Below are 115,343 nucleotides of genomic sequence, written 5' to 3'. Positions count from 1 at the left end.
AAGCCAAGAGTTGAAAATGTATTTTCCATAGTAATACTCCTAATGTCATTAATTTTACTAAATCTTATTATACACATAATAGCGAGGATGTACTAGAAAAAACAAGGTCTACTCAAAAACTCTTTGAAGCAAAGTTAAGTAAATCTGTACTTTTTCTTTATTTAAAGAAAAGTAAATTTTAGTTTGCTCTTTCTCAAACGTAAGAAGATTTAGATTAAGGAGAGTAGATACATGATGAGAAATAGTTGCGTTGCTAATTTGAAGCTTTTCGGCTAACTGGCTGGCATAGAGTTTTTCATATTTTAGAAGTTTTAAAATTTCAAGTTTACTAGGATCCGATATGGCTTTTAAAAAAGGCGCTAGATTCTTCTCATCCATAAAGATATCATTTCTAAGACGTATTATTTCAAATAAATAAATACCTAGAAACATATGGTCATATGAACCTGTACCAAGGAAATTTTCTAGAGTAAGATTATTAAAACCATTAAAAGTAGGATAAATTTTAAGTTTATCCGATTTAAGCGTTATACCAAACTCTTTTTCAAAGAAATAAAGACCATCCTCAGTTAAATTTCTTTTAAAATCTTCTACAAAATCTGTAACAGTTACCTGCATTTCTCTAAAGAAAGGTTCCATAATGGATAGTGTATCAAGAAGGATGGTATGTAATTCTTGAAGTAAATCCTCAAAATGATAATAAAGTAGAAGTAAATGATATTTATGTTCATAAGAAAGATCTTTGACTTTTTCAATACAGTTAAAAAGATCTTTTTCAGTTTTAACCATGTCATATTCGGGGTTATTCTTATCAATAATATTTTCATCTAGCCCAACACTTAACACACAGCCTTTTAAAAACTCAAAACGTTCTTCAGAAGAAAAAGTTTTAAAGTTTGCAAGTTGGTCATTAAAAGAAGTATCTAAGGTAGAGGCAAAAAGTAGAGAAGCCAGAGAAGTATGAGGGTCTTCCCACGTTTTAAAAAAGAAGTTTAAGCGATCTAAGTTTGAGCTTATGTGTTCTTTTACAGAATTATAAACTTTAATAGGGGTATCAAGTTTCATGGCAACTTGCGTTGCTGCTGGAGTAGGGCATTTAAGTAAATTTTCTTGTTGGTCTTTAGGGTTATTGTCATTGATAATATTGCCTAAAAGAAGAAAAGCTTCTAGTAAAGGCGTGGTATTTTCAGTAAGGATGTAATTCAATTAAGTCACCTCTTATAGTTTTTTTAATGTTTGGTTAAAGCACATTACAATTAAGAGTATCATACCACTGATACCTGTTAAGAGGAAGATTTGGCTTATATTTAAAAACTTTGCTAGAAGAGCGAAGAAGAAAGAGGCAATAGGCGTAGCAAGCATAACCATACTATTAAATAAACCACCTATACGAGCTAGATAATTTTCTTCTACGTGTTCCATGAAAGATACATTAGCTGCAATATTAAGAAGAGCAAGTGAACAGCCACTAAGGAAGAATGTTAAGAAGAGCATAATCCAGATGACAGTAGGTATAAAATGAGGTCCATTTAAAGATAGAGCTACAAGAAGAACCATAAGGACTCCCCAAGAGTCCAGAAAAAGCTTGTAGCGGGGAATATGTTTACTCATTTTAGGATAAAGATAAGAAGTTAGTGCCATACCTAAGGAAAAGGCAATGCTAGAAACAGAAAGTGCAATGGCTGCAAGCCCTAAAATATCATTAATATAGACAGCTTGGAAAGAACCTATAGGAAATACAATCACATTCATTAAGCTTCCTAATAGGCAGATGACTAAAACAAGTTTATGACTTTTGAAATAATGAAGGCCTTCTTTGAGATCTATCACATAGTTTTTGAAACTCAGTTCCATTTTTTCAGATGAGGTTGATTGCTTAAGGTTAAGAAAACTTAGGATGATACCGGAAATGATAAAGGTAGTAGCATCAATCATAATAGCACCACCAGTACCCATGAGGCCTATAATAAATCCAGCAGCAGCCATACCTATAATTTGAGCGATTTGGGAAATAGATTGATTAAGAGAGGTTGCAAGAGTATATTTTTCTTTAGAAATAATTTTAGGGTAGACTGCCATACCAGCAGGCATTCTGAAAGCTTCAAGTGTAGAATTAAGGAATGTAAAAATGAGAAGAATCCAAGCTGTAAGATCACCCGTTATAAGGAAGAGTGCTGTTAAAAAGACAATAAGACCACGTCCAAGATCAGTCAGGACCATAAGTTTTTTCTGGTTGATACGTTCAACCAAAGCACCGACTAAAGGTTGAAAGAGAATAGTTGGGATAGCATTTACGCCCATAATGATAGCGAGCCAAGAAGCAGAATTTGTAATTTCATACGCCATCCAGCTATAAGCAATAGCATCGATAGAATCACCTAGTCTGCTAATGGTATTAGCAACAAAGAGTTTCCAATATTCTTTTTCTGTTTTTAGATCTTTGTAAGAACTATAGATATTCATATAAATCCTACTTTAGATAGTCATCTAAAATATAATAAAATAATAATCTGAATTTATATGAAAGTCAAATATAAATTTAAATCATTATATAAAAATATTTAAGTAAGAAAATTAAAATACGTGATAGAAGATATGTATTAATCTTTGTGAGTTTAAGAATTTAGCCAAAAATATGTAGATTATGTAGGGGATTATGTATAATAGTGTATGTATATATCTAAAATAGGGGGATATAAGGGTGGCGACACAGATGCAAAAGATAGAAAAGCACTTTTCTGAATTTCTATCAAGTAAACACAAAAGTAAGATGATAACCATTAAATCAGATAAGGTTAGGTGGGTACTTGAATATGAATATGATTTTGTAGATGAATGGGAAACGACGGGGTGGATTTTATATAAACCTTTCTTTAGAAATTCATCTAGATTGTACATGTTTAAGGGAAAACCCTATGAGCCAACGTCTTTCAAGAGAATAAGATGGTTTCAGTGGATGAAACGCTTTCAGTATTGGATGATTGAGAGAGAAAATCAGCCAGATTGGGCTATGCGAAATAAGGTGGAGTGGCATATAGCTATGGGATGGATTAAGATTGCTATTATAGTAGCATTTATTAGTATACTTGTATTAATGCCAGCACTTATTGCTAAACTTACAGATAAGGAAGTGTCCCAAACAGAATCTGCTCAGATAACACAGGAAATAGAAGAAGAACAAGAAAAAGCTACTCAAGAATGAGTAGCTTTTTGTCTAAGGTGACGATAAGATTTCTGGAAAAGATATCGAGTGTATAAGAGTGTAATCATTTCACTGAAAAATACAGTTAACCAAATACCTGCATCACCAAGGAATTGAGGTAGAATCAGAATACCAATAAAGATTAAGATAATACCACGTAGGAGAGAAATAAGTGCTGAAGTTTTGGCATCCTCTAAGGCAGTAAAGTAAGCAGAACCTAAAATGTTAATACCATTAACAAGGAAAGCTAAAGAGTAAAGTTTAGTGGCCCATACAGTCATTTCAATAAGTTCCGGGTCTCCTGGAGCAAAGAGTAGAATAAGAGGTTTACCAAAGATAAACATACCTAGTGTGCAGATAATCCCTAGTGTAGCCATAACTTTAAGGGCTAGATTGTTAAGGGAAATGACACGTTCTTTGTGACCTGCACCATAATTATAGCCTGTAATAGGAGCAATGCCTGTTGCGACACCTAATAGAACAGCAATGATGAGCGAAGTCACATAACTAATAATGGAAAAGGCAGATACGCCTTTTTCACCAATACGCATAAGGAGAACAATATTGAAGATATAAGTTGAAAAAGCTACAGCAACTTCTGTTAAAGCTTCAGATGAACCGTTATAGAAGAAACGGACTATTTTTCTAAAATCTAATTTACAAGTTGTAAAGTGAAGCGTACTTTTGCGTGGCAAATAGGCAACAAAACCTACAATAAAGGCAATCATAAAGGCAAGTCCAGAAGCTAGTGCCGCTCCAAATACGCCCATGCCCCATACCACAACAAGTAGATAGTCAAAAATAATATTAAGCACTGAGCCAATGACCGTACATACCATAGAATAGGTTGGTTTACCCATACTACGGATACCGCCTGATAAGAGACCACTTCCGGTAAATACAGGTGTAAAAATACAAAGTACAGCTAAGTAACGTTTAACCATTGGCATAAGCTCTAGTGTAGCACCTAATGCCTTGCAGATAGGTTCTATAAAAACCAGTGTAAGAATACACACTGTAGTAGATAAAATCATTAAAGTATAGAAAGCTAAGCTAAACGTTTGACGTGCCTTAGCTATATTACCTTGTCCTAATTCAATAGCGACGATTGTATTAGCACCTGAAGAAACCATAATGCTAACAGCCATAGCAATACTGAAAAATGGCATGGCAATATTGATGGCAGCAAGGCCATTAGCACCGACAACTTGCCCTACAAAAATACCATCAATAACAATATAAATAGAGAAGAAAAGCATCCCTATAATGCTTGGAATAGAATATTTAATGAAAAGCTTGCCCAGTTTTTCTTGGCCAAGCTCTAATGTATGATCCATATTTTATACCCCCTTTAAGTTCAAGTAATAGTTAGATCATTATCGAGCATAAACTTTGGAGTAACTCTAAGGTTAATAGCATTTAATCCCTTAGAGCTTTTAAGGGAATAAAAAGTTCATAATAATCACAAGGTGTACTTTCTTGATGGTCGAAAGCAAGGTAATGGGTAAGGATAGTATGCATACAAAGTGTAGAGTTAAAAGAATGATAGCGTTGAAGTTTATCCAAGTCGAGTATATCACGTAGTGTGTATAAATCAAAGTAGGACTGATTAAAGAATGTATCTTGACTGAGGCGAAAATCATTTTTTATATTTCTAAACGGCATACAAAGCTTATACCAATAGGACAAGAAAAGTATGTACTTATCTTAATTAAGATAGCATGACTCTCTAGCATTATTCAAGGAGTATGATATAATGACCATGTTAAATAAGCATTGCATCTTAATAAAAGAGCGATAGCAGGAGGAATAAGATGAAAAAGTCGAAAAATACAAAATTTATAACATTAATGGGAGTACTATTGGCTATAGAAATTATAATGGCATTTACTCCTCTGGGATTTGTGCCTTTAGGATTTACTAAGGCAACAACCATACATATTCCGGTTGTTATAGGCGCAATTTTCTTAGGACCTTTAGCAGGGGCTATATTAGGAGGGGCATTTGGAATATTATCGATTATTATTAATACGGTAAGTCCAGCGCTTACATCTTTTGTATTTTCACCTTTTATTACAATAGGAGGTGCACAAGGTAATATATGGAGTTTAGTAATTGCACTTGTACCACGTATGTTGATAGGAATTGTAGCTTATTACAGCTATAAGTGGGTTAGTAAGATAGATAAAACAAAAGTTATTGCTTATGCTACAGCGGGTGTTGTAGGATCTCTTACAAATACTGTGTTAGTCATGAGTGGTATTTATATATTTTTTGGGCAGCAATATGCTGCAGCTAAAGAAGTTACTTTTGAAGCCCTGTTTGGAGTAATTATGGGGATTATAGGCGTTAATGGCATACCAGAAGCAATTGTAGCAGCAATTATAGTCACTCTAGTTTGTAAAGTACTAAAGAGTGTCTTTAAAGAAAAATTATACTAAAGAGAGGGAGACATATGAAAAAACATGTTTTGATAGGTGTGACAGGTGGTATAGCTGTCTATAAACTACTAGATGTAGCAAGCAAATTGAGAAAGTTAGGGTATGAGATTAATACAATTATGACAGAAAATGCATGTGAATTTGTAAAGCCCCTTTCATTTGAGACTATTACAAATAACTATGTTGTAACAGATACTTTTGCAAGACCGCATAAGTGGGAAGTAGAACATATAGCTTTGGCAAAAAAGACTGATTTGATGCTTATTGCCCCAGCAACTGCTAATGTAATTGGAAAAATAGCAAATGGCATAGCTGATGACATGCTTACAACTACTGTTATGGCAGTAAAAGGACCTGTTGTGATTGCACCGGCTATGAATACAGCTATGTATGAAAATCCAATTGTGCAGGAAAATATAGCGTACTTAAAATCTAAAGGGTATTTGTTTATAGAGCCTGATTCTGGATGGCTTGCTTGTGGTGATATAGGAAGTGGTAAACTACCTACTCCTGATACAATTGTATCTTATGTAACAAAAGAGCTTGAAGGAGAAAGAGATCTTGAAGGAAAGCATCTTCTATTAACTGCAGGACCTACAATTGAAGCTATAGATCCTATGCGTTATATTACGAATTATTCTTCAGGGAAAATGGGGTATGCAATTGCTACTGAGGCAGTCAAAAGGGGTGCAGAGGTTATTCTTGTTTCTGGTCCTACCCAGTTAGAGTGTCCAAGAGGGGTAAAGCGTATCGATGTTAAAAGTGCAAGAGATATGTATAAGGCGGTAGATGAGCATTTTGAATGGGCGGATGCAGTTATTAAAACTGCGGCTGTGGCAGACTATAGACCTGAGAATGAGAGTGCCCATAAAATTAAGAAGAATGGTAAAGAATTAGTTTTAAATTTAGTGCCTAACCCAGATATTTTAAAAAGTTTAGGCGAGAAGAAGAAGCATCAAGTATTAGTAGGTTTTGCAGCAGAGACGGAGCATGTGGTGGAATATGCTAAAAATAAAATACAAAACAAAAACCTAGATTTTATAGTAGCTAATAACATTGCTCAATCTGGAGCAGGTTTTAAAGGTGATACAAATATTGCTACAATTATTAAATCTAATGGAGAAATAATAGAATATCCACAGATGACGAAAAATGAGTTAGGGGATATTATACTTGACCAAGTTAAGACTTATTTAAGTGAGGTAGAATAATGTTATTGACAATAGATATAGGTAATACAAATGTTGTGATGGGTGTAATGAAAGATATGGAGTTAGTAGTCAGTTTTAGAATGACAACACAAATCCCGCGAACATCAGATGAATATGGTATTACCATGGTAGAAATGTTAAGAAATAAGGGGATTAATGTTAAGGATATAAAAGATGTAATTATTTCTTCTGTAGTGCCTAATATTATGCACTCCATTACAAATAGTATAAAAAAATATTTAAATAAGAAGCCCTTTATAGTAGGACCTGGGATTAAGACAGGCTTATCAGTAAGAACAGATAATCCTAAATTAGTAGGTGCAGACCGTATTGTAAATTGTGTAGCTGCCTATGAGTTACATGGAGGACCTTGTATGACGATTGATTTTGGTACATCTACAACTTATGATATTGTCAATGAAAAAGGTGAGTTTATTGGTGGTTTAATTACACCAGGAATTAGAATTAGCGCAGATGCGATGTGGCAAAGAGCTGCTCAATTACCACATATGGAGATTAAGAGACCCAAAAGTATATTAGATTGCAAGAATACAATTTCGAGTATGCAAGCAGGGCTTGTATATGGATATATTGGACAAGTTGAGTATATTGTAAATAAAGTAAAAGAAGAGATGAATGCTCCTCATATGAAAATTATTGCAACAGGGGGATTAGCTAAAATTATTCAAGATGGGACACAGGTCATTGATGAATATGATGGTTTACTCACACTAAAAGGTTTAGTCCTTATTTATGAAAAAAATAAAGCCTTAGGCTAAAGATAGCGTATGATCTATATAAAGTATAAAGATTTATAGTAGTTGGTCAATAAGAAGCACCTTGCAAAACTTAAATAAGTTTTGCAAGGTGCTTTGTTTTGTTTAAAAAGTAAAGCTACTAAGTGGTGTTTTAATAAAAGTGATAATTATTATTAAAAAACATATTGACACTGATTATCATTTACATGTATACTCTGTAAGTGAAAAGAATTATCATTAAAATTAATCAACATACATATATGGAGAGAGCAGATGAAACGACTATTACTTATTATACTTATGATTATCTTATCTGTTATGTCCCTCTTTATTGGGGCTAAGGAGATAACAGTAATGGATATACTTTCAGGCAATGAAGCTGCAATAGAACTTTTCATGATTAGTCGTATGCCACGTCTTATCAGCTTACTGATGGCGGGGATAGGGATGAGTATTAGCGGACTTATTATGCAGCAGCTTAGCCGTAATAAATTCGTATCCCCAACGACAGGTGCCACAATAGATGCTGCACAGCTTGGTGTTGTAATTGGGATGGTTTTATTCCCAGGAGCAAGTATTATGCTTAAAACAAGTGTTGCCTTTATCTTTGCACTAGCAGGAACTATGGCCTTTATGATGGTTATCCGAAAAATTACCTTCAAGAACGTTGTATTTGTACCACTTGTAGGGATTATGTTTGGAAATATTATAGGTTCTATTACAACTTTTATCGCTTATAAGTATGACATTATGCAAAATGTAAGTGCTTGGATGCAAGGGGATTTTTCTATGATTTTAAAAGGAAATTATGAAATGCTTTATCTTTGTATTCCTCTTGTAGTGATTGCATTTATTTATGCAAATCATTTTAACATTGCAGGGATGGGTGAGGATTTTGCGACAAACCTCGGTATCAATTACAATCGTATCCTTTATATGGGTCTAGCAGTTGTAGCACTAGTTACTGTAAGTGTGGTTATTACAGTTGGAAGTATTCCATTTATTGGGCTGATTGTACCGAATATCGTTTCCCTTTATAAAGGTGATCGTATTAAAGGAACACTTATTGATACAGCACTTATTGGGTCTGTATTCCTTCTAGCATGTGATATATTTGGACGTATTGTCATCTTCCCTTATGAGATTTCAATTGGTCTTACTGTAGGTGTAGTAGGAAGTATCATCTTTTTATATCTCATTTTAAGGAGGGAAAAACATGCAAAATAAACGCCGTCTGGCCTTACTTACAGCCTTACTTGCAGTAGGAATAATTTTATTCTTATTTGTAGGGGTAGAGTGGAGTTATATAGATTATGCTATGGGAAACCGTATCCCTAAGATTTTTGCAATGCTCCTTACAGCTTTTTGCATAGGAAGTTCATCTGTTATTTTTCAAACCATTACAAATAACCACATATTAACACCAAGTGTGTTAGGATTAGATTCTTTATATGTTTTAGTTCAGACGTTTATTGTGTTTGTACTAGGAAGTACTAGCCCACTGATTACTAACCAGAATTATAACTTTATCATTGCGCTTGGTATTATGGTTGTGTGTTCAGTAGCGCTTTATAAGGTGCTCTTTGAAAGGGGAAAAGGGGATATTGTTTTCCTACTTCTTGTAGGGATGATTTTTGGAACATTATTCTCAAGCTTATCATCCTTTATGCAAAGGGTTATTGATCCAAATGAATTTTTAGCACTGCAAAATAACTTATTTGCAAGTTTCAATAATATTAATACGAGTATTTTAATTTTAGCAGTTATCCTTATCTTACTTATTATACCTTTTGTATGGGATGAGCTTACTGTACTCGATGTTATTGCACTTGGTCGTGACCATGCTATTAACTTAGGTGTAGATTATGATAGGGTCGTGAAAAAGCTTATTATTGTTGTAACCATTCTTGTATCTATTTCAACAGCATTAGTTGGACCAATCACATTCTTAGGTTTATTAGTTGTAAACTTATCACGACAAATTTTAAAAACGTACAAACATACGTATTTAATTTCAGCAGCTATTTTACTAGGCGGACTGACTTTAATATACGGACAGCTTATTGTAGAACAAGTACTTAACTTTAGTACAACGCTTAGTGTAGTTGTAAACCTTATTGGTGGCGTTTACTTTATTTACTTGCTCTTAAAGGAGAGTAGACAATAATGAAGATTACAAATCTATTTAAGAAATATGGAAATAAAAATGTTGTAGAAGACGTATCTTTAGAAATTCCAAAAGGAAAAGTAACTTCTTTTATAGGGCCTAATGGAGCAGGTAAAAGTACAGTACTTGGTATGATTACAAGATTGGTCCAAAGAGACTCTGGTGAAGTTACACTAGAAGGTAAGAAATTAGAAGAGTGGAAAAGTAATGAGCTAGCAAAGAAGCTTGCTATCTTAAAGCAGTCTAACCATATGTCACTTAAGCTTACAATTAAAGAGCTTGTAGGATTTGGTCGTTTTCCACATTCACAAGGCCGTTTAACACCAGAAGATGAAAAGCATATCCAGGAAGCTATTGATTATATGGAGCTTACAGATATGCAAGATAAATACTTAGATGAGCTAAGTGGTGGTCAAAGACAACGTGCGTACATAGCCATGGTTATTGCTCAAGATACAGAATATGTACTTCTTGATGAGCCACTTAATAATCTAGATATGCATCACTCTGTGAAGATGATGCAGGTTATCCGTAAGCTCTCAGAAGAGCTTGGCAAAACAGTTATTATTGTTATGCATGATATTAACTTTGCTTCTTGCTACTCAGATCATATTATTGCTTTTAAAAATGGTAAGGTAGCTAAAGCAGGACCAACAAAGGAAATTATTAAAAAAGAAGTCTTAGAAGAAATTTATGAAATGCCATTTTGCATTCATCGCTTAAATAACCAAAATATTTGTGTATATTACTAAAAGAAAATTAAAATACAAAGTAAAGGGAGAGAAAATCATGAATAAAAAAGTAGGTATGATTATTGGCGCAATCATTCTTGTACTGATTGCAGGTGTATTTATCTTTAAAGGTATGTCAAAACCAGAAGCTACAGAAGAAGTAGTAGAAAATGAAACAATGACTGTAACACACACACTTGGTGAAACAGTTGTACCGAAAAATCCATCTAAAGTAGTTGTATTTGAACTTGGTGTATTAGATGCTATGCAAGAATTAGGTTTAGCTGATAGAGTTGTAGCAGCTCCAAAATCAAGTTTAACAGGTTATCTTGAAACACTAGATCGTGATGATTTAGTAGATGTAGGTTCAGTAAAAGAACCAGACTTCGAAAAAATCTATGGTACTAAGCCAGACCTTATCATCATTGGCGGAAGACAAGCAGATATGTATGATAAATTTACAGAAATCGCTCCAACTATTTCAATGGCAATTGACAACAATGACTATACAGCATCATTTAAATCAAATATGGCTCTTCTTGGAGAAATGTTTGGTGTAGAAGAACAAGTAAATACTCAGGTAGCGGAAATTGAAAAAGAAATACAAGCTATTAAAGAAAAAGTGGAAGCAGAAGGCTATAATGCTTTAATTACACTTATTAATGATGGTTCAGTAAGTGCTTATGGTAATAACTCACGTTTCTCATTTATCAATGACTTAGGTTTCACAAATATTGATGAAACATTAGAAGAAACAACACATGGTCAAAGTGTATCATTTGAATACATTGTAGAGAAAAATCCACAGTTCATATTCGTTTTAGATAGAGGCTCTATGATGGGAGATGCAGTACCAGCAAAAGAAATTTTAGAAAACGAGTTAGTTAAAACAACAGATGCATACAAAAATGGTAACATTGTATACCTTAGCCAACAGCCATGGTACTTATCAGGTGGCGGTTTAACAGCAACACGTATAATGATGGAAGATATCGCAAACGCTATTAAGTAAATATAATTTAAACGATCATGTTAAGATTGTGTAATTACAAATTTATGGTATAATAAACCGTAGACAAGCACAAAATACCTTTTGAAGGGGAGTAGCTACACAATTTGTGATAATTAATCGTCATGACGGTGCTAGGGGCACTCGGTTAATTAACAAGATTTATCTTGATGCAAGACCTTCAGAATAATAAGGGGGAATATTAGAATCCCCCTTTTATTCTGAAGGTTTTTTATGTGCTATTGACTTCAAAAAATAAAGGGAGGAAATGAATATGGATTATATTTTGTTATTAATTGGTTTTGTCTTACTTATTAAAGGTGCCGACTTCTTTGTAGATGGCGCATCATCCATTGCTAAGGCACTTAAAGTACCAGCACTTATCATTGGTCTGACAATTGTTGCATTTGGCACAAGTGCACCAGAGCTTGCTGTAAGTGTAAGTTCTGCTATGAAAGGACAAAATGGTATTGCTGTAGGAAATGTAGTAGGTTCAAATATCTTCAACTTACTTATGGTAGTCGGTTCCGCTGCTATAATTTATCCCTTAGCTGTTAAAAAGTCTGTACTTGTTAAAGAATTTCCATTTACACTGTTATCAGGTGTAGCACTCTTTATTATGGTTCAAGACATAGCCCTTGATAGTGGGAATGTTAATATGTTATCTCGTATAGATGGGATTATGCTTTTATTATTCTTCGGCATTTTTATGTACTACTTAATTGAAGTAGCATTAAAAGCTAGAGCTAATGGTGAGGAAGAAGAAATAGAAGGTATGCCACTTGGTAAGAGTATTTTATTTGCAATAGGTGGTATCGTTGGTATTGTAATTGGTGGAGATATGGTAGTAAATAGTGCTTCAAGCATTGCACGTGCATGGGGGATGAGTGAAACACTTGTTGGTCTTACAATTATTGCCATTGGTACATCACTTCCAGAACTTGTAACTTCTATTGTGGCTGCTAGAAAAGGTGAAAGTGATATTGCATTAGGTAATGTTATTGGTTCATGTATTTTTAATGTATTTCTTATCCTAGGAGTATCTTCAGTAATTAATCCAATTGAGATGGCAGGTCCAATTTTTACGGATATTCTAATTATGATTATTGTAACTATCGCTACTTACTTCTTTGCAATTAATAAAAAGATTACCCGTGTTGAAGGTGGTCTTCTTGTAGGAAGTTATGTTATTTATATGGCTTATATTATAATGAGATAGTAGATTAGGTAAATTAAAAAGTCCTACAGTTTTGATACTAAGACTGTAGGACTTTTATTCATACTAGAATATGAATTATAATAAAAATAAAAAATAGATTTGAGGAAGATAATATGGCAAATTTACAGAAAATAAGAGATGGCAAACGTACTTATGCCATAACACCACATATTCCAGGAGGTTTTATTACACCTGATCAGTTAATTAGAATAGGTGAAGTCACTAAAAAATATAAAGGTGTACTAAAACTTACATCAGGACAGCGCATCCTAATTACGAATTTACAAGCAGAAGATATACCGTATATATGGGAAGAACTTGGAATGGAGCCTGCTGTACGAGAGCAGAATTCTATTAAAAATGTAGAAATGTGTCCAGCGGCTTTTTGTAAGCGCTCAAAAGTTAATTCAATAAGCATTGGAATGAAGCTTTCTAGAAAATACCAGTGGGAAGAGATGCCTTGCAGGACTAAGATTGGGGTAGCAGGATGCCTAAATGCATGTGGGAGTGTCTATAGTAAAGATATTGGGGTTATAGGAGATAAGGAAGGCTATAAGATTATAGCAGGGGGATCAGCAGGATATCATCCTAGAATGGCAGATACTTTAGTTACAGGTCTTACTGAAAAAGAAGCCTTAGAGTATGTTGATAAATTAATAAAAGTATATAAAGAAAAAGCAGATCCAGGAGAGAAATTAGGTTTCTTTATTGACCGCATAGGACTAGGTCATTTTATTAGACTTATTCAAGAAGTTTAATTATCTTCAAATAAATAAAAACAAATAAATGAACATAGGAAAGAATTACTATTAAGTATGGTTTGATATGGAATAATGTATTATTATGGAAGGATAGAAGGGAGGGAAAATATATATTTTTGTTTTGCTATGCTATGTATTTTAAGCACTTTTATTCTTTCGAAAAAATGGATAAAGTATCGTAGAGTTTTTCTTTTTACCAATACTGCAATAGTTATTATCTATATTATGTGGCGTTTTACAGTTATTCCTACAAGTTCTTTGACATCGTTTGGGGCAGGTATTATATTGATGGTAGCTGAACTATTAGGATTAACTCAATTTCTTATTTTTCAATATTTGTTTTCAAGGACCTATAGGCTTCCTAAAAAAACGTTAGATGGATTTAATAGAAATCAAATTCCTAGTGTAGATGTACTTATTTGTACTTATAATGAACCTATTAAACTTGTAGAGAAGACTATTGTAGCAAGTTTAAATATGCATTATCCAGAGCATAAGATGAAAATCTATGTGTGTGATGATGGAAAAAGAAAAGAGTTACAGACGTTGTGCCAGACTTATGGAGTAGGGTACATAACAAGGATAGGAAATGAAGGTGCAAAGGCTGGTAACATTAATAATGCTCTAAAGTATATAGGTGGAGACTTATTCGCTGTTTTAGATGCCGATATGCTGCCAACAGAAAAATTTCTAGAAAAGACGGTAGGCTACTTTATAGAGGAAGAAGTTGCCTTTGTTCAGACACCGCAGGTCTACTATAACCAGGATATGTATCAGTATAACTTAAAAAAAGATATACCTAATGAGCAGGACTTTTTCATGCGAGATGTACAAGAGGCTAGGGCAGCTATTAATGCAGTATTACATGTAGGTACCAATGCTGTTTTTAGAAGGAGTTGTGTTGATGGAATTGGAGGATACCCAACTTGCTCTATTACAGAGGATATGGCTGTAGGTATGCTTTTGCAATCCAAAGGTTATCAAAGTGTATTTATTAACGAGGTACTCGTACTTGGGTTAAGCGTAACAACTTATTCCGATCTAGTTATGCAGAGGGATAGATGGTGTAGAGGTAACTTACAAGTTATAAAACACTTCAATCCTATTTTTACAAAAGGTTTAACTTGGCCACAGCGTATTGCTTATATAGACGGTGTATTGTACTGGGGTTCGAGCATTCAGAAAATGATTTATATCTTAGCACCTATTATGTATTTAATCACTCATACTCTTATTATTGAAAGTTCGACACAGGAAATATTAGGTTATTTTATTCCATTTCTAATTGGACAATGGCTTATTTTCAAGACACTATCACCGCATACAAGAAGTTTACAATGGTCGCATTTCTATGAAGTAGCTATGGCACCACATATAAGTTTTTCAGTGATAAGAGAGCTGTTTGCTCTAAATACTAAATTTAATGTAACACCTAAGGATGTTGTAAATGAAAAAGCCTATTTTCAATTTAAAACAAGTCTACCACATATTATTATTACCATCTTAACATTAGTAGGTTGGGGACTTGGTACATATGCTGTATTGCAAGGGAAGATAGCATTTGGAGCTTATAGCATTAATGTTATTTGGAGTATGTATAATTTGATAGGAGCAGTTGTAAGTATTTATGTAGCTTATCAAAAACCTATTTATCGAAGTGTAGAACGCATTAAGATAAAAGAAGATTTGGTGATAGAACTCAGAAACGGAAAGTACACTTATAGAGGCTATTTAAAGGATTTATCGGAGAGAGGGATAGGCATACAATGTCCCTTAGCTCATAGAATGAAATTGGGAAAAGAGATGCATATTAAGCTAATAGATGAAGGAAGAAAAGTCATCTTAAAAGGTAAAGTAGTTAGAATACAACAAGATCAGGTTGGGCTACAGTTTGAAGATTTAAAACCTGATCAGATGCAAGCTATTATAAAAATCTATTTACGCAATATAGGTGCCTATTATGAGATTAATAAAGCTCCTATTTATTTAGAAGAATATAGAAGAGTACAAGAATATCAATATTTAAGCCCCTAGGTCATAAAGGTGAAGTAAATCAGTATTTATATAAGAAGTGAAACCCACAGAAGAATGCATTGTTATAAAGTGTCCTTTTGTGGGTTTATTATTTTATTTAGTTAAATTCATTACTATGTAAAGTTTTCTATTGAGGTTTAGAATCAGCTGCTATAGAACTCGCTTCAGAACTCTGCGGTTGTGGACCACGAAGAATAACTGCGCGTTGAGGTTTATAGGTACTCGTATTAATTTTTTCTTTCTTAATAAGTTCACCATTTTTATAGTAAAGTTTGTAAAGTACTATTTTGTGTCCTTCTTTAGCATGAGATTTGATGATTTCTTTGCCCGGTGGCAAAGTAGGATCATCTTTATAGAGTGGCTCTGGTGCTTCTAATGTCTCGACAAGTTCTGATTCAAATTGAGCTGTATAATCCGGCTTAAAGTCTTTGTGACCATACAGGTTAACGAAGACTTTATTATCTTCAATATAGCTTTCTACATAGAGAGGATAACCAGAGTTGTTAATAAATTGGAAATCCACACTATTTGTAGCATAGGTTGCATCTCGGCCTAGTGGTGTATAGGATACTGGTAGAGAATGATTGCGGCGCATGTATATATCTAGATCTGTCATGATGACTGCATTATAAAGGGTTGAAGATACTTGGCAGATCCCCCCACCAATGCCATCTACAAATTCACCACCTGTAATAACTTTGGCATTTTTATAGCCTGCATCAATAGTAATAGGTTCTAATTGCTTAGAAAACATAAACTTTTCCCCTGGCTGGAGGGTTGTATTAATCTTCTGGGCTGCAAGTGTAATATTCGTATTGCGATCAGGACTATCTGCTGTAAAGGTCGTGTAGAAACTAGCAAGAGGTGTTTTATAATCTTGGAGAATATCTGAAGTATATTCTGGTTCTAATGTAATAAGTGGAAGGTATATGGTGCCTTCTTCACTTTGTGCTATTAGTTCTTGAATTTGAGTCACTGCAAAGTCAAGATCGGCTTTATAGCCCGGTACTTCAGGGGTAATCTCAAAGCTTCTTGGGTGTTTCTTAATCTCCGCATTAACTGGAGCTTTGTAGAAGGGCTCAAGATAAGATTCTACGCGTTCTTGTAAATTGGAAGAGTCTAGATTTGGAGCAAGTGTAAAATGGAGCGGTTCAACCGATGGATTCTTAAGTGATTTATAGCGCTCAAAAAGGTTACCTTCGTGTCCAATTTGTATAGCCTCAGATAAAATTTTATCTAGGTTATAGGTTACACCTAATTCTTTGTATGTAATATCTACTGTAGAAGTGGTATTTTCAGTAGTAAGTGTAATAGTTTTGCTATCAAGCGTGGATATAAGGTTTTGGCTCAGATATTTGCTAGCTTCTTCTGGGGTCATGCCACCTATGTCAAAATGATTAACCCATATATTATGAGCTAGCACAGTATCGTATGCTTTTACTTGATTGTATACGCTCATGATATAGATAATAGGGATAAGTAATAAAATAGGGATAATGAATTTATATTTTCGGTGTTTATTTTTCGTCATATCAATCTCCTTTGCTGTTTACATAATTATAAACAGAGATGTAAGGGAGTGTCAAAGATGAAATTTATAATATAAGGATTTAAAGGAAAATATAGATTTTATTAATGACAAGTAAATTTGTCATTGACAAGTAAAGTTGTCATGAATTATACTTGGGATATGACAACTTTACTTGTCAAACAGGAGGTGAGTTAGATGCCACTTTATAATCATGTGAAACAGGCAAGAGAAGAACTGGCTATAAGTCAGACAGAATTAGGTAAGAGATGTGGTGTTTCAAGGCAGACTATCAGTAGCATTGAACGTGGAGATTATCATCCTTCTATTGTATTAGTCATTAAGCTTGCTCAGATATTTAATAAATCAATAGAAGAATTATTTTGGTTAGAGGAGGACGGAAATGAAAAGTTATAACTGGAAAAAAGGTATTTCAATTTTTATCATTTGTGGTTTTATAGGAGCGATAGTAGGGAGTTTAATCAGTAGAATGGAATCAGCTGATAACTTACATAATATTGTAAATGTGTTAGAAGCTTTAGCGCCTAGCTTATTTATAGTTGCACTTATTACAGGGATTGCAGGTATAGGAGGATATTTTTACTTTAGCATGCAGCTTAAAAAAGATGGATACTGTGAGGAAGAAGGCTCATTTTATGAAAAATATGAAAAAGTAATGGGTATAACCTTAATGTGTTGCACTCTATGTGCGGTGATCAACTTTACAGCATTAGGTGTCAATTTATTTGAACTTACAATACCTGCTTCAATGCTTTTTATGCTTAACGTATGTATAGCTTTTTTAGGAGAGGTTGGACATATCTCTTTGGTTAAGAAGGTAAGACCAGAACTAAATGCAGATCCTTTAGATCCGAAATTCCATGAGCATTACTTTGACAGGTTAGATGAATGTGAAAAGTATAAAACAGGAAAAGCAAGCTTTAATACACTTTCAGCTATGATACCGCTGTATGTATTCCTATTTATCGCTTGTTATCTATTAAGTAGAGTATTTGAAATTAGTCCTGCTATTTATTTGCCAATTGGAATTATTTGGGGAGCACAGACGATTTTAATGACTTATCATGCAAATAAAAAACCTAGAGCGTAAAGGGCTAGGTCTTTGTGTACTTTAGAATATAAATCGAATAAAAGCATATATGTCTCTATAAGACTCATTATGTTATAATAAAAAAGTAATAGAAGAAAGAGGGCATGATTAAAGTGTCTGCAAAATAGGAGAAATTAGAATATGAATCAATTAACAATACAAAAAATAACTAAAGAAGCCTTTGAAACGCAATATCAACTAAATGGGCAAAGCTATGCATTAACAGAATTAGGTAAAGTAATGGAGTTAGCTAAAGAAGATACAGTTTGTATGCTTGTTGAAGATAGACTCTATATAAATCCAGTACAATTAAGTCTTAAAGGCGCTATAACAGATGAGGAAGCTCTTGCAAAAGTAGAGGCCTTAAATGAGACTTTTAGGGATGCTATTATCCATTTGAGAGAGTTTCTTTATAGTGGTAATAGAAGTGCAGAGGCAGAACAGAAAAAGAGAGAAATTCAAGGTATTATGAATAGTTGTATCAGTGAAGCAAAAGTGCTTTTAAATCAGTGTCAGATTACAGATAGAAATAAACTAAAAAAAATGAGCAAGAAGTACTTTATGGCGGAGTTCTTAAATAGTTTATTTGAAAATGAAGTTTATAATGTTGAAATTGAAATAGACTGCGGTCTATAGAAAAAAGTCTTACAAAAACGAGATTTAAAATGCTTCCTGCTCAGTAGGTAGGGGCATTTTAGTTTCTTGGGGTTGTAAGGCTTTTTGGTATAAGTGTGATAAAATTATATTAAGTTATATAAATATAGGAAGGTAGATATTTAAGATGAAAGAGAATAAATATGATGATATAAACTTTTTTAATGCGTATAAGCAGATGGCACGTTCAGTGAAAGGTTTAGAAGGTGCTGGTGAATGGCATGAGCTAAAAAAGATGTTTCCAGATTTTAGAGGTAAGCATGTTTTAGACCTAGGTTGTGGGTTTGGGTGGCATTGTAGATATGCACAAGAGCACGGAGCTGAATCTGTTATAGGGATAGACTTGTCAGAAAACATGCTAAATCAAGCAAAGGCTATGACAAAGTCAACAATCATTCAATATATTAAGCAGCCTATTGAAGAGATAGATTATGCTGAGAAGACGTTTGATGTGGTTATAAGCTCTTTAGCATTTCATTATATCGAGACTTTTAGTAAGGTATGTGAGAAAGTCAATAAGTGCTTGAGGGAAGGGGGAGAGTTTATCTTCTCAGTAGAACATCCAGTATTTACTGCTAATGGTCCACAAGATTGGACTTATGATGAGGAAGGAAATCGTATGCACTGGCCCGTAGACCATTATTTTTATGAGGGAGCCCGTAAGGCACAGTTTTTAGGAGCAGAAATGGTCAAGTATCATAGAACAGTAACAACTTATATTAATGACCTAATAGGAGCAGGTTTTGAAATTATGAAGGTAGTAGAGCCGCAGCCTGAACCATCTTTACTCAAAGATAATAAAGAAATGCAAGATGAATTAAGACGTCCTATGATGCTGATTATCCATGCTAAAAAGAAATAAATGTTTACATATAAGAGAGTGGGGGAAGAAGGCCTTTATATAGGAAATTTTAACTCAAATTGCAGTGGTGAAATCAGCGCTTAATAATGTGGGAAGCTTATTTTACAAGAGCATATTCATCATTGCGTAATGGATGCAGTAGAAAATAATGATATGAAGGTGATTAAGGCTATCCATAAATTTATAAAATAATAAAGTATAAAAGGAATAGCCTAGAGTATGCAGACTCATACTACAATTTACAGGAGTAATAGAAGTAAAAATTAAGAAAGGAGAAAACCTATGACTAATCGTATTCTCTACACTATTGGCTATGCACATCACACACAGGAAAGTTTCCTGGAACTTTTACTGAAATATAATATTAACTGCGTAGTCGATGTAAGGACCATGGCCTATTCAGGTTTTCATCCTCAATTTAATAAGGAAATTTTGCAGCTATACTTAAAACAAAGAGGCATAGCTTATATTCATATGTATCAGTCTTTTGGGATTATAAAAGATCAAATAGAACTTAATACAAAGGAAGGCTACTTAGATTTTACTAAACTGGCTAAGACAGAGGCTTTTTTAGAGGGTATTAAGCGAATAGAAAATGGACTAGAAAAAGGGTATACCATTGCTTTTATGTGCGCAGAAAAGGACCCAACAGATTGTCATAGAAGTACACTTGTAGCAAGAAAATTTGCTGAAATGGGTTATGAAGTACGCCATATTTTGCATGATGGGACGCTAGAAACCCATGCTCATATGGAGCAGCGTATGAAAGAAGAATTTTGTGAGCCAGTTGACCAGATAGACTTATTTGGTCCTATTAAGACAGAAGCAGAAAAATTAGAAGAAGCTTATGCAAGGTGTAGTAAAGAAGTTTTCATTGTTAATGCCAAACGTGTATTAAAGGATGATTATGATTTTCCTAAACCTAATCCAAACGGATAGGTTTACAAATATAATAAAAGCCGGTCTAAACTTATCAGCTGCTTAAAATATGAATAAGGATTAGATTGGCTTTTATTTTTACACTCTTTAAAATTTGTTCATAGTTTTACTATAGAATACTCAGTTATTACATGGTAGTATATATTCATATATCTACAGAATATTAAAAAACTGAGGGTAAAATTAGAGTTCAAAATTAAGGAGTGGATAGATATGAGTTTTTTTAGTAGACTTGGTAACATTATTAGTGGTAAAGCCAATAAAGCTTTAGATAAAATAGAAGATCCTATTGAACAAATTGACTTAGCCATTAGAAAACGTGAAGAGGCAATCAATAAAGCAAAACTTGAAAGTGCATCTTTCATTGGTTCAATTTCTCAAAAGAAAACTGAAGTAAGGACAATTCAAGAAAAAATTAAACAATATGAAGAAGGTATCCGCAAGGCACTTGCGGCAGGAGATGAAGAAAAAGCTACAACTTTCTTATTAAAGAAAAAAGAATTTGATCAAGAAGTAGCAAGTTTAGAGACAACTATTAAAACTTTACAGACAACAGCAGATAAAGTAAAGACTAATGTAGCAGCACTTGAAAAAGAAGTTAAAGAACTTAAGACTAAGAAATCAGAGTTATCTGCCAGATACGCTACAGCTAAGGCACAAAGTAAAGTGAATGAAATTTTAACTGAAGTGAACAAAGAAAGTCACATTTCTTTATCGGATATTGAGCAAAAAGTAATGGAAGCTGAAAGCTATGCTCAAGGTCTGGAAGAATTTAAACGCCCTGATGTAGATGCAGAACTAAGTGAATACTTATCAGATAATAAAGATGCCTCTATTCAAGACGAACTTAATAAATATAGATAACCTAATTAAAGGGGATTTAGCAGATGAATAAAATTAAAGATTTTACAGATGCTGAGCGTGCGGCATATAGTCAGGTATATATTGATTTAATTATGAATATAGAAGAGATAGAAAATTTTTTATCACAAGAGGAAGTAGACAAACGTTTTTTTAAGCGAAAAGTTCATCTTATTAAAGACTACCTTGAGAAGTTAGATGAAGCAGACCGTCTAGCAGATGGTAAGGGACCTTTAGACTTCTTAAAAAGTGATGAGCAGTATAAAAAGGATGCTTTAAAGTTTAAGTCTGGTATTATAGATGATTTAAATAAGCTTAAACTTTGTCATACTTGTAAATGTGGGTCTTGTGTGAATGAATGTAAATTCAAATCTTGTCATTATTGTAGTTACAACTCAAAAGTAGTAGGTTGTGATAAAGAGCGCTACTATGTAACAACTGGAATGGCACCTATTACACTTTACTCAAATGATGAACACAGAGATGTCCATTTTGAAGTAGTAGGATTATTAACAGATGACTTTTCTAATAAGCACTACATTTATTTAGTAGAACGAAATAATAAGGAAAATCAACATATTCTAGAATATTGTAAATACACAAATGGGTCAGTAGACTATTTATCCATTGATGAAGAGTTGTTAGATAAAGTTTATGATATTTTTGTAGGATTTGATTGCTATGAATAAAAAAAGGATATTTTTAAAAAGATTTCTTTGGGTTTTTATAAGCTGTATTATTATTAACGTAGGGCTGGGTCAAGTGTATACGGTCCAAGCAAAACCGAAATCCGGTTCTACTAGATCATCTAGAAGCAAGTCATCTTCTACAAGATCTTCAACAACTAAACGTAGTTCAAATAAAGTAAGCTCAGGTTCTTTTTCAACGAAGTCCTCATCTAAGTCAAGTACTGCGCCAAAATCTAGCACGATAAAAGATAGTGGGGTTGTTTCTAATAAGAATTCAAACAAGGTAAACTCAGGATCTTTTAGTAGTAAAACAGAAAGTACTGAGTCAAAATCTTCAAATTCAAATAAGGTGAACTCAGGATCTTTTAGTACTTCTAAACCGCAGGATAACACATACACACAATCAGGGAATACGTATAGACCTAACCCATTCTTTACAGGGGGATTCTTTAATAGTTGGTATTATGGAATGCCTGCTATAAGACATGGTTCACCAGCTATACTTATTACATTTATTATCATTATTGCAATCTTCATAGCCTATTGGTGGTGGAGAAGACATTTATAAAGTAACCAAAGCCAACCTAAAATGATACCTTCCATTAAGGATGGGAATAGTTTTAGGTTGGCTTTTTAATTATGCTTCAAATAGCCAATTTAGATCAAAAGAAGTAAAGACAATACAATTATTAGGTTGTGGCTCATAGAGGATGCCAATATGACCATTTTCTAGAACAGCTAGGCTAGAGTAGCCAAAGAATCTTTCATACCCTTTAACATTTTCATAAGGGTTAGGAGAGAAGTTAAGAGAGCGTTCTCTAATCCAGTGTATAGTGCCATCTTCTTGTACTTCTCCTAAGGAGATTACACCATTCGTTCTAGAGGCATCAAGAGGGGCATTACCTGTTGGATGGGAGGAAAGTACATATTGTTTCCCTTGTTGCATTTGCTCCGGATAAGGGAAGGTATCTACTGGATAAGTAATGACTGACTTTTGGCAGCGAACAGAGATAAGGTCTGTGGTTTGTTGCTCACTCCAAGTTTCTCCGCCATCATGACTAACAGAAATAGGTGTTTTACCTTTTGTATACTGTCTACCAAATGAAATAATGTCTCCATTTAAGAGTTCAATGAGTTGGCATTCATCAATATTATTCATATATCTGTTGCCGTTGGTATCCGCTCTATGCCAAGTATAGCCGTTATCATCACTATAAATGGCTGTAGCTTTATCTAGTGCATAAACAGGCATAATGATTCTGCCATTTCTAGTTGGATTAGATTGATGCTTAAGAGTAAGGCCAGTACCAGGGCCTGTACCTAAAAAGGCACCATCAGAATCGACTTTAACTTGTGGGGTAATATCATAAGGTTGTGACCAGGTAGCACCTAAATCAGCACTACGGGTTACCCAAAGGTAAGAGGTTACAGCGGCTCTAAGTGGAGCTGGGTCTGTTTCATAAGTCTCATAAAGAGAATCAGGCACAGTGATATGACGTTTTTGAACAAAAACAGGATGTTCTGGGTCAAAATGAGGTTTATGGTAGTTTAAATAAATATTGCCTACATAAATATCATGAGGAGTTGTAGGATCTGAAGAAGGGTCTAGTGGAACTAACGGTGGACATTTATGGATATAGTCACCTTCTCCTACTGCATAGTACATATCTCCCATAGTGATATAGCGATGGTCAGCATGATGATGCTGAGGTATGTAGTAACGAGTTTTCTGGTTTTTTGCATCATAAATCCATCCATCCTCACGAATGGTATAGGCATCGCCAAAAGATTCTATAGACTCATCTGTTACTTTAGAGTCTCCAGAATAAAGTACTTGATAGTAAGTGCCATCAATTAACTTATAGCCTGTGCCTTCCTCTAAATAAGAGGATGCATGTAACCCTTTGCATTCTGGCCACATATCAACAAGCATAACAAGCTCTCCATTTTTAGCCTGCGTGGTAACAGCATCGATATAAAAAGCAGAATGCCAGTCATGAAATTCTTGGGGAGCATGATGGGCAGGTAAAGACAAAATGGTTTGTACAGGACTTGTCCAAGTTTTACCGTTATCAAAGCTACGTCTTAGGCCAATATCTACTTTCCCCCAGTCAGCGCTATCATTACCAATATCAGCAATAGCAAGAAGCGTATGAGGTGTAGATTCATCATGAGAATGAGCCATAAGAAGAGAAGGAATACGACATCCTTGTAGATTTCCCATATGCTCAGGATTTCCAGCAAGGTCTGGTGAGTGAAGTTTGTTTGGATTGGTGCTTACAAAAATATTTGTTGTCATGAAAAACTCCTTTTATTATATATAAAATAAAGAAATATAAATTAAATTATAATATAAAATAGACAAATTTTCTTGATAAATTTTTGATAATTACCTTTTAAAATCTTTTTAGATTAAAAAGAAAAGAGGTAAGCATGAATGAATGCAAATGTATTAAAACTTATTGGGATTATAGGGATGGTATTAGACCATATAGGCTGGGTACTATTTCCGGATATAGCACTTTTTCATTTTATAGGACGTATTACATTTCCTATCTTTTGTTACTTTATAACAGAGGGGTTTCTTAAAACGCATAGTAGACGTAACTATTTGCTTCGTTTATTAGGTATTGCACTTATTTCACAAATACCATTTGTAATGACATTTAGGTTAGCCTTTGGTGAAGGTTTTAGTGGGCTCAATACTCTATTTAATCTGGTTATAGGGCTTGTAACCATTTGGCTTTATGATAAGGCTCACTTCAAAGGAAAATGTATAATTGTAATATTGGGAGCACTTTGCGGTGTACTTTTTATGACAGATGGAGATATTTATGGTGTACTTATGATATTCTTCTTCTATAAATATCACAATGAATTTAAGAAGATGGCTATAAGTGTGAGTATACTTACTGTCATTTATCATTCTATGTATCAGATTTATGCTATTGTAGGAACATGGGCTATGGGTATTATGACAGCAAGTGAAATTATAGAAGTTATTACAGGACCAAACTATTATGGACCTATCCTATTTGATTTTGCTCAGAATATGTGTAGCTTACTAGCCCTTATTCTTATAAGATTTTATAATGGAGAGAAAGGAAAGAACTTAAAAATTTTATTCTATGCTTTTTATCCACTTCATTTGATTATCATTTATATCATTAAAGTAGGATTGATGTAGAAGATAAAGGAGGCTCTTATGTATAACATTTTAGTAGTAGATGATGAAAAAGAAATAACGGATATGCTGAAAGACTATTTAGAAGGACAGAGCTATTTAGTTTATACAGCCCATCACGCTACAGAAGCTATTGAGAAACTGAATGTGCATCTAGACCTTATTTTACTAGATGTGATGATGCCTGATGTAAGTGGCTATGAGTTATGTCTGCAAATACGGGATAAAGTGCAGTGTCCAATTCTTTTTCTAACTGCTAAAGTAGGCCAGGAAGATATTATAAGAGGGCTAGAGTTAGGTGGAGATGACTACCTAATTAAACCCTTTAGATTGAAAGAATTAAAGGCACGAATAGATTCCCATTTAAGAAGAGAAGAAAGGCGTACAGACAGCAAAAAGAGTATACTTTATCATAAAAGCTGTATGATTGATTTGAAGAGTGAATCTGTAAGTATAAAGGGGCAGGATATTCATGTTACAAAGAAGGAATTTGAACTTATAAGCTTTTTGGCTATGAATAAGGGGCAGACTTTTTCTAAAGAGCAGATGTATGAACGGCTATGGGGATATGACGTAGAAGGGGGGAGTCGTACCATTACAGAGCATATTAAAAATATAAGGAAGAAGATGCAAGAAGCGGGAGAGACTGAAGAGTACATTAAGACAGTATGGGGGATAGGATACAGATGGGAATAAAGGCAAGGTTTATTACTTATCTTTTTAAAGTGCTACTGTGGACAGGTGTAGCTTGTGGGTTAAGCCTTTTGGGTATGTTCAGCTTGATTAATATGGGACTTATAAGAGGTGCCGATTATTATGACAAACAGATTCCGCTTATTAGAAATGCTATATTAGAGTATAAGGGAGAAATACTGAATGTGGGATTTGAACAAGAGATGAAGAATGCTGTAGAAGGAGATGCTCTAGCATATGAGGTAAGGGATGAACAGGGAGAGCGTATTTATGCCCATGATTTATACAGACAACTTCCTATTATGGAGTGGGATACTAAGCGGCTACTAAGTGAGCAAAAACAGGTAATAGGTATACTAAGGCCTAAGGTAATAAGATATTTTCCAATTGTAGAAGCAGGAAGGCTAAAAGGAAGTATGGTAGTCGCCTATACCATGTCTAATAGTGCAGAGGGCAAGGCTCTTAACTGGATTGCTCAAAATATGAATCTTATTTTAGTCGTTGCCCCTTTTGTGTACTTAGTATTTTTTACCCTTATCTATGCTTCTAAGTTCTTACGGACCATTGAGGGGCCCTTACAGGAACTTAGTAAAGGCATTAAAGCAATAGAAGAACATAACCTAGATGTTAGCTTAAATTCAGACAGTAATGATGAACTAGGTGAGTTAACACGTAGTTTTGAAACTATGCGTTTAGCGCTTAAAGAAGCTTTAGAAGTGAGCTGGAAGCAAGAAGAAGAACGTAAAAATCTAATCAGTTCCCTCTCACATGATTTGAGAACCCCTGTTACCATTATAAAAGGTTATACAGAAATGCTTATGGATACAGTTCAAGATGAAATTGTTATTAAGAAGATAGAGGCTATAGATCATAATATAGATCGGCTCATGAAGTTAGTAGAAGATATTCATGAAATTAATCATTTACATCAATTAGAGTATAAGATGAGACCTGAAGTAATAGATTTCCAAGAAGAGCTGAGTAAGATGGTAAAAGATTATAAACTCTTATTAGGAGAAAAGAAATTAGATTTAGAGTGGAATCTTAAACTTAATAAAGTAAGTTATACATTAGACAGACATGCTTTTAGAGAAATGATGGATAACCTTATAAGTAATAGCATAAGGTTTACACCCGTAGGAGGAAGTATAAGTACTGCTATAGTAGAGGGAGATAAGGGAGTAGACGTTATAGTAGAAGACAGTGGATGTGGCTTTACTGAGGAAACATTATTACATGGACTAAGTTTATTCTATCAAGAAGATACATCGCGAAATAATAAGGAGCATGCTGGTATAGGATTATATGCAGTACAAATGATTGCTAAAAAAATGGGCGCGGAAGTAAAGCTTTATAATACAGCTTATGGTGGTGCAGGTGTAAAAATTACGAACTTGCAGATTAAATAAAGGTATAGATTAAAAATATAAGTCAACTTTTATAAAAATAAAAGTTGACTTATATTTTTTTGTATGGTAACTTATTTTTAAATAAGGAGGTAGAAAATTATGATAAATACAAAATCAATGAGTCGGACAAGGACTATTACATTATGTGGATTATTTGCAGCATTAACAGCCATAGGAGCATTTATTAAAATTCCATTACCACCACCACTTGTACCTTTTACTTTACAATTTTTATTTTGTGCATTAGCAGGTGTATTATTAGGTTCCAAAGTGGGGGCACTTTCACAGCTTATTTATGTACTTGTAGGACTAGTAGGTATACCTGTTTTCACAGAAGGAGGTGGTTTACATTATGTTGTTAAGCCAACCTTTGGTTATTTAATAGGTTTTGTCCTAGGTGCTTATGTCATTGGACTTTGCGTAGAGAAGTTTAAAGAGATTAATTTTAAAAATTTATTTATAGCATCTCTTATAGGGCTCATAGTGGTTTATGTATTAGGTGTTGTTTATATGTATATCATCTATAATTTCTACATAGGTAATGAAATGGGTGTATGGGTAGCTGTATGGGGTGGTGCTATTTCTTGTGCACCAGGCGATATTTTAATATGTATCATCACGGCCATAATGGGGGTTAAGATGATTCCTGCCCTTAGAAGAAATAGATTGACAGCATAAGGAGAGGAGAAAATGGAGTGGATAAAAAATCTTTATAAACAAGTATTAGAAGGCTACAGTATCAGTAAGGAAGAAGCTTATAAGCTTATGGATTATGATGTAGAAGTGCTAAGAAATTATGCAAAGTCTATTAGAGAGCAATTATGCGGAAATACATTTGACTTATGTTCTATTATCAACGGTAAAAGTGGTGCTTGTTCGGAAAATTGTAAGTACTGCGCTCAGTCAGCGCACTACAATACACAGGTAGAAACATATCCTTTATTAGATGGGGAAATCTTTGTAAAAGATGCCAAGTTACATGAAGCAGAAGGTGTACTACGTTACTCTATTGTAACTTCAGGTAAAAGGCTTTCTAAAAAGGAAGTAGAGGATGTGGCCAAAATCTATAAAAGAATGAGTGAAGAAGGCGAGATTAAGCTATGTGCTTCACATGGTCTTTTAGATGAAGAGGATTTTACTAAGCTTAAAGAGGCTGGTGTAGTTAGGTATCATAATAATCTAGAAACGTCCAGAAATTATTTTGCTTCAATTTGTACCACACATACCTATGAGGATAAGATCAAAACCATTAAGGCGGCTCAAAAAGTAGGATTAGAAGTATGTAGTGGTGGATTATTTGGGCTTGGAGAAACAATGGAAGATCGTATTGACATGGCTTTTGAGTTAAGAGAGATGGGGGTAACCTCTATACCAGTTAATGTACTCGTACCTATCCCAGGAACGCCTATGGAGAAGGTGGTGCCTATTACAGAGGAGGAAGTACTAAAAAGTATCGCTATTTATAGATTTATCCACCCAACAGCTTTTATTAGGCTTGCTGGAGGGAGAATGTACCTGACAGATAATGGCCGCCTGGCTTTTGAAGGTGGAGCTAATGCGACAATTACTGGAAACCTACTTACAACATGTGGTAACACTATACAAGATGACCTTAAGATGCTTAAAACATTAGGATTCGAGGTGAGACTTAGTGAGTAAAAGTATTTTTATCACAGGAACAGATACAGATGTAGGCAAAACTTTTGTTACAGCGCACCTGATTAAGGCATTAAGGGATAAAGGCATTCAGGCAGGTTATTATAAAGCTGCACTAAGTGGTGCTTATTATGAAGAAGGTAAGCTGATTCCTGGAGATGCTAAGTATGTTATGGATATAGCTGATTTCAAGGAAGATTATGATAAATGTGTGTCTTATACTTTTGAAACAGCAGTATCACCTCATTTAGCTGCTCAAATAGAGGGAATAGAAGTTAATTTGGATAAAATTAAAGTAGATTATAAAGCACTTTTAAATAAGTATGAATATCTTTTTGTAGAAGGAAGTGGTGGTATTATTTGTCCTATACAAGCTACAGAAAAAGCGTTCATTTTATTAGAAGATATTATAAAAAGGCTTGATTTAGATATACTTGTTGTAGCGAGGGCAGGACTTGGTACCATTAATCATACGGTGCTTACTGTGAAGTACATACAAAGCCAAGGTTTAGCAGTAAAAGGCATTATCTTAAATGGATATGAAGAAGGTAATACACTTCATGAAGATAATAAAAGAATGATTGAAGCACTTACTGGGGTAGAAGTTATTGCAGTGATTCCAAGTGCTACAGAAGAAAATGTAGGTATTAATTTAGATGCAGAAAAACTAATGAGCCTTTGCAAATAGGAGGGGGTTAAATGGATTATGTACAAAAGGATTTAGATTATATATGGCACCCTTGTTCACAAATGAAAGACTATGAAACTTTTAGTCCTATTGTCATTGAGAAAGGGGAAGGTCTCGCTCTTTATGATGTAGATGGAAAGAAATATTTAGATGCAGTAAGTTCTTGGTGGTGTAACCTGTTTGGGCACTCTAATCCAAGGATTAATGAGGCCCTTATTCAGCAGGTACAGAACTTAGAACATGTTATTTTTGCCAACTTTTCACATAAGCCAGTGATTGAATTATGTCATAGATTACATACGTACTTACCAGAAGGGTTAGATAAATTTTTCTTTACAGATAATGGGTCGGCAGCGGTAGAAGCAGCGCTTAAGATGAGCTTCCATTATCATGCTCAGATAGGTGATAGTCAGAGAAAGAAGTTTATGGCTCTAACAGATGCGTATCATGGAGAGACAATAGGCGCCTTATCTGTAGGGGACTTAGACCTTTATACAGAAGTCTATAAACCGCTTATGATTGATGTAATAAGAGTACAGGGACCAGATTGTTATAGATGTCCTTATAGACTAGATAGAGCAAGTTGCCAGGGTGAGTGTTTTGAAAAGGTGGAAGAAAGCTTAGCTCAAATAGGTGAAGAAGTAGCAGCTTTTATTGTAGAGCCTTTAGTACAAGCAGCAGCGGGTATGAAAATTTACCCACCAATTTATCTTAAGAAGTTAAGACAGGCATGTGACAAGTATGGCATTCATCTTATAGCAGATGAAATTGCTGTAGGCTTTGGGCGTACAGGCAAGATGTTTGCTTGTGAGCATGCTGGAATTTCACCGGATATGATTTGTCTTTCTAAAGGGCTTACAGGTGGTTATATGCCAATGGCTATAGTTGTAACAACGAATAAAATCTATGAAGCTTTCTATGCAGATTATAAGGAAGGCAAAGCTTTTATGCATAGCCATACCTATAGTGGTAATCCACTTGGCGCAAGTTGTGCGTTAGCTGTACTTGATATTTTTGAGAAGGAGAATATTTTAGAGGAATTACCAGAACGTAATGTCATATTTAATAAGAAAGTTAAAGCTACTTTTCAAGATTATCCATACGTAGGAGAGATTAGACAGATTGGATTTATTAATGCTGTAGAATTAGTAGAAGATAAGGCCACTAAAAAGAGCTTTGATAGTAGTTTAAGGGTAGGTTATGAAATTTATAAAATAGCTGTTTCGAAAGGTTTAATTTTAAGACCACTTGGTAATGTACTTTATTTCAATCCACCACTTACTCTAACAGAAAGCGAAATGGATGCAATGCTTGCTATTGCAAAAGAAAGTGTAGAGGACTATTTTAATAGATAAAAAGGTGACTATTACTTAGGAAATAGTCACCTTTTTATCTATTAATTAATAATATCTACAAGATCCTTATCTTGTTTAGCATACTCTCTAAAACCTGCATAAAGGGTGATAGAGTGGTCTAAATCTTTTTTGCTGGCTTCTTTATAGCCAAGAAGTGCATAGAAACAAGCTCTATTATAGTAAAGGAAGCCCTCCTCGTTATAGCGAATACCTTCTGTAAGGATATCTAGTCCTTGTTTAAGATCACCGTGCTCTTTGTGGAGAACAGCTAAGTTAAGGTAGGCATAGGGATAGTAGGGATCTTCATTGATAGACTTTGCGTAGTAAGCCATAGATTCCTTGAAGCGTTTAAGCTTACTCAAAATAACAGCCATGTTAAATAAGCCAACAGCATTTGTACTCTCTAGAGCTAATGCTTTTTTAAACATTTGATAGGCAAAGTCTATAAGGCCCTCATTTTCATAGATAGACCCTAGATTAGTAAGGGCCCAGAAGTCATCAGGAACCATCTCCAGGAGCGCTTTATAATAGTAAATAGCCTTTTGTGTATCACCAATAGTATCATAAGCATTGGCTAGGAAGAAATAAGCTCTGTCATACATAGGGTCTACTTCAATGGCTTGCTCATAATAATAAATAGCTTGTTCATAATCTTTTTGGTCATCATATAGAGAAGCTATGCCATAGTAAGCCATAGATTCATCTGGATCTTCCTGAATAATTTCTTTATAAATACTCATAGCTTTATCATTATCCTTAAGAGCCTGGTAAGTAAGAGCAATATTAAGAAGTGTATACGTATCCTGGTCTTGTTCGTAGCCTTTTAAAAAGTAGTTAAGGGCTTTTAAATATTTACCATCTTCATAGGCGTCTTCGCCTAGTTGTATCATATCCATAGTTTATCCTCTAGTGATTTTATAAAATTTCATTTCTTATTATATCATACAAGACAAGGCCAAAAAACTGCCTTATATAAATTGAAGTGGAATTTGAAGAAGAGACATTAGGTATAGAAGACGCATAAAATAATATTTGTCTTTAGTATTTAAACTTAAAAAAGGAATGTGTAATAAACTCTAAAAATAAAGTGATTTTTTATATATAAATATTTAATTTATGATATAATAACTAAAAAATATGGGAGGTCACTTATGAGTTTAGAATGGAGTTTAAAAGAATTGTATGATTCCTTTGAAGGGGAAAACTTTCAAGAGGATTTAAAGAAATTAGATGTACAATTGCAGAAAATGATTGAATGGGCAGAGCAGGCTCTAGATAATCATGAAGATGAAAAAGAGAAATTAGAAAAGATTATTGAAGAGCAATTAAAGCTTTTTGCTATTAGAGAAAAGTTAGGTGCTTTTTGCCATCTTGTTTCAGCTACAGATTCAAAAAATAAATTAGCACTTAAATATAGTGATATTTTAAGAACAAAGATGAATACTTTGGCTGAAACCATAACCAAAACAAGTAAGTGGATAAGTAGTATTGAAAATCTGCAAGAGCTTATAGAGAGTTCACCACTTTTAAAAGAACATGAATTCTATTTAAATGAAATTGTAGAAGATAATGCACATATGTTGGATGAAAGAGAAGAATCTATTATTGCACGTATGAAAAACACAGGTTCATCTGCATGGGCTAATTATAAAAATTTACTTGTATCTATGCATAAGGTAGAAATAGAAGATAAAGGGGAGATAAAAGAATATCCTCTTACTGTGGTCCTCAATATGGCTTATGATACGGATAAGGAAGTAAGAGAAAAGGCTTATCATGCAGAAATTGCTTCCTATAAAAAAATAGAAGAAGGGGTAGCGGCTGCTCTAAATGGTATAAAAGGAGAAGCGCTTACTCTAAGTGAGTTAAGGGGTTACAGTTCACCACTTGAAATGACCCTTCAAAATTCACGTATGGACAGGGAAACTTTAGATGCTATGTTAGCAGCGATGAAGGAGTCTATGCCAAAATTCAGAAGTTATTTAAGAAGAAAAGCAGAACTTTTAGGTTATAAGAATGGATTACCATTTTATGAACTGTATGCACCTGTTTCTAGTGCAGATATGACTTATAGCTATGAACAAGGACAAGCCTTTGTAGAAGAAAACTTTAGAAGCTTTAGTGAGCATTTAGGAAACTTTGCAAGAAAGGCCTTTGATCATAACTGGATTGATGTGATGCCTAAAGAAGGTAAAAGAAGTGGAGCATTCTGCTCAAGTATCCGTACACTCAAAGAGTCAAGAATCCTTCTTAACTATGGAGATAGCTTCAGTGATGTAATCACCATGGCTCATGAGCTTGGACATGGCTTCCATAGCGAATGCCTTAAAAATGAATCCGCTCATAATACACACTATCCAATGCCACTTGCAGAGACTGCTTCAACATTTTGTGAGACCATTGTTAAAAAAGCTGCTATTAAACAAGCTGATAAGCAGATGGCATTCGCTATTTTGGAAACAGAAATTTCTGATGCCACACAAGTTATTGTAGATATTTATTCTAGATATTTATTTGAAACAACAGTTTTTAATCATAGAGAAGAAAGTCCTCTTACAGTAGAAGAAATTAAAGAGGCTATGTTAGATGCACAAAAAGAGGCCTATGGTGATGGTTTAGATCCAAACTTCTTACATCCTTATATGTGGACATGGAAACCACATTATTATTATGCAGATGTACATTTCTACAACTTCCCATATGCTTTTGGGTTACTCTTTGCTAAAGGATTGTATGCGCAGTATTTAGAGCGTCCGGATACTTTCCCAAGTGAGTATGAAAAACTGCTAAGTCTTACTGGTAAAATGAAAATTAAAGATCTTACAAGTGCTGCAAATATTGATGTTCATGATATTAACTTCTGGAGAGCATCTCTTAAAACAATCGAAGAAGATATTGAAGAGTTTATTAAATTAAGCTATGAAATATAAGTTTTAAGGAATATGAGAAAACACCTAGACCTAAAAAGGATTAGGTGTTTTTTATTTTAAATATTAGCAGAATCTTAACACCTATTTTCTATAAAATATGATATGATTTTATAAAATTAAAAAAGAAAGGATGACATGAGTGGAATCATCGTCGGGGAATATATTATTCCAATTAGCTTTAATACTTTTATTAACAGGAGTGAATGCCTTTTTTGCTTCAGCAGAAATGGCTATCGTATCAGTAAATAAGAATAAGATCAAAAGACTAAGTGAGGAAGGGAATGCTAAGGCCAAATTACTTGAAAAATTAATAGAGGAACCGAGTAATTTCTTATCTACTATACAAATAGGTATAACACTAGCGGGCTTTTTCTCGAGTGCATCAGCAGCTACAGGATTATCGAGCTATCTTTCTAAATTTATGGAGGCTGTACATATACCTTATTCCAGTGAACTTTCTATGATAGGTGTGACTCTAATGCTCTCCTATTTTACCTTAGTATTTGGAGAACTGGTACCTAAAAGGATTGCTTTAAAGAAAGCAGAAACAATTGCACTATTTTCTGTTAGCGCTATTTATAGTATTTCTATAGTGGCTAGGCCTTTTATTAAAATCTTATCTTTATCAACAAGTCTTATTTTGAAATTAACAGGTAATACAACTGAAGATATAGAAGAAAAGGTATCAGAAGAAGAATTAAGAGCTTTAATTTACCAGTCAAAAAAAGATGGGTGCATTGAAGCTGAAGAGCAGCAAATGTTAGAGGGTGTATTTGAATTTAATGATAGAATGGCAAAAGAGATTATGACCCATAGGAAAGATACCTTTGTTATCAATATAGAAGAACCTATAGAAGAAATTCTGGATAAGGTTATAAAGCTTCACTATTCTAGAATACCTGTCTATAGAGAAGATATAGACCATATAGTTGGTGTGCTTTATGTAAAAGATTTAATAGCAGAAGCGAGAAAAGTAGGTTTTGAAAATATTACATTAGAAAAGATTCTTCATACACCTTATTTTGTTCCTGAGACTAAAAAGATTAATGCACTATTTAAAAGTTTTAAGGAGAAAAAGAAGCATATAGCTATTTTGATTAATGAGTATGGTGGATTTGCAGGCATAGTAACCATGGAAGATTTAATTGAAGAAATTATGGGTGAAATTCATGATGAATATGATGAGGAAGAAGAAGGAATAAAAAAAATAGGGAAGAATACCTTTTTAGTAAAAGGGTCTGAAGCTATCTATCATATTAATCATAGCTTAGGTATTCAATTGCCTAACGGAGATTATGATACATTAAATGGTTATTTAGCTCAGCAGATAGGTGACATACCAGAAGAAAATGTAGATATTGAAATGGATCATATACACTTTAAAATTATAAAGATGAAAAGTAATCGAATAGAACAGGTTCAAATACAATTTATGGATAGTCTATAACTTCTAGTAATTATCTAAAAAAGAATTAAATATTTTGTAAAGTTAATGAGTCATATTGACATGAAAACTAGTTATGTTATACTGAGTTTAGTAAAAATTAGTAAATATATACAAAGGTAAAGGACGGTTAATATGACTAAAATTTATGAAATTTTCCCAGTACCTCAGCAGCTTACTAATCTAGGGGGAGAAGTAAAACTTACAACAGAGATCAATGTAGTTATACCAAAAGATTTAAAAGATGCTACATGGAATAAACTTCAAGAAGTATTAGAAGAAAAAGGTTTAGCTTATAGCGTTTCAGGTGAACTTGTAGAGGGAAAAACAAATTTATACTTAGCCTATACAGAATCTGTAAATGAAGCGGATATAAGTAAAATTACAAGTAAAGAATTACATAAGTTTACTAAATTTGAAGGATATGAACTTGTAATAGATGGAGAAGATGTAGCACAAGTTGCTATCGTTGGATGTGATGCAGAAGGACTTCATTACGGTGTAGTAACTTTACATCAAATTCTTACCCAAGTACAGGGTATGAATGTTAAAAAATGTATGATACAAGACTATCCAAACATTTTATATCGTGGGTTCATTGAAGGATTCTATGGTTTCCCTTGGACACATGAAGATCGTATGGACCTTATGGCATTTGGCGGAGAGTATAAAATGAATACTTATATCTACGCTCCAAAAGATGACCCATATCATAGAAAACACTGGAGAGATTTATATCCAGAAGCAGAGGCTAAGCAAATCGCTGAACTTGCAGCAACAGGCCATAAACATAACTTAAGCTTTATGTGGACCATTCATCCAGGGGATACAATTGATCTTAAATCTGAAGAAGATTTAAATTCAGCACTTGCTAAATTTGAACAACTTTATGGTTTAGGAGTACGTCAATTTGGTATCCTCTTTGATGATATTGGTGGTATTCCAAATGGAAAAGACCAAGCAGATTTTATTAATAGCATTGATGATCGTTTTATTAAGGCTAAAGGGGATATTAGACCACTTATTACTGTAGGAACAAGATACTGTGAAGCATGGGGTCCATCTATGATTGATTATTTCAAACCATTTGTAGAAACATTACATAATGATGTAGAGATCATGTGGACAGGTGCGGCAACAATGTCAAATATCTCAAGAGAACAATGTGACTCCCCAAAACGTACAATTGAGTCAGATAAAAACTTATCTATTTGGTGGAACTACCCAGTAAATGATTACTGTGATGCTAAAATGTTAATGGGTAAAATTGAAAACTTAAGCTCAGATATTGATAATGTAAATGGGTTCTTCTCAAACCCTATGAATCAAGCACAAGCTTCTAAACAAGCACTTTTCTGTATTGCAGACCATAACTGGAATACACAAGCATTTGACCCTACTGCAAGCTTTAAAGCATCTTTTAGAGCACTTGCACCGGAAAAAGTTGCACATGCTTTAGAAATTTTTGCATCTAACAGTTGTTATCTTTTAGATGATGGAGGGGTAAGTGGTGACTTCCTGTTTGATGAATCATGGTACTTAAAAGAAGATGTTAAAGCACTTCAAGAAGGTGTAGCAAATGGAACAGATGTAACGGAATATGCCCAAAGACTTCTTGCGAACTTTAAAGAAATGGAAATATGTGCAGACGTTATTATGTCTGAATGTGAAAATAAACGTTTAGTAGAAGAGCTTACACCATTCGTAGCAGCATTTAAGCTTGCAGCTCAGGCAGGACAAAATGCTATTCATGCTGTAGAAGCGTATAGAGTAAAAGATGCACTTAAAGTAGAACTTTACAATGAAGCAGCATTAAGTGATCTTCATGCAATGGATGACTGCAAAGTACTTCGCTTTAAAGATGGCAGAGAACAATACTTCGTTGTAGATGTAGCAACACATGTTATTAAACCGTTTGTAAGAGAGATAATTGGAACAGTCGCTGTAGCAGTGGGTATTGAAAATGCACCGCTTACATTACATTATGATAAAAAGAACATCGCTTTAAGTTCACTTGGTGTAACTGTGACAAGTACAGGAGATGCAAGTGAGTATGAAGCATGTGAGAATGTTATTACAGGCCAAATCGCTGGTCGTAAATGGTGCTCTAGAGATTACCACCCATACATTACATTAGACTTACAAGAAGTTAAGAATATTAAACAATATCGTGTTGTTAACTGTGGGCATCATGAGGCAAAAGAAACACAAGTGTGGAATACTCGTGAGTTCCAAATCTTAACAAGTATTGATGGCGAGAACTTCAAAGTAGTAGATGAAGTAGTAGATAATGCAGCAAATGAAGTAACACATATGCTCTTTGATGCAACAGATGCAAGATATGTACGATTACAAATTATTGAACCAGCTCAAACAAGTATAAATGGCAATGGGCATACACGTATTTATGCATTTGAACTCTTTGATGAGGCTTATCCAGATCAATCTAGAAAAGTATTACCTTCAGAAATTGAGTTTTCAGCAGAGGGGCGTGTTGTGATTCATAATGTGAAAAAAGGCGATGTTATCGCGATTTATAATACATTAGAAGATAAAGAAGCTATCATGGTTTCTAAAGAAGTTGTAGAAGGTGAAGACCAAGTAATCTTTACAGGCCTTAATATAGAAGGAGATAGAGTGTTTGTAGAAAGAACTTCTAGAAATTATCTCCCAAGTGTTAGAACTTCAAAAGGATTAAGATAAATAGGAGCGAAATGTCTTGTAATAGACCATTATAAATGGTTTTTACAAGACATTTTTTCTAAGTTGTCTATCAAATAAAGATTCATTAAAGTAAAAGGTAAGAAAGAGTTTTAAAGATTATACAAACTATACCTTATACGATATTTTTATTAACTTAAAAATGGTACATATAGTGTAAAAATCATATCAGAAGATATGATTTTTATAAAAGAAAGACATTATAAAATTTTACTAAATGATAAAGTTGGTATAGTACTTAATGAGCTTTTAGAAGGTAGTAATGAATGAAGCGCATAGAGATACATACAGATTAGGTTGTAAGGAGATTAGGATGTATATTGAAAAAATTAAAGAGAGTAAGGTAAAGAAACAAATCTCAAGAGAGATATTAGAGGGTTTACCAGCTTGGTTTGGAATTCCTGAATCCACAGAGGAATATGTTGAAGAGAGTAGCAACATGCCTTTTTGGGCAGTGCTAGAAGAAGAAAAGACTATAGGATTTATAGCTATTAAACAGCATAGTGAAGATGCAGCGGAAGTGTATGTCATGGGGGTCAAGGAAGAATATCATAGTAAAGGTATAGGCAAAATGCTAATGGGAGAATGCTTTAAGTTCTGCTTAGATAAGGGAATAACATTTTTACAGGTGAAAACATTAGACGAAAGCCATCCAGATAGACATTATGCAAAAACAAGAGCTTTTTATAAAAAGATGGGCTTTAAAAAACTGGAGGTACTGAGCGCTCTATGGGGAGAAGCTAATCCTTGCTTAGTCATGATAAGGTATATAGATTCAAATGAAAGAGTTGTTCAGAAGGGGAAGTAGACCAGATGAAGAGTTAAAAGAAAAGTAATTGGAGAGTTATAGAATGATTTGAATAATAGTCAATAATTATTATTGACAATAAATTATTAATAAGATATGCTCAAATTATATAGAAAGTATATGTAATGAGGAGGGTTTTTTATGGAAACAAAAGATAAGGTATTAGAGCTTTTAAAGAATAATGCAGAGCCTATGAAAGCAGGTGAGATTGCTGAGAACTTAGGGATAGACAAGAAAGAAATCGATAAAGCTATTAAAACTTTAAAATCAGAAGACGTTATTACTTCACCAAAACGTTGCTACTATACATGTGAATAAAAATAATAAGATATCGAATACTAAAACAGACTATATCATAGGAAGATAGGATGATTTAGATGTTTGGTATTCCTTTAGTTGAATGGATAGGTTATGCAGCATCAGCAGTTATTGCTATTTCATTGCTAATGATAGATGTTGGGAAGCTCAGAATTATTAATTCTATAGGATGTCTACTATTTGTAATCTATGGGTTACTCGTACATGCCTATCCAGTAGCTGTAGCTAATCTAATTATTGTATTTATTAATTTATATCACCTTTATAAATTAAATACTGAAAACAGGAAGAAGAGTACATAAGTACTCTTTTTTTATTCTATGAAAGTTATACCTCGTTATAGTTATTTTTGTCTATTTGAAAATAATGTAACATTTGGTATATAATAATAAGGTAAAAATGTAGATTTAGGAACATAAAAAGTAGCAAATACGTCTTAACTATAAGGAGATTTATATTACATAAAGGAGAAGCGTTATGAAAAAAGTAATAGCAATGCTATTGATGGTCATATTAATGGGAAATTTAGCTGGGAGCCAGACATTTGCTAAGCAATATAAAGAAGAGATGCGTGCAGTATGGATTGCTACAGTAAGTAATATTGACTTTCCAAAAGTAAAAGATAATGCTGCTATGCAGCAAGAAGAGTTTATACAGAAGCTTGACGAATTAGAAGATATGGGGATTAATACAGTGATGGTACAAGTAAGGCCAAAGGCTGATGCACTTTATTATTCAACTATTAATCCGTGGTCAGATGTATTAACAGGAGTACAGGGGAAATACCCAGGGTACGATCCATTAGCGTTTATGATTGAGCAGGCTCATAAAAGAGGAATGGAAATTCATGCGTGGTTGAACCCTTATCGCATTACATCTTCAGGAACAGATTTAAGTGCTCTAAGTGAGGGGCATCCAGCACGACTTAATCCATCATGGGTTATGACTTATAATAATGCACTTTACTATAACCCAGAAGTAGAAGGTGTTAAACAACATATAGAAGATACAATAGAAGAAATTATTAGAAACTATAATGTAGATGGTATTCATTTTGATGATTATTTCTATCCATCAGGTTATCCACTTCCAGCCGGAGAAGGGCCAGATGGTGTTGTAGCCAATAGCAGAAGAGAACATGTCAATGAGATGGTAAGACGTGTAAGTGAAGTGATTGAACAAGTAGACCCAGAAGTAGAATTTGGCATTAGTCCAATGGGAATATGGAAAAATAATAATACAGATCCTACTGGTTCAGCTACAGGGGGAAGTCAGTCTTACTATACGGTATATGCAGATACAAGGACATGGATTCAAAATGAGTGGATTGATTATGTAGTACCACAAATTTATTGGGAGACAACACATAAGACAGCAAACTATGAAACACTTGTTAGCTGGTGGTCCAACGAAGTAAAAGGGACAGACGTAAAACTCTACATAGGACAAGGTATCTATAAAGATACTGTTGCAAAAGAGCTGACAAAGCAGCTCGATATTAATAAGCGCTATAAGCAGGTAGAAGGAAGTGTATACTTTAGCCTAAAAGATTTACTAAATAATAGACAAGGTGTAGCTGATCAAATTCGTACCTACTATACAGGTGATGTGCAGATACCAGAAATACCAAGTATACCAGAAGTACCAAGTACACCAGAGATCCCTAATATTCCAGAGGAACCAAGCGTTCCAGAAATCCCTACTAAGCCGGAACTGCCTGAGCTTCCGCAAGATTTACAGATAACACCAGTCGATTTAAAAGGAATAGTGACAGGGAATAATCTGAATATAAGAAGTGGACCAGGTACACAGTATACAAGTTTAGGGAAAGTACATAGTGATACAGTTGTGGATCTTACAGGAGAGGCACAAGGATGGTATAAGGCAGTATTAGCAGATGGAACTGCAGGATGGTTAAGTAGTGACTATGTAGCACCTATTCCAGTGGGTAGTGAAATTAAGCTAGTACTAGATGGTAAGCTTATTGTACCTCCAGTAGCTCCTGTTATTAGAAATGAAACAACTCTTGTACCATTACGTGTGATTAGTGAGAATCTAAAAGCATTAGTAGACTGGAATAAAGAAACAAAAATGATTACTATTACAAAAGATGGTGAAGAAATCAAACTTGTAATAGGAAGTAAAGTTGTATGGGCAAACGGTAATGAAAAGAGCTTAACAACTGCTCCAACAATGATAGAAGGAACAACAATGGTGCCTATTCGTTTTATTAGTGAAAACTTAGGGGCCTCAGTAGACTGGAATAGTAAACAAAAAATTGTAAGCATCTTATCAAACTAATATAAAGAAGATGATGGTGGTGAGTAAGCTGTTTTGTGAGATGAGTCCATTGACTTATAAGATTTCAGTTCAAAAAGAGATTTTAAAGAGGAACTGTATGAATTTAGTAATTTAATTCATTGGATGATTTTACATAGTCCCCTTACTATTACTGAACATCATCATCATGGCAATTTAGATTTATTTCCAGATTACGGTAGGCAGATTCCCTTTGGGACAGGGACATCTATTCATTATAATTACCTAGACTATAGATTTACAAATACTACAGATAATACATTTCAGCTTATGATTGAAGTTGGATAAGAGAAGCTTACTTTAAAGAAGAAGCAGATGGTATTTATAGATATAATGAGATTTATAGAAGACAGTTTGATAAAACAACAGGAAACTTATTAAAAGAAGAACTTATAATAAAAAATCGTGCAAAGGTTATGTACGATAAAAGTTATGTGGAGAATAGAAAAGAGTATATAGGACTTTAGAGACCTATATACTCTTTTTGTCTTATTTGGAATCTGGATCTTTAATACCTGCTTTTGAAGAAATATGACCTTTTGTATTACCAGTTTTTGGATTACTGCAACTGCATCCATTATCTTTACATTTTTTGCTCATTTTGCAACCTCCTAAAAAGTTTGTATACCTTCTTAGTATTTTCCGTATTTCTAAAAATATGCTTTATAATTTTTTTACGGAGTCACCTGAGATAAGGGTGCAGTTTATAATTTTTCTACCTAGTTTAAAATCAGGTGTACTAATTTTATGTAGCATCGTTGTAACGCATGCTTCTGCCATAGTATTTACATCTACAGAAATAGTTGTAAGCGGTAGCGAACAAATATTAGAGTAAGTGGAGCTAATTAATATAGTCAGGAGATTATGTAGTCATACAGGGGAGGATTTATTCAAATAATGGAGAGTCTGTAACAAATAATGAAGAAACCAATAAGGGCATAATAACATTAAACTCAAAAGCATTTATAGAGGCTTTAAGGGGTTATACAAATTTAGTTAATAAAATGAATGTAGCTTTTAAGAAAAAAGAGAGAAGTATTAGGACAAAAATAAATTAATTTAGCTAGACAAAGGCTATCTTATTCTATAGGATAAGGATGAGATAGGCTTTGTTTTGTATTAAATTAAAAATATTCTAGAGGTGAGAATGGAATGAAAACAGGGTTGAAGCATTATTATGGTGACTTACATACGCACACAGGCTTTTCAGATGGAAGGGGGACACCAAAAGAAGCTTTTGAGTGGGCTAAAGCAAGTAAAATGGGTGATTTCTTAGCGGTTTCGGATCATGAAGGATCTATAACGATGCAAAAGTGGATGGAAACTTTAAAGGCAGCAGATGAAGTAACAGATGAAACTTTTGTAGGGATTGCCTCTTATGAATCAGGTTATAGTGAGGAGTTTAGAGATGAAGATGGTGTGGCAGTAGTAAATGGAGGAGAACTTAATCTATTTGGGACAGATGCCCTTTTAGTAGAAGCAGGATATCCAACAGATTTTAAAGATTTTTATGAAAAGCTTAGGAAGCATAAAGGGGCTATTGCTTTTTATAATCACCCACAAGAAGCAAGTTGGCCTACAGATAAGATATGGAACGCGTATGACGAATTTGGAGTCTATGAAGATGGCATAGACGATTATATCGTGGGTATGGAAACTTCTAATGAAACAAGTGCCTATAATCATATTCATGAACTTGTTTATACGATAGCGCTAGATAAAGGGTGGAAGTTCGCACCTTATGCAACTACAGATACTCATAGTGGTAATTGGTTAAGTGGTTTTGAAAATAGAACAGTTGTATTAGCTGAGTCACTTACTAGAGCGCATATTATAGAAGCTTTTAGAAAACGTCATGTTTACGCAGTACAAGATAAGAATTTCCAGGTGGAGTTTGCAGTTAATGGACGAATTATGGGAAGTATTTTAAGTCCAAAGGACCATACGTATCATATAGAAGTAGAAGTTTTACATAAAGAACCGCACGAGGGAGGGGCCTTTAAGCGTTTAGAGATTATTTCAGATTATGGTCAGGTGGTAGCATCTTGTGAAAGAAAAGATTTCCATATGAAATGGAACGTTACATTAGAGAGTGAAACGGCAAGATATTTCTTCTTGAGGGTAGTTAATGAAGAGGGGAAAAAAGCTTGGAGTGCACCAGTCTGGACAGGAAGAAAGCCTGATGAAAAAGTGGAAGCAGTAAAGGGAAGACGTATACGACCTGAAGCCATGAAGGTCATTTATGCATCTTCTGAAAAAGACTCCTGTAAAGCCTGTGAAATTCTAAATCCAGACACAAAGACTTATTGGGAATCAGAAGAAACAAGCGGAGAAATTATTATTGACTTAGGAGAAGAAAAGGAACTTATAGGGATTGGTTATAGGAAAAATTATATTGCTTATGAAGATAAAGAGGCGCTAGCTAAGCTTATGGATGGTTATTGCTATGAAGTAAGTAAAGAAGAGCAAGAAGGGTATGAAGTAGTAGCAAGCGGACGTGTTAGAAACTATGGAAGTGAACATTATAGGAGCTTTGAGGCGATTAAGGCACGTTATGTTAAGATTAAAGCTTTAAATGCAATAGAAGAAGGTATTGTAGCAATTGGTAATATTTATATTTATGAAATGTAAGGGGGAATAAAAAATGGCAAATTTATTTGAAGTAGGACTCTTTGATGAATTAGAAGCAATTTATCCAGATACTAAGGCAGAAAGTGGGGATAAGGTTTATAGAGTAAGCGGAGCATCTGGCACTTATGCAGGTGTTCATATGGTGATTTCAGGACTACAAGCAGGACAGATGGTAAGCTTTGAAGTAAAAGGACCTCATCAAGGCTATAAACTTTTTGAGCTTATTCCTGTACCAGTAGAAGATAATACAGGACTTATAACACGTACAGAAAGATTTGATGGTAAGTATAATCCTTATGTTATTCGAAGGGCACCTTTTATGATATATGAAGTCTTACAGCCTATTAGAAATTTAGCCGTAAGTAAAGGGCAGAGCGTAGCTGTGGCCTTTAGGGAAGCTATACAAGTGGAAGAAGATGTAGAAAATAAATGGGAAATCTATGTGACAGTAGAAGGTATCACTCAAAAGCTTACTTTTATTGTAGAAGCTAAGAAAGTTAAAGTTATGCCAAGTAATAAGACAACACATAAGTATGTGAACTGGATTAATATGAGGAATATAGGTGCTTTTCATAAAGTAGTAATGTGGTCTAAAGAGTGGGAAGACTTAGTACTTTCTTATTTTAAATTAGCAAGATATGCTAGACAGAATATAGTTTGGCTACCAGCAGATCTTTATTTTGAGTTAAATGAAAGTCAGCATCCAGTTCTGAATGAAGAAAAACTAAGTACACTTATAAGACTTGCAGATGAAGCAGAGCTTTACTGGCTAAATGGGGCTAATTTATGTGGTCGTAAAGATGGAGATTGGTGTGCAACTGAGGCAGAGACTATACTCTCAAAACGTATTATGCCAGGTGAAGGAGAAGAAGACTTTAGAAATATGACCACTCAGCTTTATAAATATATTAAAGAAAAAGGCTTAGAGAATAGATGGATTCAAAGTTTCTTTGATGAGCCACTTGATGAAAGTGCAAACGTTTATCATAGAGGTGCAACCATTATTAATGAGACGATGCCGGGTATTCAAGTTTTAGATGCTAATAAGGCAACTGAAAGTTTAGTAGGAGCTATGGATATATGGTGCCCTACATTAGACTGTTATGAAAAAGAGTTTGAATTTTATAGAGATCGTGTAGAAAAGGGAGAGGAAGTATGGGTATATACTTGCCTTGAGCCAACAGGTCCATACCTTAATAGACTGTTAGATATGGAAAGAATAAGGCCAGTACTTATTGAATGGGCCAATAGCCTTTATCCTGTTAAAGGATTCTTACACTGGGGTGGTAATTGGTTCGCTGTAAATCCTTATAAGCAGTCTTGCGTATGCATGGGGCAAGAAGACTATACGAACTTTAAACTTAATTATAGTGCACAGCTTCCAGCAGGTGACTGTGGTGTGATGTACCCAGGTGATTTGATGCCTTTATCTACAACAAGATTAGAGGCACATCGTATAGGCTTTGAGGACTTATACCTTATTGAACAATTAAAAAATAAAAATGAAGCATTAGCTAAAGAAATTGTAAACACTTTAGTTAGAAGTTATAAAGATTATGAGACAGATATCAGTCTTTATAGAAAAACGAAGAAGCGCTTATTAGAAGCATAAATCTTTAGCCTAATGCACACCCTAAAAAAGTAATCCTAATAAATGAGGTGACAGACAACATGGGTGAAGCAACTAAGTTTGATATTCCACAACAAGGCTCACAAAAAAGCAGAAAAAGAAGTGGGCTTGAAAAGGATCCAGGAACAAAAGCAACAGATTTCAAAAAACATTGGAATAAAAACAGTGCAAACAATCATTAAGAACTAAAAAAAGGTAGGTATACTGTATAGAATAAATTCTGTGCGGTATACCTACCTTTTATTATACATTAGGAAAAATTTTTATTTTTAATAGATAAAGAGATAAAAATGCAGAGAAAAATAATGAAAGTATAGGAAGAAGAATTAATTATAAAAATAAATTAAATAAATTAAAATTGGCTAGAAATTATACTTGTTTTTTTATATAATTGAATCAATTGTATAGAAGGTATAAGGAGGATGTTAAACAATGCAGATGATTTATAGAATAGGTAATGGGGAAACCATAAAATATAGTGCTAGAGAATTAGCAAAATACTTAACTCTAGTGACTGGTAAGGATTGCTTTCAAATTGTAGAAAAATCAAGTTATGATAAAGCTTTACAAGGAATATGGCTAGGTAGTGATGATCAAATAGGTGTAAACTTTGAGGTACAAGATAAAGCTTTAGATGATGGTATTGCTATAGCAATCGTAAAAGGTAATGGATTTATTACAGGGACAAATGAAAGAAGTATTCTAATAGGTGTTTATCGTTTCTTAACGGAGTTAGGATGTAGGTGGTTAAGACCTTGTAAAGATGGGGAAGTACTGATACATAAAGCATTAGAAGATATGAATGTTGAACTTAAAGAAATAGCATCCCTTAGACATAGAGGTGTTGTAATTGAGGGGTCTAATACATATGATAATGTAAAAGATATGATCGAATGGCTACCCAAATTAGGTTACAATAGTTATTTTATTCAATTTATGCATGCCTACTCTTTCTTTAAACAATGGTATATACATGCAGAGAATCCACTTAAACAAAAAGAATTTTTTGATGATGAAATGGCAGAAGAATTTACAGAAGGATTAGTAAAGGAAATTAAGAAAAGAGGTCTTATTTATCATGCAGTAGGTCATGGATGGACATGTGAAGCCATTGGTGTACCAGGACGTGGTTGGGATGCAGAGAAGATAGCTTTAACAGATGAGCAAAGAGAATGCCTAGCTCTTATTAATGGAAAAAGAGAGTTTTATGGGAATGTTCCACTTAACACCAATCTTTGTTATTCATCACCTAAAGTACAAGAAGCATTTACAGATGGCATTGTAAACTATGCTAAAACACATAAAGAAGCAGATATGATTCATGTATGGGTAGCGGATGCTTTTAATAATCATTGTGAATGTGAAAGATGTAAGACGCTTACACCAACTGATTGGTATGTACAGATTCTTAACGTATTAGATGAGAAATTAAGTGCAGAAGGATTAGACAATAAGATAGCTTTCTTACTTTATTTTGAACTTTTATGGACGCCAATCAAGGAAAAATTACATCATCCAGAGCGCTTTGTAATGATGTTTGCACCAATTTCTAGAACTTTCACTAAGTCCTTTGAAGATGTAGAAGAAGTACAAGAAGAACTTAAACCTTTTGCTTTAAATAAGATTACATTACCACATACAATTACTAATTATTTAAAAATTCTTAAGGAGTGGCAAGCATGTTTTGATGGAGATAGCTTTGACTTTGACTACCATCTAGGACGTTCTCACTATGGAGATGCAGGTTACTATGAGATTTCAAGAATCATTAGTAAAGATGTTAAAAATCTGCGTAACCTTGGGCTTAATGGCTTATTAAGCTGTCAACAACAACGTACTTTCTTCCCTACAGCTCTGCCAAACTATGTAATGGGTAGAACACTTTGGAATGTAGAAGCAGAATTTGAAGAGGTAGCGAGAGATTACTTTAAATATGCTTTTGGTGAGGGATGGGGGCTTGTAAAAGAGTATCTCATGCAGGTATCAGATATCTTCGATATGGATTACTGGCAACTTGAATCAGGTGGTTTAAATCAAGCATACTCAGAAGAGGTTATTAAAGTTTGTGAAGTAGTTGATAAGTTTGAAAGTGTAGCCTTAGCACATCAAAATCATGAACATATAACAGAGAATTTATCTTGGAAGTATATCCTTTATCATTTAGAGTACACCAAGTTATTTGCAAAAGCTTTATCAGCTAAGGCAAAAGGAGAAACAGAAAAAGCTAATGCATACTGGAGTGAGTTTGCACATTATATTAATAGACATGAAGATGAAATGCAAAGAGGATTTGATGGCTTTAGAATACTTAGTATAGGACGCTGGGCGAGTCATTTTACAAGAAGTAATTAAAGAAAAAAGGGCTACTGCACTAACTGCTTAGTGCAATAGCCTTTTTTAGTACTTGGAAAAGTAACTGTAATAAGTGTCAATGAGAAGACTTAAAGCATAATCATAAAGGATGAAAACAATTTGTCCTAATAGAATCAAAATAAGAAGGTCACCATAAGGTACATTAGGAATAAATTTTTCAGCAAGTATTCCGAGCCCATCAAAAGCGTGAGGACTAATAAGCGTTTTTATAAATTTAAAACCAATAAAAAATACACTATTGAAGAAGGCTAATTTTAGTATCCATTCAAATGATAGGTGATTGAGCTTTTCAATAAAGTACTTGAGTAGACCGTATATGCCAAAAAATAAAATATAAAGTACACTAATATTAAGTGGCATAAGAATGAGGCAAAGTATGCTAGAAGTTATATAAACCAGTAAAGAAGTTTTGACATTGCCACGGATAAGTGCAATGGGTACCATAACTGAAGTAATTGTAAGTAACGTAAGTGTATTAGTTGGAAGGAGAAAAGTAAAATATAAAGCGACAAGGGTTAAGGCAGAGAGCAGAGCGCCTGTAACAAGTTGTTTAGTTGTCATTTTACTTTCCTCCTTTACAATGCTTACAAGGAGATATAACTTTATTATAGCGGTCCATCATACCGAGATTAATAATATTTTGTAAGATAGCTTTATGACGTTTAAGAGGCAGTTCATTAAGTAATGTGCGACAGTTATACCCGCAATTTAAGATAGTAAAGCTAATTGGATCTTTAACTTTTTTAATGAGCGTTTCATAAGTAAGATGTTCTGTATTATAAAGCTGGCAAATAGGGTTAAATTTATTTTTAGCCATATCCTTTTCAAGATCATCTAGAGCATCTAACATATAAATCCATTTGCCAAGGGCGTAGCCAAAGTCAAAAAGTTTTTCCCTTAACTTAGGACTATCATTTTCCAAGATATAAGGATATTCTTTAAGTATATTCCCTACAATTAAGCTAAAAGGATGACAGATTTCATCAATAGATTCAAAGCCTCCAGTTTGTTCAAGTTGATAGAGCTGCTTTAGATGGATTTCTATCATATGATTTATTTTACGAACCTCTGGTTTGAATTTTGCTTTATAAGGAGCGAGTAATTTTGCCAGTGCCTCGCTTTTAAGGCTACGGTCATCTTGCATATCATCTAGAAGTTTGTAGTAAACAAGAGCCACATTCATAGAAGCGGTATAGTCAAGGGCCTCATTGCGTACTATCAAGGGCTTTTTAGTTCCAGGGTGTACAAGACAGCTTCTTTTTTGAAGATAGGCTTTGTCAAGACTTAGACCATCTAGTAACATCCCCATTGCTACTAGATCATAATTAAGTACCATACGAGGAAGCTGACCAAAATTCCCTTTAATATGATGGCAAAGTCCACAGTAGTAGCTTTTAAAAGCGTTAAGCTGGTGTACCTTGAGTTCTTCTTTAAGGGGTGTAACATAACCAAACATGTAGAGCCTCCTTTAAATACAGCTAATCAGATCCCCGCCCATACATTCACAGCAAGTATCCAAACAAATAAGATCACAGCAGCTAAAATTGCAGCAATCATCACAGCAACAGCAGCAACAGCCAGTGTTTTTTCTATAATGTCGCCCATTGTAATAATCATCACTGTAGCGACCTCCTCTTGCCATAAGTTTGGCTAAGTGGTTTTGATAAACTGCATTACTTGGATTAAGTGCAATAGCCTTTTCAAGATGGGATTTTGCAGAATCAAACCAAGCTTTGTGCATGAGAATTTTACTATATAAAAAATGCCACTTATCGTCTTTGACTGAACTATGTGAAAGGAGCTTTTCTGCTTTTTTAAACTCCTTAGAGCGGATTAAATCATAAACTTCTTCGTAAGTGGAAGACAAAAAAATCACCTCATTATTCATACATCTTTTTTATTTTATTCTATTATAGCAATTAAATTACATAAATACTATATAAAAAAGTGTAGCACAGTGCACAAAAAGGGTATAAAATAAATGCAAATAAAGAAGATAGGATGAAAAGAATGGATACAATCATTTGGCTTATAAGTAATCATCAAATTTATGTAGGAGATTTTTATAAAGGAGAGCTTAAAGCGATACCTTTCGAAAAGTCAGACACATGGGAGGTTTATGGAGCAGACGATATAGAAAAGTTGGTAGATTATATGAATTATCCACTTCATTATAATCAATTTAAAAAGAGTAAACTAGTTATTCTCTTTGATGAAGTAAAAGTATATGAGATGTTAAGAAAGATTGAAAGATGCTTTAAAAATTGTGAAGCTATTGTCATAAAACGTATAGAACCGTTCCTACTACAGACTCTTTTAAAAGAAGGAATAAGGGCTGAGCAAAGGATAGAGTTTGCAGGAAGAAATTATGAGCTGGTAGAAGAGGGAGAAGGGTCCTTACTAAGACCTTGTTTAGAAGAAGAGGAAGATGGTGAGACTGTAGAAAATCCTAGTCTTAATCCTATGGCTCTCTATGAATATATCCTGCAGCTTATAGAAGAAGGACAAATAAAGATGCAATCAGTAGAAGAAGCGTTTAAGTACGACCTTATTTTAAGCCCAACAACTCTTTATATAAAGGGTGGACAGAAGGAAAAGCGCTATCTACAAGTTGAAGATATAGTTATGAGGGACACTATAGTAGCAGATGGTACTGTCCTTAATAAAGGAGAAGAACTTTTTAAATATAAACATCATGTGCAGAAAATGTTTGGGCGTATTAAGACAGAAGAAATAGCTAAACAAGTAACGAAAGCAGGAAAGATACACTTTGTTAAAGCTTTTGATGAAAATCAGCTTATATGGGTATTGAAGGATGAAGTGATAGGGATTATTGGAGAAGCAGCAAGCACTCATGAAGAGGTCATGGAGTGGTATCAGAAAAATATGGTTCGGTAAGTAAAGGTGGTTAGAGTGAAAAAAGAATTTTATAAGATGGGAATATTACTACTCGTATTAAGCTACAGTATTTTATACTGTGGAGAAGCATTACTTAGACAGAATTTTCTAGGAATCTTTAGATGGATGATGGAGTATCCTTTTAGTTTTTTTATAAATTGGATGCTTCTATGGCTATTACTTTTAGGCGCATGCGTGCTTTGTAAAAAGCCTGGGAGAGGTGTGCTTATAGTAGGGTGTATCTATATGACTTTCTGTGTTATTTCCTTTTATAAGTTTATCATTAGTGGAGAGTATTTAACACCGGCTGATTTAATACTAGCGGGAGAGGCAGCAAGTATTAGTAAGGAAATGAATATACAGCTTGAGAGGCATGTAGTTATTGGCGTCCTTTTAAGTTTAATAAGTATGTTAGCCGCATATAGATGTAAGCCCCTTTCACTCAGGCGTAAACATCGTATGATAGGGGGGGTACTGTTTGGCACCTTGTTTTTTACAACAGCTATCATTGGGGCTAAGGTATGCACTTCACATGAGGAAGTACCAAAAGAGGAAAAGAGCCTTACTATTAATAAACAGTATAATGACAATGGCTTTATGATAGGTTTTACTCAGGAGGTAGTGGATTTAATCATTGAAAAGCCAGAAGGTTATAGTGAAGATACAGTAAAGAATTTACTTATGCCTTATAAAGTGGACAACCCTAATAATCATTTTGCTAAGCCTAATATCATTATGATTATGAGCGAATCTCTATTTGATTTAACGAACCTTCCAGGTATTTCTTATTCAGAAAACCCTTTAGCTTATTTCCAAAATTATGGAGAGAATTATGTAAGTGGTAGTATTGCAACAGAAGTTTATGGTGGACGTACTTGCCAAACAGAGTATGAAGTCTTAACAGGGCACTCTGTCTATTTTACAGACCCTCAGAATATAGCCTATATGAAGCTTGTAAATGAGCATACACCAAGTATTCCTAAGCTTCTTAAGGAAGAGGGGTATAAAACTTTTGCAGTACACGGATATGAAAAGGCTTTTTTCTCAAGAGATGAGGCTTATAAAGATTTAGGTATTGAGACTTTTATTGCAAGTGAAGATCTTATAGACCCTACTCTTGCTAGAGACTATGTATCAGATGATGCATTAGTAGATAAGGTAATCGAGCTGTATGAGAACAATCAGAATGAACCTCTCTTTTGTCATGTTGTAACTATGCAGAATCATATGCCTTATACAGATATTTATACAGCAAATGGTATCCACGTTGAAGGAGATAATCTTACAGCAGAAGAGAAGAGCCGCCTTACTACTTATGCTAATGGAGTTAAAGATTCTGATAAAGCACTTCATAAGTTAATAACCTATTTTGAGCAAGTAGAAGAACCCACTATTATTGTCATGTATGGTGACCACTTGCCGGCCTTGGACGAAAATTATGCACTTTATGAAAAACTTCATTATATAGAAGGAAATTTTGATGAGGCAGACTGCTATAAGCTTTATCAGACACCTTTTATCATGTGGAATAATTATAACTTACCTGCTAAAAGTATGGGTGTTATAGATGCGTCCTATCTTGGAAGCCAAATGCTTCATTATATAGGTTATGATAAAGACCCTTATATGAACTATTTAATCCAGGTCAATAAGCATTTAAAAGCTTACGGGCAGAACTTTCAAATAGATCAAGATGGAAAGCTTAAATCATTAGAAACATTATCAAAGCTAGAGCAGAGTGTGTTAAATAACTTATGGATGATACAATATAATAGGTTGGCACTTGAATAAAATTATGCTAAGCTAAAAAAAACTAAAAGATAAAGGATGTTAAGACTAATGAGTAAAAAACTTGATGCACTTAGAGTAGTAAACAATGAAGTGATTTTTGAAAAAGCTAATGGCGAAAAAATGATTATGCCAAACCTTACAGCCTTGTTAAAACTTTATAATGAGACGAGTGATGAAGCTATTAAAGAGCGTGCTAGAGAAATTTTTAACCATGAGATTGGGAGTTTATTAATTTGTGAAATTATGATTGATATGCAAAATAGTACGACACTTAATCGTCTTGAGACAGGAGAAATTAGCAAGACAATGAGACATGTTGGTACTTATAACATTATTTTAGAAAGTCATCTTGAAAAAGCTAAAGAACAGTTTGAAGCATTAAAAGCTCAAGATGAAGTAGAAGGTACATTTGAAGAAGCTGTATTTGCAACTTTCCCATATGGAATAGTTATTGAACGTATTAAATTCCCACAGTTTACAAATACAGAATATGTTAAAGAGATAATCTAATTAAATATGAAAGGAATGTTAATATTTGATAACATTCCATAAAACTATCTTATAAATTGTTAAAAGTGTGTTAAAATGATAAATGTTCAAAGAGACGAAATGAAGTAGCAGCTTAAGGAGGGTAAAAGATGCGAAAAATATGGACATTATTCATGGCTAGCACACTTTTTTTGAGCCCAATTTCTATATTGGCTGATGAAGGCGAAAATACAGGCATTATATTAGGTCAAGAAGGTAATCCAGAAGGCGATAATCCAACAAATGAAGAAGGAGTAGAGGAAAATACCCAGGTGCCGCAGTTACCGAGTGATGAATTGTTGGAGCAGGAGGAACAGGTGCCACCACAAGAAGAGGGTGCATTAGAAGAACAAGTACCAGAAGCAGGTGATGGAACAGAGGAGTTGTTGCCAGAGGATGGGACGATAGATGGGGAACAACCAGAAGTAGAGCTACCCGTTATGGATGAGGATAAAGTTGTATTAACATTAGATAGTACAACGGTCTTTCTCTATGGAGAAGTAAAAGAATTGCTTTTAGCGCCTAAAGTTGTAGCAGGACGTACCTATTTACCGTTAAGATTTGTAGGTGAAGAAATTTTAGAAGCAAAAGTAGACTGGAATCAAGAGACTAGACAGATTACAGTAGAGAAAGATGGTAAAATTGTTGTTTTATCTACGACAGAGCCAAAAGCCTGGATAAATGGTGAGGAAATCGTAGTAGATGCTATGCCAATTGTGGAAAATGGGACAACTCTTTTGCCAGTACGTTTTATGTCAGAACAGTTCGAACTACTGATTGAGTATGATGAGGCCACACGTACTATACAGATTGAAAAGCCAATTGTAGTGCCAAATACACCACCAGTTGCAGCTTTTGAATTTTTAGAGGAAAGTTACATAGCAGGTCAAACCGTACAAGCACAAGATATGAGTTTTGACCCAGATGGGCATTTTATTAAGGAAACATTATGGATGATAGATGGTGATCCATCTAAAACAGCAGCTTCACTTGATAAGATTTTCAAAACGCCTAAACAAGGTTATTACGAAATCTCATTAAAAGTAAGAGATGAGAAAGGCTTATGGAGTGACTGGGTAAGCCAGACTATTATGATTCTGCCAAATGAGGCTCCAGAAGTTATAGAGTTTGAAGCTGATCAGCGTGAATATCAACAAGGTGAGCCGATTACATTTAGTTTTGAGTATGAAAATGAAGAGTGGGAAAGCATCGTGGCTGAAAAATGGACTTACCGTGATGCAAAAGATGCAGTAAACAATTACTTATTTACAAAACCTACTGCTATTTATACAGAAGGCGAATATATTGTAACTTTAGAAATTAAAGATGCTTACGGTAATTGGTCACAAAAAGCACAAACAACTGTAACCGTAACAGATGAAGTACTTAAAACAGAATTTGAAGATAAATTTACAAATGGTCAAATTGGAGATACACTCGATAACTTTGAAAAGACTAACTATCAAAATTACAAAGAAGCAGATGCTGTTTCTTTAGAAGATACTAAAGGAACAATGTTTATGAGTAACTCACCAGAAGTAGTAAGTCAGAAAGGGCTCCTTTATGAAGATACGCTTATAGGGCAGGGACGTGTGCTTTTCCATCATATTAATAATTTTGATCCAGTAGATAATCAGATGGATAGAAAACGTCTTGTAGTCATTGCTGAGAATCGTACAGAAGTACCTGTAACAGGGACTATTTCTAAGCTTACAACAAAAGGGCCATCAGATGACGTATTATTTGTAGGCCAACAACTTCTTTTAGATTATTTTAATAATACAAGTAGCCAAATACTTACTTTACAGCCAGGTGCAAGTACTGTTATTTATGATAGTCAAAACAAAAACTGGTTAAAAGGTCAGGCTATTTCGGGCATGTTTGATGTTGCATTAGAAGGTCCTGTTACCTTTACTGTCGCTTTACTTGGACAAAATGACAAAATAGAAGATATTCCTCTTATGCCAAGGCCAGTAAGAGATGTTCATCCAAGGGGAACTTTCGATGTACTAGATAAAAATATTTTTGTAGACCTTAGGGATGAGGATGAAAATACAAAACTTGTAATTGGTAAGGGACAAGATGAATGGGTTACAGGCTATGATGCCCTTTTACAAGAGAGTGTAGCGAATAGAGGAAACTTTGGTATAAACTATCACATTACCATTACAGCAGAGGAAGATACAGCAGTTATTTTAAATCCTCGTGGTAATATGTTTAAAGGTGCAATTAAATGGGAACAAGATAAAGCTTATCTTGCGCCAAGTGCAGGCTATTTCCCAAGTTCAAATCGAGGAGCATTTGTAGGCGTTGTTAAAGCAGGGGAAACAAAAACTTTAACTTATATGCTTCCAAACGGTTCATCTGCACCAGTATTATTTGGATTTATTCCTGAAAGCAACTGGAGATAAGAAAAAAGCTATTTTATTGTTGGAAAAAAATACAATAAAATAGCTTTTTATTTTTTGCTTTTTTGCAGATAATAAGATTCAAAGGAGGCATTCATATGAAAAAATATTTAAATATATTAATGTACATGATCGCAGCTTTTACAATTGTTTTCTTCTGTGTAGATGAATTAAAAGTACAGGCTTTAGAAAACGGAGCACCTGAGACAGTAGAAGAAAAAATTGTCTATTTAACTTTCGATGATGGTCCGACAGGAAAAGTTACAGAAAAAATATTAGATATCCTTAAAGAACATGATGTAAAAGCTACATTCTTTGTTGTAGGAAAAGAAATTAATCAAAGAGAACAAGTACTTAAACGTATTTATGAAGAAGGGCATAGTATAGGACTTCATACTTATTCTCATAATCTAAAATCTATTTACTCAAGTGATGAAAGCTTTATTAAAGAAATGGAACAAACTTCTCAAAAAATTAATGAAGTATTAGGAGAAGAGGTCAATAGTAAAATTATTAGATTTCCAGGGGGGAGTTCAGGTAGATTAAGTGAAGGCCTTCTTAATAAGTTACATGAAGAAAATTATAGAATCTATGACTGGAATGTCAGTCTTGAAGATGGGGTGAATCCTAACCTGTCTCCAGGTCAAATTGTCCAAAATGCTAAAAAGTGTAGTCGTAATACAACAAAACGTATTATTCTAGCCCATTGTAACTCCAATAATAAAAATACCTACAATGCTTTACCTGGTATTATCAAATACTATAAAGATCAAGGTTATACTTTTAAACCTATTGATCAGAATACAGAAGAATTTTATTATCGCATTAAAAATAAAAATTAGAAAAAGGCCTAGAAGCTATGACTTATGATAGAGCTTCTAGGCCTTTTTCTAGTTTAGCCTATACCTGTTTCAATTAAAAGTTATTAAGACTTCGCGAAGTAATTAAGCAGTTTAATAATGATATAAATAATACCCATTACTAAAAAGATGCCGCCCATACCACTTAACATAATAAGAAAGCCTTGCTCAATCATATGCATACCTCCTTTTAGAATGTAATAAAAATTATCAGAGTAAAAGTGCTAATATGAGACCTCCTGCAATAACAGAAGCTACCTGACCAGCTACATTAGCGCCTACAGCTTGCATAAGAATAAAGTTATGTGGATCTTCTTCTTTAGCGAGTTTTTGAATAGTACGTGCAGACATAGGGAAGGCAGAAATACCAGCAGCACCTACCATAGGATTGATTTTTTCTTTTCTAAACAAGTTAATCACTTTAACGAAAAGCACACCACCTATAGTATCAAAGATAAAGGCGATAAGTCCCATACCAATGATAAGAATAGTACTAGGGGTTAAAAAGGTGTCAGCCTTCATAGTAGAAGCGATAGAAAGTCCTAAAAGAATGGTGACAATATTAACGAGTTCATTTTGAGCCGTTTCACTTAGGCGGTTAACCACACCACTTTCACGTAATAAGTTGCCAAACATAAGGAAACCAATAAGTGGAATAGAATGTGGTGCAATAAAGCCAGAGACTAAAGTAACCACTATAGGGAAAAGAAGTTTAGCCTTTCTTGAAACAGGCGTAGAAGTGTAAGTCATATGTATACAACGTTCTTTTTTGGTTGTGACCCATTTAATAGCCATAGGCTGAATAAGCGGTACAAGGGCCATGTAAGAGTATGCAGCAACAGAAATAGGACCTAAAAGAGAAGGTGAAAGCTGACTTGCTACAAAGATAGAAGTTGGGCCATCAGCAGCACCGATAATACCGATAGAAGCAGCTTCTTGTAAAGAAAAACCACAGCAAAGTGAAAGGATAAGGGTGAAGAAGATACCAAATTGAGCGGCAGCTCCAAGAAATAGCATAGAAGGTCTCTCAAGTAGCGGCCCAAAGTCAATCATAGCGCCTATCCCTATAAAGATAAGAAGTGGGAAAAGTTCTGTTGTAATACCTGCATTAAAGAGGAGGTCCAGTATGCCTTGAACAACACTGCCTTCTGAAAGTTGGCTAATAGCACCCGATAGAGGAATGTTTACTAAGATGACGCCAAATCCCATAGGTAAGAGAAGTGTAGGTTCATATTGTTTAGCGATAGCGAGGTAGATAAGTAGAAAACCGATAAGTAGCATAAAGATGTGACTAGGAGTAAGTTGTTGGAAGCTTTCTAACAAAATTTCCATATTTAACACCTGCCTATGTAGAAAAATAAAATTATATAATATGTATATTAGAATGGAACATATAGCATGTCAAAGGATGTTAAGAAAAGTTCAAAAATTCTTAGCACATCTTAAGCTAAGAAATTAAAATAGATAAAAAGAGTAGAAGTTCAGAAGGGAAGCTGATATAATAATACGGTTTTAATGCATATATGAGGAGGCAACATGAGTCAGCACGATAGAATTAACAAGAATACATCATTATTTTTACTTACATGGCCTATTTTAGTAGAATTATTGCTACAAATGCTTATAGGTAATGTAGACCAAATGATGATTAGTAGATATTCACAAAATGCTGTAGCAGCTATTGGAAATGTGAATCAGATTATGAATCTACTACTGATTACATTTAATATTATTACAATGGCAACGACTATTATGGTATCACAATATTTAGGCTCTAATAATCAGGAAAAAGTATCAGAGGTCTATTCTCTTGCTACATATACAAATCTTTTCTTTAGTATGATTTTAGGTGCTTTAATGGTATTTGGGCACAAGCCTATGTTTGAAATGATGGGGATGCCACTAGAGCTCTATAGCGATGCCACTATTTATATGGTTATTGTAGGGGGACTCATCTTTTTACAAGGTGTGTTTATGTCCTATTCTGCTATTTTCAGAAGCAATGGCTTAATGAAACAGACTATGATTATTTCTTTTGTTATTAACTTTATTAATATTATAGGAAACTTTATCTTCTTGAATGGTTTATTAGGCATTCCGCAATTAGGTGTAACAGGTGTGGCTTTATCAAGTGTAATCAGTAGGTTAATTGGTCTAATTGTAGTAATGATTATCTTTAATAGGAAATTAAATGCGAAGATTAGCTTAAAGTATCTAAGGCCATTTCCAAAAGAGACCTTCAAATCCCTTTTAAGAATAGGATTACCTTCAGCAGGAGAGTCTCTTTCTTATAATGTGGCACAGATGTGGATTTTATCCTGTGTAAATCGTATGGGAACGTATGTGATTGCAACACGTGTGTATAGTAATATGATCGCAAACTTCTCTTTTGTTTATGCTTCGGCTATTTCTACAGCGACTCAGATTATTGTAGGGCATTTAGTAGGAGCAGGCGATATTGATGATGCAGATGAATTGGTTATGAAGACCCTTAAGCCTACAGTGCTTGTATCTCTGATTATGTCAGTTATTGTATTTCTATGCAGTGATTTTATTTTTAGTTGGTTTACAACTGACCCTGTTATGATTGCACTAGGTAAGCAGATTATGTTTATTGAGATTTTCTTAGAACTAGGTAGAACGTTTAATCTTGTTATTATTCGTTCAATGCATGCGGCAGGAGATATTAAATATCCTGTTACAATTGGTATTATTTCGATGTGGGGGGTAGCTGCACTACTTTCTTACATATTTGGTATTGTACTAGGCATGGGGTTAGTAGGTGTATGGATAGCCATGGCAATGGACGAACTTTTAAGAGGTGTACTTGTTTATAGAAGATGGAAACGAGGTAAGTGGAGAGGTAAGGCTTTAGTTTAGGCTATTGTGATTAAGTTCTACTTACTATATAATGATGTAGAGAGAATATTCTCACAAAAAAGTGGGAAAGAAAGGAGTAAGACCATGAGGAAAGAAAATAATATAGGGCTTTATATTGGACTACTTTTAGTATTAGGTGGTATTGTATGCTTCCTAGATTTAAATGGATTATTACCTGGGGAACTCTTTAGTCAGTATATTAATCTAATTATAGGTGTTGTTATTTTTGTAGCTTATTTAAGAAATAAAAAATTTTATATACTTATGATTTCGAGTTTCTTTGTTTTTAACGGATTATTACTTATTTTAGATAAATGGGTGAGTGGATGGAACTATTTAGCAGGTGTATTTTTAATACCTGGACTTATGTTTATGGTAGCTTTTAGAGTAAAGAAATTTCTTGCTTATTTAGTGCCAGGTGCGCTCCTTACATCATGGGGAATTTTCATACTGCTTATTACAGCAGATGTGCTAAATGGTTTTTCTACGATTGTAGGTATGGGCTTTATCTTTACAGCTTTAGGCTTTCTAGTTATTTTCCTTTATGATCGGGAGGTGTGGTCAGGTATACCATCTCTTGTATTAGGTATTATAGGAATGATTATGATTACATTAGGGCTTGGTGAAGTATCAAGATTAATTTTATTTAATTTTACAGCTATTGTAGTTATTCTTATTGGTCTTATACTTATTGTAAGAAGCTTTATAAAACCTAAAGAGCGTTCTGATGAGGAGGAAGATTGATGCCTATTGGAACAGTAGAGAAGGTAGAGGAAGACTATGTCATTGTGTCTATAGAAAGACAGGACATGTGTGGTGAGTGTCATGCCTGTGAAATGTTAGGTGAAGTTAAAAAGTGCACACTAAAATGTGTCAATGAATGTAAAAGTCAAGTGGGTGACCAGGTAGAGGTAGATGTAGAGCAGCATTCCTTTATGAAGGCAACTTTTATCATGTATGGGCTACCACTTATTGGCCTTATCCTAGGAGTAGGGATGGGCTATAAATTTTCAGAGGGCATTGCTATTGTACTAGGGCTAGGACTTATGGCACTTACTTTTGGGATGATTAAATATGGAGAGAAGCATAATAAATATGCTAAGATGCTCCCTACAGCTAAAAAAGTGATTGAATAAAAGGGAACCATTGTATAAGCAATGGTTCCTTTTTTATAGCTTCTTTTAAGGTTCAAAAAAGTTACCTTCTTGCATAAAATCTTTAGCTGCTTGTGCCACAGAACGTACAGTTGGAACAGCAGTAGGTGGAGTTGGTGAAAGAGGACTGCTACTTGGCATAGGCATAGGGGGCGTTGGCGCAGTAGGGATAGGAGGTATAGTAGATAGAGGGGGAGGAGTTGGCATAGGTGTAGCAATAGGTGTAGAGGTTCGAGATGGTACGGGAGAGCGACTCACTAAGGAGAGCCCTTCTAGTAGCAAAGAGAGTTCAAGATTAGGGGATAAGTCAGGATGGATTTCTTTTATATCAATAGAAGAAAGTGTAGCTAGCCTAAGTGTACTCATTAAATTAGCATATACTTTAGAAGCATTAAAACTCTTATGGTCAAGGCTGTAATAGTTATAGAGTGTAGCAGGGAGCTGAAGACTACTTATAACGGGTATACTAAACATTTCTTGCTCAGGCAAACCAAAGAGTGTATAAAGTTTATCACCATCTTTATAGTGAATCCAGAGACAATCTAGATAGCTAAGGAGAGAAGGTGAAGTAGCAGTTACAGGAAGTGGCAGAGCTAGATCTTTAAGTGTTAAAGTATCTAGCAGGTGAAAGGCAGGATGTCCATACGTATCTGTTGTAAATAAAACATATAGTTTTTGACCATGTAAACACATATTCCAATCACTAATAGGAATATCAGAACGAACTAAAGTTCTAGAATCATAAGCATTTTCCGTGAAGGTGAGACAATTTAAGGTGTAACCTTCTTCATAGAGTGGGTATAGAATATAGAGAGTATCCTCCACTACATAATAGGAAAGTTGACAATTTAAAGGTAAATTTGTAATAAGATGTGTAGCCATAGGAGAGGCTGCATTTAAAGATTGATGGACAAGAGAACGTCCATTTCCATTAGGATGTATAACAGTGTAGAAAAGGTGCGGCGTTTCAACAAGTATTTGAATAGACATATTTTCAAATTGATACATATTTTTGGTATCTTCTAAAACAGTACGTTTAGTAGGTGACGTTTCAAAGGAATGATAGTAGGCAGTCTGATGATTTGTATTTTGGACAACTACGTGAAGATTATCATGATGATCTAGTGTAGCACTATAAGTTAATGCACTACTAGGATGAATAAGTGCAGGGCGCAAGAAACCCTCTTTGTCATAAATTTGATAAAAAACTCCTTGTCTAGGTTTTTCATCTACAATGATGAAGCGTGTAGATGTACGAAATAAAAAAGGCATAAAGGAACCTCCCTATAGAAGTACTTTATACCATCATATTGATTTTAAAATTAAATTATACATAAATGTCACCATCCTCATAGATTTTCCATATTATAGTATTGAAAACGACATTTTTATGACCCACCTTAGCAAACATGTAGGAGGTTTGGAATTATGAGCAAATGTTCAAATACAGACACAAGATTTTTCAAAGCACCTAATGCAGGTGTTTGTGATATATGTCATCCATGTGACACAATGACGAAGCTTGAAGCAACTGCAATGTGTCCACCTATTGGAGAACCTAAATGCTTAACAATGATGGCACCTGTTGTATTTGATGAAGCAGGCATTAATCTTTGCCGTGTCTTCGCAATAGATGATTTATTAGACGTATGTGAACGCCCATCAAATCGTACAACTGATATTCTTTTTGATGGCCTGACAAAATGTGATCTTGAAAATGCAAATACGATTCAATTGCACGTTGTTGACATCGACTTTAATTTTATATGTCCAGAAACCTGTAGATTTTCAGAAATTAGACCAAGTAAGAACACACCTAACTTATCAAGAATTGTTTTAAGAGACATCGATGTAACTTTATCAGTAAGCATCATGGATAGTACCTGTAGAGTATGTAAAGAAGGTATGCTAACTTTAAGATACCTTCCTAGCGAAAACTGCCCAGGTTTTTCAGAAGAAACGAATCCAAGTAATATTGCATTTGATTTATATACACCATATGGTATTTCTTATGCACCAGAGAATCCAGCAGGCTGTAACAAACTTGTTCCAACAATTAATTTTATCGGCCTAGTAGAAGGACAGCATTGTCAAAACTGTGATTGCCCAGAAGTATGCCATGACTTCCATGAATTTGAAGCAAACAATAGTTTACGTCAAGGTATTTCTGCTCAAGCACTTGCAAAAGTTATTGCAAAAGATGATGAATGTATGGCAGTTGGTATTACACTTTACTTCAAAGCTATTTACTTCGTACAATATAAGTTCCAACATGAAGGTCTTGTAGTACCACCAAAATTCTTAGCAGCTAGCAACACTGAAGAAAGCAGTTGTAAGATATTCTGTGAAGGCGATCTTCTCGAGCCTTGTATTCAACCACTTGATGTAGCTGAAAGACCAAAATGTTTCCAAAATGCTTGTAACTGTAATAAAAAATGCTAGATAAAAATAAAAGGGGTTGCCTAGGCAGCCCCTTTTAGAGTATTTAAATTTTTTGTCTACGTGATCTAAATAAAAGTGGTAAAAGTGCAGCCATAATGATAGCGCCTGCAATAACACCTGAAAGCTGAAAAGTGAGTAAGGCATATTCTAAAGCTTTTGTGTACTGAGAGAAGAGCAGAGCATACATAGTACGGTATAAGCCAATTCCAGGAACCAGTGGAATAATTCCAGGAATAAGAAATACAGTAACAGGTGCTTTTTTATATTTAGCTAGAAAATAAGAGCCTTGAGCAACAAGATAAGCACCTAAAAAGGTGGATAATACAGGTGAATAGTTCTGCATCGTTCCTATAATGTAAATCGCCCATCCACAAGCCCCCATAATACCGCAAGCTATAAGGTGTTTTTTCTGCACATTAAAAAGAACAGAAAAGAAAATAGTAGCAAAGAAAGCACTAATGGTATGAATAAAAAGATAAGCCATTATAAAGCACCTCCTAAATAAAGCCCCACACTCATAGGAATACCAACGCCTGCAGCAATGGCTACGGCAATAAATACAGCTTCTGCAAGACGTGACATGCCAGAGAGTAGTTCATCTCCGATAGTATCACGAATACCATTAGTAAAAGCAAGCCCAGGAACAAGAGGCATAATACTACCAATGACGATGGCTTCTAGATCCAGTATAGGATCGACACATAAGCTAAGCAGAACCATAATACTCCCTATAAAAAGTGATACCATAAAAAGTACAAGATAATTAACAATTTCCTTTGATTTTAGATGAGATTGAACCATACAGGCACCAAAACCAATGAAAAATGCAAAGATAAATTCAAAGGGGCCACCGTTAAACATAAGAGAAAAAAAGGCAGAGCTAAAAGCTGTTGCCAAAGCTATGGTTCTCTTAGAATAAGCAGGTGTATGGTCTATCTCTTTTAAGGTTGCTACAGCTTCTTCTAAAGAGAGTTTCTCTTCTACATAATTACGAGAAAGCTGATTAATCAATTCAATTTTATCCATTCTAGTACTACGATTCTTAATACGTGTAAGCGTAGTAGAATTAGGAATTTCTTTGTTTTTTATTGTTGCCATAACGACGGTTGGTGTAACAAATGTATCGACTTTATCGAAATTGTGATGGGATAAAATACGGCATATAGTATCTTCTACACGGTAAGTTTCAGCCCCACTTTTTAGCATGATTTCACCAAGGTTTACAGCAAAAGCTAGAACAGCTTCATAGTCCTTTATACAATCCATAATACGCCTCGCTTGGTCAAAAAATATTCAACATAAGTATACAACGTTTAGAAGGAAAGTGTAAAGGGATTGTAGAATTATTCACTCTAAATGCTTGTAATATACAGAAAAGTAGTGTTAATATAAAATTATTGTGTATATTTAAACAATAAGACTAGGGGGATAATATGAAAAAATTAATGCTTGGCAATGAAGCTATTGCAAGAGGAGTTTATGAAGCAGGTGCTACAGTAGCTTCTGCTTACCCAGGGACACCAAGTACTGAGATTACAGAATGTATTGCGAAATATGATGGGATTTATGCAGAGTGGTCACCTAATGAGAAAGTGGCTATGGAAGTTGCTATAGGAAGCGCTATAGGTGGTGGCCGTTCAGTTGTATCGATGAAGCATGTAGGTCTTAATGTGGCAGCTGATCCACTTTTTACAGTGGCCTATACAGGTGTGAACGCAGGGCTTACTATATTTGTAGCAGATGACCCAGGTATGCATAGCTCACAAAATGAGCAAGATACTAGAATTCTTGCACGTGCAGCTCAGGTTCCTGTTTTAGAGCCAGCAGACAGCATGGAATGCAAAGAGTTTGTTAAAAAAGCTATGTGTATCAGTGAGACTTATGATACACCTGTTATTGTAAGGCTTACAACACGAGTTTCACATTCTCAGGGGATTGTAGAAGTCTGTGAACCAGAGGCATTTAAGCTTAAATCTTATGTAAAAAATATCAAAAAGTATGTTATGACACCAGGGAATGCTAAAGGACGTCATGTGGTTGTAGAAGAACGCATGCAAAAACTTGCAAAAGATATAAAAGAGCTTGGCCTTTATAAGGAAGAGCTTACAGATAGTAAAATAGGGATTATTACAAGTGGTATTTGCTATCAATATGTTAAAGAAAGTGGTGTTCATGCTAATATTCTTAAATTAGATATGGTGAATCCGCTACCAGAAGACCTTATTAAAGATTTTGCTAAGAAGGTAGAAAAAGTTTATGTAGTAGAAGAACTTGAACCTGCTATTGAGGAGCAGGTAAGAAGTATGGGTATTGATGCTGTAGGAAAGAGTTTTTTCGGAAGACAAGGTGAAATTACAGTCAGAAAGATTAGAGAAGTATTAGGTTATGAGGTAGATGAAGTAAAAGGAGCTAAAGAGCTACCAATACGTCCACCAGTATTATGCCCAGGTTGTCCACATAGAGGTGTTTATACTGTTCTTAAGAAATTAAATCTTACCGTGACGGGGGATATTGGATGTTATACACTAGGTTCATCTCTGCCACATGCTGCTATGGACACATGTATCTGTATGGGAGCAAGTATTGGTATGAGTCATGGTTTTGAAAAAGCACGTGGCAAGGAAGCTATGAAAAAGACAGTAGCTATTATAGGGGATTCTACATTCATTCATTCAGGTATTACAGGTCTTATTAATGTGGTTTATAATCAAGGCATTTCAACAGTGATTATTGCTGATAATTCTACAACAGGTATGACAGGACATCAAAATCACCCAGCTACAGGGAAGACCCTTAAAGGGGAGATTACTGCAGCACTTAATCTTGAAGAGCTTGTTAAAGCAATAGGAATTTCAAATGTGCGTACAGTAAATGCCTATGATATGAAGGCGGTAGAAGCAGCACTAAAAGAAGAAACAGCAAAAGAAGCACCTTCTGTCATCATTACAAAGGCACCGTGTAAATTATTGATTAAAGAAAAATGGGATGCTTATAGAATAGATGAAGATAAATGTATTAACTGTGGCATCTGTAGTAAGTTAGGTTGTCCAGCTTTAGCTAAAGGTAAAGTAGTGACTGAAATTAATGATGCACTTTGTGCCGGATGTGGCTTATGTGCAGCTATTTGTCCAAAAGATGCTATTTCAAAGGGGGAGAATTAGGATGACTAAAAATATACTTATTGTAGGAGTAGGCGGACAAGGAACACTTCTTACTGGAAGAATCATAGGTAATTATGCTATGATGAAAGGGCAAGATGTAAAAATGTCAGAAGTACATGGTATGGCACAACGTGGTGGAAGTGTGCTTATGCAGGTTAAATATGGAGATAAAGTCCATTCTCCATTAGTAGAACCAGGTGAAGCTGACATCATCTTTGCTTTTGAAAAGTTAGAAGCTCTACGATACATACACTATCTTAAAGAAGATGGTGTAATCATTGCTAATACACAACGTATTGATCCAATGCCAGTTGTAATGGGTATGGCTGAGTATCCTGAAGATGTAGAAACGCAGATAAAAAGTGTGAATGATAAAGCGTGTCTTATAGATGCTCTTTCTATTGCTAAAGAGATTGGTAATGTGCGAGTTGTAAATATGATTATGATTGGTGCTTATGCAGCTTATGTTGGCGACACGCTAGAGGAATGGGAACATATTGTAGAAGTGACTGTACCTAAACATACCATTCAAATGAATAAAGAAGCATTAAAAAGAGGATATAAAGCGTACCTAGAAAAATAATCCTATTAAGAGAAAGCAGGTGATTTTGTGTACGAATTAGAAGAAGTAAGAAAAGTAGACAGAGAAATCGCGGATTTAATTGAAGAAGAGACTAAAAGACAGCAAAGTAAGATAGAACTTATTGCTTCAGAAAACTTTGTAAGCAAAGCTGTTATGGCAGCTATGGGAAGTACCTTAACAAACAAATATGCAGAGGGGTATCCAGGTAAACGTTACTATGGAGGCTGTGAAGTTGTCGATAAGATTGAAGACTTAGCAAGAGAGCGTGCAAAAGAGCTTTTTGGTGCAGACCATGCCAATGTACAGCCAAACTCTGGTTCACAAGCTAACCAGGCTGTGTTTTTTGCAGTCCTTAAGCCAGGAGATACTGTAATGGGAATGAACTTAAGTCATGGAGGACATCTCACACACGGTAGCCCAGTCAATATTTCAGGTAAACATTATAATATTGTATCTTATGAAGTAGATAAGGAAACAGGGCTTATTGACTATGAGTGTGTACGTAGTAAGGCATTAGAGCATAGGCCTAAAATGATTATTGCGGGTGCGAGTGCCTATGCACGTGCCATTGATTTTAAGAAGTTTAAAGAAATTGCAGATGAAGTGGGTGCGTACCTTATGGTAGATATGGCTCATATTGCAGGACTTATTGCTGCTGGGCTTCACCCATCTCCAGTACCTTATGCAGACTTTGTTACAACGACTACACATAAGACACTTAGAGGCCCTAGAGGTGGTATGATTCTTTGTAAAGAGGAGCATGCAAAGGCTATTGATAAAGCTATCTTCCCAGGTATTCAGGGGGGACCGCTTATGCATGTTATTGCAGGAAAGGCTGTATGCTTTAAAGAAGCTCTTACGGAGGAATTTAATACTTATCAGAAACAAGTCATAGAGAATGCTAAAGCATTATGTAATGCACTTATAGATAGAGGCTTCACTATTGTTTCTGGTGGTACAGATAATCATCTTATGAATGTAGACCTTCGTAATAAACAGATTACAGGAAAAGATGCGGAGCATCTTCTAGATGAAATTGGTATTACTTGCAATAAAAATACTATTCCTTTTGACCCAGAAAGTCCATTTGTAACAAGTGGTATTAGACTGGGTACACCTGCTGTAACGACTAGAGGTATGAAAGAAGAAGATATGACTGAGATTGCAGAGATTATGTCTTTAGCGCTTTCAAACTTTGAAGAGAATAAGGCGCAGTGTAAAGAGCGTGTAGCAACACTTTTAGAGAAATATCCATTATACTAAAGACTGCCATTCTATAGAATGAACTTATACCTGATGATAGTGTACTATCATCAGGTATTTTTTTCCTATACCATTCATATAAATAAAAGGACAAAGCGTCATCTATATTTCATAAAAATTTTGGAATTATAGAGGAATTTTTGTAAGATTCGTAGAAAATAGAAGGTAAGCACCAAACTTAATCGAATTCTATAGGAGGTATGTCTATGAATGTGTATGAAACAAAGAAGATTCGTAACATTGCGCTATTAGGACACGGAGGATGCGGTAAGACTACACTCACAGAAGCTATGCTTTATACAGCAGGAGGCAAGTCAAGATTCGGAAGAGTCGAAAACGGTAATACATCAAGTGACTTTGATCAAGAGGAGATTAAAAGAAAAATTTCAATTCGTACATCTCTTATTCCTGTAGAATGGAAAAATCATAAGATTAATGTGCTAGATACCCCAGGATACTTTGATTTTGTAGGAAATGTAAAAGAAGCTGTAAGTGCCTGTGATGCAACTATTATTGTTATGAAAGCATCAAGCGGAATCGAGGTTGGAACTGAAAAGGCATGGGAAATCTGCGAAGAGGCAAAATTGCCTCGTATGCTTTATATCACAGAAATGGATGCCCCTAATGTAGATATTGAAGCTATATTAGATGATTGTAAGGCTAAGTTTGGTGCGAGTATTGCCCCCATGCAGGTGCCTTGGTATGACGGCGAAAAATATATAGGATATATCCATGCAGTTAAAATGGTAGCCAGAAGATTTGAAGGCGATAAAGTTATTGAATGCGATATCCCCGAAGGCTATGAAGAAAAACTTGAACATGTAAGAACTATGATTCTAGAAGCTGTTGCAGAAACAGATGAAGATCTCATGGAAAAGTACTTTGCAGAAGAAGAAATCACAGTAGAAGAAATTGAAAAAGCGCTTAAAGTAGGTGTGGCAGCAGGAGATATTGTCCCTGTACTTTGTGGCAATTCAGTAGATAGAGCCGGTATCCGTACCCTGATGGATAATATTATTAGATGCTTCCCATCACCTGATGAAGCAGTAGAGCCATGTGATATGGAAAATAAAACAGGTCTTTTCATATTTAAGACAATGGTAGATCCATTCATTGGAAAATTCTCCTTATTTAAAGTAAGAAGTGGCGAGGTAAACCGAGATGATTCGCTTCTTAACGTACGTACAGGAGAGGTTGAAAAATTATCTCATATCTATGTGCTACAAGGTAAGGAGCAGATGGAAGTAGAAAAGCTGTATGCAGGAGATATTGGCGCGGTATCTAAGCTGCGCAATACGAATACCTGTGATACACTTCGAGACAAAGATGCGAATATTGAATATGAACCTATTGATTTTGATAAACCTTATGTACAAATGGCTATCTTCCCACTTGGCAAGGGCGATGAGGAAAAGATGTCTCTTGCTCTTACAAAACTTATGGCTGAAGATAAGACTTTCTATACAGAGTATGATAAAGAAACACATGAAACCGTTATTTATGGCATTGGTGAGCAGCAATTAGATGTTGTTGTCAATATGCTTCAAGATAAATTTAAAGTAGGTGTGCGTCTTGCTCCACCTACAACACGTTACCGTGAAACCATTAAAGGTAAGATGCAAGTACGTGGTAAACACAAGAAACAATCTGGAGGACATGGTCAGTATGGTGATGTGGTAATGGAATTTGAACCATCAGGTGATCTTGATATGCCATATGTATTTGAAGAGAAAATATTTGGTGGATCCGTACCTAAACAATACTTCCCAGCAGTTGAAAAAGGACTTGAAGAATGTATTCATAGAGGTGTACTTGCAGGCTATCCTGTAGTAGGGCTTAAAGCTGTCTTATTAGATGGTTCTTACCACCCAGTAGATTCTTCTGAAATGGCCTTTAAGATGGCAACAACTATTGCCTTTAAAGAAGGTGTGGTTAAAGCAAAACCAACTATTTTAGAGCCTATTGCTCATGTTGAAATTAGTGTACCAGATGAATATACAGGTGATATTATGGGCGATATGAAAAAACGCCGTGGTCGCCTTATTGGCATGGAATTACAGCAGAGGAAACAACTTATTATTGCTGAAGTGCCAATGTCTGAGATTTATCGTTATGCGACGGATCTTCGTTCTATGACACAAGGCAGAGGGACTGTAGAATACTACTTTGAACGTTATGAAGAAGCACCAAGTGACGTTCAACAAAAAGTGATTGATGCAAGAAAAGAGCTTGCTTAGTGCAAAGGAGCCGCTAATGTAGCGGCTCCTTTTTAATTTTAGTTATTCTTTAAAAACACATCATTATTCCGTAATTATTCCATTATTATTAGATATTTATTATATATCATGTGTACTATAGCGTAATAAATCTAATAGATATTAGGAGGAATAAAATGAAAGTAAAATATTTAGGGATAGTGATGGCAGGTATTCTTGTAGTGGGGAGCTTCTCGGTTTTTGCACAAGAAGTTAGCCTCAATACTCAAGTCAATAGGTTAGGCGTTGAGGAGATAACAGGAGTATATGAACAAAATAAAAACACACAAATCGCAGCCAATGATGAAGCTTATGATGTAATGAAGAAGATGATGGAACAACAAGTGGCAGCAGGGAATCTTACACAAGAACAGGCTAAGGACATGATTGATTACTGCTTAGAACGTATGGAAAATACTAATAGAAGTAATAGAGGATTTGGATGTCATTAATCCTAAAAAAGTCAGTGGATACTGACTTTTTTTAATACTTCTACCTATAGTTGAAAAGTTCTCAACGAATGAGTTATTCGTATATTAAAAATAACTGATATAATTTAATTAGGATCAGCGCTGATTACTTTATGTTTAGGAGTAACACCTATGAATATTAAACTAGGCGAAAAAATTAAATCTTTACGTAAGCAGAAAAATATTTCTCAAGAAATACTTGCTAGATATCTTGGTGTTTCATTTCAAGCAGTATCTAAATGGGAGAATGATACAGCTATGCCTGATGTGACCTTAATACCTGCAATAGCTTCGTTTTTTGAGGTATCAACAGATGAACTTTTTGATTTTAATCTCTATGAAATTGAGAAAAACATTGATGATATTGTTACAAAATCAGGGGAATATTACTACTGCGACCCTGCAATGTGTGAAAAAATATTACGTGAAGGATTGAAGAAATATCCCGGAAATGATGTACTACTTAACTGCATAATTGGTGTTCTACCTATACCTGAAAGAAGCTTGGAGATTATAGATACGTGTAAGGCACTAATTGAATGTACAAAACATGATGATATTAAATATGATGCATGCCGTATTATGGCAGAAGCATATAAATCTATAGGAGAATACAGCCTTGCTAAGGCAGCAATAAACAAGATTCCTGAAATTTATTTTACTAAATTAGAAGTTGCTGCTCTGTTACTTGATGGGGAAGATATGTACGAACCAGCTCATAGGCAAAAAAACTTAGCTGCAGATGTGCTTATAGAAATGCTGATGAGACTTTCAGATTACTACACTGAAAAAGGAGAAAAGGAAAAGTCAAAAGTTCAATTAATTATTGCTAAAAAGGTGATAGATGCTTTTAAGGATGATTTTACTGCTGAATTTTTTAAGAATACTTTTTATCAAAACAATAAGGATGTACTAAAAGATATTGAGGCAAAACTTAATAATTAAGTCAACATAAGTGGGTTTAAATTTAGCCCACTTGTTTTTTAGTCTTCTTAAATGATTATGTAAAGTATAAAAGTTCCTATAACTATTAATAAAAAAGAAACTCACATGAGACTTCAATCGTGAAAATACATGTGAGTTTACTTATGAGAATTTATGAGAAAAATGCAGATGTTAGAAAAGATAAGAAGAAGAGTAAAATAGATATGCCACATGCAATAAGCGTAATGATGAAAGAAACAAAACCTGCGCGGTTCCAGGTTTCTTGCACAGCTAAAAAGTCTTCTACATTATTAAACTTTCCACTTTTCCAAGCCCATTCATTACCTTTTGCGCCACACACAAACACCCAGATAAAATTGAAGAATGGAATAAGACAAAGAAGCGGCAAGTAGTTATAATTCCCAATCCCCCAAAATAGATTAAAAGTAAAGGCACCCCAGTTCCACTTCTTGATTTCAGGAGGCACGGAGCTTGTCGTATAAGCAGTTTGGGGGTGGAAGGTATTTGAGTGTGTATTGGGATAAGATACATAATAAGCAGAATTAGAAGATTCTACTGGACGTTCGGTAGTTGGCGCCTCTGGTTTCATAGGTTCTTCTATACTGATAAACACACCGCAGTTAGGACAGAAAGCCTCATGTCCCTGAAGGGGAGCATTACATTTTGAACAGTTCATATTGATTTCTCCTTTCAACATTGCCTTAATCAATTTAATAATAGTAAAAGCCCATTAAATAGGCAAAAAGCATTCCATATAGAATAAAGATGAGGATGGTACCAATAAGACCTATAATAAATTTGGCAAGACCACCGCGGTTCCATGTGCTTTGAATCATTAAAAACTTTTCTATATCATTTACACTATAGTTTCCACTTTTCCAAGCCCATTCATTACCTTTAAATCCACATACAAATATCCAGATTAAATTGAAATACGGAATCAAGCAAAGAAGTGGTAAATAAGTCTTATTTCCAATTCCCCAGAAGATATTAAAAGTAAAAGCACCCCAGTTCCATTTTTTGACTTCAGAAGGTACGAGTGTTATATCAGAATAAGTTTGTTTGATGCCTTCATAAGTAATAGCTTGTCCGCAGTTTGGACAATAAGCTTCGCCTTTAAGTGGGCCGTGGCAAATTGGACATTTCATAAAAGTCCTCCGCCTTTTATTAAAATAGATAGAAAAATAATAAGATTAGTATATTATACTTTATATTGAAATACAAACGAATTAGAGATTAAAATAGGGAGCGGAACATTTCACTAAAACGTTGTATATATATGAATTAAGAGACCAAATGATAGGATGTGAAAAAGATGGAGATAGATACACTAGATTACTTAAGAGACATTAATATGGTCTCCATCATACTAAGATTAAGCTTAGCCATGATTTTTGGAGGCATTATTGGTTTTGATAGAGGTAAAAAGAAAAGACCAGCAGGTTTTAGAACCCACATACTTGTATGTATAGGTTCAGCCTTAGCTATGATTACTAACCAATATATTGTACAAGTAATGGGAATGGGGGGAGATCCTACAAGACTAGGTGCACAGGTAATTAGTGGCATAGGCTTTTTAGGAGCAGGAACTATTCTTGTTACAGGTAGGCAACAGGTCAAAGGTCTTACAACAGCAGCGGGTCTTTGGGCATCTGCATGTATGGGCCTAGCTCTAGGTATAGGTTTCTATGAGGGCGCTATTATAGGATGTGTCTTTATTTTTGGAGGTATGACCATCTTGCACCGTATTGATGACTATATGTTATCTAAGTCAAAGATAGTAGAACTTTATATAGAACTAGAAGCGATTCAAAATATTAATGAAGTTGTAACACTTCTTAGAGAGAACCAAATTGAGACAACTTATATTGAAATTACTAAGTCGGAAAATAATGGCACAAGAGAAGCAGGTGTATTTCTGACAGTGAAACAACACCAAAAGAAAGTTCATGCAGAACTTATTAGTATGATTAGTGGTTTGCCAGTAGTAAAATATGTAGAAGAAGTATAAATAATTAGTTTTAGACGTTGATTTTCCAAAAACTATATGATAGAATTGCTTTGACATAATACAAATTAATATGAATATTATAATAAGCAAGGAAGCGAAGTAGTAATACCAACTTTTTTTTCAGAGAGCTATTGGCAGGTGAGAAATAGTAAGAAAGAGTATGAACTCGTCGTGGAGCAACTTAACTGAAATAGGAGTAGGTTAAGCGGGAACTTCCCGTTATAGAAGACATAAGTGCGGCTTAATGGCCGAATTAGAGTGGTACCGCGAAATAGCACCTTTCGTCTCTAAATTTTTAGAGATGAGAGGTTTTTTTATTTTTATTTAGAGCTTGAACTATAAAGGAGGAATAAATATGCAATATAATGCACAAGCCATTGAACAAAAATGGAGAAAAAGATGGGAAGAAAATCCTATCAATGAAGATACAGAAGACAAAAAACATTATTACTGCTTAGATATGTTCCCATATCCATCAGGTAATGGTCTTCATGTAGGTCACTGGAGAGGTTATGTATTATCAGATGTTTGGAGCCGTTATCAAATTCTTCATGGTTACCATGTACTTCATCCAATGGGATGGGATGCATTTGGCCTTCCAGCAGAAAACTACGCAATCCAAAAGAAAGTACATCCAGCAACAGCTACAGCAGAAAACGTTGCTAACTTCAAACGTCAGCTTCAAGAAATCAGTGCTGTATATGACTGGGATAAAGAAATCAATACAACAGATCCTAACTACTATAAATGGACACAATGGATCTTCCTTAAAATGTTTGAAAATGGCTTAGCTTATGAAAAAGAAATGCCAATCAACTGGTGTCCATCATGTAAAACAGGTCTTGCAAATGAAGAAGTTAAAGATGGTGAATGTGATAGATGTGGAAGCATTGTTACAAAGAAAAACCTTCGTCAATGGATGCTTAAAATTACAGCATATGCCGAAAGACTTCTTAACGATTTAGAAGGTTTAGAGTGGCCAGAAAAAGTTAAGAAAATGCAAGCTGACTGGATTGGTAAAAGCTATGGTGCTGAAATCGACTTCAATGTAGAAGGTATGGATAAGAGCATTAAAGTTTTCACAACTAGACCAGATACACTTTACGGTGCAAGCTTTATGGTACTTGCTCCAGAACACGCAGATGTACTTGAACTTGCTACAGATGAGCAAAAAGCAGAAGTTGAAAAATACGTATTTGACGCATCAACTAAATCATCAGTTGATCGTATGACAGATAAAGAAAAAACAGGTGTGTTCTTAGGTAGATATGCTGTGAACCCACTTAACGGAAATAAACTTCCAATCTGGATTTCAGATTATGTACTTGCAGATTATGGTACAGGTGCAATCATGTGTGTACCAGCTCATGATGAACGTGACTTTGCATTTGCTAAGAAATTCGAACTTCCAATTATCCAAGTTATTTCAAAAACGGGAGAAGAAGAAACTTTAGAAGAAGCATATACAGAAGAAGGCATTATGATTAACTCAGGTGACTTCAATGGTATGAAATCAAGTGAAGCAAAAGTTAAAATTCCAGATTACCTTGAATCAAAAAATATTGGTAAGAAAACAACAAACTATAAACTTCGTGACTGGGTATTCTCACGTCAACGCTACTGGGGTGAACCAATTCCAGTTGTACACTGTGACTGCTGTGGTGTAGTTGGTGTTAAAGAAGAAGACCTTCCAGTAAGACTTCCAGATGTAGAAAGCTATGAACCAACAGGTACAGGTGAGTCTCCACTTGCAGGGATTGAAGAATGGGTAAACACAACATGTCCAAAATGTGGTGGCCCTGCTAAACGTGAAACAAACACTATGCCACAATGGGCGGGATCATCATGGTACTTCTTAAGATATCCGAACCCAAATAATGATAAAGAGCTTATCAGCAAAGAAGATATGAAAAAATGGGTACCAGTAGATATGTACGTAGGTGGTATTGAACATGCTGTTCTTCACCTTCTTTACGCACGTTTCTATACTAAATTCTTAAATGATATTGGTGTAGTAGACTTTGCTGAGCCATTCAAACGTCTTTTCAACCAAGGTATGGTTACAAAAGATGGCGCTAAAATGAGTAAATCAAAAGGAAATGTTGTATCTCCTGATGAACTTGTAGAGAAATATGGTTGTGACTCACTTCGTATGTACGAGCTCTTCATTGGACCACCAGAACTTGATAGTGAATGGGATGATAGAGGTATTGAAGGGGTTTACCGCTTCTTAAATAAAGTATGGAAACTTGTAAGTGAAAATAAAGAAGTAGAAGCTACAAAAGAAATGGAACGTATCCGTCATAAAATGGTATACGACATTACACTTCGTATGGAAAGCTTCAACTTAAATACAGTAGTAAGTGGTTTCATGCAATATACAAACAGTTTAGTAGATCTTCAAAAACAAGCTGGTGGTATCGACCATGAAACAATTAAAACACTTATTGTTTTACTTGCACCATTTGTACCTCACATTAGTGAAGAGTTATGGGAAATGGTAGGAGAAACAGATAGCGTATTCAAACAATCATGGCCAACATACGATGAATCAAAAATGGTAGAAGATGAAATCGAAATCGCAGTTCAAGTAAGTGGCAAAATGGCTGGTAAAATTAAAGTAGGTGTAGATGAAGCAGAAGAAAGTGTACTTGCAAAAGCACACGAGGTTGCAGCAGCACGTCTTGAAGGCAAACAAATTGTAAAAGAAATCTATGTTAAAGGTCGTATCGTTAACATTGTAGCTAAATAATAAAAAATCCCCCTGAATGAATCAGGGGGATTTTTTATTATTTAGAAAAGGAGGACTAAATTGGAAAGTTAAACTTTCTATTTAGTTTAGTATATGCATCTATTCCTCAGAACATGTCAAAGGACAAGTTACATATTTGACATCATCATACGTAATAGAGAATCAAATTGAGTACGCTTATTAGCAGGAAGACAATTACGTAAATGCATCATAAGTGCCTGTTGTCTTTCTGGTGTCATCTGAACGTTGTAGCGTTTAGCCTCATTAGATATGGCCATAATAGCAGCAAGAACTTCTGTAGGGTCTTTGCCTGAGATATTACGAAGCGTACGGTCTACGTTAAGTAGGAAATTTTTATCAATGCCATCAAAGGCAGGATGGTCATAAAAGCCTCTCATATTATTCATAGTATTACCTCCTATTATCCATTATTAGGTTTCATAAAGGCTGAAAGTAAATTAAGCATCTGTTTTTGTTTATCATCTAGTAAAGGTGAGATAGCGCTGAGCATATCAGCGGGATTAGGTGAACTTGGTGGTGGTGGGGATTGAGTCGTTGTTCTTACAGGTTCTTCTTCCGTAGGTTCTGCGTTTGCAGGATCTAGTGAATTAAAATTAATGGGGTCAGCTACTTCAGGAGCAGGTGGATTTTTGCTTTGAGCCATAATGTTTCTAAACTCTGATAGTTTCATCATAGCATCTATAATATAAGTTTTATCTGAATCTAAATTATTACGTACATCATTTAATAAATTATTTTCCCAGTTCTCCCCACGCATAAGGGGTACTTCGGTTATTGGGGGTTCAGCGCTATAAAGTTGCATAACAGAAATAAGTTCTAAAGCTTTAAGCGAAATAGCGAGATTTTTTTGCATACCTCTATCTAAATAAGGTAGTACGCATTTGCAAACACGCATAAACTCTGTGTTAACTTGATCATCAAGTCTATTTCCACTTCGATAAGGTGTTGGTGACATGGACATAGTGGCCCCTCCTTATTATGAATCTCTATAATATATGACCGGATAAGCTTTAAATAGAACAAAAGATATAAAAGTTTATTCATAAATCTGTTATTGATAAATTTAATAGAAGTAAGTAGAATGAAAGAAGTACGAAAGATGCAAAAAGAAAGGATGGGAGACTATGAAAAAAGTAAAAAATATACTACGTGTACTAATCCTATGCATGATGCTTAGTATAGCTACAGGAGTATATGCACAAGAAGTGACCAATATTTCTACATTAGAATTTACTAAACTTTTAAAACCACTTGATACAAGTAATAGATTAAATATAAATGAAAGTTCTAAGGCACTACTTACAAGAGAGAAGGCAGCAGCGCTGATTATTAAGCTCATGGGCTATGAAGGTATTGCAAAAGACTATAAAAATAGCACACTTTATAAGGATGTAACGGCTTATAAAGGAGAGATACATATTGTAAGTCAACTCGGTATTATGAGTGGCACAGGTACAGGATTATTTACGCCTACAAAACCAGTGACTTATGAGCAAGCTAAAATCATTACCCAAAGAATCCAAAATAAGCTAAATAAGCAAGCAACATGGAATCATGCTTTTTATGCTATTTCTTCTAGTAGCCAGATGGAGCTTATACCTACTTATGATGCAGTGAGTTTTGGTTGGGCGCAAGTAGGTTATGATGCAGTAAAACAAAGCTTTGGCATTCAGACTACCCAGGGAGACTTTAAAGTACCCACAGGTTTTCAAAAACCACTCGATTTAGCAAAATCTAATGGTGTAGAAACTTATCTTATGGTTTTCTTTGAAGACAAAAATGGAATGGCTAAGCAGCTTCTTAATAATGAGACGCAGGTAGATAAACTCATTAAACAGATTGTAGACTTAAGTAATGGCATTACAAAAGATGGTGTAACCAGGGCCTTTGATGGTGTAACTATTGACTTTGAAAACTTTATAAGTAGTGATTTAGCTATCCCATATACTAAGTTTTTAAGTAAGTTAAAAACGCAGTTAAAACTTCATAATAAAAAGCTTAATGTGGCGGTCCCACCTACTATACACTTTAAAGGCTATGACTATAGAGGAATAGGAGAATATGCAGACAAAGTTATTTTAATGGCACATGATTATTCAACTAAGTCACTTACACCTTTTGAACAAGAAATAGGGCGCATCATAACACCACTTACACCTATTAACGAAGTATATGCTTCTTTTGCTGCCATTACTAATAGTGCTACAGGTATACAGGATAAAAGCAAAATTGTACTTCAAATTTCCTATGGAGCTCTCCAATGGCAGACAAAAGAAGGAAAGGTAATAAATAGCAAGGCTTATACACCTACTTATGATAAAATTTATGCAAGGCTAAAGAACTCGATTACACAATCACTTTATGATGAGACTTACCAAAATCCTTATGCAGTCTATGAAGAAAATGGTATTAGAAATATAATCTGGTACGAAAATAATAAGAGTGTGAAGGCAAAAACGGATTTAGCTAAATTATTTGGCATTCAAGGCATTTCTTATTGGCGATTGGGCATGATTCCTTTTTATGAAGGATAAGAAAGTCATTTTTAAAGGTTTTAAAGAATACACTAGTAATGAACCTATAAAAGAGGTAGGAGATTTATGGATCCATTACTACGTATTAATATAGACAGGGATTTAAATGAGATAGCGAAACTTATAAAAAGTTATATGACTAAGACGTACATCAATGATTTAACCAAAGAAGTTTTTAGATGTGAACAGCAATGCAAAGGGCACATGTCTAGAGAAGCTCAGCTTATTGAAGCGCTTATACCTTTTACACCAGATGATAAAAAAGATATACTTACTCAGGTAAGCCGTTTGATGCGATATGAGCAAGTAGCACAGGCTATGCTACCTAGACTAATAGGCCCCTTGACACCACCTGTAGAAGGTATGCGTCAAGATGGCCTAAATAGTGATCAATTTATAAAAGAAACTATTGTAAAAGTACTGTTATTTAAAATTATGAGTTCAATAGAGAACCATTAGAAATAGGTTCTAATGGTAGGAGTGTCCATAAGAGGACACTCTTTTGTTCTATGCTAGAAAAGTTCTATTTTACTACAGTATAAAAGGAGAAGAAATGTTTTGATGTAAGTTACATTTTTTTTGACCAATTAAAGAAGAGGGTTAATTAGATTTATCTAATTAACCCTCTTGTTATTTATTTATTTATTTATTTACAATTTAGGATTAGCAGAATGATCCGTTATTTTGGAAGCAACAGAAGAAAATGATGATGATAATAATCCAGATAGTCCAGTCTGAGCCACCACAGCTATTGCCACAGCCATTGCCGCAACCACCAAATAAGTTTCCAAATCCATTGCCACCACAGCAGCATACGAGTAAGAAGATGATGATGATCCAAATCCAACAATTATCTAAACCGAAACATGAGTTCATAAAATATACCTCCTGAATTTTGAGTAATTATAAAGTTAACAAGTAGCCTTGGTGAAGAAGAAGAGTATGACAAGGATAACAATCAGATTAGTAGAGTTTTCACCGTGTCTACAAGTGTTTAAATCATTATGAGTTAAGAATAAAAAAACTAATAACATAAGCCATAGCCATTCAGAATGGTTACCTGATGCGGGTCGTGATGCTTCAGGTGATTCTTGAAGTTGTGCATTATAAAAATAGTTGAGTGCCATACAAAGCCTCCTAGATTTATAGAGTTACAACTATTTTATTAGGCTATAAGGCGAAAAATACATCATCCTTAGCAAATTGATCCTGTATTACAGAAGCAGTAGACAAAAACAATGAAGAGAACAATAACAAGGCATCTGTCCATATGGAAGCACTCTGCTAAATAGTCTAATAGATTGTCGAGGCAACCACTGCAAAGTAAGAAGATAATGATAATCCAAATCTACGTGCTGTTGCACATATAGTTACCACACCTTTCTTTAAACTTAAAGGATGTTGATTGAAGTAGTTAAGATTAATTACTACAATAATATCTTATGAACTATGGTAAAAAATGTTACTTATTTTCTTCATTTTCCATTAAATAAAGTAAAAGGAAAATGAGTGGGAGAAGGAAGTCATTTGTTTCAAGGGATGCAGAGCTAGGAGTTGAATGAGATTCAGATTTTAGATCAGATTCAGATTTAGATTTACAATCAGATTTCATATTGAACTGGGGGTGAGAAGTACTGTTTATATTTGAATTTAAAAAATGAGGATCAATATCTTGGTGATTATATTCACCTGGGATAAAAGTACGCATAATGCAGCCTCCTAAAAAGGTATATGTTTGTATTAGTTTATGAAATTGTATTAAATTATATACAAATAAAAATATTGTTGACAGATGAAGAACAATTGTATACAATTATACCTATATAAATTTTCAGAAATTTAATTGATCAATGAAATTTAACTTCAAAAGGGGGAAGCAGTATGTTTGAATTGGATAAAAAATCAAATCTATTAGAATTACCAGAGCACCGCTATCAATTAAAGGAAGTAGATGAGGCAAGGATGTTTAGAGAATTCTATCCTTATGAGGAGATACCTAAGATAGCTTTCAATAATGTGCATGTTCCAGTGAATATGCCTTCAGAAATATGGATTACAGATACAACTTTTAGAGATGGTCAGCAGTCAAGAGCCCCTTATACAGCAGATCAAATTGTGAAAATTTATAAGTTGCTTAATCGTTTAGGTGGACCAAAGGGGATCATAAGACAGACTGAGTTTTTTTTATATAGTGAGCAGGACCGAAGAGCTGCTTTAGAATGTATGAATTTAGGCTATGATTTCCCAGAGGTCACCTCTTGGATTAGAGCTTCAAAGAAAGACTTTCAGTTTGTAAAAGAAATGGGTATTAAGGAAACGGGAATTTTAGTAAGCTGCTCTGATTATCATATCTTCCATAAGTTGCATATGAAGAGGGGAGAAGCTATAGAACATTATCTTGGTGTTGTGAAAGACTGTATTGAGGCAGGTGTTAAACCTCGCTGTCATTTTGAAGATATTACAAGAGCGGATATATTTCATTTTGTTATTCCATTTGCAAGAGAGCTTATGAAGTTAATGGGAGAAACAGGCGTACCGATTAAAATTCGTGCTTGCGACACGATGGGATATGGTGTTAGTTATCCAGGGGCTATGATTCCAAGAAGTGTACATGGTATTATTTATAATCTTCATAAAGATGCAGATGTTCCTCATGCACTTTTAGAATGGCATGGACATAATGACTTTTACCGTGCAGTAGCTAACTCTACAACAGCATGGTTATATGGTGCAAGTGCTGTAAACTGCTCATTATTTGGTATAGGAGAAAGAACAGGTAATACACCTCTTGAAGCCATGGTATTTGAGTACGCACAGCTTAAGGGCACTTTAGATGGGATGGATCCTACAGCTATTACAGAACTGGCTGAGTATTATGAAAGAGAAGTAGGTGAAGTTATTCCGCCAAGAACACCTTTTGTAGGGAAAAACTTTAATGTAACGCGCGCGGGTATTCATGCAGATGGTCTCCTAAAGAATGAAGAGATTTATAATATTTTTGATACAGGTAAAATACTAAATAGACCACCACGTGTAGCTATTAGTAATACATCAGGGCTAGCTGGTATTGCACATTGGATGAATAGTAACCCTGCTTTATATGCGTATAAAGGTATAGATAAGAATAACCCACTTTGTATTTATCTTAAGGACTGGGTAGATGAGCAGTATGCACAGGGAAGAGTCACTGTTATTACAGATGAAGAGTTAGAAGAACTTATTCACGTATATGAAAAGATAACGGACTAGAATAAGGGGTTGGGGAAAAATAACAATAGATTAAAATTTCTTAATTATATATAATATTTTGTATAGATTATAAAATAGGAGGGAAAGCATGGGACTTACATTAACAGAGAAAATTCTTAAAGCTCACCTTGTAGAAGGGGAGCTGATTAGAGGAAATGAAATAGGTATTCGTATTGACCAAACGCTTACACAGGATTCAACGGGGACAATGGCGTACCTACAGTTTGAAGCAATGGATATTGATACTGTTAGGACGAAGTGTTCAGTGGCCTATATTGATCATAATATGCTGCAACAAGGTTTTGAGAATGCAGATGATCATAAGTATATTCAAACTGTTGCATATAAACATGGCATTTATTTTTCAAAACCGGGTAATGGTATTTGTCATCAGGTGCATGTAGAACGTTTTGGTATTCCAGGGCAGACCCTTCTAGGTTCTGACAGTCATACACCTACTGGTGGCGGTATAGGTATGATTGCTATAGGTGCAGGTGGACTTGATGTAGCTGTAGCAATGGGGGGAGGCACTTACTATATTACAATGCCCCATGTTGTCAATATAGAACTGACAGGTAAACTTAGACCTTTTGTATCCGCTAAAGATATTATTTTAGAAGTGCTAAGACGATTAAGTGTAAAGGGGGGTGTAGGCAAAGTTATTGAGTATACAGGAGAAGGGATCAAGCATCTTACTGTACCAGAGCGTGCAACCATTACGAATATGGGTGCTGAGCTTGGGGCAACAACTTCAATATTCCCAAGTGATGAAGTTACCGAAAGGTTCCTTAAAGCGCAAGATAGAGCAGAAGTATTTACAAAGCTTATGCCTGATAATGATGCAGCATATGATGAAAAGATAGTGATTCATTTAGATGAACTTGAGCCATTAGTCGCTCTTCCTCATAGTCCAGATCTTGTGAAAGCTGTTAAAGAAGTAGCTGGTCAGAAAGTAGACCAAATAGCTATTGGAAGCTGTACAAATGGTTCTTATCTAGATTTAATGAGAGTAGCTAAAATTTTAAAGGGAAAGACTATACATCCAGAAGTAAGTTTAGTTATTTCACCAGGCTCTAAACAAGTACTCACCATGCTTGCACAAAATGGTGCTTTAGCTCATTTAGTAGCAGCAGGTGCAAGAATATTAGAATCAGGATGTGGACCTTGCATTGGAATGGGGCAGGCGCCTGCAACAGATGCTGTTTCCTTACGTACCTTTAATCGTAACTTTAAAGGAAGATGTGGCACAACTTCAGCAAGTGTTTACTTAGTAAGCCCAGAGACAGCAGCGGTGAGTGCACTTACAGGTGTATTAACATCACCTTTAGAGAATGGAGACTTAGATATTGCAGTAGAAATGCCGCAGACCTTTGTAGTCAATGATAACATGGTTATTAAACCAAGTGAGCATCCAGAGACTGTAGAAGTAGTAAGGGGACCTAATATTAAACCATTTCCACTTAATACTGTGCTTGAAACTTGTGAGGGTAAGGTGCTTATTAAAGTAGGAGATAATATTACAACAGACCATATTATGCCTTCTAATGCAAGTCTTTTACCTTTCCGTTCCAATGTACCTTATTTAGCTAACTTCTGCCTAGCTCCATGTGATCAGGAATTTCCAAAGCGTGCTATAGAGCAAGGCGGTGGTATGATTGTAGGTGGAGATAACTATGGTCAAGGTTCATCTAGAGAGCATGCTGCACTGGCGCCACTTCAGTTAGGGATAAAAGCAGTTATTACAAAGAGCTTTGCACGCATACATAAAGCGAATCTGATTAACTCAGGTATATTGCCACTTGTATTTGAAAATCCGAAAGACTATGAGACTATTGAAGTTATGGATGAATTAGAGATTCCAGAAGTTAAGAAGCAGGTAGCTGGAAAAGAGCGTTTAACAGTAATTAATAAAACAAAGAACCTTACCTATACAGTCAAGCTAGAAGTATCTGATAGGGAAAGAAAAATGTTACTTTTAGGTGGAAAAATTAATAGGATTAAAGAGTTAGCAAAGCGATAGGGGGGAATAAAAATGGATAAATTACAGATGGCAAAAGAGCACTTTGCACAAATTGTAGAAGAACAACTTAAACGTGTAGAACGTATGAAACAGGACGAAGGCCCTGTAGACTATCAGGCATTAGATAAACTTATTATAGGATGCTGTGGTGGAGATGGTATAGGGCCGGCTATTACAGCGCAGGCAGAGCGTGTACTTAAAGCAGTTCTTAAAGATGAGGTTGCTAGTGGTAAAATAGATTTTAGGGATATTGAAGGTCTTACAATAGAAAATCGTATTGCAGTAAATAAAGCCATTCCAGATGATGTTTTAGCAGAACTTAAAGCGTGTCATGTGATTTTAAAGGGACCTACAACAACACCTTCTAAAGGAGATGGCCCTAATATTGAAAGTGCTAATGTAGCAATGAGGCGTGAACTGGACCTTTTTGCTAATGTACGTCCTGTAAGTGTACCAGAGCTTGGTATTGATTGGACATTCTTCCGTGAAAATACTGAAGGTGAATATGTATTAGGTAGCCGTGGTATCCATATTGATAAAGATATCTCTTTTGATTTTAGAGTGATTACAACCCAAGGTGTTAAGCGTATTGCAAAAGCTGCTTTTGACTTTGCACGTAATAATGGCAAAAAGCGTGTAGCGATTATTACAAAAGCCAATATATTAAAAAAGACTGATGGTAAATTCCTTGAGCTTTGTTATGAAGTGGCAAAGGATTATCCTGAAATTCAAGTAGATGACTGGTTTGTAGATATTATTTCAGCTAACCTGATTAATGAGAAAGTAAGAAGTGGTTTTGAAGTTTTTGTATTACCTAACTTATATGGAGATATTATTACAGATGAGGCAGCACAAATCCAAGGAGGGGTAGGTACTGCTGGTAGTGCAAACATTGGGAATCGCTATTCTATGTTTGAAGCCATCCATGGTAGTGCGCCACGTATGGTAGAAACAGGTAGAGCACAGTATGCTAACCCTGCAAGTATGATTAAAGCAGCAGAGCTCTTACTTCGTCATATTGGTCATGCAGATAAAGCAGATAGAGTACTTGCAGCACTTAAAGTGGCGAATAGTAAAGTAAAGATGACTGGACGTAGCGATGGCGCAACAGGAGCAGAATTTGCAGATTGTGTCATTCGAAATTTATAAGTTGATAAAGTGTATATAAGAGAGTGAAAAAGCCCTGTAAGTTATTCATTTTTAGTAACTTACAGGGCTTTTTAGATTTTAGGACAACAGATTCACTATTTACGAGCAGGTAGCGAAGTAGAAATTTAAATGCGAAAAACATTATAGAAAAAGGAGCTATTTAAAGGTATAATAGTAGGTCTATAGACTAAGTATGGACAGGAGAGATAGGCAGTCATGGAAAAATGGGACCTATTTGATGAAAACAGACAACCTTTAAATAAAGTACATTATAGAGGAGAGGAAATAGCCAAGGGACACTATCATGTTGTAGTAGGAATTTGGACGATTAATAGTCAAAATGAGATTCTGCTCACTCTTAGACATCCAGATAAAGATTTTTATCCAGATTGCTGGGAAAATACAGGTGGATGTGTACGCGCGGGGGAAGCAAGTTTACAGGGTGCTAAAAGAGAGCTTTTTGAAGAAACAGGTATTGATGTAGCAGAAGAAGAGCTTATCTTATTTAAAACAGAAAGAACTGAGGATACTTTCAGTGATACGTATATCGTAAGAGTAGATAGATCCATAGAAGAACTTGTCATGCAGGAAGGAGAGACTGTAGCAGCTAAGTGGGTCACGTTAGAAGAGCTAGACCAAATGGTGGATAGAGGCGAAGTTGGTCTTCCAATTGCAGAGAAGTTTTTAGCTTTAAGAGATGAACTTAAAAACTATTTAGAAAAGACAAGTATTTATTAGGCAAAAAGACTGTTGCATGAACGAGTTCGTGCAACAGTCTTTTGTTTTATACTTGCTGTATTTTGTAACAATGATTAAGGGGACCATTGCCATAGCCTAAGTTAAGTCCATCGGAAATAGCACCTGTTACATAATCTTTAGCATATTGAATACTTATTGGAAGTGTATGTCCTAGTGCCAAGTTACAGGCAATAGCAGAGGAAAGTGTACAGCCTGTACCATGTGTATTAGGATTATTAATTTTCTCTGTTTCAAACCAGTAGGAGGTGCCATTAGGAAGGTATAGGAGGTCACTTGCGCTTTCTTCAAGATGCCCCCCCTTTGCTAAGATAGGTTTACCCATATGAAGAGATAATTCCTTAGCACATTCCAACATCTGGATTTTAGTGTGAATAGGATTATTAAACGATAGTTGTTGCAATTCATGTAAGTTAGGTGTAATAAGTGATGCAAGTGGAAAGAGCTGAGTAATAAGTGCTTCTTTTGAACTGGTACTATTTAAAGAGCTACCCGTTGTAGCAGACATAACAGGGTCTATAACAATGTGTGCTGGTCTATACTTATCTAGATAGTAAGCAATGACTTCAATGAGAGTGCTATTTGCAATCATACCAATTTTAACAGCATGAGGCAAAATATCTTGAAAGATACATTCAAGCTGCTTTGAAAGAAAGTCTGGGGGAACTTCTAAGATAGAAGTGATACCCTGCGTATTTTGGGCAGTAAGTGCTGTAATAGCACTCATACCATATAAACCATGCATAGTGATAGTTTTAAGGTCTGCTTGAATACCTGCACCTCCGCTACAATCTGAACCGGCAATAGTTAAGATGGCTTTCATATTTGTATCACCTCTTGAGAGAGTTTACTAAGTGCTTGAGCTGCTACGTATATATCAGTTTTAGCAAAAAGGGAAGAGATGACTGCTACACCACTAATACCTAAACCCTTAAGTTGAAGTAGATTAGCTTCATTAATACCACCAATGGCTACTACAGGTATGGCAGTAGCTAGACATATAGAGTGAAGTAAATCCAGTGTAATGGTTTTAGCATCTTGCTTAGTTGTAGTACCAAAGATGGCACCTACGCCTAAATAAGTAGCACCTTCAGATTCAGCTTCCAAAGCACGTTCTATAGTTCTTGCAGAAGCACCGATGATTTTATCAGGGCCTAGTAGAGTACGTGCCTTGGACACACTCATATCATCTAAACCTAGATGGACACCATCTGCATCACTTAGAAGAGCAACTTCTACATTATCATTAATAATAAGTGGTACATTGTAACGTGTGGTAATAGCTTTTATAGCAAGTGCTTCTTGAACAAATGCTTTTGTAGATAACCCTTTTTCACGTAATTGGACAATAGTTACACCACCTTTTAGAGCTTCTTCTATTTGGAAGGCTAATGTTTGGCCCTTGAGCCAGGTGCGGTCAGTTACAGCATAGAGTTTAAGATAGCTTTTCGTAAAGTTCATAGTTTAATCCTCCTTCAACTTTAGAGAAATCTAGTAAGCTTATGGCATCTATAAGTAGGATATGCATAGATCCAGTCCCACCTTGAATTTGACAAAGCTTACTATAAGCTTGCTCACCACTAAGTCCCATGGCTAATGTGGCGGCTAAAGTAGCTTGGAGCAACTGAGTTGGATTTGCACCACAGTAAGCACCAATAAGGCTAGTAAGCATACAGCCGGTACCTGTAATAGTGCTCATGGCAGGATGTCCGTGGAATACCCTGTAAGTGATATGAGGAGAAGAAATAATATCCTCCTCACCACTTATGACAATAATGGAACCAAGCTTTTCACTAAGGTTTTTAGCAAGTTCAATAAGCATATCATAAGAAGACCTCTTTAAAGCGTTGGTATCTATACAAGAGGAATGATTTTGCCAAGTAGCAAGCGTAGTGATTTCAGAGGCATTGCCCCTAATAACAGAAAAAGAAACTTCTTTTAGTAATGTCTTAGCTAAATCTTTTCGAAATTGGGATGCACCTATGCCAACGGGGTCAAAGATAACAGGTATACCAAGGTTATTAGCTTTTTGACCTGCCTTTAGCATACTGATAAATTTAGATTCATTAGGTGTACCTAAATTAAGGACAAGAGCCTGTGCAGATGCTGTAATTTCTTCTACTTCATGTACATCATCAGCCATAATAGGAGAAGCACCACAAGCTAGAAGTACATTAGCGCAGTCATTGGCACTTACATAATTGGTAATACAATGAATAAGTGGACGTACTTCGTGGACCTTACTAGCTATTTGCTTAAACATGTTAGCCACTCTTGCCATACTTTTGTTTTACGTAATACATTAAGGACCATAATAGAAATAGTTGCGCCTCCTAATGAGCTAATCATAAAAGGCATAACATAGGCAAAAAGTGCTGCTTCTTTACCCATAATAAGTGTAGCCATAGGGAATGCTACAAGCCCGCCAATAATACCTGTACCAATGATTTCACCGATATAAGCCATATGTAATTTTTGTGTTTTCATATATAATAAGCCGCAGAGGAAGGCGCCAATCATACTACCAGGAAAAGCAAGTAGTGTACCAGTACCAGAGAGTACTCTTAAAAGAGAGATACAAAAGGCTACACCTAGGCCGTAAAAAGGACCTAGAATAACGCCACTTATAACGTTAATCATATGTTGTACAGGGAAGCACTTAGCAGCTCCAAGTGGAATATAAAAAGCTGAACATATAACGCCTAAAGCAATTAATAAACCTGCAAGTGTAAGCTTTCTAACTTTCATTAAAGATTCCTTCTTTCTTCGAATGTTTTAGTCCATAATATCGACATCTTCGCCGCGAAGAATTTTATTAATGTTACGTACAGCGCACATTTTACCACACATAGTACAAGTATCTTCACGCTCTGGAGTACTAGAAGTGCGGTAATCTCTCGCTTTATTAGGGTCTATAGCAAGGTCAAACTGTCTTTCCCAGTCTAAGTTTCTTCTTGCTTCACTCATAGCGTAATCCCAATCTTTTGCACCAGGAAGCCCTTTCGCTACGTCGGCAGCATGAGCGGCTATTTTAGAAGCAATAATACCCTCCTTAACATCATCAACAGTTGGGAGTCTAAGGTGTTCGGCTGGTGTCACATAGCAAAGAAAAGAGGCTCCATAAGTCGCAGCGATCGCGCCACCAATAGCAGCTGTAATATGGTCGTAGCCTGGTGCTACATCTGTTACCAAAGGCCCAAGCACATAGAATGGTGCACCTTTGCAGATGGTCTGCTGAATTTCCATATTGGCTTGGATTTGATTAAGTGGCATATGGCCAGGGCCTTCTATAATGACTTGAACATTACGGTCCCACGCACGCTGTGTAAGTTCACCTAATGCTACAAGTTCTTTAATTTGAGAGACATCTCCAGCATCTTCAATACTGCCAGGTCTACATGCATCGCCGAGACTTAAGGTAACGTCATAAGCGGCGCAGATATCTAGAATTTCATCATATCTTTCAAAGAATGGGTTCTCGAGCCCAGTAAGCTCCATCCAAGCAAAGATAATAGAGCCACCTCTAGAAACAATATTAGTGTGACGTTTTGTTTGTTTGAAAGAGTTGGCTGTATCACGGTTAATGCCGCAGTGAATGGTCATAAAGTCTACTCCATCTTCGGCATGCATACGCACAATCTCAATCCATTCATCAGAAGTGATTTTTTTTAAAGGCTTGTTATAGTAGACAACAGCATCATAGATAGGTACAGTTCCGATAATAGCAGGGCATTCCTTGGTAAGTTTTCTTCTAAAAGCTGCTGTATCTCCAAAAGAGCTTAGGTCCATGATAGATTCAGCACCTAAGTCTATAGCAGTCATTACCTTTTCCATTTCTACATCTAGATTGAGGCAGTCTTTTGAAGTACCTAAATTGACATTAATTTTAGTTTTAAGTTTGTGTCCTATACCATAAGGTGTAAGGCATATGTGATTTTTGTTAGCTGGAATAGCAACATGTCCCTTAGCAACAAGTTCTCGTAAAGTTTCAGGGCATATGTTTTCATAGGATGCTACATGATGCATTTGGGGTGTAAGAATTCCCTTTTTGGCTGCATCTATTTGAGTTGTGTAATGCATAGTTTGTTCCTCCTTGATTAAAGTTTAATTTTAGGTATAAAAATAGCGAAACCTACCCGTAGACAAGTTTCGCTTAGTAATATGCTATGCTATGACTAACCTTGTTCCCTACGTTGGCATTACCCAAATCAGGTTTAAAGGGTCGAAGTTGATGACTTCCTCTCAGCCCGCACACGAGCTCCCCAGGTTTTGCTATTTTTTTATATTTTATCATAAAATTATTGAGTATTAAACAATTTTAAGAAATTAATATTTTTAGAATGACTGAGCATAAATAGGACAACCGTATCATATAGTTATACTAAACGATATCCACATATATGGGGGGAAACTAATGAAAACGAATAAGAAGGTACTTCTAGTGACAATGGCTTTAATTGTTCTTAGTTTAGGTACTGCATGGTGTCTTTTTAATGATTATAAGGGGAAGCCACGTTATATTGTAAACGCATATATGAAAGCACTTAATAGTAGGGACTATGTATCGGCAGCTTCTCTGTTTTATGAGGATGAGCGATTACATGATTTTAATGATGTAGAAATGGCACAGTATTTAAGTAACTATTTTGAGGAAAAAGGATTCGTCAAAATGGAAGAAGGTAGAGGACAGATAGGGGAGCAAACAGGAAATGAAGCAAAAGCTTTTTATGAAGTGAGGTATAGTTTTGCGGGGCAGAACGTAACCAGCACTTTAAGTGTGGTAAAAGTAGAGGATAAGTGGCAGGTTGTATTTCCTTTTAGAATAGAGGATGTTAATATTTATACACCTTTAGGGTCTACTGTATGGTTTAATGATGAACCTGTTACACAAAAGGAAAACAATAAATACATTGTAAAAAATGTGTTACCAGGTCATTATACTGTACGTATAGCTTTTCCAAATGAAATATGTAGTGATTATATTACAGATATAGAGGTGCCTACCCAGACAGAGATAAAGATACCTTACCAAACGGTGGGAGTTCATATTGAGACTATTCCAGGGACGATAGTAGAATTAGGTGGTGAGAAGCAGGCTAACTGGGAAGGGAGTGTTGATTTTGAACAGGTATTAGAGGGGACATATCCTTTAAAAATCTATGATATTTATGGTAATATTGAAACTTATGAGAGTGAAATTACCATCTCAAATGAAAAGAAGCAGTTTGTTATAGAGGATTTTAAGCTTTCTAAGACTGGTAGTGAAAGGTTTAATCAAAGTATTAATACTTTTTACGCAGCTTATATAAAAGGAATAAAAGGACATAACAGTAAGAACTTAGAAAATCATGTGGTTTCAGAGAGTAGGGAATCCATAATAGGAGAATTTGAAGACTGGTTCATTAAAAATAAAGATGTTCAAAATGCTCAAATGGAAGTAGAGCTAGAGCAGGTAGAGGTTACAGAAAATGGAGATTTAGAGGCTAGCGTGTTAGAGATTGTCCATTTAACGAATAGGGAAGTAAACGATACAGGCAAGATGCAAAATGTAGGGTATAAGATTGCTTTAAGATGGGTGATGACATTAAGTATAGATGGGGAAGAATATAAGCTTAAAGATAGAGTGTTAGAGGAAAGTCTTGTTTCTTACAAGGATAAAGATGATAAATGGGTTGCCTACTAAAAAAACAATTGCACTTTTCATAGAATTTGTTAGAATAAGGTTTGTATACATAGATACGCGTACGAATGGGTGCGGGTAAGGAGGATTAAAGTGGGATACAATATTGGTGTATCAGATAAAGCTTCTCTTAGAGGTAAAGTGTTTAACACAATCAGGGAAGCTATTCTAGAAGGAAGTTACAAACCTGGGGATGTGCTTAGAGAAAGTACAATTGCAACGGAGTTAGGTGTAAGTCGTACGCCTGTAAGAGAAGCTATTAGACAGCTTGAGCTAGAAGGCTTAGTACAATCCATACCTAATAAAGAAACAGTCGTAGCAGGGATTACACAAGAGGACGTTGAAGATATTTATCTTATTCGTTCAAGACTTGAAGGTTTAGCAGCGAGAAAAGCAGCAGAACGTATTACAGAACAAGATTTACAAGAGATGGAAGAGATTTTAGCGCTGACTTCGTTTTATGTAGAAAAAAATGAAGTGAATCAACTCAAAGAGTTAGATCATAAGTTCCATGATATTATATATAATGCAACGCATAGCAAGACACTTAATCATATGCTTTCAGATTTTCATTCTTATATTCAGCAAGCAAGAAAAACTTCTATTTCTACACCAGGTAGACCAAAAGAAGTTTTAAAAGAGCATGAAGGTATTTACGAAGCACTTAAAGCAAGAAATGGTGAACTTGCAGAAAAGTTAGTAGAAAAACATATTCAAAATGTAGAGCATAACTTGCATATTAATAATAAGTAAAAAGGTGAAGCAGTAGTGCTTCGCCTTTTATGTTATATAAAAGAGGGGGAATTTAAATGAACGTAGAGATTAGAGAATTAGATGAATCTTATAAAGGGAAGAAGTTTCTATTTCAATATGAGACTACACATTACTTTGATATAGAAGCCACTGAGAAAGAAGAGGAATGGGGACTACGTTTTATTAAGAAGTCTTTTGAGAAAGCTATACAAAAGCAGTTTGAATCAGTGCTTTTAGAAGACTTCTTAGAGGACCCTATGTTATTAGGTGCTTTTAAACAAGATAAGTTAGTTGGCTTTATTGAGCTAAGTCATGAGAAGTGGAATAACAGGTTAAGGATTTCGAATATTTTTGTAGAAAAACCTTATCGTTATCAAGGCATAGGGAAGATTTTAATGGATAAAGCTATAGAACATGGAAAGAACATTAAGGCAAGGGCTATAGTCTTAGAAACGCAGAGCTGTAATGCACCTGCGATTAAGTTCTATAGGAGATGCGGTTTTACTTTAATAGGGTGTGACTTAACAGCTTACTCTAATAGAGATACAGAGCAAAAAGAAGTAAGGTTAGAAATGGGAAGATGTTTATAAATTATGAAATAGTAAATTATGTACTTTAATATGAAGTTTTAATTTATTATAGATTTCTTGTTATTTATATTTGAAGAGGTAAATATTATGGTTAAACTTTCTGATATTAATGAAAATAATTATGAAGCATGTTCTGGGTTGATGTGTACACAAGAACAGTGTGAATTTACAAATTCACCTGTATGGTCGTTGTTGCAAGCTGCATATGCATCATTCAAGGATAAAAGTAAATTATATTGTATTAGTGATGATAATAGAGTAGTTGGTATGATAAGACTAGACTTTTCTGTGTATGATGATTATTATATGTTTACAAATTTGATAATTGATAAATCTTATCAGCGTAAAGGAATTGCAACACAAGCTGTGAGATTAGCTCTTGATATTTTTCGTGAAGAGAAAAAGTTTGAAGTTGTAAGAATTCATGTGGCTATGAAAAATACGCATGCAATTCATCTTTATAAAAAAGTTGGATTTGTTAGTACAAATAAGTTTAGTGAAAAGGGTTTACTTATTATGGAATATAGCCTATAATGCTAATTTCTATATACTACAAATAAAAGACCAGTAACATTATGTTACTGGTCTTTTAACCTAATATAATATTCATATTTTGCCTAATAGGCCTGTAAATTAAGCTTAGCTGTTAAGTATTTCTAACTCTTCAGATGTTTCTTCCCAATTTGTATAGAGAGAAGCAATATTTTCTTCAATAGCTGCTTTTTGGTTCATAATGTCACGAGAAGCATCGGGGTTCGTATATACTTCTTCAAGGCAAAGCTGTTCATCCAGTTCAGCGAGTTTACCTTCTTCAAGCTCGATTTTTTCTTCTATACTTGTTAAAGTACTTTGGAGTTTCTTAATGCGATTTTGAAGTTCTTTTTGCTTTTGCCAGTCTTCTTTAGAAGAAGTTGGTGTACTTTGTTGAGTACCAGAAGTGCACAATACGGGTATTTCTTTTTTCTTTTCCATATAGTAATCATAGTCACCTAAATATACAGACATATGGTCTTTTTGCATATCAAGTACTTTGGTTGCAGTTTGATTGATGAAGTAGCGGTCATGAGATACGTAAAGAATGGTACCTTCATATTGGTTAAGTGCATTTTCTAGTACTTCTTTTGACATCATATCAAGGTGGTTAGTTGGTTCGTCTAGAATAAGGAAATTTGCTTTTGAAAGCATAATTTTAGCAAGTGCTACACGACCTTTTTCACCGCCACTTAAAGCACTAATAGGTTTAAATACATCTTCTCCTGTGAATAAGAAAGAAGCCAGCATATTACGAATTGCTGTATTTGTAAGGTCAGGAAAAGCATCCTGAATTTCCTGCATAATCGTATAGTTTGGATTAAGTGTAGCGTGTTCCTGATCGTAGTAGCCGATGTGTACATTGCTACCTAGTGTAATGCTACCACCAGAAATGTCACTTTGGGCCATAATCATACGGAAAAGTGTTGTTTTACCTACGCCATTTGGGCCAACAATAGCTACTTTTTCACCACGTTTAATATCAAAAGTAATATTATTAAAGAGAGCGCCATCTTCAAAGGACTTAGTCAGCTCCTTAACTGTTAAAACATCATTTCCACTTGTAATACGTGGTGTCAGTACAAGGTTCATAGGTTTGTCATCAATCATTGGAAGATCCATGACTTCTATTTTTTCTAATAGCTTTTCACGACTTCTAGCGCGCTTGATGGATTTTTCGCGATTAAACTGACGTAGTTTAGCAATAACCGCTTTTTGCTTAGCGATTTCTTGTTGCTGCTTTTCATATTGATTCATAGCAGCCTCATACACTTTTTCGCTTTCTATAACAAAGTGGCTATAGTCGCCGTTATAGACCATAGCATGGCCAAATTCAAGATGAATGACTTTTGTAACAACCCTGTCTAAAAAGTAGCGGTCATGGGAAATAATAAGAACAGAACCTTTATAACTTCTTAAATAGTTTTCCAGCCATTCTGTAGCTACAATATCAAGGTGGTTAGTCGGCTCATCTAGAAGTAAGAGGTCTGGTTCTTCTAGAAGTAGTTTAGCAAGTGCTACACGTGTCTTTTGACCGCCAGATAAGGTTGTGATAGGTTGGGTATAAATTTCTTCTTTAAGGCCCAAACCTTTAAGAACACCACGTACGAGACTTTTATATTCATAACCACGCATATTCTCAAAAGTGCTACGTAATTCATCATAAGTATGTGTAAGAGCAAGAGAATGTGTTTTTGCAATCTCTTCTTCCATTTGATGAAGCTTTTCTTCAAGAGCAATCACTTCATCAAATACATGAAGGAGCTCTTCATAGACGCTACAGCCTGAATTAAAATGCATATTCTGTTCAAGGTAGCCGATACGAATACCTTTTGCAAAGAAAACTTCGCCGTTATCAGGTGCAAGTTCTCCTGTTAAAATACGAAAAAGTGTGGTTTTTCCTGCACCATTATTTCCGACAAGTGCTACTTTTTCATGGTCTTCTATATGAAATGAAATATCTTTTAAGATAGATTGCTCATTAAAAGATTTATATACAGCATGACAATTTGCAATCATAAGCTATCCTCCTCATTAATCTAGATTCATCTTAACAGAAAAACTAGAAAAATAAAAGTGAGTAATAGCCAAGGTTAATTGACAAAAAAAAAACTAAAATGCTATACTAAAAAAGATAGAAAAAGAAGGAGGTAAGTCTGTGACTGAAGAGAGAAAGATTTCTATGGCAGTAATCCGTAGATTGCCAAGATACTATAGGTATTTAGGGGAATTATTAGACAACGGAGTGACTAAAATATCTTCTAGAGAACTTAGCGAGAAAATGAAAGTTACAGCCTCTCAAATTAGACAGGATCTTAACAACTTTGGTGGTTTCGGGCAGCAAGGTTATGGATATAATGTAGAATATTTACACAAAGAGATTGCAAAAATACTAGGACTTGATAAAACACATACAATGATTATTGTTGGTGTAGGTAACTTAGGACAAGCTCTTGCTAACTACCCATCTTTTAGCAAACGTGGCTTTAATCTCATTGGTTTATTTGATATTAATCCAAGGCTTATAGGTATGAGTATGCGAGGCATTGAAGTTATGGATATAGATAAAATGGAAGACTTCGTTAAAACAAATAAAGTAGATATTGCCATTTTAACAATGCCAAAAACAAGAGTTAAAGAGACGGCTGAGAACTTAGCAAAATGGGGTGTGAAAGGGCTTTGGAACTTCTCACCTGTAGATTTATTTTTACCAGAACATGTACATGTTGAAAATGTGCACTTGTCACATTCATTAATGACTTTAGCCTATAAGATTAATGAAGCAGAAGAACTTGATAATGGTAATGATTATAAACCTTTTTAGAGGCCTATATAAATAAAAGGTTCACCTATCTTAGAGAAAACAATTAAGGATGGGTGAATCTTTTTTTACGCAAAAAAACCTAGCTTAAGTCGCCTCCCCCTTATCAATATAGGCGAAACTTAAGCTAGGTTTTTATTGTGTGGCAAGGACACTCAGGTACTGGTTAACATTCAGCTTCAGTATGAAGATATAAGCCAGTGGGCTAAGCGGAAGGACTTACCTTGTTACAGGTGCTTCTAATCAGGGTCTATAGGTGAAAGAGATGCTCATGCATTTATCACTGCAAGTGTCTGAAGTAGAAACTTTGTACATAGGATTTACCGTAGGCATTGCCTTTAAGCTTACTTCTTTGTGAAGTAGAATGTAGCTTAAAATATTGAGTGTATAGGACGTGCCCTGTAAACTATTTGATTGCCACTACCAAATAGTGCAGTTGGCTAAGAAGAAATAAGTAAGCTTTAGAAGGGGGAACTAAAACTTTCAAATAACATCTTAGCGAGTAGAAGATGCTTATACTTATCTAGAATGGTATGAACACCTTTTATAAGTTAGTTATACACTATAAGAAAGAAAAAGACTAGTGTATATTTCAGAAAATTTAATTTTTGGCACACTACCTAAATTGTAGACTAAAATTAAGTGAAAAAAGCCACTAGTATTTTGTAATTTGTCGCTTCCACATTAAGAAAGTGGTTTTCTAGATAGATGATAAAACTAACGATATTTATTAACGATTTCATTCATGGTATCTAGATGTTTTTCCATATCCGATACAAGTTTGAATTGTGTCCTGCAACGATCTAAGTTGTGACCTTCTCTATGCACTTTGAAGTAGGTATCACCTTGTAAGTAGTCTGTTAAGAATCTCATACCACATTCAAGTGTCATTGTCATTGCACCTATAGGAAGCATGTCAATTTCTCTTTCCGTAAGATTGCCACCGCAGCCTTCTAAGAATCCTTTTGTATAACTTTCAAATAAGTTAAGGTCAAAGTTTACTTTTGTTAGGTCTGGCTCATCTTCGGCACCAGTTGTAGCACCAAAGCGGATCGAGTCACCGAAATCATTTACAGATAAACCTGGCATGACAGTATCTAAATCAATGATACAAATAGGTCTATGGGTTGTATTATCAAACATACTGTTATTCAGTTTAGTATCATTATGCGTCACGCGAAGTGGAAGATTCCCATTTGCTAATTGATTAGCCAGTATATGGGTTAAAGGCTCTCTTTCCATTACGAAAGCAATTTCTTTTTGTACATCTTTAGCACGTCCACAAATGTCAGCTTCTACAGCATCTGCGAAAGCTTGAAAACGAACAGGTGTATTGTGGAAGTTAGGAATTGTTTCAGAAAGTGTATCAACTGGATAATCAGCAAGTAGGTTTTGAAAATGTCCAAAGGCATAACCACATTGGTAGAAAAGCTCAGCATCTGCTAGAATTTCGTAACAAGTTGTATCAGTAAGGAAAACATAGCTCCTCCAGTAGTTTCCTAAGCTGTCTTGATAGTAAGATTTACCTTGTTTTGTGGGGATGATATTAAGTGTCTCACGGTTTATATCACCACCTCTAAGCATAATTTTCTCTTTTAGGAAAGAGGTGATACCAATGATGTTTTGCATAAGGGCATCTGGATTTTTGAAGATTTGATGATTAATTCTTTGTAAGATATAAGGAATTGTTTTCCCATCTTTTTGAAAGTTTACTAAGTATGTATCGTTAATATGACCATTACCGTAAGAAGTGTGATTTAAGTATTTACCTTCAAATGACATGTTTTCAATGGCTTCCATGATTTTGGCTGAACTTAATGTTTGGCTCATTATTTTTCCTCCCATAGATGTGTTGGATAGATATGATTATTTTTGAAACATTCAATAGCATGTACAACAGTTTCTTTATCTTCTTTATAAGTTACACCGTACCATCGGTCAGTAGAAGTAAGGACACTAACAGTTGCCTTATTTTCGGTTAATAACTCAGACACTACTGAAGGTAAGAAGTATTCACATTTTAATGGATTAACTGGGAGTGATGCGTCTAAAAAGCTAGAGAATCTCGCCTTAGTTTCTTTTAAAATACTTGGAGTGAAGCCCCACATATTCATAGAGACAATAGAGTCTGGAGCTATATTTACCCAAGTTACTCCATCATCTTCAGTGAAAGCTGCTCCAGTTGCAGTTTTTTCAATACGTGTGCGCTCTGTAATGTTTGTAAGCATGTTGTTCGAGTCAACTACACAAATACCTCTTGCTACAGATCCATTTTCTGTGAGTGTATTTTCTAAAACATATCCAACCATTGCATAGCGATAGTAATCATCATCTTTTACATTTAGTAAGTAATTATAGATGGCAGTAAAAGCATCTTTACCATAGTAGTCATCTGCATTAATTACTGCAAAAGGTGCATCAACTGTTTCGAGGCAGCATAAGATTGCATGAGCTGTTCCCCAAGGTTTAATACGTCCTTCAGGAAGTGTATAACCTTCAGGAAGTGTATCAAGTTCTTGATAGACATATGAAACATCTACGAACTGACTGATACGATTTCCAATCATTTCTTTAAAGTCTGCTTCGATTTCTTTTTTAATAATAAATACAACTTTTTTAAAGCCTGCTCTTACGGCATCAAAGATTGAAAAGTCGATAATTAAATGCCCTTCTTGATCAATTGGATCTATTTGTTTAAGTCCGCCATATCTGCTTCCCATACCAGCAGCCATAATTACAAGAATTGGTTCATTCATCATTATCACATCCTTTAAAATTATTTATAACTTGCTTACAGTATAGAAAATATATTTGGTGTTTTCTATGTAAAATAGTATAATTATTAGTAAAATAGGCTAATCATTTCAATAGTGCTAAAGGGGGATTTTATGAGTGAAATCATTTCACTAGAAATGGTATTAAAGGAGCTTCATAACATATCAGGATTTCGTATCTCTGTGCATGATATTCATCATAAAGAAATTGCATCCTATCCTAAGGAACTTACTAGGTTTTGTGGGATGATGCAACAAGATACAAGTATTTATAGAAGTTGTGTAAAAAATGATAGCGCTGCCTTTGATAAAGTGAAAAAAGACGAACAACCTTATATTTACAGGTGTCAATTTGGATTATATGAGGCAGTAGCCCCCCTCTATTATTCAGGTATTTTATCAGGGTATCTTATGATGGGGCAAGCTTTAGATACTTCCATACATACGAAGGAGGAGGTTTATAGATTATCTCGCCAATATGTATCCAATCCAGTAGTTTTGAAAGAGGCTATAGAGAGTATTCCAGCGGCTACAAAAGATAAGATTTCTTCGTGTATTAATATTATGGGGATCTGTGCAGAGTACATTACACTTAGTAACAGGTTCAAAGCATCTACTAAAAATCTCGCACAAGATGTGAAAACATATATTCAGGAAAACTATGAGAAGAAAATAACTTTGGAGATACTGTGTAAGCAGTTTTATTGTAGTAAGGCTACCCTTACCCATTCTTTTAAAAAAACTTATGGAGAGACTATTAGCCATTTTATGACTTTAACAAGACTAGAAAAGGCTGAGAAATTATTATCGGTTTCAGATATGAAAATAGGGGAGATTGCTACTCGGTGTGGTTTTGCAGATCAGAATTATTTTTGTAAGGTGTTTATTAAGGTATTTGGTATAACACCTAATGCATATAGGAAAAAGAATAGAGAGCTTTAAAGGGAGAGGGAATTAATAAAAGAAATGGAATACTAGGAGAAGTTAAAATATGATTATAGGAATAGGCAACGATATTATAGAAATTGAACGCATACAAAGAGCGGTAGAAAGAACGACTAGGTTTTTAGATAAACTACTTACACCAGTAGAACAGGAAAGATTGCATAAAGCTAATAAGCTCTCTTATGAGTCTATAGCAGCCTTATTTGCAGCAAAGGAAGCAGTGAGTAAAGCATTGGGCACAGGTTTTGTAACATTTGAAATGACGGATATAGAAATTTTGAAAGATGAGAAGGGAAAGCCTTTTGTAAAACTTTATAAGGGTGCAAGGGTAAGAGCTGATGAGCTAGGTGTAAACCAAATACACGTAAGCATTTCCCATTGTCAATCTTATGCAACAGCTTTTGCCATTATAGAAAGAGGGAATGTAAGTGAAACTTGCAACTAAGAGAGAAATGAATCAATTAGATCAAGATGCTATGAGTCAATATGGTATACCGAGCTTACTTCTTATGGAACATGCAGCTTATGGGGTATTTTGCTATTTAATGGAAGAGCATCAAGGTAAATCAGTTACTATTTTATGTGGGTCAGGTAATAATGGAGGAGATGGACTTGCTTTAGCTAGGATTCTCTATAGCTTTAAGAAGGTACAAGTACAAGTGGTATTACTCGTGGAAGAGGAGAAGTTATCATCAGATGGAAAGGTGTATTACACCATCTGTGAAAAATTGGGTATACCTATCTATCGCTATTTAGAAGAGATGGAACTTGTATGGGAGTTAATAGAAGAAGCCCAGGTCCTAGTAGACGCAATTTTTGGCACGGGGCTTACAAGACCTATTACAGGGAGCTTTTATAAAGTCATTGAGAAGGTGAATGCAAGTTCAGCCTTTAAAGTAAGTGTAGATATACCTTCAGGTATTCACCCCGATACAGCAGATGTATTAGGGATTGCAGTAGAAGCGGACTGTACATTGACTTTTCAAGTACCTAAAGTAGGACAATTCCTTTATCCTGGGATTGCTCATATAGGTACCTTACGTGTTGTAGATATTGGTATTCCAAAAGAATTGGTAAGTAAGATGTCTTGTATGCATTATGCTATTGATGAAGACATGGCTAAAGGTATGTTGCCGGATCGCCCTATACGAAGTAACAAAGGCACTTATGGAAAAGTCCTAATGATTGGTGGGCAAGTAGGCATGGGAGGAGCTATATGTCTAGCAAGTAAGGCTGTGATGAAAGTTGGTGCAGGGCTTGTGACAATAGCTGTCCCAAATGCCTTAGCACTCCTTACACAGCAAAAAGTAACAGAGGCGATTACATTGTCTTTGCCAGAAAGAGATGGACACTTAGATGAAACGGCTGCAACTATTTTGAAAGAGCATATGATGCAGTACTCTACCATAGGAATAGGACCAGGTATTGGCCGTAGTGGTATGATTCAGAAAATAATGGAAGTGGTGCTTGAAAGTGATAAGCCTATTGTGGTAGATGCAGATGGATTATATGCACTTAAGCCTTATTTAAATCAGCTTAAAGCACGTAAGGCTCCAATTATTATAACGCCACATCCAGGAGAAATGAGTTATTTAAGCGGAGAAAGTATAGCAGATATTTTGGCGCATCCAGTAGAAAGTGCGAGAAGTTTTAGTGAGCGATACGGCATCATTGTAGTCTTAAAGATTGAGAGAATGATTGTGGCTGTGCCAGATGGGAGTATTTATATTAATAGTAGAGGTCACTCAGCTATTGCAAAAGGCGGAGCAGGTGACGTTTTAACAGGATTTATTACGGGATTATTGGCGCAAAATAAACAGCCCGTATCTGCAGCTCTTTTAGGATGTTACTTGCATGCAGATACAGCATGCTCTTTAGCAAGGCTAAAAGGAAGTTATAGTGTCTTACCTAGTGATCTTATAGAGCATGTAGGGGAAAGTTTTAAGGACCTAGAAAATAAGCATTAGCAAAGTTTATCATATATTAACCTCCTAACGAGTATATTATTTATAGAGGAAATGAGTATAAGAGCACATAAGAAATAACTTGGATTTTGCTTTTTGATTAAAGTGCACCCTTCCTTTTATATGCTTATTAGGAGGTTTTATGTACAAATTAAAAAGGGTTTTATTAATTGGGTTAATACTCAGCTTTACAATGAGTTTATGGGGATGTTATAACAGGGCTATAGGTACAAGTCGCAATAAAAGTGTAGCAAGCATGCTACAGAATTTGAAAAATTATGAAGCAGACGTCTCAATAACATTTACAAAAAACAAAGATAAGAGTAACATAAAGATGAATCATGTTTATGATAAAGAAGGAAAGTATCAGATGACTATTATAGAGCCCAAACGGTTAAACGGCTACACTACTGTTTGTGATGGCACTAAAGTATCTGAGTACAATCCTATTACAGAAAAATCCATGCAAATAGAAGTTAGTCCAGTAAAAAATCAGTTATTATTTGGCACATTCCTTCATAATTATTTAAATGATGAATCAGCTCAAATAGTAGAAGAACAGTTAGATGGGCAAAATGTTTATGCAGTAACGGTGCCGATCGCTGGTGAATTTAAGTATATGGCAACTGAAAAAGTGTGGTTTGACTACAAAACGACTTATCCTATTAAAATGGAAATATACGATACAGAAGGGTCGCTTACAATACGCATTGATTTTGTGAATTTTATATATAACCCTGTAAAGTAGGCGATTTTGAAGGAGGATTCATATGTTATCTTTAAGACCACGTGTTGTTGCAGAGGTTAGCATAGAGGCTATTAAGCACAATTACCATGAAATTAGAAAACTTATTCCTCATAGTACGGGGATAATGGGCATTGTTAAAGCAGATGGATATGGTCATGGTGCCGCGGAAATTGCAAATATTTTACAAGAAGAAGGGGTAGATCAGTTAGCTGTTGCTATTGCAAAGGAAGGGGAAGAACTAAGAAAATCAGGTATTACAAAACCTATTTTAGTATTAGGCTATACACCAGCTGCTGATATTGAAGCACTTATTACCTATGATCTCACACAGACAGTTTTTTCTTTTGAGATGGCAGAGTTTATTTCAAGAGAGGCCAAAAAGTTTGGTAAGTCTATCAATGTTCATATTAAAGTAGATACAGGTATGGGACGTATTGGATTTTTAGCAGATCCACAAAGTATAGAGGAGATTAAGAAAATCGCACAGCTTCCTAATATTAATATGGAGGGGATTTTCACGCACTTTTCTACAGCGGATGAAGTAGATAAGACTTATACAAGGGATCAGTGGAGTATTTTTACAGGATTTTTAAATGAGCTTCATGAGGCGGGTATAGAATTTCCTATTGTACATGCGGCTAATAGTGCTGCAACAATGGGCCATCCTTATACTCATGTGAATATGGTGCGTCCAGGTATTATTATGTATGGTTATTACCCATCTGATTATTTACATGGTAAAAAAATAAACCTTAAACCAGCTATGACACTCAAAACACAAGTTGTGCATATTAAAGAACTGTCTAAAGAACACTACATAGGTTATGGCAGGAAGTACTGTACAACACGTGAGACAAAAATTGCAACCATTCCTATAGGCTATGCAGATGGTTATTCAAGAAGACTTTCTAATAAAGGAAGAGTTCTTATAAGAGGTCAGTATGCTAATGTAATTGGTAATATTTGTATGGATCAATTTATGGTAGATGTTTCTCATATTCCAGATATTACTGTAGGGGATGAAGTTGTTGTTTTTGGAACGCAAGGAGATAAGACTGTTACAATAGAAGAATTAGCAAGACTTACGGATACGATTAATTACGAGATTATGTGTATGATTGGGAAAAGAGTACCACGTATTTATGTTTAATCTTATAAAAAGTTGGCAATGGTATAAGTAGGGAGTGGTTTGCTATGTTAAATCCAAGTTATATTGCAAAAGCAAATGAAAAGGCTTCTATAGATCACTACACGGATAAAAAGATGATAAGTACTATGAAGAAAGGCTATCAGGAAATGGCAGCCATCAATTTATCTTTATCAAAGTTATACTTTGAAGTAGAAAGAGAGGTCGAGTCTTATTACGACCACACCGCGGAGAGTGAGGTAGAGTGCGAGTAAAACGTGGAGATATATTTTATGCAGATTTGAGCCCCGTGATTGGATCCGAACAAGGCGGTATAAGACCAGTGCTTGTTGTACAAAATGATGTTGGTAACAGATTTAGTCCAACGGTTATTTGTGCCGCTATTACATCCAAAATCAATAAAGCAAAGATGCCAACTCATGTAGAGATTAACGCAACAGAATACGAACTTGTTAGGAACTCAGTTATTTTATTAGAGCAAATTCGTACCATTGACAAGAGACGTCTCAAAGAAAAGATTTGTCATCTAGATGATGATTTCATGAGACTCGTAGATAAGGGACTTAAAGCCAGTTTTGGATTAAATACATAAGCCTTTTGCGAGACTAGTTCACTAGTCTCCTTTTTTGTGATACAATTAAACCACTAAAATAAAGGAGTAAAAAGATGAAAGATTTATTTGGAAAACTAGGAACAAGTATTAAAAATACATGTAAAGAAGCAGTAGACCAAACTCAAAAAACTGCAGACCAAGCTAAATATCGCAGTGAAATCTTAACTTTAAAAAACGACCTTAAAAAACTTTATCAAAGACTTGGTGAAGAGCAATATAAACATTATATAGAAGGCCAGGAGCCGGTGCATCAAAGCGCACTGTGCAATCGTATTACAAATCTTAGAAAAGAGATTGCACGTTTAGAAAAAGAAGTAGAAGAAGTAGTTAATATACAAAAAGATAGTTTTGATGCCTATAAAAGAGACGTGCGTAGTACTTGGAATGAAGAAGGTCAAGGTGTGCGTATGAAAAGAGACGATAATGGTATCAAAATGATGAAATTTTGTCCAAATTGTAATATAGGTAATGCAACAGAAGCACTATATTGTATTCATTGTGGCAATAAACTCTAAAAAATGCAGGAGGTGACTACATGCAAGGAAAATTTACAATGCAAGCAAATGAAGCCATTAAGTATGCCCAAGATATTAAGGAGCAGTTTCGCCATGGTTATTTAGGAACAGAGCATTTACTTATTGGTTTACTTCATGTAAAAGACTCTGTTGCTGAGTCAGCACTTAGAAAATATAGTCTTACAGAAGATGATTTTATAGAAAAGATAAGAGAAGTAATGGGCTTTGGAAACCAGACTATGGTTATTTCTAGAGACTTTACACCACGTACAAAACGTGTACTTGAAAATAGTGTGGCACTTGCTAAACAAATGGGCGTACCAGCAGCAGGTACAGAACATATTCTTATGGCTATTTTAAAAGAAAAAGGTTGCGTAGCTGTTAGTTTACTTGAGATTTTAAATGTACCTATTAATAGACTATTATCAGATTTAATGGCAATTATATCAGGAGATGGCAAAGTTAAAGAGTCCTCTTTTATATCAACTAAAACAAAGATGCAAGGCGCTAAGTCTTTAACACCGACTTTAGATAAATATAGTCGTGACCTGACACAACTAGCAAGAGAAGATAAGTTTGATCCAATTGTAGGAAGAGAAAAAGAGATCGAGCGTATTACACAGATTTTATCTCGTCGTACCAAGAATAATCCTTGCTTAGTAGGGGAACCTGGTGTAGGTAAAACAGCAGTGGTAGAAGGTCTTGCACAAAAGATTGTAAGTGGCATCGTACCAGATTTACTTAAAACTAAAAGAGTTGTTTCTTTAGATTTATCTTCTATGATTTCAGGTACTAAATATAGGGGAGAATTTGAAGAGCGCATTAATAAGGTACTAGAAGAAGTGCGCACAGTAGGTGATGTTATTCTCTTTATTGATGAGCTTCATACTATTATTGGAGCAGGTGCAGCAGAAGGTGCTATGGATGCTTCTAATATTCTGAAGCCTTCACTTGCAAGAGGAGAAATTCAGCTTGTAGGGGCAACCACTTTAGATGAGTATCGTAAGCATATTGAGAAAGATGCTGCTCTTGAACGTAGATTCCAACCTGTTCAGGTAGATGAGCCGACTGAGCTTGAAACAATTAGTATTCTAGAGGGTATTAGAGATAAATATGAAGTGCATCATGGTGTTCAGATTACAGCAGAAGCCTTAGACGCTGCAGTACGTCTATCAAGTCGTTATATAGCGGATAGATACTTGCCAGATAAAGCGATTGACCTTATTGATGAAGCAGCATCTAGAGTGAGATTAAGAGCTTATACTTCACCAGAAAAAATTAAAGATATAGAGTGTAAGTTAGAAAAACTTCAAAATGACAAAGAAGTAGCAATAGTAGATGAAAACTTTGTAAGAGCAGGTGAGATTAAGCAAGAAGAAAATCAGCTTAAAGAAGAACTTGCAAATGCAAAAGTAGAGTGGGAAACTCAACATACAAAATCCCAGTTAATTGTAAATGAAGAAGAGATTGCAGAAGTAGTAAGTAACTGGACACATATTCCGGTTAAAAGATTAGCAGAAGCTGAAGCTACGCGTCTTAAAAATCTTGAAGGTATACTTCACGCGCGTGTTATTGGTCAAGATGAAGCTGTTAAAGCTGTTGCAAGAGCAGTGCGCCGTGGTAGAGTAGGCCTTAAAGATCCAAATAGACCAATTGGTTCATTCTTATTCTTAGGTCCAACAGGTGTAGGAAAAACTGAGCTGACTAAAGCACTGGCTGAGGTTATGTTTGGTGATGAAAATGCTATGATTCGTATGGATATGAGTGAGTATATGGAAAAACACACAGTATCCAAGCTTATTGGTTCACCTCCAGGGTATGTAGGATATGAGGAAGGTGGACAACTTACAGAGAAAGTAAGACGTAAGCCTTATAGCGTTATTCTTTTTGATGAAGTAGAGAAGGCTCATCCAGATGTATTTAATATTTTACTTCAAATATTAGATGATGGACATATTACAGATTCTACAGGAAGACGTATAAACTTTAAAAATACCATTATTATTATGACCTCTAACTTAGGTGCTAGAAATATTATTGAACCTAAAAAAGTAGGTTTTAATAGTGTAGTGGATACAGAAAAAAACTATCAAGATATGAAGAAAAATGTAATGGAAGAAGTGAAGCGTCTATTTAGACCAGAATTCCTCAATCGTATTGATGAGACACTTGTATTCCATCCACTTACAGCGCAGCATATTAAAGAAATTGCAGAACTTATGATACGTACGCTAGTAGAACGTATTACAAGAAATGTAGGTATTACATTAACCTTAACACAAGGGGCTATAGACTTCCTTGCTGAAAAAGGATATGACAAAGCTTATGGTGCTAGACCTTTAAGACGTACGATTCAAAGTCATATTGAAGATAAACTAGCAGATGAAATACTAGAAGGTCATATTCATGAAGGAGATAGAGTTTTAGTGGAATTCGAAAATGATGCAATTGTACTGAAAAGACAATAATCCTATACTTTTTTGTGTAAATCATGTATAATACAAAGATAGAGATAGTCTTAATTTAATTTAGTGGAGGGTTTTAACAATGGCTGTTATTACAGAACTTATTCGTCTTAACGAGGATGGCACACTTAGTTTCGGAAACTATGAGTTACAAGAAAAAACAAAAGTAAATGATTTTGAAGTAGATGGACGTTTCTATAAAGCAAAATCATTCTATGAAGTAACAAAGCTAAAAAAAGATGGTGCACTTGTTTACGAATCATTACCTGGTACAACTGTACATCATTTTATGGTGACAGATGATGGCGTAAGCTTCGAAGTAGAAGGCAATAAAATGGCGCAAATTACTTTAGAAATACAGCCAAATACAGAGTATAAGTTAATGATAGATGATCTGCTTGTAGATCATGTCAAAACAAACCTTTCAGGTAAAGTTGTTTTTTCAGTAGAAGTAAATTCTACAGCAAAACATGTTATTCTTAAAAAAGTAGCTTAATCAAGGGGCTGTGTCATGCAGCCTCTTTTTAAATGCATGAAAATAGATTGATATAGATTAAAATTGGATAAAGTATTAAATAATATAGAAAAAGGAGCTTATAGGAATGGCAAAACTTAAGCAGGTATATATATGTCAAGAGTGTGGATATGAATCAGGAAAATGGATGGGCAAATGTCCGAGCTGTAATGAGTGGGGCAGTTTAGTTGAGGAAGTAGTAGAAGCGAAGAAGCCTTCTTTAACAGCACCGAGTTCAAGAGGAGCAGCAAGTAGCGCACCTGTAAAACTTAGAGATGTTAAAATAGAGAATGAAACCAGAACGACAACAGGTATGAAAGAACTTGATCGCGTACTTGGAGGAGGGATTGTAAAAGGATCTCTCATTTTAGTAGGTGGTGACCCGGGAATTGGAAAATCCACATTGCTTCTTCAAATTTGTGAAGAACTCGGTAATCAAAATAGACAAGTTCTGTATATCTCAGGAGAGGAATCCGTAGCTCAGATTAAAATGCGAGGAGAAAGATTAAATGTTCATACAGAGAATCTTAATCTTTTAGCAGAAACAAATATGAGTTTTATAGAAGCACATATAAAAAACACGAAGCCGGACCTTGTTATATTAGATTCTATTCAGACGGTTTATTGTGATGATATTACATCTGCGCCAGGAAGTGTGAGCCAGGTTAGAGAAGCAACTCATAAGCTAATGAACCTTGGAAAAGGCTATGGTATCACCATAATGATTGTAGGGCATGTAACAAAAGAGGGAGCACTAGCTGGCCCTCGTGTACTAGAACATATGGTGGATACAGTACTTTACTTTGAAGGGGAAAGGCATGCTTCATTTAGAATACTTCGTGCGGTAAAGAACCGTTTTGGCTCTACCAATGAAATAGGCGTATTTGAGATGCAAGATGTAGGGCTTAAAGAAGTCCTTAACCCTTCTGAAATTATGCTTGCAGGAAGGCCTATGGATGTTGCAGGATCTCTTGTAAGTTGCTCTCTAGAAGGGACAAGACCTATGCTTATAGAGGTACAGGCTCTTGCAAGTTTTACAAGTTTTGGGATGCCACGCCGTACAGCGACAGGTATTGATTATAACAGAATGGTTATTTTAATTGCAGTATTAGAAAAAAGAGCGGGTCTAGATATGGGGAATTATGATGTATATGTGAACTTAGCTGGTGGTATGCGTATTAATGAACCTTCTTTAGATCTTGCAGCAGCCCTTGCTATAGCATCAAGTTTTAGAAATACACCTATTGATCCCCATACTGTTGTATTTGGTGAAGTGGGTCTTACAGGCGAAATTAGAGGTGTAGCCATGGCTGAAAAACGTGTAGTAGAAGCGGCTAAATTAGGCTTTAAAACATGCATTATGCCGAAAGCTAATGTAGAAAAGTTACCATTTATAAAAGGTATTAAAGTAATAGGTGTCTCACATATAGGAGAAGCCCTAGAAGTCATTACAGTTAGATAAGCTGAAATGTGATAAGCTATTATTGCCTATAGAATGGTTAAAACACAGCGACTTTGACTAAAATCAGTCAAAGTCGCTGTGTTTTCTTAGTATATAGTACATTTAGTGCCTTTTATAGCTATTTAATTGTGATGTAAATTCTACCCTCTTGTACATATCAGTCGTATCATAATGGGTGAGAGTAGTAAATGTACTGTCAGATTAACTAAAAATAATGTTTGAAATTGATTAAAAATACTATTTTTGATTAAACTATTTTAAAATTATTGACCTAAATATGTAACGTATGTTATTTTAATAGTATAAATAGTTATTTTTTTAACATTTTTTATTTAATCTGGGAGGATAATATGGAAAGAGCATTTGAAAAAACAGTAGAAAGTCCTGTATCTGCTCCTGTAAGAGCAGAAGCAAATGAAGAAGCTGTTGTAGCAAGCAAATTTAGTTGGTCAGATCTTTACAAAAATGAAGACTGGTGGGCTATATGGCTTGGGTTTGCAGTAATTGCACTTGGCTTTGTAAGCGTTGTAACAGGGAGCTTTACATTTAAAGGGGTAAAGGTTGCAACATGGGGAACAGCAGAGAATCCATCTGTATTACATGTATTAAGTGATGGAAAGTTTATATTAGGTGTAGGATTTACATTTATTGTTTTAGGACTATTATTTAGTATTGGTCTTAAATTTATGGGGAAAAATCCTGTTAAATTTATAGGAGCTTTTGCAGGTGTCTTCTTATTATCATTATTTGCCTATACATTAGCAGCTCAAGTAACAATGAAGAACTACCTTGAATATGCTTTCTGGGCATTACTTATTGGTATGTTAGTATGTAATACAATCAAAACACCAAATTGGTTAAAGCCAGCTATTCAGACTGAGTTTTATATTAAAACAGGTCTTGTTATTATGGGGGCGGAAGTACTTTTCTCAAACATTGCAGAGTTTGGAATATATGGACTGGGCATTGCATGGCTTGTAACACCAGTAGTTATTATCTTTATGTGGTTATTCGGAACGAAGTTCCTTAAGATGACAAATAAAGCAATGGTTATGATTATTGCATGTGCAACATCAGTATGTGGTACATCAGCAGCTATTGCATGTGCAGCAGCTTGTAAAGGTAAGAAGAATGACTTAACTTTTGCAGTAGGTCTTTCACTTATCTTCACAGTTGTTATGATGGTAGCTATGCCATTTGTTTGTAAGTTGTTTAATCTTGATCCAATGATTGGTGGGGCTTGGATTGGTGGTACAGTTGACTCAACTGGTGCAGTAGTACTTGCAGGTGAAGCACTTGGTCCAATTGGTGGGCAAGTAGCAGCACTTGTAAAAATGATTCAAAATATCTTAATCGGATTTATTGCTTTTGCAGTAGCAATCTTCTTTACAACAAAAGTAGATAAAACTGGTGATAATAAAGTAGGTATTTCAGAAATTTGGCATCGTTTCCCTAAATTCATTATTGGGTTCATTTTAGCTTCAGTTGTATTTTCATTCTTAGTGGAACCAGCATTTGGTACAGAAACAACAAAAGCTATTATTAAATCACTTAGTGGATTTAAAGGATGGTGTTTCTGCCTTGCATTTATGAGTATCGGCCTTGAAACAAACTTTAAAGAAATGGCATCTCAGCTTCAAGGGGGTAAACCACTTACACTTTACGTTGTTGGACAGACATTCAATTTAGTACTTACATTATTTGTAGCATGGTTATTACTTAGTGGATTATTCTTACCAATTCCAACTATTGTAGCTTAGAGTTTACGGGGGGTAAAGTCATGAAGCGAATGCAAATGGTAAAGGTTTTAAATGTAATAGCACTTATAGTATTCATTGTTATTATAGGTGCAGCATTATATATTATGAAGAATGATATTGGACTTATAGATGGACTTAATTTTGGACCAGGTTCTTACTATTATAGTGATATACCAGGTTGGGAGAAATATTTCTTTACACATAAGTATGCGCATTCTTTAAGCCCTATATTTATAGTAGGATTTTTTGCTGGATGGGGATTCTTATGCTGGAAAGCGTGGATTTATTTAGATAGAAAGCTTAAGTAAAAAATAGGAATTAACCATATTCTGTAATAGGATGGGGGTAAGGCGTTCGTGAGTATAGCTGCTATAGATAGACTCGGGAATGGTACCCCTATTTTTATTTGTCTGCTATAGAATATAAAAACCGTTTCCTTGTTATAGGGAAACGGTTAAATGATTAAAAGGAAAGAAGAATATTATGAGCAGCTTTAACTTCTTCACCGTTTGTCTGATAAATAATGCTTTCATCAATACTTGGTAAGCCCATATAGACTTCAGGGTTTTTATAAAGAGATTCAGAGGGGCGAAGTGTTTTGGCTGAAAGATGGACACTTTTAGCCCCTGTTTCTTGAAGGATAAGCTCTAGATTCTTACTAGATACACCTGCACCCGGCATAATGTCAATACGGCCATCGGCCTTTTGAATAAGTTCTTTAAGCAGTGTACGCCCTTCATAGGCTGTAGCTTTCTGACCTGAAGTTAAAATAGTGTGAAAGCCTAGATTGATAGCGTCTTCTAAGGCATTAAAAGGATTACGACATACATCAAAGGCACGATGAAGTGTAAGGTGCATATCGCCAGCTAAGTCAATAAGTTCTTTAAGTCTAGGAACATCTAAATCACCTTCAGGTGTTAACATACCAAGTACAACACCATCTACAAGGTGTTCTTTACATGTTACAATATCACGTTTCATTTGTTCAAACTCTAAGTCAGAGTATACAAAGTCACCGAAACGAGGGCGAATAATGGCATAAGCCGGGATAGATACAAGAGATTTCACCATGCCTATAAGACCTGTACAAGGTGTAACACCTCCGATCATAAGGTGACCACATAATTCAATGCGTGTTGCACCATTTTTTTCAGCTATAAGAGCAGACTCAGCAGAATCAATACAAATTTCTAGATTAAAATCTTTCATTATAAACCTCTTTCTTTTGTAAAATACTTATTTGAAATAGTATAGCGTACGTATAGAGGGATTTTCAAGGAGAAGGGGGGATTTTGTAAGTAGTAGGATTTTAAATATGATATAATAATATATAACTATATAAGATGGAGGGGAAGAATGAATATACGACCAAGGGCAGCAGCGATTATATTAAATAATAAGCAAGAATTGCTTCTATTAAGACAGCAAAATCCAGAGACAGGGTTTGAATGGTGGACACTTCCTGGAGGAGGGATGGAGCCAGAGGAAAGTGTTATTGATACAATAGTAAGGGAAGTAGCAGAGGAGTGTAATACTAAATGTAGGCCAATTAAACTTATTTATATGAGTGAGTATGTAGATTATACAATAGATACACATCATTTAGGTATGTTCTTTTTAACGAAAGTAGAAGATGAAAGTACTATAAAAGCTGGGTATGATCCAGAAGTAGAAGTACAGTATATTAAAGAGTGTCGTTTTGTTTCAAAAGAAGAAATTCAAGCTTCAAAAATTCCTATTTTTCCTCCAGTATTCAAAGAACAATTTTGGGAAGACTTAAAAAACGATTTTAAAGATTATGAAGTATATCATAGAGGCATGATTACTGAAAAATAATATGGAAATTAATACCAATTATTCACAAAATGTGGATAAAGTGTGGATAAGTATAAAAAAGCGTCTTAAAAACACTAAAAAAGTTTTTAAGACGCTAAAAATTACTTTAAGGAATAGTTACCAAGAAGATTTGTGCGTGTTTTTTCATTTTCGAGTACAGAAGAAAGAGAAATACCTAAAGTATTAGCAATTGCTGCAAGATAAAAAAGAACGCGCCCCATTTCTTTTTCAATAGCTTCATTGCATTCAGGGCAAGGGTAACCTTCTATATGTGTACTGAGAAGAGATTTAAGTTCTTCTGGTGAAGTAATGTGTGCAAAATCAAGCTGTTGTTTGATAATATTCATTTTAATACAGCCACAAGTAGTAGCTGATTTTGAAAGGGTACGGTTAAGACGTGCAGAAGCATCTTGTAATTTTGTCATTTGATCTAAAATGCTTTTGTTGCGTAAAACTAAATCATCTATAAAATTTTGGAACTGTTCAAGTTCACTTGTTTCTACCATTTATATCACTCCTATTTCCCCTATGTTTGAATTTGATAGGTAAAGTATAACACAAGTGGGAATATTTTGAAAGTTTCAAAGTTGAAATGGATGAAAAAACCAAAAAAAACTATACAAAGTTTTAACGAATTTATGTTATAATACTACATTGTACAGAAAAAGGACAGAATAAATAGTAAAGAGGTATGATATGAAATTAAGTTTTGAGTTCGAAGGAACAAAGATCAATTATGACCTAACATACAAAAAAAGATCGAGCATTGCTATACAAGTAGAAGAAAATGGAGAAATTAAAGTACTTGCACCAGTAGGGACACCTATTTTTAGTGTTGTAGATAAAGTAAAAGGAAATGCAGATTGGATTTTAGGAGAGCTTTTACGTATCCAGCGTGCAAAAGAATATGCAAACCATTGTATGTACTTAGGTAAAAATTATGGTATTGAATTCGTAGAAGATGAAACAAAAGAGAAAGCAGTTGTTAAACTTGTAAGAGGTAAGTTTGTTGTAGAAGGACAAAACATTACAAAAGAAACAATGATGCTACCACTTTTAGAATGGTACATAGCTAAAACTTTAAGTAAGCTTAAAGAGCGTGTAAAAATTTACGGTGAGCACTTTGAGAAAATGCCAAAGAAAGTAGATGTTAAAGTACTTCAAAGCAGACTTTGGTATATAGAAGAAGATACAATTACTTTTGATGTTAATATCGGGGTAGGCCCAGTATCTTTAATTGATAGTGTACTTGTAGAATCACTTTGTAGATTTAATGGTATTGAAGACAGCAATACTGTACTTGCAAAAATTGTTCCAGAATCAGCACAAGCTAGAGAATGGGTTAATGTAAATAAAGATCGTTTTATTTTTAAATAATACCCTAATAGGGTATTATTTTTTTTCTAGGATAGGAAAGAAGGAGAAGTATTCCCTGCATCTTTAAGAGATGCTCAGGTGAGTGTAGTTCTCACTGCCAAAGGAAGAAATATATAAATAATAAGAGTCTATGTATAAATGTATTTAGGATAAGAAAGATCGTAAGAATTTTAAAGAAAAATTTATTAAAGTTAGACTTAAATGTTGCGGAAATAAATTTATAATAAATAGTTGACATTCATATATAGATTTAGTATACTTCTAAAAGTCAGCGGCGGGCGCTGCTGAAACAAGTAAGAAATTGTACTTTGAAAACTAAACATAATCGAAAAATAGATTTAAACTTATCAAATTTTAAATCTACAATTTAACCGATATAACT

General features: G+C 35.0%; 114 protein-coding genes, 1 riboswitch and 1 other annotated feature (1 of these 116 running past the window's edge). Of the genes, 80 read left to right on the top strand and 34 right to left on the bottom strand.

All coding sequences use genetic code 11. The features are described 5' to 3' along the window. The 3 genes from ACLTBU_RS06245 to ACLTBU_RS06235 all read right to left on the bottom strand — a co-directional run. A protein-coding gene (locus tag ACLTBU_RS06245; RefSeq protein WP_412218154.1) for a DEAD/DEAH box helicase crosses the window boundary here: on the bottom strand, positions 1–29 show its start. Its footprint begins 1,084 nt before the window's first position; 29 of the gene's 1,113 nt are visible here — the first part of the coding sequence; it begins with the start codon at positions 27–29; the stop codon falls past the left edge of the window. 79 nt (positions 30–108) lie between these two features. Then, positions 109–1,206, bottom strand: a complete 1,098-nt coding sequence (locus ACLTBU_RS06240; protein WP_412218152.1) for an ArsR/SmtB family transcription factor — start codon at positions 1,204–1,206, stop codon at positions 109–111. Between the two features lie 12 nt (positions 1,207–1,218). Continuing rightward, positions 1,219–2,463: an MFS transporter gene (locus ACLTBU_RS06235; RefSeq protein WP_412218149.1), complete on the bottom strand. Its 1,245-nt coding sequence runs from the start codon at positions 2,461–2,463 to the stop codon at positions 1,219–1,221. A 238-nt stretch (positions 2,464–2,701) separates the two neighbouring features. Here ACLTBU_RS06235 and ACLTBU_RS06230 point away from each other — a divergent pair, with 238 nt between their 5' ends. Then, the gene (locus ACLTBU_RS06230; protein WP_249333112.1) at positions 2,702–3,202 is read left to right on the top strand and encodes a hypothetical protein; all 501 of its coding nucleotides are present in this window, start codon (positions 2,702–2,704) and stop codon (positions 3,200–3,202) included. On the opposite strand, the gene ACLTBU_RS06225 is transcribed toward ACLTBU_RS06230, so the two are convergent. Next, on the bottom strand, positions 3,193–4,539 hold the full coding sequence (locus tag ACLTBU_RS06225; RefSeq protein ID WP_177668612.1) for an MATE family efflux transporter: 1,347 nt from the start codon (positions 4,537–4,539) through the stop codon (positions 3,193–3,195). The two genes, ACLTBU_RS06230 and ACLTBU_RS06225, sit on opposite strands and share 10 nt — an antisense overlap. A 477-nt stretch (positions 4,540–5,016) precedes the next feature. Here ACLTBU_RS06225 and ACLTBU_RS06220 point away from each other — a divergent pair, with 477 nt between their 5' ends. From ACLTBU_RS06220 to ACLTBU_RS06175, 10 genes are all read left to right on the top strand, one after another. Beyond that, positions 5,017–5,643, top strand: coding sequence for an ECF transporter S component (locus tag ACLTBU_RS06220; RefSeq protein WP_177668610.1), 627 nt, complete (start codon positions 5,017–5,019; stop codon positions 5,641–5,643). A gap of 14 nt (positions 5,644–5,657) precedes the next feature. Continuing rightward, positions 5,658–6,854, top strand: coding sequence for a bifunctional phosphopantothenoylcysteine decarboxylase/phosphopantothenate--cysteine ligase CoaBC (gene coaBC, locus ACLTBU_RS06215; protein ID WP_412218145.1), 1,197 nt, complete (start codon positions 5,658–5,660; stop codon positions 6,852–6,854). Beyond that, entirely contained in the window at positions 6,854–7,633 is a 780-nt protein-coding gene (locus ACLTBU_RS06210) for a type III pantothenate kinase (RefSeq protein ID WP_177668607.1), read from the top strand. The genes coaBC and ACLTBU_RS06210 overlap by 1 nt, the downstream gene beginning before the upstream one ends. Positions 7,634–7,885: 252 nt before the next feature. After that, positions 7,886–8,839 carry an ABC transporter permease gene (locus ACLTBU_RS06205; RefSeq protein ID WP_177668605.1) on the top strand — a complete coding sequence of 318 codons (954 nt, stop codon included), beginning with the start codon at positions 7,886–7,888 and terminating at the stop codon, positions 8,837–8,839. Next, a complete protein-coding gene (locus ACLTBU_RS06200) occupies positions 8,829–9,779 on the top strand; it encodes an iron chelate uptake ABC transporter family permease subunit (protein ID WP_177668603.1) in 951 nt (316 codons plus the stop codon). The genes ACLTBU_RS06205 and ACLTBU_RS06200 overlap by 11 nt, the downstream gene beginning before the upstream one ends. Continuing rightward, positions 9,779–10,531, top strand: coding sequence for an ABC transporter ATP-binding protein (locus ACLTBU_RS06195; protein ID WP_283246212.1), 753 nt, complete (start codon positions 9,779–9,781; stop codon positions 10,529–10,531). Before ACLTBU_RS06200 ends, ACLTBU_RS06195 begins: the two co-directional genes overlap by 1 nt. Before the next feature lie 37 nt (positions 10,532–10,568). Next, complete coding sequence (locus ACLTBU_RS06190) at positions 10,569–11,522, top strand: siderophore ABC transporter substrate-binding protein (RefSeq protein ID WP_412218143.1); 954 nt, start codon at positions 10,569–10,571, stop codon at positions 11,520–11,522. Positions 11,523–11,793: 271 nt separating this feature from the next. After that, positions 11,794–12,738: a calcium/sodium antiporter gene (locus ACLTBU_RS06185; protein ID WP_177668599.1), complete on the top strand. Its 945-nt coding sequence runs from the start codon at positions 11,794–11,796 to the stop codon at positions 12,736–12,738. 113 nt (positions 12,739–12,851) lie between these two features. Continuing rightward, positions 12,852–13,496, top strand: coding sequence for an NAD(P)/FAD-dependent oxidoreductase (locus ACLTBU_RS06180; protein ID WP_249333108.1), 645 nt, complete (start codon positions 12,852–12,854; stop codon positions 13,494–13,496). A gap of 291 nt (positions 13,497–13,787) precedes the next feature. Next, a complete protein-coding gene (locus ACLTBU_RS06175) occupies positions 13,788–15,533 on the top strand; it encodes a glycosyltransferase (protein ID WP_412218140.1) in 1,746 nt (581 codons plus the stop codon). Between the two features lie 127 nt (positions 15,534–15,660). On the opposite strand, the gene ACLTBU_RS06170 is transcribed toward ACLTBU_RS06175, so the two are convergent. Then, the gene (locus ACLTBU_RS06170) at positions 15,661–17,064 is read right to left on the bottom strand and encodes a VanW family protein (RefSeq protein ID WP_412218138.1); all 1,404 of its coding nucleotides are present in this window, start codon (positions 17,062–17,064) and stop codon (positions 15,661–15,663) included. Positions 17,065–17,259: 195 nt separating this feature from the next. Here ACLTBU_RS06170 and ACLTBU_RS06165 point away from each other — a divergent pair, with 195 nt between their 5' ends. The 7 genes from ACLTBU_RS06165 (at position 17,260) to ACLTBU_RS06135 (ending at position 22,177) form a co-directional block, all read left to right on the top strand. Beyond that, a complete protein-coding gene (locus ACLTBU_RS06165; RefSeq protein WP_177668591.1) occupies positions 17,260–17,478 on the top strand; it encodes a helix-turn-helix transcriptional regulator in 219 nt (72 codons plus the stop codon). Beyond that, entirely contained in the window at positions 17,465–18,172 is a 708-nt protein-coding gene (locus ACLTBU_RS06160) for a DUF3169 family protein (RefSeq protein ID WP_249333105.1), read from the top strand. Before ACLTBU_RS06165 ends, ACLTBU_RS06160 begins: the two co-directional genes overlap by 14 nt. Positions 18,173–18,313: 141 nt before the next feature. Next, positions 18,314–18,808 carry a hypothetical protein gene (locus ACLTBU_RS06155; RefSeq protein ID WP_249333104.1) on the top strand — a complete coding sequence of 165 codons (495 nt, stop codon included), beginning with the start codon at positions 18,314–18,316 and terminating at the stop codon, positions 18,806–18,808. A gap of 145 nt (positions 18,809–18,953) precedes the next feature. Then, positions 18,954–19,688: a class I SAM-dependent methyltransferase gene (locus tag ACLTBU_RS06150; RefSeq protein ID WP_249333103.1), complete on the top strand. Its 735-nt coding sequence runs from the start codon at positions 18,954–18,956 to the stop codon at positions 19,686–19,688. Between the two features lie 282 nt (positions 19,689–19,970). Beyond that, entirely contained in the window at positions 19,971–20,627 is a 657-nt protein-coding gene (locus ACLTBU_RS06145) for a DUF488 family protein (RefSeq protein WP_249333102.1), read from the top strand. A gap of 213 nt (positions 20,628–20,840) precedes the next feature. Continuing rightward, positions 20,841–21,491, top strand: a complete 651-nt coding sequence (locus ACLTBU_RS06140; RefSeq protein WP_177668581.1) for a PspA/IM30 family protein — start codon at positions 20,841–20,843, stop codon at positions 21,489–21,491. A gap of 23 nt (positions 21,492–21,514) precedes the next feature. Next, positions 21,515–22,177 (top strand): hypothetical protein, encoded by a 663-nt coding sequence (locus ACLTBU_RS06135; protein WP_412218136.1) that lies wholly within the window; start codon positions 21,515–21,517, stop codon positions 22,175–22,177. A 69-nt stretch (positions 22,178–22,246) separates the two neighbouring features. Here ACLTBU_RS06135 and ACLTBU_RS06130 read toward each other — a convergent pair whose 3' ends face one another. Then, positions 22,247–22,570, bottom strand: a complete 324-nt coding sequence (locus ACLTBU_RS06130) for a hypothetical protein (protein WP_177668578.1) — start codon at positions 22,568–22,570, stop codon at positions 22,247–22,249. 244 nt (positions 22,571–22,814) lie between these two features. Then, a complete protein-coding gene (locus ACLTBU_RS06125; protein ID WP_412218134.1) occupies positions 22,815–24,476 on the bottom strand; it encodes a sialidase family protein in 1,662 nt (553 codons plus the stop codon). Between the two features lie 138 nt (positions 24,477–24,614). On the opposite strand from ACLTBU_RS06125, the gene ACLTBU_RS06120 reads away from it, so the two are divergent. From ACLTBU_RS06120 to bioA, 7 genes are all read left to right on the top strand, one after another. Further along, positions 24,615–25,364 carry a TraX family protein gene (locus ACLTBU_RS06120; protein ID WP_177668574.1) on the top strand — a complete coding sequence of 250 codons (750 nt, stop codon included), beginning with the start codon at positions 24,615–24,617 and terminating at the stop codon, positions 25,362–25,364. A gap of 18 nt (positions 25,365–25,382) precedes the next feature. Further along, positions 25,383–26,057: a response regulator transcription factor gene (locus ACLTBU_RS06115; protein ID WP_412218132.1), complete on the top strand. Its 675-nt coding sequence runs from the start codon at positions 25,383–25,385 to the stop codon at positions 26,055–26,057. Further along, positions 26,048–27,463, top strand: a complete 1,416-nt coding sequence (locus tag ACLTBU_RS06110; RefSeq protein WP_249333099.1) for a sensor histidine kinase — start codon at positions 26,048–26,050, stop codon at positions 27,461–27,463. Before ACLTBU_RS06115 ends, ACLTBU_RS06110 begins: the two co-directional genes overlap by 10 nt. 99 nt (positions 27,464–27,562) lie before the next feature. Then, the gene (locus tag ACLTBU_RS06105) at positions 27,563–28,141 is read left to right on the top strand and encodes a biotin transporter BioY (RefSeq protein WP_249333098.1); all 579 of its coding nucleotides are present in this window, start codon (positions 27,563–27,565) and stop codon (positions 28,139–28,141) included. Positions 28,142–28,153: 12 nt separating this feature from the next. Beyond that, positions 28,154–29,122: a biotin synthase BioB gene (gene bioB, locus ACLTBU_RS06100; protein ID WP_337529562.1), complete on the top strand. Its 969-nt coding sequence runs from the start codon at positions 28,154–28,156 to the stop codon at positions 29,120–29,122. Further along, complete coding sequence (gene bioD / locus ACLTBU_RS06095; RefSeq protein WP_177668566.1) at positions 29,115–29,807, top strand: dethiobiotin synthase; 693 nt, start codon at positions 29,115–29,117, stop codon at positions 29,805–29,807. Before bioB ends, bioD begins: the two co-directional genes overlap by 8 nt. A gap of 11 nt (positions 29,808–29,818) precedes the next feature. Continuing rightward, on the top strand, positions 29,819–31,162 hold the full coding sequence (bioA, locus tag ACLTBU_RS06090) for an adenosylmethionine--8-amino-7-oxononanoate transaminase (RefSeq protein WP_412218129.1): 1,344 nt from the start codon (positions 29,819–29,821) through the stop codon (positions 31,160–31,162). A 41-nt stretch (positions 31,163–31,203) separates the two neighbouring features. Here bioA and ACLTBU_RS06085 read toward each other — a convergent pair whose 3' ends face one another. Continuing rightward, positions 31,204–32,058, bottom strand: coding sequence for a tetratricopeptide repeat protein (locus ACLTBU_RS06085; RefSeq protein WP_412218128.1), 855 nt, complete (start codon positions 32,056–32,058; stop codon positions 31,204–31,206). A gap of 255 nt (positions 32,059–32,313) precedes the next feature. Between ACLTBU_RS06085 and ACLTBU_RS06080 the strand changes: the two genes are divergently transcribed. The 8 genes from ACLTBU_RS06080 (at position 32,314) to ACLTBU_RS06045 (ending at position 41,990) form a co-directional block, all read left to right on the top strand. Then, positions 32,314–34,092, top strand: coding sequence for a M3 family oligoendopeptidase (locus tag ACLTBU_RS06080; RefSeq protein ID WP_177668561.1), 1,779 nt, complete (start codon positions 32,314–32,316; stop codon positions 34,090–34,092). Between the two features lie 139 nt (positions 34,093–34,231). After that, complete coding sequence (locus ACLTBU_RS06075) at positions 34,232–35,539, top strand: hemolysin family protein (protein ID WP_320649764.1); 1,308 nt, start codon at positions 34,232–34,234, stop codon at positions 35,537–35,539. Positions 35,540–35,671: 132 nt separating this feature from the next. Further along, on the top strand, positions 35,672–38,239 hold the full coding sequence (locus tag ACLTBU_RS06070; protein WP_412218126.1) for a beta-N-acetylglucosaminidase domain-containing protein: 2,568 nt from the start codon (positions 35,672–35,674) through the stop codon (positions 38,237–38,239). A gap of 331 nt (positions 38,240–38,570) precedes the next feature. After that, positions 38,571–39,065 (top strand): GNAT family N-acetyltransferase, encoded by a 495-nt coding sequence (locus ACLTBU_RS06065; RefSeq protein WP_412218124.1) that lies wholly within the window; start codon positions 38,571–38,573, stop codon positions 39,063–39,065. Between the two features lie 141 nt (positions 39,066–39,206). Next, complete coding sequence (locus tag ACLTBU_RS06060) at positions 39,207–39,383, top strand: HTH domain-containing protein (RefSeq protein ID WP_177668555.1); 177 nt, start codon at positions 39,207–39,209, stop codon at positions 39,381–39,383. A 59-nt stretch (positions 39,384–39,442) separates the two neighbouring features. After that, entirely contained in the window at positions 39,443–39,685 is a 243-nt protein-coding gene (locus tag ACLTBU_RS06055; protein ID WP_177668554.1) for a YgjV family protein, read from the top strand. Positions 39,686–39,860: 175 nt separating this feature from the next. Further along, the gene (locus ACLTBU_RS06050; protein WP_412218122.1) at positions 39,861–41,684 is read left to right on the top strand and encodes a family 10 glycosylhydrolase; all 1,824 of its coding nucleotides are present in this window, start codon (positions 39,861–39,863) and stop codon (positions 41,682–41,684) included. 93 nt (positions 41,685–41,777) lie between these two features. Then, on the top strand, positions 41,778–41,990 hold the full coding sequence (locus ACLTBU_RS06045) for a VanW family protein (RefSeq protein ID WP_412218374.1): 213 nt from the start codon (positions 41,778–41,780) through the stop codon (positions 41,988–41,990). Between the two features lie 375 nt (positions 41,991–42,365). On the opposite strand, the gene ACLTBU_RS06040 is transcribed toward ACLTBU_RS06045, so the two are convergent. Further along, a complete protein-coding gene (locus tag ACLTBU_RS06040; protein WP_412218373.1) occupies positions 42,366–42,527 on the bottom strand; it encodes a hypothetical protein in 162 nt (53 codons plus the stop codon). Positions 42,528–42,854: 327 nt separating this feature from the next. Here ACLTBU_RS06040 and ACLTBU_RS06035 point away from each other — a divergent pair, with 327 nt between their 5' ends. The 4 genes from ACLTBU_RS06035 to ACLTBU_RS06020 all read left to right on the top strand — a co-directional run bounded on the left by ACLTBU_RS06035 (position 42,855) and on the right by ACLTBU_RS06020 (position 48,315). Further along, the gene (locus tag ACLTBU_RS06035; protein WP_412218121.1) at positions 42,855–44,333 is read left to right on the top strand and encodes a CehA/McbA family metallohydrolase; all 1,479 of its coding nucleotides are present in this window, start codon (positions 42,855–42,857) and stop codon (positions 44,331–44,333) included. A gap of 13 nt (positions 44,334–44,346) precedes the next feature. Then, entirely contained in the window at positions 44,347–45,945 is a 1,599-nt protein-coding gene (locus ACLTBU_RS06030; protein WP_412218120.1) for a glycoside hydrolase domain-containing protein, read from the top strand. 59 nt (positions 45,946–46,004) lie between these two features. Then, positions 46,005–46,145: a hypothetical protein gene (locus tag ACLTBU_RS06025; protein WP_177668545.1), complete on the top strand. Its 141-nt coding sequence runs from the start codon at positions 46,005–46,007 to the stop codon at positions 46,143–46,145. Between the two features lie 250 nt (positions 46,146–46,395). Beyond that, positions 46,396–48,315 (top strand): DUF4838 domain-containing protein, encoded by a 1,920-nt coding sequence (locus ACLTBU_RS06020; protein ID WP_412218118.1) that lies wholly within the window; start codon positions 46,396–46,398, stop codon positions 48,313–48,315. A gap of 45 nt (positions 48,316–48,360) precedes the next feature. On the opposite strand, the gene ACLTBU_RS06015 is transcribed toward ACLTBU_RS06020, so the two are convergent. Genes ACLTBU_RS06015 through ACLTBU_RS06005 form a run of 3 tightly spaced genes read right to left on the bottom strand, consistent with a single transcriptional unit; the run spans position 48,361 to position 50,203 of the window. Next, positions 48,361–48,897: a hypothetical protein gene (locus ACLTBU_RS06015; protein ID WP_412218117.1), complete on the bottom strand. Its 537-nt coding sequence runs from the start codon at positions 48,895–48,897 to the stop codon at positions 48,361–48,363. Between the two features lies 1 nt (position 48,898). Next, positions 48,899–49,792: a DUF5685 family protein gene (locus tag ACLTBU_RS06010; protein ID WP_412218115.1), complete on the bottom strand. Its 894-nt coding sequence runs from the start codon at positions 49,790–49,792 to the stop codon at positions 48,899–48,901. A 12-nt stretch (positions 49,793–49,804) separates the two neighbouring features. Further along, positions 49,805–50,203, bottom strand: a complete 399-nt coding sequence (locus ACLTBU_RS06005; RefSeq protein WP_412218113.1) for a tetratricopeptide repeat protein — start codon at positions 50,201–50,203, stop codon at positions 49,805–49,807. A gap of 143 nt (positions 50,204–50,346) precedes the next feature. On the opposite strand from ACLTBU_RS06005, the gene ACLTBU_RS06000 reads away from it, so the two are divergent. The 5 genes from ACLTBU_RS06000 to ACLTBU_RS05980 all read left to right on the top strand — a co-directional run bounded on the left by ACLTBU_RS06000 (position 50,347) and on the right by ACLTBU_RS05980 (position 56,803). Further along, on the top strand, positions 50,347–51,234 hold the full coding sequence (locus ACLTBU_RS06000; protein ID WP_412218111.1) for a hypothetical protein: 888 nt from the start codon (positions 50,347–50,349) through the stop codon (positions 51,232–51,234). Positions 51,235–51,249: 15 nt separating this feature from the next. Continuing rightward, a complete protein-coding gene (locus ACLTBU_RS05995; protein WP_412218110.1) occupies positions 51,250–53,025 on the top strand; it encodes an LTA synthase family protein in 1,776 nt (591 codons plus the stop codon). Between the two features lie 48 nt (positions 53,026–53,073). After that, positions 53,074–53,535, top strand: a complete 462-nt coding sequence (locus tag ACLTBU_RS05990) for a hypothetical protein (protein WP_412218109.1) — start codon at positions 53,074–53,076, stop codon at positions 53,533–53,535. A gap of 128 nt (positions 53,536–53,663) precedes the next feature. Continuing rightward, positions 53,664–55,964 (top strand): copper amine oxidase N-terminal domain-containing protein, encoded by a 2,301-nt coding sequence (locus ACLTBU_RS05985; protein ID WP_412218108.1) that lies wholly within the window; start codon positions 53,664–53,666, stop codon positions 55,962–55,964. Between the two features lie 95 nt (positions 55,965–56,059). After that, complete coding sequence (locus tag ACLTBU_RS05980; RefSeq protein WP_412218106.1) at positions 56,060–56,803, top strand: polysaccharide deacetylase family protein; 744 nt, start codon at positions 56,060–56,062, stop codon at positions 56,801–56,803. An 83-nt stretch (positions 56,804–56,886) separates the two neighbouring features. Here the strand turns inward: ACLTBU_RS05980 and ACLTBU_RS05975 are convergent, their stop codons facing one another. Together ACLTBU_RS05975 and ACLTBU_RS05970 are read right to left on the bottom strand one after the other, a co-directional pair. Beyond that, complete coding sequence (locus ACLTBU_RS05975) at positions 56,887–56,997, bottom strand: OadG family protein (protein ID WP_249332867.1); 111 nt, start codon at positions 56,995–56,997, stop codon at positions 56,887–56,889. Between the two features lie 34 nt (positions 56,998–57,031). Then, complete coding sequence (locus ACLTBU_RS05970; protein WP_412218105.1) at positions 57,032–58,153, bottom strand: sodium ion-translocating decarboxylase subunit beta; 1,122 nt, start codon at positions 58,151–58,153, stop codon at positions 57,032–57,034. 204 nt (positions 58,154–58,357) lie between these two features. On the opposite strand from ACLTBU_RS05970, the gene ACLTBU_RS05965 reads away from it, so the two are divergent. From ACLTBU_RS05965 to ACLTBU_RS05955, 3 genes are all read left to right on the top strand, one after another. Next, entirely contained in the window at positions 58,358–59,701 is a 1,344-nt protein-coding gene (locus ACLTBU_RS05965) for an MATE family efflux transporter (RefSeq protein ID WP_412218103.1), read from the top strand. A gap of 84 nt (positions 59,702–59,785) precedes the next feature. Continuing rightward, positions 59,786–60,445 carry a hypothetical protein gene (locus ACLTBU_RS05960; RefSeq protein WP_412182422.1) on the top strand — a complete coding sequence of 220 codons (660 nt, stop codon included), beginning with the start codon at positions 59,786–59,788 and terminating at the stop codon, positions 60,443–60,445. Further along, positions 60,445–60,837 carry a SoxR reducing system RseC family protein gene (locus ACLTBU_RS05955; protein WP_177668517.1) on the top strand — a complete coding sequence of 131 codons (393 nt, stop codon included), beginning with the start codon at positions 60,445–60,447 and terminating at the stop codon, positions 60,835–60,837. The genes ACLTBU_RS05960 and ACLTBU_RS05955 overlap by 1 nt, the downstream gene beginning before the upstream one ends. Before the next feature lie 45 nt (positions 60,838–60,882). Here the strand turns inward: ACLTBU_RS05955 and ACLTBU_RS05950 are convergent, their stop codons facing one another. After that, positions 60,883–62,127, bottom strand: coding sequence for a hypothetical protein (locus ACLTBU_RS05950; RefSeq protein ID WP_412218101.1), 1,245 nt, complete (start codon positions 62,125–62,127; stop codon positions 60,883–60,885). Between the two features lie 156 nt (positions 62,128–62,283). On the opposite strand from ACLTBU_RS05950, the gene ACLTBU_RS05945 reads away from it, so the two are divergent. Continuing rightward, positions 62,284–63,297, top strand: coding sequence for a hypothetical protein (locus ACLTBU_RS05945; RefSeq protein ID WP_337531025.1), 1,014 nt, complete (start codon positions 62,284–62,286; stop codon positions 63,295–63,297). Positions 63,298–63,340: 43 nt separating this feature from the next. On the opposite strand, the gene ACLTBU_RS05940 is transcribed toward ACLTBU_RS05945, so the two are convergent. Together ACLTBU_RS05940 and ACLTBU_RS05935 are read right to left on the bottom strand one after the other, a co-directional pair. Next, a complete protein-coding gene (locus tag ACLTBU_RS05940) occupies positions 63,341–63,781 on the bottom strand; it encodes a threonine/serine exporter family protein (RefSeq protein WP_177668512.1) in 441 nt (146 codons plus the stop codon). After that, the gene (locus ACLTBU_RS05935; RefSeq protein ID WP_177668510.1) at positions 63,781–64,563 is read right to left on the bottom strand and encodes a threonine/serine ThrE exporter family protein; all 783 of its coding nucleotides are present in this window, start codon (positions 64,561–64,563) and stop codon (positions 63,781–63,783) included. Before ACLTBU_RS05935 ends, ACLTBU_RS05940 begins: the two co-directional genes overlap by 1 nt. A 167-nt stretch (positions 64,564–64,730) precedes the next feature. Between ACLTBU_RS05935 and iorA the strand changes: the two genes are divergently transcribed. The 6 genes from iorA to ACLTBU_RS05905 all read left to right on the top strand — a co-directional run bounded on the left by iorA (position 64,731) and on the right by ACLTBU_RS05905 (position 71,974). Then, complete coding sequence (iorA, locus tag ACLTBU_RS05930; protein WP_412218100.1) at positions 64,731–66,458, top strand: indolepyruvate ferredoxin oxidoreductase subunit alpha; 1,728 nt, start codon at positions 64,731–64,733, stop codon at positions 66,456–66,458. A gap of 1 nt (position 66,459) precedes the next feature. Further along, positions 66,460–67,041 carry an indolepyruvate oxidoreductase subunit beta gene (locus tag ACLTBU_RS05925; RefSeq protein WP_249333330.1) on the top strand — a complete coding sequence of 194 codons (582 nt, stop codon included), beginning with the start codon at positions 66,460–66,462 and terminating at the stop codon, positions 67,039–67,041. A gap of 27 nt (positions 67,042–67,068) precedes the next feature. Then, on the top strand, positions 67,069–68,304 hold the full coding sequence (gene glyA, locus ACLTBU_RS05920) for a serine hydroxymethyltransferase (protein WP_177668504.1): 1,236 nt from the start codon (positions 67,069–67,071) through the stop codon (positions 68,302–68,304). Positions 68,305–68,510: 206 nt separating this feature from the next. Then, a complete protein-coding gene (locus ACLTBU_RS05915) occupies positions 68,511–70,541 on the top strand; it encodes an elongation factor G (protein WP_412218097.1) in 2,031 nt (676 codons plus the stop codon). Between the two features lie 155 nt (positions 70,542–70,696). Beyond that, entirely contained in the window at positions 70,697–71,011 is a 315-nt protein-coding gene (locus ACLTBU_RS05910; RefSeq protein ID WP_249333327.1) for a hypothetical protein, read from the top strand. Positions 71,012–71,161: 150 nt separating this feature from the next. Continuing rightward, positions 71,162–71,974, top strand: a complete 813-nt coding sequence (locus ACLTBU_RS05905; RefSeq protein WP_249333326.1) for a helix-turn-helix domain-containing protein — start codon at positions 71,162–71,164, stop codon at positions 71,972–71,974. 151 nt (positions 71,975–72,125) lie between these two features. Here ACLTBU_RS05905 and ACLTBU_RS05900 read toward each other — a convergent pair whose 3' ends face one another. Together ACLTBU_RS05900 and ACLTBU_RS05895 are read right to left on the bottom strand one after the other, a co-directional pair. Next, entirely contained in the window at positions 72,126–72,650 is a 525-nt protein-coding gene (locus tag ACLTBU_RS05900; RefSeq protein ID WP_412218095.1) for a hypothetical protein, read from the bottom strand. 34 nt (positions 72,651–72,684) lie between these two features. Beyond that, positions 72,685–73,122, bottom strand: a complete 438-nt coding sequence (locus ACLTBU_RS05895) for a hypothetical protein (RefSeq protein ID WP_412218094.1) — start codon at positions 73,120–73,122, stop codon at positions 72,685–72,687. 167 nt (positions 73,123–73,289) lie between these two features. On the opposite strand from ACLTBU_RS05895, the gene ACLTBU_RS05890 reads away from it, so the two are divergent. Further along, entirely contained in the window at positions 73,290–73,985 is a 696-nt protein-coding gene (locus ACLTBU_RS05890; protein WP_249333323.1) for an MgtC/SapB family protein, read from the top strand. 80 nt (positions 73,986–74,065) lie between these two features. After that, positions 74,066–74,277 (top strand) — a binding site (T-box leader). 63 nt (positions 74,278–74,340) lie between these two features. Continuing rightward, complete coding sequence (gene leuS, locus ACLTBU_RS05885) at positions 74,341–76,737, top strand: leucine--tRNA ligase (RefSeq protein WP_412218093.1); 2,397 nt, start codon at positions 74,341–74,343, stop codon at positions 76,735–76,737. Between the two features lie 128 nt (positions 76,738–76,865). On the opposite strand, the gene ACLTBU_RS05880 is transcribed toward leuS, so the two are convergent. Next, the gene (locus tag ACLTBU_RS05880; protein ID WP_177671392.1) at positions 76,866–77,144 is read right to left on the bottom strand and encodes a hypothetical protein; all 279 of its coding nucleotides are present in this window, start codon (positions 77,142–77,144) and stop codon (positions 76,866–76,868) included. 14 nt (positions 77,145–77,158) lie between these two features. Further along, positions 77,159–77,719, bottom strand: a complete 561-nt coding sequence (locus tag ACLTBU_RS05875) for a hypothetical protein (protein WP_177671393.1) — start codon at positions 77,717–77,719, stop codon at positions 77,159–77,161. Between the two features lie 163 nt (positions 77,720–77,882). Between ACLTBU_RS05875 and ACLTBU_RS05870 the strand changes: the two genes are divergently transcribed. Further along, entirely contained in the window at positions 77,883–79,292 is a 1,410-nt protein-coding gene (locus ACLTBU_RS05870) for a glycosyl hydrolase family 18 protein (protein ID WP_412218090.1), read from the top strand. A gap of 66 nt (positions 79,293–79,358) precedes the next feature. After that, positions 79,359–79,751, top strand: a complete 393-nt coding sequence (locus ACLTBU_RS05865) for a hypothetical protein (protein ID WP_177671395.1) — start codon at positions 79,359–79,361, stop codon at positions 79,749–79,751. A 204-nt stretch (positions 79,752–79,955) separates the two neighbouring features. Here ACLTBU_RS05865 and ACLTBU_RS05860 read toward each other — a convergent pair whose 3' ends face one another. From ACLTBU_RS05860 to ACLTBU_RS05850, 3 genes are all read right to left on the bottom strand, one after another. Beyond that, the gene (locus ACLTBU_RS05860; RefSeq protein ID WP_177671388.1) at positions 79,956–80,168 is read right to left on the bottom strand and encodes a chorion class high-cysteine HCB protein 13; all 213 of its coding nucleotides are present in this window, start codon (positions 80,166–80,168) and stop codon (positions 79,956–79,958) included. A gap of 35 nt (positions 80,169–80,203) precedes the next feature. Beyond that, the gene (locus tag ACLTBU_RS05855; protein ID WP_177671396.1) at positions 80,204–80,419 is read right to left on the bottom strand and encodes a hypothetical protein; all 216 of its coding nucleotides are present in this window, start codon (positions 80,417–80,419) and stop codon (positions 80,204–80,206) included. 335 nt (positions 80,420–80,754) lie between these two features. After that, positions 80,755–81,000: a hypothetical protein gene (locus tag ACLTBU_RS05850; RefSeq protein ID WP_249333321.1), complete on the bottom strand. Its 246-nt coding sequence runs from the start codon at positions 80,998–81,000 to the stop codon at positions 80,755–80,757. A 173-nt stretch (positions 81,001–81,173) separates the two neighbouring features. Between ACLTBU_RS05850 and ACLTBU_RS05845 the strand changes: the two genes are divergently transcribed. The 4 genes from ACLTBU_RS05845 to ACLTBU_RS05830 all read left to right on the top strand — a co-directional run bounded on the left by ACLTBU_RS05845 (position 81,174) and on the right by ACLTBU_RS05830 (position 86,448). Continuing rightward, entirely contained in the window at positions 81,174–82,541 is a 1,368-nt protein-coding gene (locus ACLTBU_RS05845) for a 2-isopropylmalate synthase (RefSeq protein ID WP_249333320.1), read from the top strand. Positions 82,542–82,629: 88 nt separating this feature from the next. Beyond that, the gene (locus ACLTBU_RS05840) at positions 82,630–84,561 is read left to right on the top strand and encodes an aconitate hydratase (protein WP_412218089.1); all 1,932 of its coding nucleotides are present in this window, start codon (positions 82,630–82,632) and stop codon (positions 84,559–84,561) included. A gap of 12 nt (positions 84,562–84,573) precedes the next feature. Continuing rightward, a complete protein-coding gene (locus ACLTBU_RS05835; RefSeq protein ID WP_412218088.1) occupies positions 84,574–85,710 on the top strand; it encodes an isocitrate/isopropylmalate family dehydrogenase in 1,137 nt (378 codons plus the stop codon). A gap of 216 nt (positions 85,711–85,926) precedes the next feature. Further along, positions 85,927–86,448, top strand: coding sequence for an NUDIX domain-containing protein (locus ACLTBU_RS05830; RefSeq protein WP_177671401.1), 522 nt, complete (start codon positions 85,927–85,929; stop codon positions 86,446–86,448). 46 nt (positions 86,449–86,494) lie between these two features. Here the strand turns inward: ACLTBU_RS05830 and thiD are convergent, their stop codons facing one another. Genes thiD through thiC form a run of 5 tightly spaced genes read right to left on the bottom strand, consistent with a single transcriptional unit; the run spans position 86,495 to position 90,546 of the window. Continuing rightward, positions 86,495–87,289, bottom strand: coding sequence for a bifunctional hydroxymethylpyrimidine kinase/phosphomethylpyrimidine kinase (gene thiD, locus ACLTBU_RS05825; protein WP_412218087.1), 795 nt, complete (start codon positions 87,287–87,289; stop codon positions 86,495–86,497). Beyond that, the gene (thiE, locus tag ACLTBU_RS05820; protein WP_177671403.1) at positions 87,286–87,927 is read right to left on the bottom strand and encodes a thiamine phosphate synthase; all 642 of its coding nucleotides are present in this window, start codon (positions 87,925–87,927) and stop codon (positions 87,286–87,288) included. Before thiE ends, thiD begins: the two co-directional genes overlap by 4 nt. Then, the gene (gene thiM / locus ACLTBU_RS05815; protein WP_177671404.1) at positions 87,902–88,729 is read right to left on the bottom strand and encodes a hydroxyethylthiazole kinase; all 828 of its coding nucleotides are present in this window, start codon (positions 88,727–88,729) and stop codon (positions 87,902–87,904) included. Before thiM ends, thiE begins: the two co-directional genes overlap by 26 nt. Beyond that, the gene (gene thiW / locus ACLTBU_RS05810; protein WP_249333315.1) at positions 88,714–89,214 is read right to left on the bottom strand and encodes an energy coupling factor transporter S component ThiW; all 501 of its coding nucleotides are present in this window, start codon (positions 89,212–89,214) and stop codon (positions 88,714–88,716) included. The genes thiM and thiW overlap by 16 nt, the downstream gene beginning before the upstream one ends. 27 nt (positions 89,215–89,241) lie before the next feature. Further along, positions 89,242–90,546: a phosphomethylpyrimidine synthase ThiC gene (gene thiC, locus ACLTBU_RS05805; RefSeq protein WP_177671406.1), complete on the bottom strand. Its 1,305-nt coding sequence runs from the start codon at positions 90,544–90,546 to the stop codon at positions 89,242–89,244. Positions 90,547–90,631: 85 nt separating this feature from the next. Further along, positions 90,632–90,740: riboswitch (TPP riboswitch) on the bottom strand. A 140-nt stretch (positions 90,741–90,880) separates the two neighbouring features. Here thiC and ACLTBU_RS05800 point away from each other — a divergent pair. The 4 genes from ACLTBU_RS05800 to ACLTBU_RS05785 all read left to right on the top strand — a co-directional run bounded on the left by ACLTBU_RS05800 (position 90,881) and on the right by ACLTBU_RS05785 (position 94,023). Further along, the gene (locus tag ACLTBU_RS05800; protein WP_337530623.1) at positions 90,881–92,149 is read left to right on the top strand and encodes a hypothetical protein; all 1,269 of its coding nucleotides are present in this window, start codon (positions 90,881–90,883) and stop codon (positions 92,147–92,149) included. 90 nt (positions 92,150–92,239) lie between these two features. After that, complete coding sequence (locus ACLTBU_RS05795; protein WP_177671408.1) at positions 92,240–92,899, top strand: GntR family transcriptional regulator; 660 nt, start codon at positions 92,240–92,242, stop codon at positions 92,897–92,899. A 56-nt stretch (positions 92,900–92,955) separates the two neighbouring features. Further along, positions 92,956–93,489 (top strand): GNAT family N-acetyltransferase, encoded by a 534-nt coding sequence (locus ACLTBU_RS05790; protein WP_177671409.1) that lies wholly within the window; start codon positions 92,956–92,958, stop codon positions 93,487–93,489. 87 nt (positions 93,490–93,576) lie between these two features. Then, positions 93,577–94,023 carry a GNAT family N-acetyltransferase gene (locus ACLTBU_RS05785; RefSeq protein WP_412218083.1) on the top strand — a complete coding sequence of 149 codons (447 nt, stop codon included), beginning with the start codon at positions 93,577–93,579 and terminating at the stop codon, positions 94,021–94,023. Positions 94,024–94,128: 105 nt separating this feature from the next. On the opposite strand, the gene ACLTBU_RS05780 is transcribed toward ACLTBU_RS05785, so the two are convergent. Further along, positions 94,129–96,039, bottom strand: a complete 1,911-nt coding sequence (locus tag ACLTBU_RS05780; RefSeq protein WP_177671410.1) for an ABC-F family ATP-binding cassette domain-containing protein — start codon at positions 96,037–96,039, stop codon at positions 94,129–94,131. Between the two features lie 139 nt (positions 96,040–96,178). On the opposite strand from ACLTBU_RS05780, the gene ACLTBU_RS05775 reads away from it, so the two are divergent. Next, positions 96,179–96,844 (top strand): redox-sensing transcriptional repressor Rex, encoded by a 666-nt coding sequence (locus tag ACLTBU_RS05775; protein WP_177671411.1) that lies wholly within the window; start codon positions 96,179–96,181, stop codon positions 96,842–96,844. Between the two features lie 714 nt (positions 96,845–97,558). On the opposite strand, the gene ACLTBU_RS05770 is transcribed toward ACLTBU_RS05775, so the two are convergent. Together ACLTBU_RS05770 and ACLTBU_RS05765 are read right to left on the bottom strand one after the other, a co-directional pair. After that, entirely contained in the window at positions 97,559–98,671 is a 1,113-nt protein-coding gene (locus ACLTBU_RS05770; RefSeq protein ID WP_177670951.1) for a phosphotransferase enzyme family protein, read from the bottom strand. Then, positions 98,671–99,597, bottom strand: a complete 927-nt coding sequence (locus tag ACLTBU_RS05765; protein WP_249333312.1) for a nucleotidyltransferase family protein — start codon at positions 99,595–99,597, stop codon at positions 98,671–98,673. The genes ACLTBU_RS05770 and ACLTBU_RS05765 overlap by 1 nt, the downstream gene beginning before the upstream one ends. A 132-nt stretch (positions 99,598–99,729) precedes the next feature. Between ACLTBU_RS05765 and ACLTBU_RS05760 the strand changes: the two genes are divergently transcribed. From ACLTBU_RS05760 to ACLTBU_RS05700, 13 genes are all read left to right on the top strand, one after another. Further along, a complete protein-coding gene (locus ACLTBU_RS05760) occupies positions 99,730–100,557 on the top strand; it encodes a PocR ligand-binding domain-containing protein (RefSeq protein WP_249333311.1) in 828 nt (275 codons plus the stop codon). A gap of 49 nt (positions 100,558–100,606) precedes the next feature. Next, positions 100,607–101,005 carry a holo-ACP synthase gene (locus tag ACLTBU_RS05755; protein ID WP_412218080.1) on the top strand — a complete coding sequence of 133 codons (399 nt, stop codon included), beginning with the start codon at positions 100,607–100,609 and terminating at the stop codon, positions 101,003–101,005. Next, the gene (locus ACLTBU_RS05750; RefSeq protein WP_412218078.1) at positions 100,989–102,527 is read left to right on the top strand and encodes an NAD(P)H-hydrate dehydratase; all 1,539 of its coding nucleotides are present in this window, start codon (positions 100,989–100,991) and stop codon (positions 102,525–102,527) included. The genes ACLTBU_RS05755 and ACLTBU_RS05750 overlap by 17 nt, the downstream gene beginning before the upstream one ends. A gap of 331 nt (positions 102,528–102,858) precedes the next feature. Next, positions 102,859–103,272: a LolA family protein gene (locus ACLTBU_RS05745; RefSeq protein ID WP_412218077.1), complete on the top strand. Its 414-nt coding sequence runs from the start codon at positions 102,859–102,861 to the stop codon at positions 103,270–103,272. Positions 103,273–103,294: 22 nt separating this feature from the next. After that, positions 103,295–104,422, top strand: coding sequence for an alanine racemase (gene alr, locus ACLTBU_RS05740; RefSeq protein WP_177670956.1), 1,128 nt, complete (start codon positions 103,295–103,297; stop codon positions 104,420–104,422). A 44-nt stretch (positions 104,423–104,466) separates the two neighbouring features. Further along, positions 104,467–104,673, top strand: a complete 207-nt coding sequence (locus ACLTBU_RS05735; RefSeq protein WP_177670957.1) for a hypothetical protein — start codon at positions 104,467–104,469, stop codon at positions 104,671–104,673. Beyond that, positions 104,664–105,011, top strand: a complete 348-nt coding sequence (locus tag ACLTBU_RS05730) for a type II toxin-antitoxin system PemK/MazF family toxin (RefSeq protein ID WP_177670958.1) — start codon at positions 104,664–104,666, stop codon at positions 105,009–105,011. The genes ACLTBU_RS05735 and ACLTBU_RS05730 overlap by 10 nt, the downstream gene beginning before the upstream one ends. A gap of 74 nt (positions 105,012–105,085) precedes the next feature. Then, positions 105,086–105,547, top strand: coding sequence for a hypothetical protein (locus ACLTBU_RS05725; RefSeq protein ID WP_249333307.1), 462 nt, complete (start codon positions 105,086–105,088; stop codon positions 105,545–105,547). 20 nt (positions 105,548–105,567) lie between these two features. Continuing rightward, complete coding sequence (locus ACLTBU_RS05720) at positions 105,568–108,015, top strand: ATP-dependent Clp protease ATP-binding subunit (RefSeq protein ID WP_412218075.1); 2,448 nt, start codon at positions 105,568–105,570, stop codon at positions 108,013–108,015. A gap of 79 nt (positions 108,016–108,094) precedes the next feature. Next, positions 108,095–108,508, top strand: a complete 414-nt coding sequence (locus tag ACLTBU_RS05715; RefSeq protein ID WP_177670961.1) for an endosialidase — start codon at positions 108,095–108,097, stop codon at positions 108,506–108,508. Positions 108,509–108,614: 106 nt separating this feature from the next. Next, entirely contained in the window at positions 108,615–109,988 is a 1,374-nt protein-coding gene (radA, locus tag ACLTBU_RS05710) for a DNA repair protein RadA (RefSeq protein ID WP_177670962.1), read from the top strand. A gap of 350 nt (positions 109,989–110,338) precedes the next feature. Continuing rightward, complete coding sequence (locus tag ACLTBU_RS05705) at positions 110,339–111,748, top strand: YeiH family protein (protein ID WP_412218074.1); 1,410 nt, start codon at positions 110,339–110,341, stop codon at positions 111,746–111,748. Positions 111,749–111,768: 20 nt separating this feature from the next. Then, on the top strand, positions 111,769–112,056 hold the full coding sequence (locus tag ACLTBU_RS05700) for a hypothetical protein (RefSeq protein ID WP_177670964.1): 288 nt from the start codon (positions 111,769–111,771) through the stop codon (positions 112,054–112,056). Positions 112,057–112,210: 154 nt separating this feature from the next. Here the strand turns inward: ACLTBU_RS05700 and ACLTBU_RS05695 are convergent, their stop codons facing one another. After that, positions 112,211–112,957: a copper homeostasis protein CutC gene (locus ACLTBU_RS05695; RefSeq protein ID WP_177670965.1), complete on the bottom strand. Its 747-nt coding sequence runs from the start codon at positions 112,955–112,957 to the stop codon at positions 112,211–112,213. Between the two features lie 147 nt (positions 112,958–113,104). Here ACLTBU_RS05695 and ACLTBU_RS05690 point away from each other — a divergent pair, with 147 nt between their 5' ends. Further along, positions 113,105–113,584 (top strand): NUDIX domain-containing protein, encoded by a 480-nt coding sequence (locus tag ACLTBU_RS05690; RefSeq protein ID WP_177670966.1) that lies wholly within the window; start codon positions 113,105–113,107, stop codon positions 113,582–113,584. 101 nt (positions 113,585–113,685) lie between these two features. Here the strand turns inward: ACLTBU_RS05690 and ACLTBU_RS05685 are convergent, their stop codons facing one another. Continuing rightward, the gene (locus ACLTBU_RS05685; protein WP_177670967.1) at positions 113,686–114,090 is read right to left on the bottom strand and encodes a DUF1573 domain-containing protein; all 405 of its coding nucleotides are present in this window, start codon (positions 114,088–114,090) and stop codon (positions 113,686–113,688) included. Between the two features lie 190 nt (positions 114,091–114,280). Between ACLTBU_RS05685 and ACLTBU_RS05680 the strand changes: the two genes are divergently transcribed. Continuing rightward, positions 114,281–114,961, top strand: coding sequence for a YgjP-like metallopeptidase domain-containing protein (locus tag ACLTBU_RS05680; RefSeq protein ID WP_177670968.1), 681 nt, complete (start codon positions 114,281–114,283; stop codon positions 114,959–114,961). Positions 114,962–115,343 lie beyond the last annotated feature (382 nt).

Source organism: Zhenhengia sp. (genome assembly GCF_046966505.1).
Classification (GTDB): Bacteria; Bacillota; Clostridia; order Lachnospirales; family Cellulosilyticaceae; genus Zhenhengia; species Zhenhengia yiwuensis.
Note: the sequence above shows the minus strand (reverse complement) of the source record. Positions and strands in the feature narration are given on the sequence as shown.

Coding starts and splice junctions, on each gene's coding strand:
- ACLTBU_RS05785 (WP_412218083.1), top strand. CDS start 93,577: ATGGTTAAACTTTCTGATATTAATGAAAATAATTATGAAGCATGTTCT.
- ACLTBU_RS05830 (WP_177671401.1), top strand. CDS start 85,927: ATGGAAAAATGGGACCTATTTGATGAAAACAGACAACCTTTAAATAAA.
- ACLTBU_RS05745 (WP_412218077.1), top strand. CDS start 102,859: ATGAATCATGTTTATGATAAAGAAGGAAAGTATCAGATGACTATTATA.
- ACLTBU_RS06150 (WP_249333103.1), top strand. CDS start 18,954: ATGAAAGAGAATAAATATGATGATATAAACTTTTTTAATGCGTATAAG.
- ACLTBU_RS05685 (WP_177670967.1), bottom strand. CDS start 114,090: ATGGTAGAAACAAGTGAACTTGAACAGTTCCAAAATTTTATAGATGAT.
- ACLTBU_RS06155 (WP_249333104.1), top strand. CDS start 18,314: ATGAATCAATTAACAATACAAAAAATAACTAAAGAAGCCTTTGAAACG.
- ACLTBU_RS05715 (WP_177670961.1), top strand. CDS start 108,095: ATGGCTGTTATTACAGAACTTATTCGTCTTAACGAGGATGGCACACTT.
- ACLTBU_RS05985 (WP_412218108.1), top strand. CDS start 53,664: ATGCGAAAAATATGGACATTATTCATGGCTAGCACACTTTTTTTGAGC.
- ACLTBU_RS05980 (WP_412218106.1), top strand. CDS start 56,060: ATGAAAAAATATTTAAATATATTAATGTACATGATCGCAGCTTTTACA.
- ACLTBU_RS05875 (WP_177671393.1), bottom strand. CDS start 77,719: ATGTCCATGTCACCAACACCTTATCGAAGTGGAAATAGACTTGATGAT.
- ACLTBU_RS05965 (WP_412218103.1), top strand. CDS start 58,358: ATGAGTCAGCACGATAGAATTAACAAGAATACATCATTATTTTTACTT.
- ACLTBU_RS05945 (WP_337531025.1), top strand. CDS start 62,284: ATGAGCAAATGTTCAAATACAGACACAAGATTTTTCAAAGCACCTAAT.
- leuS (WP_412218093.1), top strand. CDS start 74,341: ATGCAATATAATGCACAAGCCATTGAACAAAAATGGAGAAAAAGATGG.
- ACLTBU_RS05770 (WP_177670951.1), bottom strand. CDS start 98,671: ATGAGCCAAACATTAAGTTCAGCCAAAATCATGGAAGCCATTGAAAAC.
- ACLTBU_RS06120 (WP_177668574.1), top strand. CDS start 24,615: ATGAATGCAAATGTATTAAAACTTATTGGGATTATAGGGATGGTATTA.
- thiE (WP_177671403.1), bottom strand. CDS start 87,927: ATGAACTTTACGAAAAGCTATCTTAAACTCTATGCTGTAACTGACCGC.
- ACLTBU_RS06190 (WP_412218143.1), top strand. CDS start 10,569: ATGAATAAAAAAGTAGGTATGATTATTGGCGCAATCATTCTTGTACTG.
- ACLTBU_RS05705 (WP_412218074.1), top strand. CDS start 110,339: ATGGAAAGAGCATTTGAAAAAACAGTAGAAAGTCCTGTATCTGCTCCT.
- ACLTBU_RS05925 (WP_249333330.1), top strand. CDS start 66,460: ATGACTAAAAATATACTTATTGTAGGAGTAGGCGGACAAGGAACACTT.
- ACLTBU_RS05790 (WP_177671409.1), top strand. CDS start 92,956: ATGAACGTAGAGATTAGAGAATTAGATGAATCTTATAAAGGGAAGAAG.
- ACLTBU_RS05990 (WP_412218109.1), top strand. CDS start 53,074: ATGAGTAAAAAACTTGATGCACTTAGAGTAGTAAACAATGAAGTGATT.
- ACLTBU_RS06010 (WP_412218115.1), bottom strand. CDS start 49,792: ATGTTTGGTTATGTTACACCCCTTAAAGAAGAACTCAAGGTACACCAG.
- ACLTBU_RS06160 (WP_249333105.1), top strand. CDS start 17,465: ATGAAAAGTTATAACTGGAAAAAAGGTATTTCAATTTTTATCATTTGT.
- ACLTBU_RS05735 (WP_177670957.1), top strand. CDS start 104,467: ATGTTAAATCCAAGTTATATTGCAAAAGCAAATGAAAAGGCTTCTATA.
- ACLTBU_RS05970 (WP_412218105.1), bottom strand. CDS start 58,153: ATGGAAATTTTGTTAGAAAGCTTCCAACAACTTACTCCTAGTCACATC.
- ACLTBU_RS06070 (WP_412218126.1), top strand. CDS start 35,672: ATGACTAAAATTTATGAAATTTTCCCAGTACCTCAGCAGCTTACTAAT.
- ACLTBU_RS06030 (WP_412218120.1), top strand. CDS start 44,347: ATGGCAAATTTATTTGAAGTAGGACTCTTTGATGAATTAGAAGCAATT.
- ACLTBU_RS05900 (WP_412218095.1), bottom strand. CDS start 72,650: ATGAACTGTTCAAAATGTAATGCTCCCCTTCAGGGACATGAGGCTTTC.
- ACLTBU_RS06140 (WP_177668581.1), top strand. CDS start 20,841: ATGAGTTTTTTTAGTAGACTTGGTAACATTATTAGTGGTAAAGCCAAT.
- iorA (WP_412218100.1), top strand. CDS start 64,731: ATGAAAAAATTAATGCTTGGCAATGAAGCTATTGCAAGAGGAGTTTAT.
- ACLTBU_RS06210 (WP_177668607.1), top strand. CDS start 6,854: ATGTTATTGACAATAGATATAGGTAATACAAATGTTGTGATGGGTGTA.
- ACLTBU_RS06020 (WP_412218118.1), top strand. CDS start 46,396: ATGCAGATGATTTATAGAATAGGTAATGGGGAAACCATAAAATATAGT.
- ACLTBU_RS05720 (WP_412218075.1), top strand. CDS start 105,568: ATGCAAGGAAAATTTACAATGCAAGCAAATGAAGCCATTAAGTATGCC.
- ACLTBU_RS05760 (WP_249333311.1), top strand. CDS start 99,730: ATGAGTGAAATCATTTCACTAGAAATGGTATTAAAGGAGCTTCATAAC.
- thiM (WP_177671404.1), bottom strand. CDS start 88,729: ATGTTTAAGCAAATAGCTAGTAAGGTCCACGAAGTACGTCCACTTATT.
- ACLTBU_RS06235 (WP_412218149.1), bottom strand. CDS start 2,463: ATGAATATCTATAGTTCTTACAAAGATCTAAAAACAGAAAAAGAATAT.
- ACLTBU_RS06125 (WP_412218134.1), bottom strand. CDS start 24,476: ATGACAACAAATATTTTTGTAAGCACCAATCCAAACAAACTTCACTCA.
- ACLTBU_RS06185 (WP_177668599.1), top strand. CDS start 11,794: ATGGATTATATTTTGTTATTAATTGGTTTTGTCTTACTTATTAAAGGT.
- ACLTBU_RS05700 (WP_177670964.1), top strand. CDS start 111,769: ATGAAGCGAATGCAAATGGTAAAGGTTTTAAATGTAATAGCACTTATA.
- thiW (WP_249333315.1), bottom strand. CDS start 89,214: ATGAAAGTTAGAAAGCTTACACTTGCAGGTTTATTAATTGCTTTAGGC.
- ACLTBU_RS05835 (WP_412218088.1), top strand. CDS start 84,574: ATGGATAAATTACAGATGGCAAAAGAGCACTTTGCACAAATTGTAGAA.
- ACLTBU_RS06220 (WP_177668610.1), top strand. CDS start 5,017: ATGAAAAAGTCGAAAAATACAAAATTTATAACATTAATGGGAGTACTA.
- ACLTBU_RS05765 (WP_249333312.1), bottom strand. CDS start 99,597: ATGAATGAACCAATTCTTGTAATTATGGCTGCTGGTATGGGAAGCAGA.
- ACLTBU_RS06225 (WP_177668612.1), bottom strand. CDS start 4,539: ATGGATCATACATTAGAGCTTGGCCAAGAAAAACTGGGCAAGCTTTTC.
- ACLTBU_RS06000 (WP_412218111.1), top strand. CDS start 50,347: ATGGATACAATCATTTGGCTTATAAGTAATCATCAAATTTATGTAGGA.
- ACLTBU_RS05975 (WP_249332867.1), bottom strand. CDS start 56,997: ATGATTGAGCAAGGCTTTCTTATTATGTTAAGTGGTATGGGCGGCATC.
- ACLTBU_RS05755 (WP_412218080.1), top strand. CDS start 100,607: ATGATTATAGGAATAGGCAACGATATTATAGAAATTGAACGCATACAA.
- coaBC (WP_412218145.1), top strand. CDS start 5,658: ATGAAAAAACATGTTTTGATAGGTGTGACAGGTGGTATAGCTGTCTAT.
- ACLTBU_RS06055 (WP_177668554.1), top strand. CDS start 39,443: ATGTTTGGTATTCCTTTAGTTGAATGGATAGGTTATGCAGCATCAGCA.
- bioB (WP_337529562.1), top strand. CDS start 28,154: ATGGAGTGGATAAAAAATCTTTATAAACAAGTATTAGAAGGCTACAGT.
- ACLTBU_RS05905 (WP_249333326.1), top strand. CDS start 71,162: ATGAATATTAAACTAGGCGAAAAAATTAAATCTTTACGTAAGCAGAAA.
- ACLTBU_RS06050 (WP_412218122.1), top strand. CDS start 39,861: ATGAAAAAAGTAATAGCAATGCTATTGATGGTCATATTAATGGGAAAT.
- ACLTBU_RS06115 (WP_412218132.1), top strand. CDS start 25,383: ATGTATAACATTTTAGTAGTAGATGATGAAAAAGAAATAACGGATATG.
- ACLTBU_RS05850 (WP_249333321.1), bottom strand. CDS start 81,000: ATGCGTACTTTTATCCCAGGTGAATATAATCACCAAGATATTGATCCT.
- ACLTBU_RS06205 (WP_177668605.1), top strand. CDS start 7,886: ATGAAACGACTATTACTTATTATACTTATGATTATCTTATCTGTTATG.
- ACLTBU_RS05870 (WP_412218090.1), top strand. CDS start 77,883: ATGAAAAAAGTAAAAAATATACTACGTGTACTAATCCTATGCATGATG.
- ACLTBU_RS05955 (WP_177668517.1), top strand. CDS start 60,445: ATGCCTATTGGAACAGTAGAGAAGGTAGAGGAAGACTATGTCATTGTG.
- ACLTBU_RS06135 (WP_412218136.1), top strand. CDS start 21,515: ATGAATAAAATTAAAGATTTTACAGATGCTGAGCGTGCGGCATATAGT.
- ACLTBU_RS06085 (WP_412218128.1), bottom strand. CDS start 32,058: ATGGATATGATACAACTAGGCGAAGACGCCTATGAAGATGGTAAATAT.
- ACLTBU_RS06165 (WP_177668591.1), top strand. CDS start 17,260: ATGCCACTTTATAATCATGTGAAACAGGCAAGAGAAGAACTGGCTATA.
- bioA (WP_412218129.1), top strand. CDS start 29,819: ATGGATTATGTACAAAAGGATTTAGATTATATATGGCACCCTTGTTCA.
- ACLTBU_RS05915 (WP_412218097.1), top strand. CDS start 68,511: ATGAATGTGTATGAAACAAAGAAGATTCGTAACATTGCGCTATTAGGA.
- ACLTBU_RS06060 (WP_177668555.1), top strand. CDS start 39,207: ATGGAAACAAAAGATAAGGTATTAGAGCTTTTAAAGAATAATGCAGAG.
- ACLTBU_RS05960 (WP_412182422.1), top strand. CDS start 59,786: ATGAGGAAAGAAAATAATATAGGGCTTTATATTGGACTACTTTTAGTA.
- ACLTBU_RS05860 (WP_177671388.1), bottom strand. CDS start 80,168: ATGAACTCATGTTTCGGTTTAGATAATTGTTGGATTTGGATCATCATC.
- ACLTBU_RS05840 (WP_412218089.1), top strand. CDS start 82,630: ATGGGACTTACATTAACAGAGAAAATTCTTAAAGCTCACCTTGTAGAA.
- ACLTBU_RS06195 (WP_283246212.1), top strand. CDS start 9,779: ATGAAGATTACAAATCTATTTAAGAAATATGGAAATAAAAATGTTGTA.
- ACLTBU_RS06065 (WP_412218124.1), top strand. CDS start 38,571: ATGTATATTGAAAAAATTAAAGAGAGTAAGGTAAAGAAACAAATCTCA.
- ACLTBU_RS05895 (WP_412218094.1), bottom strand. CDS start 73,122: ATGAAATGTCCAATTTGCCACGGCCCACTTAAAGGCGAAGCTTATTGT.
- ACLTBU_RS06035 (WP_412218121.1), top strand. CDS start 42,855: ATGAAAACAGGGTTGAAGCATTATTATGGTGACTTACATACGCACACA.
- ACLTBU_RS05935 (WP_177668510.1), bottom strand. CDS start 64,563: ATGGATTGTATAAAGGACTATGAAGCTGTTCTAGCTTTTGCTGTAAAC.
- ACLTBU_RS05695 (WP_177670965.1), bottom strand. CDS start 112,957: ATGAAAGATTTTAATCTAGAAATTTGTATTGATTCTGCTGAGTCTGCT.
- thiC (WP_177671406.1), bottom strand. CDS start 90,546: ATGCATTACACAACTCAAATAGATGCAGCCAAAAAGGGAATTCTTACA.
- ACLTBU_RS05950 (WP_412218101.1), bottom strand. CDS start 62,127: ATGCCTTTTTTATTTCGTACATCTACACGCTTCATCATTGTAGATGAA.
- ACLTBU_RS06105 (WP_249333098.1), top strand. CDS start 27,563: ATGATAAATACAAAATCAATGAGTCGGACAAGGACTATTACATTATGT.
- ACLTBU_RS05690 (WP_177670966.1), top strand. CDS start 113,105: ATGAATATACGACCAAGGGCAGCAGCGATTATATTAAATAATAAGCAA.
- alr (WP_177670956.1), top strand. CDS start 103,295: ATGTTATCTTTAAGACCACGTGTTGTTGCAGAGGTTAGCATAGAGGCT.
- ACLTBU_RS06175 (WP_412218140.1), top strand. CDS start 13,788: ATGGTAGCTGAACTATTAGGATTAACTCAATTTCTTATTTTTCAATAT.
- ACLTBU_RS05880 (WP_177671392.1), bottom strand. CDS start 77,144: ATGAATAATATGAGAGGCTTTTATGACCATCCTGCCTTTGATGGCATT.
- ACLTBU_RS05855 (WP_177671396.1), bottom strand. CDS start 80,419: ATGGCACTCAACTATTTTTATAATGCACAACTTCAAGAATCACCTGAA.
- ACLTBU_RS05940 (WP_177668512.1), bottom strand. CDS start 63,781: ATGGCTTATCTTTTTATTCATACCATTAGTGCTTTCTTTGCTACTATT.
- ACLTBU_RS06025 (WP_177668545.1), top strand. CDS start 46,005: ATGGGTGAAGCAACTAAGTTTGATATTCCACAACAAGGCTCACAAAAA.
- ACLTBU_RS05865 (WP_177671395.1), top strand. CDS start 79,359: ATGGATCCATTACTACGTATTAATATAGACAGGGATTTAAATGAGATA.
- ACLTBU_RS05725 (WP_249333307.1), top strand. CDS start 105,086: ATGAAAGATTTATTTGGAAAACTAGGAACAAGTATTAAAAATACATGT.
- ACLTBU_RS06110 (WP_249333099.1), top strand. CDS start 26,048: ATGGGAATAAAGGCAAGGTTTATTACTTATCTTTTTAAAGTGCTACTG.
- thiD (WP_412218087.1), bottom strand. CDS start 87,289: ATGAAAGCCATCTTAACTATTGCCGGTTCAGATTGTAGCGGAGGTGCA.
- ACLTBU_RS06080 (WP_177668561.1), top strand. CDS start 32,314: ATGAGTTTAGAATGGAGTTTAAAAGAATTGTATGATTCCTTTGAAGGG.
- ACLTBU_RS05910 (WP_249333327.1), top strand. CDS start 70,697: ATGAAAGTAAAATATTTAGGGATAGTGATGGCAGGTATTCTTGTAGTG.
- ACLTBU_RS05780 (WP_177671410.1), bottom strand. CDS start 96,039: ATGATTGCAAATTGTCATGCTGTATATAAATCTTTTAATGAGCAATCT.
- ACLTBU_RS05680 (WP_177670968.1), top strand. CDS start 114,281: ATGAAATTAAGTTTTGAGTTCGAAGGAACAAAGATCAATTATGACCTA.
- ACLTBU_RS05800 (WP_337530623.1), top strand. CDS start 90,881: ATGAAAACGAATAAGAAGGTACTTCTAGTGACAATGGCTTTAATTGTT.
- ACLTBU_RS06170 (WP_412218138.1), bottom strand. CDS start 17,064: ATGACGAAAAATAAACACCGAAAATATAAATTCATTATCCCTATTTTA.
- ACLTBU_RS06145 (WP_249333102.1), top strand. CDS start 19,971: ATGACTAATCGTATTCTCTACACTATTGGCTATGCACATCACACACAG.
- ACLTBU_RS06200 (WP_177668603.1), top strand. CDS start 8,829: ATGCAAAATAAACGCCGTCTGGCCTTACTTACAGCCTTACTTGCAGTA.
- ACLTBU_RS05890 (WP_249333323.1), top strand. CDS start 73,290: ATGGAGATAGATACACTAGATTACTTAAGAGACATTAATATGGTCTCC.
- ACLTBU_RS06180 (WP_249333108.1), top strand. CDS start 12,852: ATGGCAAATTTACAGAAAATAAGAGATGGCAAACGTACTTATGCCATA.
- radA (WP_177670962.1), top strand. CDS start 108,615: ATGGCAAAACTTAAGCAGGTATATATATGTCAAGAGTGTGGATATGAA.
- ACLTBU_RS06015 (WP_412218117.1), bottom strand. CDS start 48,897: ATGACAACTAAACAACTTGTTACAGGCGCTCTGCTCTCTGCCTTAACC.
- ACLTBU_RS05845 (WP_249333320.1), top strand. CDS start 81,174: ATGTTTGAATTGGATAAAAAATCAAATCTATTAGAATTACCAGAGCAC.